We start from the raw sequence: 99,767 nt of genomic DNA, 5'->3' as shown, positions 1-99,767 counted from the left end.
ATAAAAATTTGCGCAAATAATTCTAAAATTTTTGAAATAAAAGCAACACCCATAATAAACTACTCCTATATTATTTTTAATAATTTTAAAATTAATGAAAAAGTAAAAAGTACTAAAATAATTGCTAACAATGGTGCTGGCATAGAAACTATTTGTTGTGAACTATCACCAAAAATAAAACTTTTAATAACCAAAGATAAATTATGTAAACCGGAAAAATCAGTAATATAACTTTGCAAAATATTTTGCACAATATTATTTAAAGAAGGTAAAAGTTTACCTAATAAAGGAAAAACAAAAATTATTGCAAAAAATAATTTAATCATAACTATTACCTCCTAAAAACAACTTTAGTTTTTTCTACCTAAATCCACGAATAATATGTCCTATAAATTCTTTAATAAATACTAAGACCATCATAAATATTGGGATTAAAACTGGTCAATTTGTCATAATTGAATCACCAGCAAATACTCAATCAAATACATAACTAAAAGATTCTAATAATTTTTGGCCAATACCTCCAATCATATTTAATAGTGCGGTTAAACCTGCGGGCATTTTAATCACCTCCCTCCTCTAATTCTTTTCTTGCTCTTTCTTTCCGTTTTTGTTCTTTACAATATCAACAATCGGGATCAACTATATCATGTTTTTTATGTTTAAATTTTCAAACTAACTTTTTAATAGTACCTTTAAAAAACCAAGAAGTAGCAAACACAGCCAATATTACAACTATTCATTTAACCATTATTTTTTACCTCCTAAAAAATTATCAAAACTCATATTTTCACTTAATCTTTGTTCAAAATTTCGCTTTGCTTTTTTCTTATGTAACTTTTGTCTTGGCATATTTTTTCATTTATCTTTTTTCATTTTAAACACCACCTAATGTATAAGCATAAGAATAATCCCAGTTTAAACTTGCTCTATCTAAATTAATCTCCGACATATTATCATCATTTAAATCAACATCAACCATACTGTCATTTGTACTTTGATAATCACTAACACTAGTGTTAATTAATTTTGCTCTTTCATCAGTAAATACTTCTTGTAACTCTATATTATTATGTGTATTGCCTAATGGCAACAATAAACTATTTATAATTTCACTTGCTCCCGCAATTATCGTAGGAATAGCAAAATAATTATTAAAATTATTATTAATTCCCATAGCAACACCACTACTAATCAAACATCCACCAGTAGCCATATTACATATCTTTCTTATTGCTTCAAATTTATTAGGTATTAACTCAGTTAAACCACTAATAACATTCGCTATACCAAAACTATTTAAAGATATATAAGTATCTCAATCTACAAAAGGCTTATCAATTACTGGATTAGGAGTTGGTATTGGAGTAGGAATTGGTGGTTCAGTAGGACAAGGCGGCCAAAAACAAGGTTCATCTCTTAATAAAGAAACTGACTTATCTACATACTGAACAAACTTGGCATAGTTAATTAAACCAATAGTCCCTAAACCTAAAAATATCTTTTTATAACTATTAATAACTTTATTTCTAGTAGTTGGTCTTTGATTAATATTCCATATATCAATTCCTAACTTTTTACTAAATAACAAAGAATTTATAGAACCTAATACTGGGTCTTTTAAATATTGACCATAATAAGCACTAACACCTACCATAGCACTTAATGGACTTAATCCAGTTCTTAAAATTTTAGTTAAAGTATAATTACTAGTTTGCTCTAATTCATTAGGCATAAATAAAACTCCTTACTTTATATACTAATAAGGAGCTTATTTATGAATTATAATCTAATCCATTGGGGCTTAATGAAAAATATATAATCCATATATAAGCCCCTTATTTAATTTTTACTTATTTCTTTTATTCTCTTTTTTTATTCGTTCCATTTCATTAGCAACTCTGTAACACATTTCACAACCATATACTCGTTCATAAGTTCAATCACTACATTTATGTCTCATAATTTAACTTACTTTCTTGCTGTCTCATTGCCTTATTTAAAGCAATATCTAATATACAATTTGGACAATAATATTTTCTAGTATATAAGTTTTGTAAAACTCTTTTAGGACAAATAACTTGGTCACAAAGTTTACACATATAAATAGCTAAATGAAACGGTTGTCCACAAGAACAATTATTACTTCTAGCCATAATTTAAAATTAACTCCTAACATAAAATAATTATTTAAAATTACCCTTTTAATAAATAACTATTTTCAATTAGAAAGTTTTTTAATATTACCGCTTAAATCAAGTTCAAGTGAATAAAAATTACCAACTTTTAAATCAAGAGTAGATAAACAATTATTAAAATCACTAGCAAATTCCGGATTATATCATTTATCACGTGTTTGACCAGTTGGCACACTTGTTTGTTTGTTTATTTCTACAAACTTCAAAACATCAAACTTTAATGTTTGACCTTTATTATTTTTATCGGGAATAATACGCCCTTTTTCAATTTTTATTTGTTAAATTTTACTTCTTTTTTATTTTTTTTGATAAATATTTTTGGGAAATTTTCACTCGATATTGACAGTATGCTTTTAAACTCAAAATAATACCTAAATTAAAGGCGTTTATTTTGTGATACCTATACTATTAATTATATTGAATGGTCCAAAATATGCTTTTAAAAATTCTAAAATTCAATTAAATTTTGTATTTTTTAAAGTATTAATACCATATTTTTTTCTTCTTATTTCAATTTGGTCTGTTTTAAGACCAAAATTATGTAAATCTAAATTTTTTAGTAATTGTTTTTGGTTAAATTGTGCAATTTGTTTAATATAATCACCATTTGTGTAAACTAATGGTTTTTTAAAACTAAATTGTAATTTAAAATAAATTTTGTTTAAAAAAATCTTCATAATTTCTTTACCTCCTTATTTTTCTTATTTTAAGACTTTTAAATAAGGATTTAGAAATTTATTAACACGGTAAAAAAAATATTTTTTTAGTAAAAATACTAGGAGAATATTTGACTGAATCTTTATTTAAAAGTACACTTTTAAAATTACTAATTTTTAAATTAGTATTGTTTTTATTATTATAAATGGAATCGCTGTCAGTCATGATATCACTCTCCTTTATCCTTTGACATTTTAACATGTTTCTCTTTAAAAAGATAACTTTTTTTAATTTATATAATTTTAGGAAAAAGATGATTACTATAAAATATTCAAATTTATTTTATGTTATTATTAATTAATGTTACGTGTTACTTTAATAATTAAAATAATAGGAGGTAAACATGAATACATTTGTAATAGTTGGTATTATTATAATAGCTATTGCTATTATTAGTTTTATGTTATTATTTAAAATTATAAAATGACTTGCTATTTGTATTATTGTTGGTGGTATCATTTTGGCTGCATTATTTTTTGGTTTTGGTATATGACCATTAGATAATATTCATTTTACTAATTTTATTAATATTAATAAAAATTAAAATAATAAATAATAATTAGTTTAAATTTTAACTATTGACTATAATATATTTTTGAATAAGAGGTAAAAAATGGAACGAATTAAGCAAGCACAATTTTTAACTAGTGCTATTAAAGAAGAACAATGGCCGCAGGATGAAATTCCTGAATTTTGTTTTGTTGGTCGCAGTAATGTTGGTAAATCAACATTTTTAAATACAATTTGTAATAATGGTAAGTTAGCTAGAGTTTCACAAACACCTGGTAAAACACAAATGCTAAATTTTTTTACAATTAATAATAATATTTGTCGCTTTGTTGATGTTCCTGGCTATGGTTTTGCTAAAGTATCAAATGAAAAAAAAATCCAATTTGCGACAATGATGGATGAATATTTTCAGTCACGAAAAAATTTAAAAGCAGTTTTTTTATTATTAGATTTAAGACATGCACCCAGTAAAGATGATATTGATATGTTGGAATATTTACAACATTATCATTTAAAAATTCATTTAATTGCTACTAAAGTTGATAAAGTGAAAAATAGTCAATTAGTAAAAAATAAAAAATTAATATTATCAACTTTAAAACTTAGCACTAATACTCCTATTATTTTATTTTCTAGTATTAGTAAACAAGGAATTGATTTAGTAATTAGTAAATTAACAGATGATGTTAATACTGATGAAGTTGAAGTAGAAACTTAATAGTATAATATTTGTTGCTATAAAAAAGATAAAAGTTGTTTAATATGTATATATTCTTATCTATTTTTTATTTATATTGATTATAAACCAGTATATCTATAAATTGTATATGATAGTTTGCAATTATTAAAAATATCAATATTCAGTATAGAAAAGAATATAATAATAATTAAACTTAATATAAGTTTTTAACTCATTATTTTGATAAAAATAAATGAGTTTTTATTTGAAAGGAAGATTAAAAGAAATGCCTATAAAAAATGAAATTTTACAAAATCTTGAAGCAAAATCAGAAGAAAATGTAGAACAAAAACCTACAAAATGAAAAAAATTTAAAACAAAACATCGAACAACCGCAAAAATTATAAAAGTGACTAAAGGTGCTGCTGTTGGTGCTTTGTATATTAATCCTATTGCTCAAATAAGCGCTTTAGTTACTGCTATTGTTGCGGGTGGTGTTAGTGACCGTTCTGAAGAACAATTAAAAACTGATATAATAACTGCTGCTGCTAGTGCTGGTGCTGTTGGTGGGATTGCCAATGCTGTAATATTACCTGTTTGTATTCCTGTTGGTGCTGCTGTTGGTGCTATTACTTTTGGCATAGATGCAGCAAAAAAATTTGATGAAAAACAAAGAAGACAAATTGAAGTTGACAATGATAAGTTTGCAGATAAAAAAACCGCTATAAATAATATAGATTCACAAATTGAAGTAAAAATAGAATCAAAGAAAATGGCCAGTTTATAATTAATTTTTAGATTTAAGATAGTCTATGTTATAATATAAGTATATTACTTTTTAAGGTAATAAATCCCCAATAACATGATTGGGGATTTAGTGTTTTTAATATTTTTTAACATTAAAATGTGTATAATTTATTTTTGTATATATTGTGTGTTAAAAAATAATAAAAAAGATTAAAATATTAAAATTTGAGGAGATGAAGTTAATATGAATAATACAAGTGATATAAATGATAATTTTGTTATTAGTAGAGCAGTACTGTCAGATGTTTCATGTACCTCTTGTGCTAGTGTCATCGAAAGACATTTTACCAAAGAAGATGGTATTACTGTTAGTATCAATTTTGCTACTAAAAAAGCACAATTTAGTTATGATCCTAAGTTTTGAAATGAAAAAAAAATTAAAAAAGCAATGCATCATTTAGGATATGAAATTTGTAAGTTTGAAACTGAGATTAAAGATATAAAAACGAGTCACCAAGTTGATATGAAAGATATTACAGATGATCATAGTAGTCATAGTCATAGTAGTGAACAACATCAATCTCATATGTCAGAACAACATCATAATCATCAACATAATGTTAAATTACGTGATTTAATTGAACTTATTATTGGTTGAATATTGTTACTACCATTATTATTAATTATGATACCTAATACTTCATTTTTTGATAGTTTACGTAATCCTTATGTCCAACTTGCACTAGCACTTCCAATTCAATTTTATTTTGGTCGTAAATTTTATATTGGTATTTATCGAGAATTAATTAAACAAAAATGACCCGGTATGCATACTTTAGTAGTACTAGGAACAACAACGGCATTTATTTTTTCTATTTATTTAATGATAATTAATAAAACCGAACACTTATATTTTGAAGTTAGTGCTTCAATTATTATGATTGTTTTACTTGGTGATTTAATTAGTGCTGTTGCACAGAAAAGGGCTACTAGTGGCTTAGAAAGTTTAATGTCATTAAAGCCAAAATCAATCTTAAAATATGATTATAATACCAAAACAGAAACTTTTATTAATATTGAAGATGTACAATTAAATGATATTTTAATTATTCGAAAAGGTGAAAATATTCCTACTGATGGTCAATTAATTAGTGAAGAAGCATTTATTAATGAATCAATGTTAACTGGTGAATCGCAAGTTATTACGAAACAAGTTAACCAAAATTTAATTGGTGGAACTAATAATGTTGGTGATAGTTTTAGAATGAAAGCAACTAAAATTGGTAAAGACACAGTATTAGCAAGTATTATTAAGGCAGTTGAAGATGCACAATCTCAGAAACCAAAATTACAAAAATTGGCTGATAAAATTTCTGGGTGATTTACACCAACTGTTATTTTAATTGCCATTTTAGTTTTTCTTATTCGTTATTTTGCAGTAGGTAATGGTGTGCAAGAATCATTAGAAATTGCAATTGCAACTTTAATAATTGCTTGTCCTTGTGCATTAGGGATTGCAACACCATTAGCAGTTGCTGTTGGAATTAATAAAGCAGCAAAAATAGGAATTATTTATAATAAGGCTAGTGCTTTTGAAAAAATTACTAAGATTGATACCATTTGTTTTGATAAAACAGGAACATTAACTACTGGTAATTTGGTTATTACTAAAATTTATGGTCAAGAAAAACATGTTAATAAGGCAATTGCTATGGAAAAACATTCAACACATCCTTTGGCTTTAGCTTTTTCTTTATATGCTAATACTAATAATGTTGGACAATCATTGACAATTACCGAAGTTAAAGAACAAATTGGTTTTGGTATTAAAGCAAAATATCAAACTGAAGAATTACAAATTTCATCACTTGAAAATTTACAAAAAGCAAAAATGCCATTTAGTCCATTTCTAAAAACATTTGATTTTGAAACAGTTACTCCTAGCCAGAAAGTATTGGCATTGGCAATTAATAAAGTTGTTACTAATATTTTTATTTTAGAAGATGAATTACAAACAAATGCATTATTAACAATTGAAAAAGTTAAAAAACAGGGAATTGAGGTTATTTTAATTAGTGGTGATAATGAATCACAAACACTTGCTATTGCTAATCGCGTTGGGATAGAAACATACTTTGCTAATGTTACACCACAAGGTAAATCACAAATTGTTGCTGATTTACAAGCAAAAGGGAAAAAAGTAGCGTTTGTTGGTGATGGTATTAATGATGTTATTGCCTTAGAACAATCTGATTTAGCAATTGCAATGGGCTCTGGTAGTGATATTGCTAAAAAAATTGGTGATATTACTATTCTTGATAATGATATTAGTATTATTTATAAGGCTATTGTTTTAACTAAAAAAACTAAAAATAATATTTGAATGAATTTTATTTGAGCATTTAGTTATAATATTATCATTATTCCATTAGCTGCTGCCGGATTTATTATTCCACCGTTGGCTGCAATTGCGATGGCTCTTTCTGATATAACTGTTGTTGGAAATTCATTAATTTTTAAATGAAGAAAATATAAATATTAGATAATATATAAATTAATAATAAATAAAAAAGTACTTTATTTTTTTGAAAGGGGAAATTTAAATGGCTAGACAAAATGAAGAAAAAAGAGCAGAGCTTGATCAAAAGATATCTATTTTACAGGAAATGATACGTATTATAGAAGAAAAAAATAATGTTGAACCAAACCCTGATGAAAAGTTGATTAGAATTAATCAACTGATAATTGATGATTATAAGAACAAACTTTCTCTATTAGTAAAAGAAAGAGAAAATAATGATTGAGAAACAATTAATTTAGAAGATATTGATAAACCATCTACAAGTCAAAATAAATGAAGTTTATCAAAAATATAAAAAAAGTTACCTTTCTCTATAACCCTACTAGGTAAGTATTTTGATTATACTTTATCATTGTTGATTTGTATAGCAATTTTAGTGTTTTTTTAAAATTTCAATATTTTTTTATATTTAAAAGAGTCAGATTTTAAATCTGACTCTTTTAAGGAATTATCTGTTTATCTATTTGTTTTTAGGATTTTCTTCAGCATTAGCTCATAATGCTGCTGCTTTTCCAAAAGCCTCAGTATGTTTTAATTCTGGGTGTTCTGCTTTAACTTTTGGCAATGTAGTTTTCATAAAAATATTAAAAACAGTAGGTTTTTTTGCTGTCATATTTTCCTTCTCCTTTCACTTTTCTTCAAGTATATAGGGACTTCGTCCCTCGCCACTACGTGGCTCACCCAAATTATAGTCCCAGTAGGTTCACTGGGACTATAATCATTTTTATTTATCTTTATTTTTAAGTTTATCTTTTTTCTTTAAAATATTATCCAATTTATCCAAACCAGCAAATTTAATATCACTATAAGTCATATCGATACTACTTGCTTCTTTAAGGTATTTCTTAGGTGACAATTCACTTTTAAGTTCATGCACATAATGTAAAGCCCTAGAATTATACCTTTTCAACCAATGTCTAGGAAAAAATAAAGTCATAGCCATTGCTTCACCGCTATAACTTGGAGGCATTATGCCTTTTTTAATCATTTTCTTTGTTCTACGACGTGAAAACACTACTTTATTATAATCCTCAATATTAGTATATAAATTAAGATTAAATATAACAACAAAGCCCAAAAAACGCATTCTTTTAACTTGCACAACATACTCTACTTTTTCTCTTGCTTGTACTGGTATTCTATTAGGGTGTTGTTCAATCAAATACATTGTACCATTAAACATGTGACCTATTAACTTACAAAATTGTCCTAAACTTTCTTGTTGATTTTTAAACTGTACTCCTAAATCATTAGAATTTATTTTTAATGCTAATTCATCTAAAATTATTAAATCTTGTTCCTCAAAAGCATAATTACTTGCTAACTGATTAAAAGTAAAAACATCGTTATAATTAACCAAATAAGAATAACCATTTTTTAATTTAATAGGAAAAGGACTAACTACTCGTTTTTTATGAGTTTGTGCTAAACAACAAGCAAGAGCAGATTTACCAGTGCGTGGTGGCGCTGAAATAATATAACTACCTACACGTTTTAAAATTTTAACATTACGAATAGTTATAAGAATTGGATAAATAATCATAATCAAACCTATAACCAATAACACGTAACCATATCAAGGCATTATTTAACCACCTTATTTTTATTTTTAAACTTACTTTTAATTCAAAAACAAAATTTCATAAAATATGAACCAAAAACAAAAGAAAAAATAAAATTAAAAATAAACAATAAAAATTGAACATCAAAACCAGAATTTTCATAAAATAATTTTAATTTATCTACATCAAAATTAAAAAATAATGCAGTAACTAATGATGTTAAAAAACAAACAACAACTGTAATCAAAATTTCACATCAAAACAATCTTTTATTTTCCATAATAAACTCCTAACCTATAATTAAACTAATTGCTCTAACAAATAACCATAAAGGTATAATATTTTCTATTCCACTAACAATATCAACATTTAAAGCAGTACTAATCGTATCTGAAAAAATATGTCGTAATAAACTATCTGTTGTAAAAAGAAATTGTCTTAATGGTTCAACTGGTAAAACTTTACCAACAACACCATAAAGTATTCATCTAAAAGCATTACGCAGATGACCAAAAACATCATATCAACTAACACGTTCATACTCAGGGTTAAAAGGACTATTTGGTGGTACTGGAACAATATCTTTGGAAGAAAAAATATTCATCTGACCAAATTTAACATGCAAACCGTCACGATTAGTTAACGAAGATAAATCAAAATCAATTGTTAAATGCTTTAAATTTGGAACACGAACCGGCATAGTAACAAAATTATATTTTCCTAAATTATAAACACTATCTTTATCATTTAATACACCTTTAAAATTATAACGAATATTACCCTCATAATCTAAAAATGAAAATGTATAAATAGAAGAAAAATAACTAAAATATTCAGCAGAAATATAAAACATAAAACCTTGTATATAAAAACTCAAAGGTTTTGTAATTTCAAAAGTCAACTTAAAACTTAAATTATTAGAAACATTATAATTTCAAAAAACTAACTCATTAAACTTACCAGTTTGTATATAATTATGATTAAATAAAATAAGAGATAACTGGTTTAAATCTTGCTCTGTAAAATCATAATTTGTAGACAAATCACTAACTCGTCTATCAAAATTACCTACCACATCAGAATGAAATTGAATTGAATAAGGAGTATCAGTAGTTTTATGTACAACAGCAGAAACTAATTTTAAATCTGGTTGGCCAACATCAAAATAAGCAGAGTTTCATGGAATAGTTGCTCAATCATTAAAATCATTATATTTAACGGGTTTAACCATATCGCTAGTTATAGTGTAATTACTTTCACTAGGTGCATTAAAAACAATTAAACTAGTTGGTGCTTGAACAGTACTATTTACAACAAAAAATAATTTAACAAACTTAAATCACATAATTATTTACCAAATAAACATTTTAAAATTTACCATGAACCATAAAATATAATAAATCCAATAAAAAACTGAGTTCCATAAACCACTAAATTTCATAAAATAGTAGTAAAATCATCAACTGGACTACCTATAAACATAGTTCAATAATCAACTATACATTGATGTATTTTATTGTAAATATCTCAAACACTCATAATTAACACCTACCCAAATAATGACCTAAAAACAAATTTAATACTACGATAAATAAAATTAAAAAATACACCTAATACCAACCAAAAAGTCAAATTAAACAAAATATAAACTTCATCAGTAATATTTGGTTGATTTAAAAATATACTAATATCATTACTAGAAAATATAAAAATTAAATGCAATATACTATTAACAAAATCACTCATAAATTAAGCACCTACAAACTTCCCTTTTTTATTTTCAACACCCTTAGCCTTATTTCTTAAACGTTTTCTTTCATGTTGTTTAGCAATTTGCTTTCCAACAAATTTTGAACTTCCTTTAATATTTCTATAACTTTGCTTTACAGTACCCGATGTAAAAACTGGCTGAATATCAATATTTAAAAAAACTGACATAGCAAACTTTATTAAAAGAATAAAAACAACAAAAGTCCCCAAATTAAAACCCAAATCTGCCATTGGCAAATTTCAAAATTTCATAAAAATTTGCGCAAATAATTCTAAAATTTTTGAAATAAAAGCAACACCCATAATAAACTACTCCTATATTATTTTTAATAATTTTAAAATTAATGAAAAAGTAAAAAGTACTAAAATAATTGCTAACAATGGTGCTGGCATAGAAACTATTTGTTGTGAACTATCACCAAAAATAAAACTTTTAATAACCAAAGATAAATTATGTAAACCGGAAAAATCAGTAATATAACTTTGCAAAATATTTTGCACAATATTATTTAAAGAAGGTAAAAGTTTACCTAATAAAGGAAAAACAAAAATTATTGCAAAAAATAATTTAATCATAACTATTACCTCCTAAAAACAACTTTAGTTTTTTCTACCTAAATCCACGAATAATATGTCCTATAAATTCTTTAATAAATACTAAGACCATCATAAATATTGGGATTAAAACTGGTCAATTTGTCATAATTGAATCACCAGCAAATACTCAATCAAATACATAACTAAAAGATTCTAATAATTTTTGGCCAATACCTCCAATCATATTTAATAGTGCGGTTAAACCTGCGGGCATTTTAATCACCTCCCTCCTCTAATTCTTTTCTTGCTCTTTCTTTCCGTTTTTGTTCTTTACAATATCAACAATCGGGATCAACTATATCATGTTTTTTATGTTTAAATTTTCAAACTAACTTTTTAATAGTACCTTTAAAAAACCAAGAAGTAGCAAACACAGCCAATATTACAACTATTCATTTAACCATTATTTTTTACCTCCTAAAAAATTATCAAAACTCATATTTTCACTTAATCTTTGTTCAAAATTTCGCTTTGCTTTTTTCTTATGTAACTTTTGTCTTGGCATATTTTTTCATTTATCTTTTTTCATTTTAAACACCACCTAATGTATAAGCATAAGAATAATCCCAGTTTAAACTTGCTCTATCTAAATTAATCTCCGACATATTATCATCATTTAAATCAACATCAACCATACTGTCATTTGTACTTTGATAATCACTAACACTAGTGTTAATTAATTTTGCTCTTTCATCAGTAAATACTTCTTGTAACTCTATATTATTATGTGTATTGCCTAATGGCAACAATAAACTATTTATAATTTCACTTGCTCCCGCAATTATCGTAGGAATAGCAAAATAATTATTAAAATTATTATTAATTCCCATAGCAACACCACTACTAATCAAACATCCACCAGTAGCCATATTACATATCTTTCTTATTGCTTCAAATTTATTAGGTATTAACTCAGTTAAACCACTAATAACATTCGCTATACCAAAACTATTTAAAGATATATAAGTATCTCAATCTACAAAAGGCTTATCAATTACTGGATTAGGAGTTGGTATTGGAGTAGGAATTGGTGGTTCAGTAGGACAAGGCGGCCAAAAACAAGGTTCATCTCTTAATAAAGAAACTGACTTATCTACATACTGAACAAACTTGGCATAGTTAATTAAACCAATAGTCCCTAAACCTAAAAATATCTTTTTATAACTATTAATAACTTTATTTCTAGTAGTTGGTCTTTGATTAATATTCCATATATCAATTCCTAACTTTTTACTAAATAACAAAGAATTTATAGAACCTAATACTGGGTCTTTTAAATATTGACCATAATAAGCACTAACACCTACCATAGCACTTAATGGACTTAATCCAGTTCTTAAAATTTTAGTTAAAGTATAATTACTAGTTTGCTCTAATTCATTAGGCATAAATAAAACTCCTTACTTTATATACTAATAAGGAGCTTATTTATGAATTATAATCTAATCCATTGGGGCTTAATGAAAAATATATAATCCATATATAAGCCCCTTATTTAATTTTTACTTATTTCTTTTATTCTCTTTTTTTATTCGTTCCATTTCATTAGCAACTCTGTAACACATTTCACAACCATATACTCGTTCATAAGTTCAATCACTACATTTATGTCTCATAATTTAACTTACTTTCTTGCTGTCTCATTGCCTTATTTAAAGCAATATCTAATATACAATTTGGACAATAATATTTTCTAGTATATAAGTTTTGTAAAACTCTTTTAGGACAAATAACTTGGTCACAAAGTTTACACATATAAATAGCTAAATGAAACGGTTGTCCACAAGAACAATTATTACTTCTAGCCATAATTTAAAATTAACTCCTAACATAAAATAATTATTTAAAATTACCCTTTTAATAAATAACTATTTTCAATTAGAAAGTTTTTTAATATTACCGCTTAAATCAAGTTCAAGTGAATAAAAATTACCAACTTTTAAATCAAGAGTAGATAAACAATTATTAAAATCACTAGCAAATTCCGGATTATATCATTTATCACGTGTTTGACCAGTTGGCACACTTGTTTGTTTGTTTATTTCTACAAACTTCAAAACATCAAACTTTAATGTTTGACCTTTATTATTTTTATCGGGAATAATACGCCCTTTTTCAATTTTTATTTGTTAAATTTTACTTCTTTTTTATTTTTTTTGATAAATATTTTTGGGAAATTTTCACTCGATATTGACAGTATGCTTTTAAACTCAAAATAATACCTAAATTAAAGGCGTTTATTTTGTGATACCTATACTATTAATTATATTGAATGGTCCAAAATATGCTTTTAAAAATTCTAAAATTCAATTAAATTTTGTATTTTTTAAAGTATTAATACCATATTTTTTTCTTCTTATTTCAATTTGGTCTGTTTTAAGACCAAAATTATGTAAATCTAAATTTTTTAGTAATTGTTTTTGGTTAAATTGTGCAATTTGTTTAATATAATCACCATTTGTGTAAACTAATGGTTTTTTAAAACTAAATTGTAATTTAAAATAAATTTTGTTTAAAAAAATCTTCATAATTTCTTTACCTCCTTATTTTTCTTATTTTAAGACTTTTAAATAAGGATTTAGAAATTTATTAACACGGTAAAAAAAATATTTTTTTAGTAAAAATACTAGGAGAATATTTGACTGAATCTTTATTTAAAAGTACACTTTTAAAATTACTAATTTTTAAATTAGTATTGTTTTTATTATTATAAATGGAATCGCTGTCAGTCATGATATCACTCTCCTTTATCCTTTGACATTTTAACATGTTTCTCTTTAAAAAGATAACTTTTTTTAATTTATATAATTTTAGGAAAAAGATGATTACTATAAAATATTCAAATTTATTTTATGTTATTATTAATTAATGTTACGTGTTACTTTAATAATTAAAATAATAGGAGGTAAACATGAATACATTTGTAATAGTTGGTATTATTATAATAGCTATTGCTATTATTAGTTTTATGTTATTATTTAAAATTATAAAATGACTTGCTATTTGTATTATTGTTGGTGGTATCATTTTGGCTGCATTATTTTTTGGTTTTGGTATATGACCATTAGATAATATTCATTTTACTAATTTTATTAATATTAATAAAAATTAAAATAATAAATAATAATTAGTTTAAATTTTAACTATTGACTATAATATATTTTTGAATAAGAGGTAAAAAATGGAACGAATTAAGCAAGCACAATTTTTAACTAGTGCTATTAAAGAAGAACAATGGCCGCAGGATGAAATTCCTGAATTTTGTTTTGTTGGTCGCAGTAATGTTGGTAAATCAACATTTTTAAATACAATTTGTAATAATGGTAAGTTAGCTAGAGTTTCACAAACACCTGGTAAAACACAAATGCTAAATTTTTTTACAATTAATAATAATATTTGTCGCTTTGTTGATGTTCCTGGCTATGGTTTTGCTAAAGTATCAAATGAAAAAAAAATCCAATTTGCGACAATGATGGATGAATATTTTCAGTCACGAAAAAATTTAAAAGCAGTTTTTTTATTATTAGATTTAAGACATGCACCCAGTAAAGATGATATTGATATGTTGGAATATTTACAACATTATCATTTAAAAATTCATTTAATTGCTACTAAAGTTGATAAAGTGAAAAATAGTCAATTAGTAAAAAATAAAAAATTAATATTATCAACTTTAAAACTTAGCACTAATACTCCTATTATTTTATTTTCTAGTATTAGTAAACAAGGAATTGATTTAGTAATTAGTAAATTAACAGATGATGTTAATACTGATGAAGTTGAAGTAGAAACTTAATAGTATAATATTTGTTGCTATAAAAAAGATAAAAGTTGTTTAATATGTATATATTCTTATCTATTTTTTATTTATATTGATTATAAACCAGTATATCTATAAATTGTATATGATAGTTTGCAATTATTAAAAATATCAATATTCAGTATAGAAAAGAATATAATAATAATTAAACTTAATATAAGTTTTTAACTCATTATTTTGATAAAAATAAATGAGTTTTTATTTGAAAGGAAGATTAAAAGAAATGCCTATAAAAAATGAAATTTTACAAAATCTTGAAGCAAAATCAGAAGAAAATGTAGAACAAAAACCTACAAAATGAAAAAAATTTAAAACAAAACATCGAACAACCGCAAAAATTATAAAAGTGACTAAAGGTGCTGCTGTTGGTGCTTTGTATATTAATCCTATTGCTCAAATAAGCGCTTTAGTTACTGCTATTGTTGCGGGTGGTGTTAGTGACCGTTCTGAAGAACAATTAAAAACTGATATAATAACTGCTGCTGCTAGTGCTGGTGCTGTTGGTGGGATTGCCAATGCTGTAATATTACCTGTTTGTATTCCTGTTGGTGCTGCTGTTGGTGCTATTACTTTTGGCATAGATGCAGCAAAAAAATTTGATGAAAAACAAAGAAGACAAATTGAAGTTGACAATGATAAGTTTGCAGATAAAAAAACCGCTATAAATAATATAGATTCACAAATTGAAGTAAAAATAGAATCAAAGAAAATGGCCAGTTTATAATTAATTTTTAGATTTAAGATAGTCTATGTTATAATATAAGTATATTACTTTTTAAGGTAATAAATCCCCAATCATGTTATTGGGGATTTAGTGTTTTTAATATTTTTTAACATTAAAATGTGTATAATTTATTTTTGTATATATTGTGTGTTAAAAAATAATAAAAAAGATTAAAATATTAAAATTTGAGGAGATGAAGTTAATATGAATAATACAAGTGATATAAATGATAATTTTGTTATTAGTAGAGCAGTACTGTCAGATGTTTCATGTACCTCTTGTGCTAGTGTCATCGAAAGACATTTTACCAAAGAAGATGGTATTACTGTTAGTATCAATTTTGCTACTAAAAAAGCACAATTTAGTTATGATCCTAAGTTTTGAAATGAAAAAAAAATTAAAAAAGCAATGCATCATTTAGGATATGAAATTTGTAAGTTTGAAACTGAGATTAAAGATATAAAAACGAGTCACCAAGTTGATATGAAAGATATTACAGATGATCATAGTAGTCATAGTCATAGTAGTGAACAACATCAATCTCATATGTCAGAACAACATCATAATCATCAACATAATGTTAAATTACGTGATTTAATTGAACTTATTATTGGTTGAATATTGTTACTACCATTATTATTAATTATGATACCTAATACTTCATTTTTTGATAGTTTACGTAATCCTTATGTCCAACTTGCACTAGCACTTCCAATTCAATTTTATTTTGGTCGTAAATTTTATATTGGTATTTATCGAGAATTAATTAAACAAAAATGACCCGGTATGCATACTTTAGTAGTACTAGGAACAACAACGGCATTTATTTTTTCTATTTATTTAATGATAATTAATAAAACCGAACACTTATATTTTGAAGTTAGTGCTTCAATTATTATGATTGTTTTACTTGGTGATTTAATTAGTGCTGTTGCACAGAAAAGGGCTACTAGTGGCTTAGAAAGTTTAATGTCATTAAAGCCAAAATCAATCTTAAAATATGATTATAATACCAAAACAGAAACTTTTATTAATATTGAAGATGTACAATTAAATGATATTTTAATTATTCGAAAAGGTGAAAATATTCCTACTGATGGTCAATTAATTAGTGAAGAAGCATTTATTAATGAATCAATGTTAACTGGTGAATCGCAAGTTATTACGAAACAAGTTAACCAAAATTTAATTGGTGGAACTAATAATGTTGGTGATAGTTTTAGAATGAAAGCAACTAAAATTGGTAAAGACACAGTATTAGCAAGTATTATTAAGGCAGTTGAAGATGCACAATCTCAGAAACCAAAATTACAAAAATTGGCTGATAAAATTTCTGGGTGATTTACACCAACTGTTATTTTAATTGCCATTTTAGTTTTTCTTATTCGTTATTTTGCAGTAGGTAATGGTGTGCAAGAATCATTAGAAATTGCAATTGCAACTTTAATAATTGCTTGTCCTTGTGCATTAGGGATTGCAACACCATTAGCAGTTGCTGTTGGAATTAATAAAGCAGCAAAAATAGGAATTATTTATAATAAGGCTAGTGCTTTTGAAAAAATTACTAAGATTGATACCATTTGTTTTGATAAAACAGGAACATTAACTACTGGTAATTTGGTTATTACTAAAATTTATGGTCAAGAAAAACATGTTAATAAGGCAATTGCTATGGAAAAACATTCAACACATCCTTTGGCTTTAGCTTTTTCTTTATATGCTAATACTAATAATGTTGGACAATCATTGACAATTACCGAAGTTAAAGAACAAATTGGTTTTGGTATTAAAGCAAAATATCAAACTGAAGAATTACAAATTTCATCACTTGAAAATTTACAAAAAGCAAAAATGCCATTTAGTCCATTTCTAAAAACATTTGATTTTGAAACAGTTACTCCTAGCCAGAAAGTATTGGCATTGGCAATTAATAAAGTTGTTACTAATATTTTTATTTTAGAAGATGAATTACAAACAAATGCATTATTAACAATTGAAAAAGTTAAAAAACAGGGAATTGAGGTTATTTTAATTAGTGGTGATAATGAATCACAAACACTTGCTATTGCTAATCGCGTTGGGATAGAAACATACTTTGCTAATGTTACACCACAAGGTAAATCACAAATTGTTGCTGATTTACAAGCAAAAGGGAAAAAAGTAGCGTTTGTTGGTGATGGTATTAATGATGTTATTGCCTTAGAACAATCTGATTTAGCAATTGCAATGGGCTCTGGTAGTGATATTGCTAAAAAAATTGGTGATATTACTATTCTTGATAATGATATTAGTATTATTTATAAGGCTATTGTTTTAACTAAAAAAACTAAAAATAATATTTGAATGAATTTTATTTGAGCATTTAGTTATAATATTATCATTATTCCATTAGCTGCTGCCGGATTTATTATTCCACCGTTGGCTGCAATTGCGATGGCTCTTTCTGATATAACTGTTGTTGGAAATTCATTAATTTTTAAATGAAGAAAATATAAATATTAGATAATATATAAATTAATAATAAATAAAAAAGTACTTTATTTTTTTGAAAGGGGAAATTTAAATGGCTAGACAAAATGAAGAAAAAAGAGCAGAGCTTGATCAAAAGATATCTATTTTACAGGAAATGATACGTATTATAGAAGAAAAAAATAATGTTGAACCAAACCCTGATGAAAAGTTGATTAGAATTAATCAACTGATAATTGATGATTATAAGAACAAACTTTCTCTATTAGTAAAAGAAAGAGAAAATAATGATTGAGAAACAATTAATTTAGAAGATATTGATAAACCATCTACAAGTCAAAATAAATGAAGTTTATCAAAAATATAAAAAAAGTTACCTTTCTCTATAACCCTACTAGGTAAGTATTTTGATTATACTTTATCATTGTTGATTTGTATAGCAATTTTAGTGTTTTTTTAAAATTTCAATATTTTTTTATATTTAAAAGAGTCAGATTTTAAATCTGACTCTTTTAAGGAATTATCTGTTTATCTATTTGTTTTTAGGATTTTCTTCAGCATTAGCTCATAATGCTGCTGCTTTTCCAAAAGCCTCAGTATGTTTTAATTCTGGGTGTTCTGCTTTAACTTTTGGCAATGTAGTTTTCATAAAAATATTAAAAACAGTAGGTTTTTTTGCTGTCATATTTTCCTTCTCCTTTCACTTTTCTTCAAGTATATAGGGACTTCGTCCCTCGCCACTACGTGGCTCACCCAAATTATAGTCCCAGTAGGTTCACTGGGACTATAATCATTTTTATTTATCTTTATTTTTAAGTTTATCTTTTTTCTTTAAAATATTATCCAATTTATCCAAACCAGCAAATTTAATATCACTATAAGTCATATCGATACTACTTGCTTCTTTAAGGTATTTCTTAGGTGACAATTCACTTTTAAGTTCATGCACATAATGTAAAGCCCTAGAATTATACCTTTTCAACCAATGTCTAGGAAAAAATAAAGTCATAGCCATTGCTTCACCGCTATAACTTGGAGGCATTATGCCTTTTTTAATCATTTTCTTTGTTCTACGACGTGAAAACACTACTTTATTATAATCCTCAATATTAGTATATAAATTAAGATTAAATATAACAACAAAGCCCAAAAAACGCATTCTTTTAACTTGCACAACATACTCTACTTTTTCTCTTGCTTGTACTGGTATTCTATTAGGGTGTTGTTCAATCAAATACATTGTACCATTAAACATGTGACCTATTAACTTACAAAATTGTCCTAAACTTTCTTGTTGATTTTTAAACTGTACTCCTAAATCATTAGAATTTATTTTTAATGCTAATTCATCTAAAATTATTAAATCTTGTTCCTCAAAAGCATAATTACTTGCTAACTGATTAAAAGTAAAAACATCGTTATAATTAACCAAATAAGAATAACCATTTTTTAATTTAATAGGAAAAGGACTAACTACTCGTTTTTTATGAGTTTGTGCTAAACAACAAGCAAGAGCAGATTTACCAGTGCGTGGTGGCGCTGAAATAATATAACTACCTACACGTTTTAAAATTTTAACATTACGAATAGTTATAAGAATTGGATAAATAATCATAATCAAACCTATAACCAATAACACGTAACCATATCAAGGCATTATTTAACCACCTTATTTTTATTTTTAAACTTACTTTTAATTCAAAAACAAAATTTCATAAAATATGAACCAAAAACAAAAGAAAAAATAAAATTAAAAATAAACAATAAAAATTGAACATCAAAACCAGAATTTTCATAAAATAATTTTAATTTATCTACATCAAAATTAAAAAATAATGCAGTAACTAATGATGTTAAAAAACAAACAACAACTGTAATCAAAATTTCACATCAAAACAATCTTTTATTTTCCATAATAAACTCCTAACCTATAATTAAACTAATTGCTCTAACAAATAACCATAAAGGTATAATATTTTCTATTCCACTAACAATATCAACATTTAAAGCAGTACTAATCGTATCTGAAAAAATATGTCGTAATAAACTATCTGTTGTAAAAAGAAATTGTCTTAATGGTTCAACTGGTAAAACTTTACCAACAACACCATAAAGTATTCATCTAAAAGCATTACGCAGATGACCAAAAACATCATATCAACTAACACGTTCATACTCAGGGTTAAAAGGACTATTTGGTGGTACTGGAACAATATCTTTGGAAGAAAAAATATTCATCTGACCAAATTTAACATGCAAACCGTCACGATTAGTTAACGAAGATAAATCAAAATCAATTGTTAAATGCTTTAAATTTGGAACACGAACCGGCATAGTAACAAAATTATATTTTCCTAAATTATAAACACTATCTTTATCATTTAATACACCTTTAAAATTATAACGAATATTACCCTCATAATCTAAAAATGAAAATGTATAAATAGAAGAAAAATAACTAAAATATTCAGCAGAAATATAAAACATAAAACCTTGTATATAAAAACTCAAAGGTTTTGTAATTTCAAAAGTCAACTTAAAACTTAAATTATTAGAAACATTATAATTTCAAAAAACTAACTCATTAAACTTACCAGTTTGTATATAATTATGATTAAATAAAATAAGAGATAACTGGTTTAAATCTTGCTCTGTAAAATCATAATTTGTAGACAAATCACTAACTCGTCTATCAAAATTACCTACCACATCAGAATGAAATTGAATTGAATAAGGAGTATCAGTAGTTTTATGTACAACAGCAGAAACTAATTTTAAATCTGGTTGGCCAACATCAAAATAAGCAGAGTTTCATGGAATAGTTGCTCAATCATTAAAATCATTATATTTAACGGGTTTAACCATATCGCTAGTTATAGTGTAATTACTTTCACTAGGTGCATTAAAAACAATTAAACTAGTTGGTGCTTGAACAGTACTATTTACAACAAAAAATAATTTAACAAACTTAAATCACATAATTATTTACCAAATAAACATTTTAAAATTTACCATGAACCATAAAATATAATAAATCCAATAAAAAACTGAGTTCCATAAACCACTAAATTTCATAAAATAGTAGTAAAATCATCAACTGGACTACCTATAAACATAGTTCAATAATCAACTATACATTGATGTATTTTATTGTAAATATCTCAAACACTCATAATTAACACCTACCCAAATAATGACCTAAAAACAAATTTAATACTACGATAAATAAAATTAAAAAATACACCTAATACCAACCAAAAAGTCAAATTAAACAAAATATAAACTTCATCAGTAATATTTGGTTGATTTAAAAATATACTAATATCATTACTAGAAAATATAAAAATTAAATGCAATATACTATTAACAAAATCACTCATAAATTAAGCACCTACAAACTTCCCTTTTTTATTTTCAACACCCTTAGCCTTATTTCTTAAACGTTTTCTTTCATGTTGTTTAGCAATTTGCTTTCCAACAAATTTTGAACTTCCTTTAATATTTCTATAACTTTGCTTTACAGTACCCGATGTAAAAACTGGCTGAATATCAATATTTAAAAAAACTGACATAGCAAACTTTATTAAAAGAATAAAAACAACAAAAGTCCCCAAATTAAAACCCAAATCTGCCATTGGCAAATTTCAAAATTTCATAAAAATTTGCGCAAATAATTCTAAAATTTTTGAAATAAAAGCAACACCCATAATAAACTACTCCTATATTATTTTTAATAATTTTAAAATTAATGAAAAAGTAAAAAGTACTAAAATAATTGCTAACAATGGTGCTGGCATAGAAACTATTTGTTGTGAACTATCACCAAAAATAAAACTTTTAATAACCAAAGATAAATTATGTAAACCGGAAAAATCAGTAATATAACTTTGCAAAATATTTTGCACAATATTATTTAAAGAAGGTAAAAGTTTACCTAATAAAGGAAAAACAAAAATTATTGCAAAAAATAATTTAATCATAACTATTACCTCCTAAAAACAACTTTAGTTTTTTCTACCTAAATCCACGAATAATATGTCCTATAAATTCTTTAATAAATACTAAGACCATCATAAATATTGGGATTAAAACTGGTCAATTTGTCATAATTGAATCACCAGCAAATACTCAATCAAATACATAACTAAAAGATTCTAATAATTTTTGGCCAATACCTCCAATCATATTTAATAGTGCGGTTAAACCTGCGGGCATTTTAATCACCTCCCTCCTCTAATTCTTTTCTTGCTCTTTCTTTCCGTTTTTGTTCTTTACAATATCAACAATCGGGATCAACTATATCATGTTTTTTATGTTTAAATTTTCAAACTAACTTTTTAATAGTACCTTTAAAAAACCAAGAAGTAGCAAACACAGCCAATATTACAACTATTCATTTAACCATTATTTTTTACCTCCTAAAAAATTATCAAAACTCATATTTTCACTTAATCTTTGTTCAAAATTTCGCTTTGCTTTTTTCTTATGTAACTTTTGTCTTGGCATATTTTTTCATTTATCTTTTTTCATTTTAAACACCACCTAATGTATAAGCATAAGAATAATCCCAGTTTAAACTTGCTCTATCTAAATTAATCTCCGACATATTATCATCATTTAAATCAACATCAACCATACTGTCATTTGTACTTTGATAATCACTAACACTAGTGTTAATTAATTTTGCTCTTTCATCAGTAAATACTTCTTGTAACTCTATATTATTATGTGTATTGCCTAATGGCAACAATAAACTATTTATAATTTCACTTGCTCCCGCAATTATCGTAGGAATAGCAAAATAATTATTAAAATTATTATTAATTCCCATAGCAACACCACTACTAATCAAACATCCACCAGTAGCCATATTACATATCTTTCTTATTGCTTCAAATTTATTAGGTATTAACTCAGTTAAACCACTAATAACATTCGCTATACCAAAACTATTTAAAGATATATAAGTATCTCAATCTACAAAAGGCTTATCAATTACTGGATTAGGAGTTGGTATTGGAGTAGGAATTGGTGGTTCAGTAGGACAAGGCGGCCAAAAACAAGGTTCATCTCTTAATAAAGAAACTGACTTATCTACATACTGAACAAACTTGGCATAGTTAATTAAACCAATAGTCCCTAAACCTAAAAATATCTTTTTATAACTATTAATAACTTTATTTCTAGTAGTTGGTCTTTGATTAATATTCCATATATCAATTCCTAACTTTTTACTAAATAACAAAGAATTTATAGAACCTAATACTGGGTCTTTTAAATATTGACCATAATAAGCACTAACACCTACCATAGCACTTAATGGACTTAATCCAGTTCTTAAAATTTTAGTTAAAGTATAATTACTAGTTTGCTCTAATTCATTAGGCATAAATAAAACTCCTTACTTTATATACTAATAAGGAGCTTATTTATGAATTATAATCTAATCCATTGGGGCTTAATGAAAAATATATAATCCATATATAAGCCCCTTATTTAATTTTTACTTATTTCTTTTATTCTCTTTTTTTATTCGTTCCATTTCATTAGCAACTCTGTAACACATTTCACAACCATATACTCGTTCATAAGTTCAATCACTACATTTATGTCTCATAATTTAACTTACTTTCTTGCTGTCTCATTGCCTTATTTAAAGCAATATCTAATATACAATTTGGACAATAATATTTTCTAGTATATAAGTTTTGTAAAACTCTTTTAGGACAAATAACTTGGTCACAAAGTTTACACATATAAATAGCTAAATGAAACGGTTGTCCACAAGAACAATTATTACTTCTAGCCATAATTTAAAATTAACTCCTAACATAAAATAATTATTTAAAATTACCCTTTTAATAAATAACTATTTTCAATTAGAAAGTTTTTTAATATTACCGCTTAAATCAAGTTCAAGTGAATAAAAATTACCAACTTTTAAATCAAGAGTAGATAAACAATTATTAAAATCACTAGCAAATTCCGGATTATATCATTTATCACGTGTTTGACCAGTTGGCACACTTGTTTGTTTGTTTATTTCTACAAACTTCAAAACATCAAACTTTAATGTTTGACCTTTATTATTTTTATCGGGAATAATACGCCCTTTTTCAATTTTTATTTGTTAAATTTTACTTCTTTTTTATTTTTTTTGATAAATATTTTTGGGAAATTTTCACTCGATATTGACAGTATGCTTTTAAACTCAAAATAATACCTAAATTAAAGGCGTTTATTTTGTGATACCTATACTATTAATTATATTGAATGGTCCAAAATATGCTTTTAAAAATTCTAAAATTCAATTAAATTTTGTATTTTTTAAAGTATTAATACCATATTTTTTTCTTCTTATTTCAATTTGGTCTGTTTTAAGACCAAAATTATGTAAATCTAAATTTTTTAGTAATTGTTTTTGGTTAAATTGTGCAATTTGTTTAATATAATCACCATTTGTGTAAACTAATGGTTTTTTAAAACTAAATTGTAATTTAAAATAAATTTTGTTTAAAAAAATCTTCATAATTTCTTTACCTCCTTATTTTTCTTATTTTAAGACTTTTAAATAAGGATTTAGAAATTTATTAACACGGTAAAAAAAATATTTTTTTAGTAAAAATACTAGGAGAATATTTGACTGAATCTTTATTTAAAAGTACACTTTTAAAATTACTAATTTTTAAATTAGTATTGTTTTTATTATTATAAATGGAATCGCTGTCAGTCATGATATCACTCTCCTTTATCCTTTGACATTTTAACATGTTTCTCTTTAAAAAGATAACTTTTTTTAATTTATATAATTTTAGGAAAAAGATGATTACTATAAAATATTCAAATTTATTTTATGTTATTATTAATTAATGTTACGTGTTACTTTAATAATTAAAATAATAGGAGGTAAACATGAATACATTTGTAATAGTTGGTATTATTATAATAGCTATTGCTATTATTAGTTTTATGTTATTATTTAAAATTATAAAATGACTTGCTATTTGTATTATTGTTGGTGGTATCATTTTGGCTGCATTATTTTTTGGTTTTGGTATATGACCATTAGATAATATTCATTTTACTAATTTTATTAATATTAATAAAAATTAAAATAATAAATAATAATTAGTTTAAATTTTAACTATTGACTATAATATATTTTTGAATAAGAGGTAAAAAATGGAACGAATTAAGCAAGCACAATTTTTAACTAGTGCTATTAAAGAAGAACAATGGCCGCAGGATGAAATTCCTGAATTTTGTTTTGTTGGTCGCAGTAATGTTGGTAAATCAACATTTTTAAATACAATTTGTAATAATGGTAAGTTAGCTAGAGTTTCACAAACACCTGGTAAAACACAAATGCTAAATTTTTTTACAATTAATAATAATATTTGTCGCTTTGTTGATGTTCCTGGCTATGGTTTTGCTAAAGTATCAAATGAAAAAAAAATCCAATTTGCGACAATGATGGATGAATATTTTCAGTCACGAAAAAATTTAAAAGCAGTTTTTTTATTATTAGATTTAAGACATGCACCCAGTAAAGATGATATTGATATGTTGGAATATTTACAACATTATCATTTAAAAATTCATTTAATTGCTACTAAAGTTGATAAAGTGAAAAATAGTCAATTAGTAAAAAATAAAAAATTAATATTATCAACTTTAAAACTTAGCACTAATACTCCTATTATTTTATTTTCTAGTATTAGTAAACAAGGAATTGATTTAGTAATTAGTAAATTAACAGATGATGTTAATACTGATGAAGTTGAAGTAGAAACTTAATAGTATAATATTTGTTGCTATAAAAAAGATAAAAGTTGTTTAATATGTATATATTCTTATCTATTTTTTATTTATATTGATTATAAACCAGTATATCTATAAATTGTATATGATAGTTTGCAATTATTAAAAATATCAATATTCAGTATAGAAAAGAATATAATAATAATTAAACTTAATATAAGTTTTTAACTCATTATTTTGATAAAAATAAATGAGTTTTTATTTGAAAGGAAGATTAAAAGAAATGCCTATAAAAAATGAAATTTTACAAAATCTTGAAGCAAAATCAGAAGAAAATGTAGAACAAAAACCTACAAAATGAAAAAAATTTAAAACAAAACATCGAACAACCGCAAAAATTATAAAAGTGACTAAAGGTGCTGCTGTTGGTGCTTTGTATATTAATCCTATTGCTCAAATAAGCGCTTTAGTTACTGCTATTGTTGCGGGTGGTGTTAGTGACCGTTCTGAAGAACAATTAAAAACTGATATAATAACTGCTGCTGCTAGTGCTGGTGCTGTTGGTGGGATTGCCAATGCTGTAATATTACCTGTTTGTATTCCTGTTGGTGCTGCTGTTGGTGCTATTACTTTTGGCATAGATGCAGCAAAAAAATTTGATGAAAAACAAAGAAGACAAATTGAAGTTGACAATGATAAGTTTGCAGATAAAAAAACCGCTATAAATAATATAGATTCACAAATTGAAGTAAAAATAGAATCAAAGAAAATGGCCAGTTTATAATTAATTTTTAGATTTAAGATAGTCTATGTTATAATATAAGTATATTACTTTTTAAGGTAATAAATCCCCAATCATGTTATTGGGGATTTAGTGTTTTTAATATTTTTTAACATTAAAATGTGTATAATTTATTTTTGTATATATTGTGTGTTAAAAAATAATAAAAAAGATTAAAATATTAAAATTTGAGGAGATGAAGTTAATATGAATAATACAAGTGATATAAATGATAATTTTGTTATTAGTAGAGCAGTACTGTCAGATGTTTCATGTACCTCTTGTGCTAGTGTCATCGAAAGACATTTTACCAAAGAAGATGGTATTACTGTTAGTATCAATTTTGCTACTAAAAAAGCACAATTTAGTTATGATCCTAAGTTTTGAAATGAAAAAAAAATTAAAAAAGCAATGCATCATTTAGGATATGAAATTTGTAAGTTTGAAACTGAGATTAAAGATATAAAAACGAGTCACCAAGTTGATATGAAAGATATTACAGATGATCATAGTAGTCATAGTCATAGTAGTGAACAACATCAATCTCATATGTCAGAACAACATCATAATCATCAACATAATGTTAAATTACGTGATTTAATTGAACTTATTATTGGTTGAATATTGTTACTACCATTATTATTAATTATGATACCTAATACTTCATTTTTTGATAGTTTACGTAATCCTTATGTCCAACTTGCACTAGCACTTCCAATTCAATTTTATTTTGGTCGTAAATTTTATATTGGTATTTATCGAGAATTAATTAAACAAAAATGACCCGGTATGCATACTTTAGTAGTACTAGGAACAACAACGGCATTTATTTTTTCTATTTATTTAATGATAATTAATAAAACCGAACACTTATATTTTGAAGTTAGTGCTTCAATTATTATGATTGTTTTACTTGGTGATTTAATTAGTGCTGTTGCACAGAAAAGGGCTACTAGTGGCTTAGAAAGTTTAATGTCATTAAAGCCAAAATCAATCTTAAAATATGATTATAATACCAAAACAGAAACTTTTATTAATATTGAAGATGTACAATTAAATGATATTTTAATTATTCGAAAAGGTGAAAATATTCCTACTGATGGTCAATTAATTAGTGAAGAAGCATTTATTAATGAATCAATGTTAACTGGTGAATCGCAAGTTATTACGAAACAAGTTAACCAAAATTTAATTGGTGGAACTAATAATGTTGGTGATAGTTTTAGAATGAAAGCAACTAAAATTGGTAAAGACACAGTATTAGCAAGTATTATTAAGGCAGTTGAAGATGCACAATCTCAGAAACCAAAATTACAAAAATTGGCTGATAAAATTTCTGGGTGATTTACACCAACTGTTATTTTAATTGCCATTTTAGTTTTTCTTATTCGTTATTTTGCAGTAGGTAATGGTGTGCAAGAATCATTAGAAATTGCAATTGCAACTTTAATAATTGCTTGTCCTTGTGCATTAGGGATTGCAACACCATTAGCAGTTGCTGTTGGAATTAATAAAGCAGCAAAAATAGGAATTATTTATAATAAGGCTAGTGCTTTTGAAAAAATTACTAAGATTGATACCATTTGTTTTGATAAAACAGGAACATTAACTACTGGTAATTTGGTTATTACTAAAATTTATGGTCAAGAAAAACATGTTAATAAGGCAATTGCTATGGAAAAACATTCAACACATCCTTTGGCTTTAGCTTTTTCTTTATATGCTAATACTAATAATGTTGGACAATCATTGACAATTACCGAAGTTAAAGAACAAATTGGTTTTGGTATTAAAGCAAAATATCAAACTGAAGAATTACAAATTTCATCACTTGAAAATTTACAAAAAGCAAAAATGCCATTTAGTCCATTTCTAAAAACATTTGATTTTGAAACAGTTACTCCTAGCCAGAAAGTATTGGCATTGGCAATTAATAAAGTTGTTACTAATATTTTTATTTTAGAAGATGAATTACAAACAAATGCATTATTAACAATTGAAAAAGTTAAAAAACAGGGAATTGAGGTTATTTTAATTAGTGGTGATAATGAATCACAAACACTTGCTATTGCTAATCGCGTTGGGATAGAAACATACTTTGCTAATGTTACACCACAAGGTAAATCACAAATTGTTGCTGATTTACAAGCAAAAGGGAAAAAAGTAGCGTTTGTTGGTGATGGTATTAATGATGTTATTGCCTTAGAACAATCTGATTTAGCAATTGCAATGGGCTCTGGTAGTGATATTGCTAAAAAAATTGGTGATATTACTATTCTTGATAATGATATTAGTATTATTTATAAGGCTATTGTTTTAACTAAAAAAACTAAAAATAATATTTGAATGAATTTTATTTGAGCATTTAGTTATAATATTATCATTATTCCATTAGCTGCTGCCGGATTTATTATTCCACCGTTGGCTGCAATTGCGATGGCTCTTTCTGATATAACTGTTGTTGGAAATTCATTAATTTTTAAATGAAGAAAATATAAATATTAGATAATATATAAATTAATAATAAATAAAAAAGTACTTTATTTTTTTGAAAGGGGAAATTTAAATGGCTAGACAAAATGAAGAAAAAAGAGCAGAGCTTGATCAAAAGATATCTATTTTACAGGAAATGATACGTATTATAGAAGAAAAAAATAATGTTGAACCAAACCCTGATGAAAAGTTGATTAGAATTAATCAACTGATAATTGATGATTATAAGAACAAACTTTCTCTATTAGTAAAAGAAAGAGAAAATAATGATTGAGAAACAATTAATTTAGAAGATATTGATAAACCATCTACAAGTCAAAATAAATGAAGTTTATCAAAAATATAAAAAAAGTTACCTTTCTCTATAACCCTACTAGGTAAGTATTTTGATTATACTTTATCATTGTTGATTTGTATAGCAATTTTAGTGTTTTTTTAAAATTTCAATATTTTTTTATATTTAAAAGAGTCAGATTTTAAATCTGACTCTTTTAAGGAATTATCTGTTTATCTATTTGTTTTTAGGATTTTCTTCAGCATTAGCTCATAATGCTGCTGCTTTTCCAAAAGCCTCAGTATGTTTTAATTCTGGGTGTTCTGCTTTAACTTTTGGCAATGTAGTTTTCATAAAAATATTAAAAACAGTAGGTTTTTTTGCTGTCATATTTTCCTTCTCCTTTCACTTTTCTTCAAGTATATAGGGACTTCGTCCCTCGCCACTACGTGGCTCACCCAAATTATAGTCCCAGTAGGTTCACTGGGACTATAATCATTTTTATTTATCTTTATTTTTAAGTTTATCTTTTTTCTTTAAAATATTATCCAATTTATCCAAACCAGCAAATTTAATATCACTATAAGTCATATCGATACTACTTGCTTCTTTAAGGTATTTCTTAGGTGACAATTCACTTTTAAGTTCATGCACATAATGTAAAGCCCTAGAATTATACCTTTTCAACCAATGTCTAGGAAAAAATAAAGTCATAGCCATTGCTTCACCGCTATAACTTGGAGGCATTATGCCTTTTTTAATCATTTTCTTTGTTCTACGACGTGAAAACACTACTTTATTATAGCTGAGTTATACTTGTAAGTGCAAGTAAATAAAATTGCAAAAAATTCTCATATAAAAATTTCATAATGCTAAATTTAGTTTAGAAAAAAGTAAGGAGTTTTTATATGAGTTATAAACATCTTGGCATAGATGAAAGAATTTATATTGAGAATCAATTGAAATTTAAATTTAAAATTAGTGAAATAGCTAAAAATCTTAATCGAAGTATTAGTACTATTATTCGAGAAATTAATAGAAATAAAGATAATAATCATTATTTTTCATTAATTGCACAAAATAAAGCTGAAAATCGAAAACAATCACATATTAGTTTTCATAAGTTTAAAAATAAGAATTTAGTAAAATATGTACAACAAAAATTACTATTAGGTTGATCACCTGAACAAATTTATGGCAGAATTAAAAATTTTCATAAAGAATGAGTTATTAGTTTTAAAACAATTTATACTTGAATTTATTTTGGAATGCTTGATAAAGTTACTAGTAAAAATTTAAGAAGAAAAGGTAAAAAACGAAAATCTAAAGAAAATCGTGGCAAGTTTAATGGTAAATCAATTAAAGAACGAGATATAAATGTTAATGATCGTATAACACTTGGTCATTGAGAAGGAGATACTATAGTATCATCACGAGGTAAAAGCAAATCATGTTTAATAACTTTAGTTGAAAGAGTATCACGATTTACTTTAGCAATATTAGTTAAAAACAGAACTACTAAAGTTATTAATAAAAATGTCAGTTATTATTTATCAATTCTTCCTAAAAACATTGTTAAAACTATTACTTTTGATCGTGGCAAAGAATTTTCAAATTGACAACAACTTGAAAAAAATTTAGATGTAAAAATTTATTTTGCCAATCCATATTCACCTTGACAAAGAGGTACTAATGAAAATACTAATGGTTTAATTAGAGAAAAATTTCCTAAAAAATTTATTTTTTCAAAAACTAATAAAAATGAAGTTCATAAATTTATATTGTCTTTAAATCAAAAACCGAGAAAAATACTAAATTATCTTTCACCAATCGAATATTTGGATAGAAAAATAATTTAGTTGCACTTACCTTTACAATTTAGCATTAATAAATTTATTCAAATAATTTGATTATCACCATCACCTAATTTTTTTAAAAGATATTCATATCTTTTCTTAAAATCTTCACTATCAATATCTCTATCTTGGTAAATTATTTTTTTCAATTTTTTTATTTTATACAAGGTTTTTGGAGAATATATTTCTCCATGCATGCAAAGAAAACATTTCATTATTTATTCTCCTTATTTTCAATTTGATTAGCAATTTCACTTAATATTTTTAATACTTTATATTCATTTTTTAATTCTTTAATAATAAATATTAAAAATATTATTAGTGTTATACTTGTTATTAATATTGGTGCTATTAATAAAATTTCTCATCATATCATTTTTTACTCTTTTCATTTTTTAAATCATTTAACATTAATTGAACAAAATACACGATTTTTAGGAATGTTTAAAGTATTAAAAATTTGACCAGTTACAATAATTTCATCGTTTTTGTTTAATAAAATACATCGGTTATAAAATTTTGGATTATTAAAAATTAAAGTAACATAGTTTAAACCATTTCATTGACCACGAACACTATAATATAATTCTTTATTACCTTTTTCGTAATATTTTGCTTCAATAGTGTTACTTAGTTTTACTGTTAATTTGACATAATTGGCTTTATCTTTCATTTTTATAATTCCTTAAATAGTATTGAATGTGTTTATATGCATCTTGTTCATGTTTTGTTAATTTTATATTTCCTTTATAATTTGTTATTTTATTTTTATTTTTTGGTTGGTTTTCTAGATAATCTCAGTTGAAAACATCTTGTACTAATACCATTAATGAACCAATAATTTTAGGAGTTGCTAATGGATTAGTTAATAATTGTTTTGAACTTAAAAAGAAATTTTCTACAATAACTAATATTTTGTTTTCAAAAAATTGTTCTTTGATTATTGATAATATTCTTTTATAACGATTTTTACTTTCAAAAACATGTGTTGTGTTGAATGTTTCTGTATAAATAATCCTATTTGTTTCATTTGAATATATAACAATTCCATTATTACCAATACCAGCGGGGTCAATCCCAATAATTAAGTCATATTGCATTATTAATCAAATTCACCATTTTTAATTTTTTGATTTAATTGAGATATAAGATTTAATCTTCCATTAAAACAACTTTTTCAAAGTTTAGTTACTTTTTCATCGTCTCTCATTTCTTTATTTCATTCTCATTCATCTTTAAGACATTCAAGTATTTTTTCTTTATTCATATTTATACCTCCTACTTAACCTAATATTTAAAATACAGTCATAACAAATTGCTTTACTATTTTTATCTCTTAAAAAATATTTTCTTGTTTTTATATCATTAGTATTAAAGAATAAATAATCTAATTTATTTTGTTTACATGTTCAACAAAAATACTTTTTCATTATGAGTTGAAATTTCCTTATAAGAAGTAACTATATAATTAATTGGTAAATCATCATGTTTATATGGATTATTTATTTTAAAACCTTTTCTGTTTTCTTCTCACGTAATGTTATATTTAAAACAAGGATTAGTAATTTTAGTTTTGTTATCTGTTATTTCACCCATAAATCAACTATTATGTTGTTCATAAAATGTTAATTGTTCAAGTTTTATATCATTAAGATAATATTCTTTTGGAGCAGTTGGTTTATTAACAGTTATTTTTTGGTCTTTAATATATGGTTCTAATAACTTTATTAATTCATTACCACTTAATTCTCTTTTAATATTTTCTAAATTAAAAACTCAATATGTGTAACTGTTATCAACAATAAAAGAATTATTTTTAATCATTCATTTTGGAAGAGATAATTTATATTCAACATAATCAATAAGAATAGATTGTGGTTTATCTTTAACAATTTGTTCTTTTTTAAATTCTATTTGCATAATAATCCTTTCCTAATATGTTCTGTTGCTTCTAGCATAAAGAACATATATTTTTATTTTTAGATTATTAATAATACTACTATTTGTTTTATTCATTCCAGCAATTCTGGGCTCAAAAATAAATTGTGAAATTTTAAAAAACATTGAGGCATTCGATTCAATATTTATTTAATTTGCGTTTAGCAAATTAATATTTTAATTGAACCGGTCCCGCTCAATTTTTTTTACAAGTTTGAAATTTATTTTCTCGCCCAAAAATTTTTCAAAAAAAAATAAAAAATAAAACCAACACTTGCTCACTTGGTAGTGGCAAGGTTGGTTAAATAAAGAATAATAGTTGGTCCCCACTCCGGGTCTATATATACTAGTTTCCAATTCGCTCCCACCCCAAGAATTACCATTTCTGGTTAGTATATTTTATTAGGTATCACTCCACTTTTTATTTATCCATGCAAGTCCACATGCTAGCCACTATTTTGAACAACTGTGTTGTAGTTCACTTTTTTAGTTCCCTAACACGTGTTGATAATAGTGCTAAAGACGGTTATTAAAAATTTTAAAATTTTACAATTACAAAAAAAGACAAGAATTTTATTCTCGTCTTTTGTCATTTATTTTTTAATTTAATAGTTTAAAAAAGAAAGGAGTTATTTTTAAAAATTTTTATTTATCGACATCTTCGGTACGCTCCCAAATATTTTAATCCAAACTATTGATTTAAACTATGATTATTAATCACACCAGTTTTTAATAATCAACTACAAAATACTAATGCTAAAACAATTTATAATAAAGAAACTATTAAAGATTGAAAACCTAAAAATATATCTATTGCAGATTGTACACAATCTAATGATCAAGACATTACTTGTATTCATGAAGCAGGACATACAACAATTATTTTAGATTCTAAATTTAAAAACAAATTTCAAAAATTAGAATCTATCACTTCAGATTCCCAATACCTTGGAAGAACAATATCTGATCAGTTTATACCTTTAAATCAAATTAAAAATATAAGTGATAATGACTTTTATACACTTTATTACAAATTGATTTAGGTGGATTTGCTGCTGAATCTATCTTTTTTGATAGTAACCCTTTAAAATATATTATTGGACAAGCAAGAATTATGGATTCAAGTGACTTACAAGACTATCATAATATTTATCAAGAAGAATTTGAAAATAGAAAATTAAAACTCTACAATGAAGAACCTTTAAATTTTATAGGTAAACAATTAAATGAAACAAGAAAAATAATAAATAATAAACCAGAATTTGAAAAAATTCTTAAAACATGTTGTCTAATAAACTACGTTAATAAAGAACACGCAGATTATATTTTGAAACATAAAGAAATACCTATTCCATTATTTACAATTGAACAAATACAAGCACTAACAGTAGAACAAATACAAAACTTAACTAAAAAACAAATTCAAGCACTCACAATCGAACAAATAAAGTGATTTATAAAAGAACAAATTTATTGATTCATTGAAAATCAAAACTTTACAAAAGAACAAATTTCATGATTCACTCAAATTAAAATTCAAACACTCACAGATTGACAAGTTAATTGATTTACAAGTAAAAAAATTCCACAGTTCACAAACGAACAAATTCAATGATTTACTACAAATCAAATACAAGCATTTACAACAGAACAAATACCACACTTCACAGAAGATCAAATACAAGCTTTTACCAAAGAACAAATCCAAGCGTTTACAAAGGAACAAATTTGTTCATTTATGCCTATCCAAATTGGGTGATTTATACCTATTCAGATTGCTTCATTTTTGCCATTGCAAATACAATCATTCACAAATCAACAAATACGAGCGCTCACAAACGAACAAATTTATTGACTTATTTTTATCCAAATTCAAACATTAACACCACAACAAATTTCAGTTTTTACAGAAAAACAAATCTCATATTTTGCAAAAGAACAAATACCATTTTTTAATGAAAAACAAATTCAAACATTAACAGAGACACAAATTTTGTCACTTACAATAGAACAAATTACTTGGCTAACAAAAGAACAAATTTCTTGATTCACCAAAAAACAAACACAAACTTTTACAAAAGAACAAATTCATTGACTTATTTATCTCCAAATTCAAGCACTCACACCAACTCAAATTTCGGTTTTTACATCAAAACAAGTTTTAGCAATAGCAGAAGAACAAATACCATATTTTAATAAAAAACAAATCAAAGCATTTACACCCACACAAATTTTAACATTTACAACAAAACAAATATCTGCATTTATAGAACAACAAATTAAAGAGTTTACACCCACACAAATTACTTATTTTAATGAAAAACAAATACCCTGATTTACAGATTGACAAATTCCATATTTTAATGAAAAACAAATACAAGCATTTACACCCACACAAATTGAGTCATTTACAGAAGAACAAATTAAAAATTCACCACAACTTTTATTAAGAAAAGAAGAAATTAAAAGTTTTAATTCAAAAGAAATAAATAAATATAATTTAAATAATGAAACTTTAAGTAGTGAAATTAAGAATAATTCAAGAAAATTATAAAATTTATTTTATATAAATTCTTATTGTTTCTAATAAGATATTTTCTTTTTTCTTTTATTAATTTGAACTTAAATTTTAGATTCATATTTTTTATAATATTCTAGGCAAATCAATTCTAAAAAAATTATCTAATTTTTCTCATGCAATATTACGTTGACTTTCTTCAGTATCTATTCACTGATCAAAGGCTTCGGCAAATAAATCAAGATGTGATTCTCGGCCATATTCACTTCTCACAATACCATATGCTAAAAGTTTTTGATAAATTGGATCGTTAATTTTTGTACCATTTGCTAATGATGAAATCATATAATTAGTTTCATCAGTTATTTCTCCTTTTTCTAGATTATCTTTTAATAAATAAGATGAATTAAAATAATTATTTCATCATTTTTTAGGATCATTATCTGCAAGTGAATTTATTCTTTGTTTTCCTTGAAAATTTAAACGAATAAAAGAACCTAAAGCATGACCACATTCATGAACAATTGTTCTAATAATACTTTTTGAAGCTTTATAACCACTAACATATTGCCAATATTGAGTTCTTTTACTAAGAGAATTTGGATTTATTGCCATAACTTGAACTAATGAATAATTTTGAAATTGTGAATCATAAACATAACCAGATTTAACAAAACCAAATAAGCCATTTTTATTAATTTTAGCCACTCGATATAAAAGTTTAAGAACATTTTTTTTACCATAAATTTGTGCAAATATATTATAAAATCGAACTAATTTATCTTTTATCTCTGCTTTTTCATTAGCATTTATTGTAGATGAATTAATTAATGTATCCCAATTAATATTTGTATAAGTTTTGCCAAGATTAGTAATATTAATTTGATTTTGTAAATCAGAAAAATCTGTAAAATTACTCTTATTATTTGCTAACAAGTTAAATTCATTAATCGATTCTTTTTTTGCCTGATATTGAATTTTTTCTTCTAAATTAGTAACAAAGTTTAGTTTTTTACTAGTTTTATTAAATCAATTTTGCGGATTTTTTAAATATCATTGTTTTAAACTAGCAGCATCTTCACCTTCAATAAAATTTATGCGATCACTTACTACTTTATTAATTCTCTTATTGATATCAGGAACAATATAATTACCAGAAATATCTTGCTCATTTTCATCAGCTAAATCATAATCATTATTAGTACAACCTCACCTACAAGCAATAACATTTATTGTTGTTGCACTAACCAAAATATAATTTAAAAAAAATCTAATTATTTTTCTCATAACTTTATCTCCTGAATCTATATTTAAATAATTAGGGATTTATATTAATTTAATTATGCTATCATGAAATATTTAACTTATAATAAGGTATTTCTGTATAACTTTCTGATACTTTTGTTGAAAAAGCAAATATTTTTGATCCTGGTTTAGGAGTTATTTTTGCAGTTTTTAATTTTTTATTAAAACTCTCAATAAGAAATTCATTATATAAAATATCTTTATACTTATCAGCAATTTTTTTACCAAGTGTCTTTACTACAACATCATAAAATAATTTATTTTTATTATTTTCTGTATATAATCCTTCTAACTTAATGTCAATTTCTTCATCATTTTTTGGTTGTTTACCTTGGTAGTTAATAAAAACTCGATTATTTTCTGTTGGTAATGGTAAAAAGTTTGCTTTAAATGATGAATAATTCATAATATTTTCAATTGCAAAACTAAATTCAATCTTTCCTTCATTATTAAAATTGGGAAAACTTAACTCATATATTTTTAATGCTGAACTAGTTAAAGCAGATGTAATCTCATTTTCATAAAATTTTATTAATTTATTACGATTTCCTAAATATTCCATAACTGTTGCAAATCTCCCAAATTGACTTGTTGGATGTAAGAATGTGCTTTTTTCATACATATCAGTATTAAAATAAATTTTTCCAAGATTTTGTTCATAAAAAATATCCGAAAATTCTACTGGCTTATTTAAAATATCTATTTTCCCTTGAAAGTGACTATTACTTTTTGCTATTAAAGAAATATTTTTATTATCTTGATTAATTAGTACATCTAAATCATTATTAGAAAACTTAGTACCATTCATAATATTAATTGCTTCTAAAATTAAATCTTTATCAACTATTCCGTTTTTTTCAAAACTTTTACTATAAGGCAATGCTTTTTTAGTTATTATTTGACTAATATCATTACTTAGTCAAAGCAAATTAACCTCTTTAACTAAAAAAGGTAAATCTGTTGTATCTGGCATATAACGAATAATAGCCTTTGTCATTCCATCTAACATATCAACATCAATATTATCAGTATTCATTTTTTCTTTTCTTAATTCACTTTTCAAACTAAATGAATTAGGAATTATATTATAAGTTTCTTTAATACTATTATTTATTTTGCTTAGATTCGTACTTAATACATTTCCAAAAGTTCCTACAGTTGTTCCAAATGTTAAAAAACTTAATGTTGCTAATAATAACTTCATAAATTAAAACCCCTTTATATTAATAATGTAATTCTACATGATTTCTATGTTTACTTCTTTCTAATTACTTTTACCATTAATAGTATTCATTATTACAAATAATACTTAAGTTATTATTATATTTAATTTAAAAAAATGATTAATAAAGCATATACATTGCCGTAATCAAGAAAAAAATAAAAAAAACTTTATTAGTTATTGCAAATTATACTTTTCTTCAATATAATAATTAAGGTTTAGTAAATGCCCGGTTAGCTCAGCGGCAGAGCATTCGACTGTTAATCGAAGTGTCATAGGTTCAAATCCTATACTGGGCGCCATTATTCTAAACTCTTGTTTTCTACGGCTCGTTGGTGAATTGGTAAACACATAGGATTTTCATTCCTACATTACGGGTTCGATCCCCGTACGAGTCACCATTAATTAATATTTAGACTGCAAGTATTATAATTACTTGTTTTTTATTCCCCTAGATGTCTCGTTAGCTCAATTGGCAGAGCATCAGACTCTTAATCTGAGAGTTGTAGGTTCGAGGCCTATACGGGACACCAAAATGCGGAATTGGCGAAACTGGCAGACGCACCAGATTTAGGCTCTGGCGCCGAAAGGCATGAGGGTTCAAGTCCCTTGTTCCGCACCATACATTATTTTATTAACCTTTATGTTTTTCATTAAAGGTTTTTTTCTTTTTTGAAATTTTTATTATATAAAAATTAAAATAAAATATTATGTTTAAAATATAATATTTTATTTTAATTTAAGAAATTTATTGGGAGATTGTCAAAAATCCGGAATAAATTAAATCGTTGTAGTCTTATTATAAATTTAGACAAGAAATAATTTGGATTTTTATGAAATTGTAAATTTATCTTACTACTAATTTAAAAATATTACAATTAAAATACTCAATTTTATAAATTATTAAAATGTTTTTATAATTTAATTAACATAAATATATAACAAAAATTCTTATTAACTTTTAATTTAATAAGAATTTTTAATTTTAAAATAAGTAAAATTATGTTTTTAAATTTATTTGATTACATTTAAAAATAACCATTTTTATATAAATAAAAATACTATATGTTCTATTAACAATCATTTCTTTTAAAACATGTCAAATATTTGTTTCAGTAAAACAACCAATATTTCATTTTGCACCTTGATTAACAATACCTTTTTTATTATTTTTAAAATATTGTTTTTTTAACTTTTTATGATTATCTAATTCTTTATATAAATAATCAATTAATTGTTCATATTGACCATTATTAATGAAATCTTTACAATTATTATATTCACTTCAATATTTTCCTTTATTTCCCGCCATTATACCAAGATATAATGTTCTAATTAAATGGAATTTATCTAAAACAAACTCAGCACCAAGATAATCTGCTACATCTTTAATTCATCCAGCACTATCTCCACAAATAATTATTTTTGCTTGTTCAACATTTTCATAAAATTTTTGACAATGTTCTTTAACAAATTCAGCAGTTTTTTTAACTCCAATTGCTGTTCTTGTTGGTCTAATAATTGCTTTTACTCTTTTATTTTGTACTTTATGATTAATATTATCTGTATATGTTGTTATTAATCTCATAGAGTGTTTTATACCTTTACGTTTAAAATCTCAAAACTTTCGATGTCCATCATCAATTGCTACAAAAATAGGTTGATTTTTTTCTAATTTTACTTTTACTGGATTTGCTTCAATTACTTCTAAATTTTTAAAAACTCTATGAACAGTACTAACACTAATACCTGCTTTTTTACAAATAGCACAAATATCATGATATCTTTTTCCATCAGCAAAATATTCAATAATAGTTTGTTCAACATTTTCACCAATTCTTTTATATTTAGGTAATTCTAGTCATTCATCAACTAAACAAACACGAACTCATTTTTGTAATTTTTCATCAAAATATTCATAAATTCTTCTTTTATAAGTTACTAATCCATACATTATTTTTCTTGTTCGATATTGATAATCAACAATTTTATATTTCTTTTTATCTCTTGTATTTTTTATTCTTCAATCTCATTTTTCTCATTTTTTTGTTATATGTTCTAAAACTAATTTATCAATTTTTGCACTTTGTTCTCTAAAATTTCATTTATAATTAAAATTCACATTTACTTCTCCTAACTATTTTAAAAAAATCTAAATTTATTGTAAATATATTTAAAAAATTAATTTACTTAATTATTATATAAATATATAAGTGTAATTTTAAATAAAATAAAAATTATTTAAAAAACCACTTTCATATTTAAAATATAACAAACAATTTCAATATAATTAATAGTATAGGTATCACAAAATAAACACCTTTAATTTAGGCATTATTTTGAGTTTAAAAGCATACTTGTAAAAATAATCAAAAATAGTACAATTTATAAGTAAAATCAAGGAAAAAAGGAGTAATTTAAGATGAAAACATGAATAAAAACAAATTTAAGTAAAATAACATTAGCATTAGCACTAACTGGTGCTGTAAGTGGAGTAACTGGTTTAATAATTAGTTCAATAGCACATAATAAAACTAATGATTTAACTTATTTTTTAGACCATCATTATAATGCGCACTGGGGGGAGCTTCTATTTGAGAAAGTCAAAGAGGAGACCATTATAAAATAGATTTATATTTTGCAATTAAACCTAATAAAGATAAAGATATAAAATGAAACGGAATCTATCCTGATGGATATTTTGATAATTAAACTTCTAAATTTATATAGAAATGGGCGGTTGTCAAAGTTACGAAATAATTTATTATCATATTAGTAACTTATTTCCAAAAATGAATTATTTGAAAAATAATGAAAATTAGACAAAATTACTCTCTTTTCTTAAAACATTAAATTTATATTTTATATTCGACGTATTTAAAAAAAATAAAATATACATTTTGTAAGTTAAATTAAAATTATCAACAAGGAAAAAGACAAGAAATAATCTTGTCTTTTTTTGTAATTGTAAAATTTTAAAATTTTTAATAACCGTCTTTAGCACTATTATCAACACGTGTTGGGGAACTAAAAAAGTGAACTACAACACAGTTGTTAAAAATAGTAGCTAGAACATGTGGACTTGCATGGATAAATAAAAAGTGGAGTGATACCTAATAAAATATACTAACCATTAATGGTAATTCTTGGGGTGGGAGCGAATTGGAAACTAGTATATATAGACCTGTTGTAGGGACCCATTGTATTAATTCTATTCTTTATTTAACCAACCTTGCCACTCCCCAGTGAGCAAGTGTTGGTTTTATTTTTTATTTTTTTTGAAAAATTTTTTTGGGCGAGAAAATAAATTTAAAACTTGTAAAAAAAATTGAGCGGTGCCGGTTCAATTAAAATATTAATTTGTTTAACACAAATTAAATAAATATTGAATCGAATGCTCGATTTCTTTTTAAAATTTCACAATTTATTTTTGAGCCCAGTTTTCATGGAATGAATAAAACGAATAGTAGTATTATTAATAATCTAAAAATCAAAATATATGTTCTTTATGCTAGAAGCAACAGAACATATTAGGAAAGGATTATTATGCAAATAGAATTTAAAAAAGAACAAATTGTTAAAGATAAACCACAATCTATTCTTATTGATTATGGTGAATATAAATTACAATGTCCAAAATGAATGGTTAAAAATAATAGTTTTATTGCTGATGATAAATATACATATTGAGTTTTTAATTTAGAAAATATTAAAAGAGAATTAAGTGGTAATGAATTAATAAAATTATTAGAACCATATATTAAAGACCAAAAAATAACTGTTAATAAACCAACTGCTCCAAAAGAATATTATCTTAATGATATAAAACTTGAACCATTAAAATTTTATGAACAGCATAATAGTTGATTTATCGGTGAAATAACAGATAACAAAACTAAAATTACTAATCCTTGTTTTAAATATAACATTACGTGAGAAGAAAACAGAAAAGGTTTTAAAATAAATAATCCATATAAACATGATGATTTACCAATTAATTATTTAGTTACTTCTTATAAGGAAATTTCAACTCATAATGAAAAAGTATTTTTGTTGAACATGTAAACAACATAAATTAGATTATTTATTCTTTAATACTAATGATATAAAAACAAGAAAATATTTTTTAAGAGATAAAAATAGTAAAGCAATTTGTTATGACTGTATTTTAAATATTAGGTTAAGTAGGAGGTATAAATATGAATAAAGAAAAACCATTTTCTTATAAAGACCAAGAAATTATTAATGAATATAAAGAAAAATTAATTACATATTTAGAAAATAAAATTAAAAATGATGGATATAGAAGTGCAAATAATGATTCAATATATTATTCATTAATTCAAAAAATAAATAATGGTGAGTTTGATTAATAATGCAATATGACTTAATTATTGGAATTGACCCCGCTGGAATTGGTAATAATGGAATTGTTATATATTCACATGAAACTAATAATATTACTTTTAATGAAACATTCAAAACTAAAACAGTTTTAGAAAGTAAAAATATATATAAAGAATATTTTAAATTAATTAAAAAACAATTTATTAATCAAAAAATATTAGTTATTGTAGAAAATTTCTTTTTAAGCTCAAAACAATTATTAACTAATCCATTAGCAACACCTAAGATTATTGGTGCATTAATGGTATTAGTACAAGATGTTATGAATTGAGATTATTTAGAAAGTGAACCAAAAAATAAAACTAAAATAGAAAATTATAAAGGAAATATAAAATTAACAAAACATGAACAAGATGCATATAAGCATATTCAATATTATTTAAGGAAATTATAAACATGAAAGATAAAGCAAATTATGTCAAATTAACAGTAAAACTGAGTAACACTATTGAAGCAAAATATTACGAAAAAGGTAATAAAGAATTATATTATAGTGTTCGTGGACAATGAAATGGTTTAAACTATGTTACTTTAATTTTTAACAACCCAAAATTTTATAGACGATGTATTTTATTAAACAAAAATGATGAAATTTTAGTAACTGGTGAAATCTTTAATAATTGAAATATGAATATAAATCGTGCATTTTGTTCAATTAATGTTAAATGATTTAAAAAATGAAAAGAGTAAAAAATGATATTATGAAAAATTTTATTAATAGTACCAATATTAATAACAATTATAACATTAATAATATTTTTAATAATAAATATTAAAAATATTATTAAAGAATTAAAAAATGAATATAAAGTATTGAAAATATTAAGTGAAATTTCTAATCAAATTGAAAATAAGGATAATAAATAATGAATAATCATGAAAATTGTATTAATAAAGAAAAAATAATTAAGATTATTGAAGACCGTATAATATGACTTAAAAATGAAATAACTAATGTTAAATCTTTTAAACAAATAGAATTTTATATATGAGAAGAAATATGTTTAAAAGATTTTTTAATTAAAATAAAAAACAAAAATATTGAAATTGGTGAATTTGATAATGAATAAGCTAAATTGTAAAGGTAAGTGCAACTAAATTATTTTTCTATCCAAATATTCGATTGGTGAAAGATAATTTAGTATTTTTCTCGGTTTTTGATTTAAAGACAATATAAATTTATGAACTTCATTTTTATTAGTTTTTGAAAAAATAAATTTTTTAGGAAATTTTTCTCTAATTAAACCATTAGTATTTTCATTAGTACCTCTTTGTCAAGGTGAATATGGATTGGCAAAATAAATTTTTACATCTAAATTTTTTTCAAGTTGTTGTCAATTTGAAAATTCTTTGCCACGATCAAAAGTAATAGTTTTAACAATGTTTTTAGGAAGAATTGATAAATAATAACTGACATTTTTATTAATAACTTTAGTAGTTCTGTTTTTAACTAATATTGCTAAAGTAAATCGTGATACTCTTTCAACTAAAGTTATTAAACATGATTTGCTTTTACCTCGTGATGATACTATAGTATCTCCTTCTCAATGACCAAGTGTTATACGATCATTAACATTTATATCTCGTTCTTTAATTGATTTACCATTAAACTTGCCACGATTTTCTTTAGATTTTCGTTTTTTACCTTTTCTTCTTAAATTTTTACTAGTAACTTTATCAAGCATTCCAAAATAAATTCAAGTATAAATTGTTTTAAAACTAATAACTCATTCTTTATGAAAATTTTTAATTCTGCCATAAATTTGTTCAGGTGATCAACCTAATAGTAATTTTTGTTGTACATATTTTACTAAATTCTTATTTTTAAACTTATGAAAACTAATATGTGATTGTTTTCGATTTTCAGCTTTATTTTGTGCAATTAATGAAAAATAATGATTATTATCTTTATTTCTATTAATTTCTCGAATAATAGTACTAATACTTCGATTAAGATTTTTAGCTATTTCACTAATTTTAAATTTAAATTTCAATTGATTCTCAATATAAATTCTTTCATCTATGCCAAGATGTTTATAACTCATATAAAAACTCCTTACTTTTTTCTAAACTAAATTTAGCATTATGAAATTTTTATATGAGAATTTTTTGCAATTTTATTTACTTGCACTTACAAGTATAACTCAGCATAAAGAAAAATTACTTAAATATATGAAAGATATAATTAAATGAACTAAAAAAATTAATTATACAAACTCTCATTTTGACAAAAATATTTTAAATTTATTAATTGAAAAAATAGAAAAAGGTGAATTTGACTAATGATTATCTTACCTACTTTGTTTGAAAATAAAGATGAAATTGAAATATTATCACCATTTCCAAAAGAAATTCATACAAGTAATGATATTAGAGCAATTATTTTAAGACAATACCCAAATGTTAAATCAAAACACATAATTGTTTCTGACCCCGAAAGTAATGTTGCATTAATAGTTGGTGATAATGATGTTTATCAAGGTTGAATTAAAGTAACAGTTAAAAAATTAGAAATTAAAGGAGAATAGAAAATGCCAAGTATAGAAAATCAATCAAATTATACTTTAACTAAATTAATTAGAACTGGAATAAGTCCAATTTGTGCAATGATTGGTACAAGTGCTTATTATGGTCAAGTAATAGATAATCCATTATTAGGTTCAATTAATAGTTTATTATTTGGTAAAAAATTAGGTTTAGATATTTGAAATTTAAATCAAAGACCAAATACAAAAACTAAATTAATTAATAGTAGTAAAAAAATACTATTAGGTTTAGGAATAATTGGTTTAGCAAATTATAGTAAATGAACTGAAAATAATATTAATCCTATTATTCCAACAACACCAACTCCAATAACTACTACAACTACAACTGAGGGTCCTCCATGATTATTATTAAATAAGCAAGAAAATCAGTCATTAATGGATTGAGATACTTATATTTCATTAAATGCTTATGGTATATCAAATCTTATTAATGGATTAACGGAGTTAGTACCTAATAAATTTGAAACAATAAGAAAGATTTGTAATATGGCTACTGGTGGATGTTTAATATCAAGTGGTGTAGCTATGGGTATAAATAATGATTTTAATAATGCTTATGCAGTACCTACCATAATTGCTGGTGCAAGTGAAATTATCCATAATTTAATACCTATGGAAACTACAAATCATAATGAAGAAATGCAAGAAACATCATTTAATGATGAAACTGCAAGATTAATTAATGACAATAGATTTACTATTAATAGTGAAACTGCAAGTCAATATTATGGTAGTGATAATATGAGCGAAGTACCATTAAATAATGATAATGCTTCATTAAATTGAGATTACAATCACATGAGTTTATAAGGGAGGTGAAAAGCAATGAATAAAGAAAAAATTATTGAATATTATAATAATGAAATTCAGACATATAAAGAAAGATTGGAACAATTAAATAAAGAAATATCTGTATTAGTAAAAATTATAAGTAATTCACAGTCAATGATTGAAAGAATTAATGGTGGTCAATTTGATGAATAATTAAAAATTAAAAATAAATAGTTGAAAGGAAAATATTGAAATGAAAGAATTTTTACATGAATTAATAATTATTGGAACAAGTGTTGGAACATTAATTTGCAGAGAAATTATTGTTTTATTAAAAAGATTTATCACAACTCCAAAACATGTTAGAGCAAATAACAAAATTATAAAACATCAAAAAAAATTAGCAAAATTAAATGAAAAAATTAATAAAGGAGAAAAATAATATGACAAAAATTGAATTTAATGAAAAATATAGAAAACAAGATATCAGTATTGATAGAGATTTTGATTTACATATTGATAATTGTTTTAAATTTTCTGATATCAATACATTAGAAAATGCTGTTAATGATTATAAAAAACTAATAAGTGAAATGCCACAATTAGTTAAAGATTGATTACTGGGATAAGATTAGGAGAATGTTAAATGTTAGAAAATGAAGATAATGTTCAACAAACAACTGAACCTTTAACTGAAAATAATGCTCAACAAGAAATAGAAAATAAAGTTAATGAAGCAGAAAATAAGTTAAATAAACTTAATCAAGAAATTAAAGAAAAAGAAATGATTAATATATTTAAAAAATATCAAGTTAAAACTGAATTTTATGATTATTTAAAATTTAAAACTAATAATTTAGAAAATTCAAAAATTGAAGAAACTATTAAAAAAATGATTAAAGAACAACCAGTATTTAAAGAAACAATTAATACAGGTGGCAATAAACAAATAATTATTAATAATAAACCAAATGATAAAGAAAATTTTTTAATTAATTATAAAAAGAAAAATTATTTATAAACGAAAGGAAGAAATAAAATGTCAGTACCATTTAATCAAAATTTAGACAATACAGAGAGATTAATAGAAGCACCAGAATTTATAGAGTTTTTTAAAATTTCAAATAGTCCATGGGCAAACTTTTTCCCTACTGAAATTGTTGACTCAGTAAATATTGAGTTTATTGTTAAAAAACCAAAAAAACCAGAAGTTAAAATTAGTGCTTGAGATGATAAAAGTAAAAGATATGAATTACCATATGTTGATACAGATAAAATTAGTAAAAAAATAACTAAAAAATATCTTGCAGGAGAAATTATTGCAGATGTAGATTTAAAAGCAAATAATGGTCAAAATTTATTAGATAGTATGCAATATGAAGTTGCAAATGATTTAGCAGATAAATTGGCAATTGATGATACACAAGCAATTGCAAAATTTGCTACTAAAATCGATATTGAAGATACAACACCAGTAGGCTATTTAAAATCAATGTTATCTGCTTGAAATACTTTGTTTCAATTTAGAAATATTGCAAATAGTAAATTTTTTATTACTAATGGTCTTTATGATAGTTTAGTTTATTTAGCAGATAATAAAGGTTTAATTACTGATAATCAGTTGGCACAACAATTACGTTTAAATGGAAATAATTTATATGTAAAAGGTGTATTATGTGAAATCGTTCTTGATGACTATATGGTTTTTACTAATGATAAAAATGAACAACAATTAATGACCTTTATTTTAGCAACACCAAGAGCAATGAAAAGATACATGATAGAAAATACAGTTATTTATGTAGATTTTATTAAAGATGATAAAGCAGGAAGAGCATATAAAGTTGCTGGTGAAGTTGTTGGAGAAGCAATACCATATATTTCTAATAATGAAACAACATCAAGATGAATGTTATGTGGAGTTATTAAAACAGAAAAAACTGATTTAAAAACTAAAATTACAAGTTTAACAATTGATATTACTGCAAATGTTAATAACAATAATAGTGAATTAAATACACAAATAAAAAGTACTAATGAACTTAAATCATTAAATCCAAATTTAACAAATCCAACTATTAAATATTTTAGTGATGCACAAGGAAAAACTAATGTAAGTAATCAAAAACAAAAAGCCGGTGACTTATATATAACTATTACTGCAAATGTTAATGACTTAAATTATAAAGGAACAACAAATCAAATTAAAATAACTCTTAAATAAAGGAAATTAATACCATGCCAATCGGTACAACTAATACAGCAATACTTTTAAACATAAATAAACCCAAACATACTAGAATAAGTAAACAACAAGAAAATAAAAGTTTTTGATGAGAAATTTTAGAAATGATTGGTGTACAAGTAATAGCAGTAGCACTTGCTCCTTTTACTGGTGGATTAAGTGAAAGCGTAGCCCTTGGATTAGGTGCAAGTGATTTAGTTGCTAGTATTAGTGCTGTTGGTGTAGAATTTTTAACTGATTTTACTATTAATCAAGTTTATGATTATTTAAAAGGAAATGTAACAAAATTAAATACTTTCTTTAATATACTACCTGCATTTGCTGGACTGAATAAAATTAGTCGTGGTTATCGTACAACTAAATTTATTAAATTAGCACAAGAAACTAAAACATTAGAACAAGTTGGTATTAAAGAAGTAAAAAACTTACAAGAAATTATTAGTCAAGTAGGTGGAAAAGAAATTTTAACAGATAAAATTATTGGTAATAAACGTTATTTAATAAATTATAGTTTTACTCCTAATCGTGAAACAGTATTACGAGATTTAGGTTATGTTGCTGAAAGACAATATAAAAATAATTTTCAAAAATTAGAAGCACAGGAGTTAAAAGATTACTTATTATTACAAAATACATTAATAAAATTAAGTCCACAATTAACTCCTAAATTTAAAATCAAAGATATTGAAAAAGCAAATAATTTTTTAAAAAAATATAATACTGATTTAAAAAAAGTATTATCTATGAACCAACATGATTGATTAAATTTAGTTCATACAATACACACAGAAAATAGATATGGAAAAACTTTAATTTTGGATTTACAAAAAATTCGTGCTAATGCTATTAAATTTGATTTTAAAAATAATGTTATTCATCAACTTGTTTTAAAAGCAAATCAAAGTTTTAAATATTTTGATATTAGATTTTATTGCTAAATTGTAAAGGTAAGTGCAACTAAATTATTTTTCTATCCAAATATTCGATTGGTGAAAGATAATTTAGTATTTTTCTCGGTTTTTGATTTAAAGACAATATAAATTTATGAACTTCATTTTTATTAGTTTTTGAAAAAATAAATTTTTTAGGAAATTTTTCTCTAATTAAACCATTAGTATTTTCATTAGTACCTCTTTGTCAAGGTGAATATGGATTGGCAAAATAAATTTTTACATCTAAATTTTTTTCAAGTTGTTGTCAATTTGAAAATTCTTTGCCACGATCAAAAGTAATAGTTTTAACAATGTTTTTAGGAAGAATTGATAAATAATAACTGACATTTTTATTAATAACTTTAGTAGTTCTGTTTTTAACTAATATTGCTAAAGTAAATCGTGATACTCTTTCAACTAAAGTTATTAAACATGATTTGCTTTTACCTCGTGATGATACTATAGTATCTCCTTCTCAATGACCAAGTGTTATACGATCATTAACATTTATATCTCGTTCTTTAATTGATTTACCATTAAACTTGCCACGATTTTCTTTAGATTTTCGTTTTTTACCTTTTCTTCTTAAATTTTTACTAGTAACTTTATCAAGCATTCCAAAATAAATTCAAGTATAAATTGTTTTAAAACTAATAACTCATTCTTTATGAAAATTTTTAATTCTGCCATAAATTTGTTCAGGTGATCAACCTAATAGTAATTTTTGTTGTACATATTTTACTAAATTCTTATTTTTAAACTTATGAAAACTAATATGTGATTGTTTTCGATTTTCAGCTTTATTTTGTGCAATTAATGAAAAATAATGATTATTATCTTTATTTCTATTAATTTCTCGAATAATAGTACTAATACTTCGATTAAGATTTTTAGCTATTTCACTAATTTTAAATTTAAATTTCAATTGATTCTCAATATAAATTCTTTCATCTATGCCAAGATGTTTATAACTCATATAAAAACTCCTTACTTTTTTCTAAACTAAATTTAGCATTATGAAATTTTTATATGAGAATTTTTTGCAATTTTATTTACTTGCACTTACAAGTATAACTCAGCTATTTAAAAAAAGGTTTAAATAAATTTTGAAAAGATACACCATATTTTGAAAAAATAAGAGAAAGTATATATAAATTACAAGAAAAATTTGAAAAGTTAGAAAAACAAGCATTTGAAAAAATTAATAAATTAAAACAAAAAGCAACTGATTTATTTACTAGTGCAGAAAAAAGAGCAATTAAACATGCACAATTAATTCCATTAAATTCACCAGTATTTATGGGTTGTAAAATTCAACCTTTATCATTAGATAAATGTGCAATTACTATTTATCATCGCAATCCTAAATATAAACCAATTACAGTTGTTGATAGTATTCTTAAAGCAAAAACTTTTGTTACTCAAATACATCCATTTCATTGATATCGTTGATATAGTGGTTGATACATGGGTTATGGTATTAATCGTAATAAATGATTAAAAGCAATAGCATTTGCTCCACCAGTGGTGCAACAAATAATTAGAGATAGTTTTAAAGTATATAGAGAAATATTTAGAATAATAAGAACTTATCATAAAGTAGTAAATGTTATTAATAATCCTATTGAAAATATTAACAAATCATTTAAAAATGTTGGTTTAAAATTTTCAGTAAATACTTTATTTGGTACTGGATTATTACATCATTTAGAAAAGTTTGCATATAGTCAAGTTGTAGCAAAAAGTAAGAAAAAATTAAAAAAAGGCAAAAATAAAATACAAAAAGAAATTGAACATATAACACATAAAAAAACAAAAAAACATACTCATCATTATAAACAAGCATTTTTTAAGGAATGATAAATTATGATTAATAAACTTTGAACTGATGTCAGTCTTGAAAATTATAATAACTGATATCCATTAACTGGAAAAATTACAAAAACACCACAGCAATATATACAAACATGACCTAATGTTAATGATTGATTTAAAACTTTTGCTATTCGTGCTCAAAATGATATTAATGCTTATCTTGATTTTATTTTATCTAAATTTCCTTTTGATAGTTTTAAAGATGAGTTAATTAAAGAAACATTAAGAGATATGGTTTATGTAATGGTTGAACATTGAGTATTTAATCGTACACCAATTGAATTTAATGTTGATGCTACTATTCAATTTAATAATGGTAGTCAATTTAGTGCAAATAGTACTCCTACAATTAATGTTTGAGATTTAGCACCTAGTAGAATGAAAATATGAGCAAGATTAACAGAATTAAAACAAATATTTTCAAGTTATAATGATGATGAAATAGATGTTGAAAAAATTGACTTAAAAGCATTTTATACTAGAAATCAAGTTGATGAATTAATTGAACAACAAAAAGAATTTACATTATCAAAACAAATTAAATTATATGATGATTTAGTTGATGATAATGAAAATGAAATATACAGAGGTCCTGTTAGTAAATTTGTTAATAAAGGTTATGTTGCAACAGATTATGATAAAGAAACTGAAACAATGATTTTAGATTGACCTGATGAAATTGGAACATTACCACCCGAAGCATTACAAAATAATCCACAAATTGGTGATTATACACATGCACCAACTTGTGATTTTTCTGTTAAACAACAAAAACGAATTACTACAAATGAAAATGAAATTACCAAATTAAATAATGAATTAATTAAAGCAAATGAAAATATTAATGATGTTAAAAATAATTGATTTAATATTGAAACTAGTCCCTTATGAAAAAAAGTTGAAAATAATAATATAGAAACATTAAGAGATATGGTTTATGTAATGGTTGAACATTGAGTATTTAATCGTACACCAATTGAATTTAATGTTGATGCTACTATTCAATTTAATAATGGTAGTCAATTTAGTGCAAATAGTACTCCTACAATTAATGTTTGAGATTTAGCACCTAGTAGAATGAAAATATGAGCAAGATTAACAGAATTAAAACAAATATTTTCAAGTTATAATGATGATGAAATAGATGTTGAAAAAATTGACTTAAAAGCATTTTATACTAGAAATCAAGTTGATGAATTAATTGAACAACAAAAAGAATTTACATTATCAAAACAAATTAAATTATATGATGATTTAGTTGATGATAATGAAAATGAAATATACAGAGGTCCTGTTAGTAAATTTGTTAATAAAGGTTATGTTGCAACAGATTATGATAAAGAAACTGAAACAATGATTTTAGATTGACCTGATGAAATTGGAACATTACCACCCGAAGCATTACAAAATAATCCACAAATTGGTGATTATACACATGCACCAACTTGTGATTTTTCTGTTAAACAACAAAAACGAATTACTACAAATGAAAATGAAATTACCAAATTAAATAATGAATTAATTAAAGCAAATGAAAATATTAATGATGTTAAAAATAATTGATTTAATATTGAAACTAGTCCCTTATGAAAAAAAGTTGAAAATAATAATATAGAAACATTTAAATGATATTTTATTAAAATCAGTTATCAATATTCAACAGAAAATAACTTTATGAAATTTTATAAAGTAATTAAAATTTATTTAAATAATATTTTTCATGAATTTGAATTGTTAAATGTTGATTCCATGACTTATAAAGAACAAATACAAAATAAAAATATTTTAAATATTGGAACTATTTACTATAACAATAGAAATAAAACATTTAGTGGTGGCGGTAATTCTTATCCTGAACGTGGAAAAATTAATTTAATTGGTGATATACAAGAAATATATCAATATATAGGAAAAGGTGCACCAACTGAATTTATAGCAGAAGAAAATACTGAACGTGATTATTATACAAAACTAGAAACTAATAATTTATTAGATAAAAAACAAGATAAATTAATTGCTGGTACTAATATAACTATTGATGAAAATAATAAAATTAGTGCTACTGGTGGTAAAGTAGATTTATCTGATTATTATAAAAAAGAAGAAATAGATAAAAAATTAGAAGATACAAAAGCACAATTTCCGATTGCATTTCAAATAAATGCTCTAAGTCAAGAAATTCCTAATTTAAAAACTACTGATAAAACTATTGCTGGGGCTATTAATGAAAATAAAACTAATATTGATAAAAAGAAAGATAAAGAAAATTGAGTTGTAATAGGAAATAGAGTTGATAATAGAACATGAAGTAATTTTGATATTAATCTTGGTAAAACATATCGTGTATTTATAACATGAGAAAGACTTGCACCATTACAAAATGGTTATCCACTAATGTTATTGTTTAAATCAGCACAAGCAGTTGGAACTGGTACGTGAACTCTTATTATTGGTAAAATTAATAATAAAGAAGCTTCTTTAATTCTTAATGCTGATTATACTAAGGTTAATAAATGAAGTTTATTTATTAAATGTGAAATTGATGGTGGTGCTATATTTAATTTTGAGGAATTAAAAGAAAATACTTATCAAATTACTAGTGATACATTAGATATTACTTCACCAAGTGTAATTAATATAGATAAACCAATTAAAATTAATTCAAAAAGTTTAGAAACAAATGAAATAGAAGAAAATAATTGAGATATTGAATTAAAAAATAATCCAACACCAAGTCCAAATATTCCACAATGAAAAGAAGTTGGAACAAAAGAAGATAATAAAACTATTAAGTATAATTTTATTAAAAATAAAAGATATCGTATTTATTATAATTTTACTCCTACAAATGATAATACAAAATCTTCTTGAATATGTACAGAATTTATATATGTTAATACAACACAATATTTAAATTGTATGATTACACAAGATTATATTTATATTTGATTACAATTAAATATATATAGTATATTTTTAACTACTGCACCATATCCACATTTATATGGAAAAATTTTAAAATTAGAAGAATTACAGGAATAATATTATGTTTTTTAAAATTATAAAAATTATTTTAGGTTTAATAGGAGTAATTCTATCATCTGCAACTGCTGGTTTAATTATATTTATTATTGTAAAAATCATATTAAAAATTAATCAAATATTTTAAAGAAAGGTGGTGAATATTATGTTAAGTTTATTTAAAAGAAAAGATAAAAGCAATATTAATGATAATCAAAGTGAAAAATTAAAATTTTTAACTAATAAAAATAAAAGTACACATGCTTCTATTTTAAATTATTTTGGTTTTAATGATTTTAACCATGAAACTTATTTTACTGATTTTGTAGCAGAAAATAATGCTAATTTATATAATGCTCCATTAGAAATTAATAATGAAACCATTAAACAATATTTAATTCAACAAGAATTTTATAGAAAAAATTGAAATTCTATTTTTAAATTAAGTAAATTAGGAATTAGTGGTTATTTAATTTATATTGCAAATGATAATTTATATTTTCAAGTAGTTGACATACAACAAAGAGTTTATGATATTACTGGTAAATTAATTCAATGTACTATTTTTTATGATAATTATGAACAAAATGCACAAACTGTAAGATTATTTGAAGTTTATACATTAAACAATGAACAAGTAACAATTAATCGTGCAATTTATAGTATTAATGATACTAAAAAACAAAATAAATTAGATTTTAAATCATACATTAATAATCCCAATTTAGTACAAGAACAAATACTAAATATTAATTATATACCAATAGCAATTATGAGAAATAAAGCAAATGAACAAGCAGATTGTGAAAAAGTAATGGATAAAATTAAAGCACTAGATGTTATTTATGAACAAATTGTTTTAGATACTATTTTAAACTCACCTAAATTTATATTTAGTCAAACTTATGGTAATGTTCAATCAGCATTAGAAGAAGCAGTAAGAACTTTGGTTACTAAAAACTACATATTTAAAAGTGGTGGAGATAATAATGAACAAAACGAAAATATCAATATGACAAATAGTAATTTTAAAGGTAAAAATTTAACTGATATATATGATTGAAATGTTAATGAAATATTTAAACGTTGTGGTATTCATATACCAAGTCAAAAGAAATCAGCACAACAATCAGTTCCAGAAAGTACAGCAGTTAATATTTCAACTATTAATTATATTGAACAAAAATTATGACAATTTAATATTGATATTCTTAAATTTATTCAAATATTAGTACGTATGGATAAAGATTTATTAAATAGTAAAACATTTAACATTAATGATGAACAAAAAATTAATAATTTAACAGTTAAATTAAAATTATTTAACCCCGAAAATAACCAATTAATAGGAGATAACAATGGAAAACAACAACAAACCACAAACGAAGTTTCCTCAGAAACAGAAACAAACTAAACTTAATCAAGCAGAAATAGAAAATGATTATTTAATCGATAATATCCCTTATGACTTTACTAATATGATGCGTGCTACTAGTGACCCAGACATTAATAGAGCATATGATGAATTTAAAAAAAGAACAATTTATATTTATGAAATTGAACGTTTATTTAAAAACAATGAAAATAATAGTTTAAGATTTTCAGCAAACACTATTAAAATAGGTTTTATTGATATTGATAAAGTATTAAAAACTATTGCAGTTGAAACATCTGATTTTACTATGCAATTAAATCAAAGAGCAAGTACTAACATTAATGATAATACAATTGAATATAGTATGACTGATATTAAAAATTTAATTTTTCAAGAAATAAATTTATTAAATCAATTTAAATTATATGCAGTATCTATTAATGAACCATTAACTGAAAATAACATTGATAATTTATATATTATTAATAATTATTCACAACCTTATCAAAATCCAAAAACTAGAAGCACTAAAAGTATAACTATTATTAAAATTAAAGATTTTAAAACAAGAGATGGTTATCCAATCATTATTAAATTACAAAAACCATTAGATAAAGATACCAAAGTAATTGGTTTAAAAATTAAAGCTCCTAGAAGCATGATTTTTGGCAATATAAAGGTACTTGGTGAAGTTGACAATATGGAAGTATACCCAAAGTTATTTGTGAAAGATAAGATAGCATTTCCACTATTATCAATGCCTATTGAAACTCAACCAAAAGTTAGAATATTACAACAATGATTTAGTGAACAAATATTACCTTGAAATTTAGCAAAACAATTTATTGGAAAAGAAAAATCAGTTTTAGATTTAATTGCTATTGGTGGAGGTACTGAAACAAGAAAAGAAATTATTAATAATGCAAGAGTAACAAATGCTAAAATTGGTTATGATGTTACTAAAAATTCAAAAGTATGACCCTTATCTGATGAACTAGAATTAAAAGATACAAAATTAGAGTCATGATTTTTAGCAGGTAACTATAATTTATTTATTTCTACAACAAATAAATTTCATGATGTTGAATTAGAAATAAAAGATAGACCACCAATTGATAGTTTACAAAAAGTATTATTAGATATGTTAACTTATACATATACTTATAATAGAAACTTTGATGGTACATCATTAACCAATGACACGACTAAAATTAATGATTTAGATAAAATGCGTGCTAAATTCGAGGGTCAAAAACCAAGTGATGTTATTACTAATTTATTTAAACAGTGAGAATTAGATTATCCAAATTACATAAATTTACCACAAGTTAAAGTATTAAAACAAATAGTTACAATGTTATCAAAAAATATTTATTCAACAATGTCAATTAATAATGGCCTAAACGATGATTATAAATTATTATTGCCTTATTATTTTGAATTAAAGTCAAATCCTATTCATTCTACATCTGATAAAGTTTGAGAATTTAAAGATGTAAAAGTGATATTAAAATCTGAATATTTTGACTTTACAGATATTAATAACATTAAATTAAAAAATAATGATATTAGTCAAAATGAATTATTTAAACTTGATGATAATCAATTCAACTGATTATCTATTACAAACGAATTAGAAAGTAATAACATACCTTCATTAATTCCAGCAGATTGAACACTTGGTAATGGTGAATATGGAAAATACTTTACAAGGGCACTTATTAATAAAAATAAAATTAAAAATGCTTTAAATTTATATGGTTCAGATAAATCTCAATTATTTTCTAAATTAGACTTTTATGAAGAAATTTCACAAATTGACAATGATAATGAATTTGAATTGCAAATTAAAAATCCGATTAATAATTTAAATCGGATTGAAATCAGCGGAATATTTGGTGCCGGAAATTATGATTTAATTTTAATAACTGATAAAAATATTGATATCACTTTAAACAATATTAGTTTATTTGAAAAATATAATGAAAATATTTCCTATATTAATTTAGAAATTTAGATTATTTATTAAAATATCCATCAGGATATGTACCATCTCATTCTATGGCATCATCTGTAAATTTATTAATTGCAAAATATAAATCCATTATATCTTTACTATGATTTTTTCTTTCTCATATTGTTGAAGTACCAAAAACAATTTGTTTATTGTGGTCTAAATAATGTTTAACATTAGTACCTATATTATGGGTAAGCACCCCCCCATGATTAATCCTATTGTTCCAGTTGTAGCACCAGTTAGTGCTAATGCTAATGTTATTTTACTTAAATTTGCTTTTATTCATGTTTTCATAATAAATTTCTCCTTTTTATTTTTTCTTAATTTTTCACAAGTTTTTAATCATTTTGGTAATAATTCATGTTCTAAATTAATTGCATGATTTTCACAAAGAAAAAGACTAAATGTTGTTGATTTTAATTCTAATAAAACAATATTACTTCATTTGTTATTACAATTTTTACTTTGACAAACAACATTCATTTTTCAAAATCTTTTTTAAAGATTTTAAATTAGTTACAACTTTTAATGATTTTCCTTTACTATTTTGCATTTAAATTCTCCCTTTTTAAAATTTCTTTTCCTGTTTGACTAAAACTAACTTTGGGATTTATTTTTTTATTTTCTTGGTGAATAAACTCTGCTGCTTTTAAATTAACAAATTCTGTATGTAATTTTGGATATTTTCTTCATTTTTCTATTGTTGCATTTGGAATTCATTGATTACCAATAAAATCTGTAAATTTAATATTATGCTCATTACAAAAAATATCATATTTTTTATTAAAAAATTCTTTTCTTTTATTACAATTTATTATTAAACATTTATTTATTTTGCTCATTTAATTACTCCTTTTTTCCTTGATTTTACTTATAAATTGTACTATTTTTGATTATTTTTACAAGTATGCTTTTAAACTCAAAATAATGCCTAAATTAAAGGTGTTTATTTTGTGATACCTATACTATTAATTATATTGAAATTGTTTATTATATTTTAAATATGAAAGTGGTTTTTTAAATAATTTTTATTTTATTTAAAATTACACTTATATATTTATATAATAATTAAGTAAATTAATTTTTTAAATATATTTACAATAAATTTAGATTTTTTTAAAATAGTTAGGAGAAGTAAATGTGAATTTTAATTGCTAAATTGTAAAGGTAAGTGCAACTAAATTATTTTTCTATCCAAATATTCGATTGGTGAAAGATAATTTAGTATTTTTCTCGGTTTTTGATTTAAAGACAATATAAATTTATGAACTTCATTTTTATTAGTTTTTGAAAAAATAAATTTTTTAGGAAATTTTTCTCTAATTAAACCATTAGTATTTTCATTAGTACCTCTTTGTCAAGGTGAATATGGATTGGCAAAATAAATTTTTACATCTAAATTTTTTTCAAGTTGTTGTCAATTTGAAAATTCTTTGCCACGATCAAAAGTAATAGTTTTAACAATGTTTTTAGGAAGAATTGATAAATAATAACTGACATTTTTATTAATAACTTTAGTAGTTCTGTTTTTAACTAATATTGCTAAAGTAAATCGTGATACTCTTTCAACTAAAGTTATTAAACATGATTTGCTTTTACCTCGTGATGATACTATAGTATCTCCTTCTCAATGACCAAGTGTTATACGATCATTAACATTTATATCTCGTTCTTTAATTGATTTACCATTAAACTTGCCACGATTTTCTTTAGATTTTCGTTTTTTACCTTTTCTTCTTAAATTTTTACTAGTAACTTTATCAAGCATTCCAAAATAAATTCAAGTATAAATTGTTTTAAAACTAATAACTCATTCTTTATGAAAATTTTTAATTCTGCCATAAATTTGTTCAGGTGATCAACCTAATAGTAATTTTTGTTGTACATATTTTACTAAATTCTTATTTTTAAACTTATGAAAACTAATATGTGATTGTTTTCGATTTTCAGCTTTATTTTGTGCAATTAATGAAAAATAATGATTATTATCTTTATTTCTATTAATTTCTCGAATAATAGTACTAATACTTCGATTAAGATTTTTAGCTATTTCACTAATTTTAAATTTAAATTTCAATTGATTCTCAATATAAATTCTTTCATCTATGCCAAGATGTTTATAACTCATATAAAAACTCCTTACTTTTTTCTAAACTAAATTTAGCATTATGAAATTTTTATATGAGAATTTTTTGCAATTTTATTTACTTGCACTTACAAGTATAACTCAGCAATTATAAATGAAATTTTAGAGAACAAAGTGCAAAAATTGATAAATTAGTTTTAGAACATATAACAAAAAAATGAGAAAAATGAGATTGAAGAATAAAAAATACAAGAGATAAAAAGAAATATAAAATTGTTGATTATCAATATCGAACAAGAAAAATAATGTATGGATTAGTAACTTATAAAAGAAGAATTTATGAATATTTTGATGAAAAATTACAAAAATGAGTTCGTGTTTGTTTAGTTGATGAATGACTAGAATTACCTAAATATAAAAGAATTGGTGAAGATGTTGAACAAACTATTATTGAATATTTTGCTGATGGAAAAAGATATCATGATATTTGTGCTATTTGTAAAAAAGCAGGTATTAGTGTTAGTACTATTCATAGAGTTTTTAAAAATTTAGAAGTAATTGAAGCAAATCCAGTAAAAGTAAAATTAGAAAAAAATCAACCTATTTTTGTAGCAATTGATGATGGACATCGAAAGTTTTGAGATTTTAAACGTAAAGGTATAAAACACTCTATGAGATTAATAACAACATATACAGATAATATTAATCATAAAGTACAAAATAAAAGAGTAAAAGCAATTATTAGACCAACAAGAACAGCAATTGGAGTTAAAAAAACTGCTGAATTTGTTAAAGAACATTGTCAAAAATTTTATGAAAATGTTGAACAAGCAAAAATAATTATTTGTGGAGATAGTGCTGGATGAATTAAAGATGTAGCAGATTATCTTGGTGCTGAGTTTGTTTTAGATAAATTCCATTTAATTAGAACATTATATCTTGGTATAATGGCGGGAAATAAAGGAAAATATTGAAGTGAATATAATAATTGTAAAGATTTCATTAATAATGGTCAATATGAACAATTAATTGATTATTTATATAAAGAATTAGATAATCATAAAAAGTTAAAAAAACAATATTTTAAAAATAATAAAAAAGGTATTGTTAATCAAGGTGCAAAGTGAAATATTGGTTGTTTTACTGAAACAAATATTTGACATGTTTTAAAAGAAATGATTGTTAATAGAACATATAGTATTTTTATTTATATAAAAATGGTTATTTTTAAATGTAATCAAATAAATTTAAAAACATAATTTTACTTATTTTAAAATAAAAAATTAAAAAAACTTATTAAATTAAAAGTTAATAAGAATTTTTGTTATATATTTATGTTAATTAAATTATTAAAATGTTTTTATAATTTATAAAATTCAGTATTTTAATTGTAATATTTTTAAATTAGTAGTAAGATAAATTTACAATTTCATAAAAATCCAAATTATTTCTTGTCTAAATTTATAATAAGACTATAACGATTTAATTTATTCCGGATTTTTGACAATCTCCCAAAATATTTTCATTATATTTATCAAATAAATTAATATTTTTTAAATTTATTTCTTGTTTATCTGTTACTAAAATTAAATCATAATTACCAGCATCAAACATTCCACTAATTTCAATCCGATTTAAATTATTAATCGTATTTTTGATTTGCAATTCAAATTTACTGTCATTGTCAATTTGTAATATTTCTTTATAAAATTCTAGTTTTGAAAATAATTGTGATTTATTTGAACCATATAAATTTAAAGCATTTTCAATTTTAACTTTATCAATAATTAATCTTGTAAAATATTTACCATATTCTCCATTACCTAATGTTCAATCAGCAGGAATTAATGAAGGAATATTATTGCTTTCTAGTTCATTAGTTATGGATAATCAATTAAATTGGTTATCATCTAATTTGAATAATTCATTTTGACTAATGTCATTGTTTTTTAATTTAATGTTATTCACATCTGTAAAATCAAAATATTCAGATTTTAATAATACTTTTGCATCTTTAAATTCTCAAACTTTTTCAGGTGTAGAATGTATAGGATTTGATTTTAATTCGAAGTAGTAAGGTAATAAAAGTTTATAATCATCATTCATTCCTTTATTTATAGACATTGTTGAATAAATATTACTAGATAACATAATCACTATTTGTTTAAATATTTTTATTTGTTCTAAACTTATATAATTTGGATAATCTAATTTTCATTGTTTAAATAAATTAGTTATAACATCTTCTGGTTTTTGACCTTCAAATTTTGCTCGCATTATATCTAAATCATTTGGAGATTTAGTTGAGTCCAATAATGCACCATCAAAGTTTCTATTATAAGTATATGTATAAGTTAACATATCTAATAATACTTTTTGTAAACTATCAATTGGTGGTCTATCTTTTATTTCTAATTCAACATCATGAAATTTATTTGTTGTAGAAATAAATAAATTATAGTTACCTGCTAAAAATCATGACTCTAATTTTGTATCTTTTAATTCTAGTTCATCAGATAAGGGTCATACTTTTGAATTTTTAGTAACATCATAACCAATTTTAGCATTTGTTACTCTTGCATTATTAATAATTTCTTTTCTTGTTTCAGTACCTCCACCAATAGCAATTAAATCTAAAACTGATTTTTCTTTTCCAATAAATTGTTTTGCTAAATTTCAAGGTAATATTTGTTCACTAAATCATTGTTGTAATATTCTAACTTTTGGTTGAGTTTCAATAGGCATTGATAATAGTGGAAATGCTATCTTATCTTTCACAAATAACTTTGGGTATACTTCCATATTGTCAACTTCACCAAGTACCTTTATATTGCCAAAAATCATGCTTCTAGGAGCTTTAATTTTTAAACCAATTACTTTGGTATCTTTATCTAATGGTTTTTGTAATTTAATAATGATTGGATAACCATCTCTTGTTTTAAAATCTTTAATTTTAATAATAGTTATACTTTTAGTGCTTCTAGTTTTTGGATTTTGATAAGGTTGTGAATAATTATTAATAATATATAAATTATCAATGTTATTTTCAGTTAATGGTTCATTAATAGATACTGCATATAATTTAAATTGATTTAATAAATTTATTTCTTGAAAAATTAAATTTTTAATATCAGTCATACTATATTCAATTGTATTATCATTAATGTTAGTACTTGCTCTTTGATTTAATTGCATAGTAAAATCAGATGTTTCAACTGCAATAGTTTTTAATACTTTATCAATATCAATAAAACCTATTTTAATAGTGTTTGCTGAAAATCTTAAACTATTATTTTCATTGTTTTTAAATAAACGTTCAATTTCATAAATATAAATTGTTCTTTTTTTAAATTCATCATATGCTCTATTAATGTCTGGGTCACTAGTAGCACGCATCATATTAGTAAAGTCATAAGGGATATTATCGATTAAATAATCATTTTCTATTTCTGCTTGATTAAGTTTAGTTTGTTTCTGTTTCTGAGGAAACTTCGTTTGTGGTTTGTTGTTGTTTTCCATTGTTATCTCCTATTAATTGGTTATTTTCGGGGTTAAATAATTTTAATTTAACTGTTAAATTATTAATTTTTTGTTCATCATTAATGTTAAATGTTTTACTATTTAATAAATCTTTATCCATACGTACTAATATTTGAATAAATTTAAGAATATCAATATTAAATTGTCATAATTTTTGTTCAATATAATTAATGGTTGAAATATTAACTGCTGTACTTTCGGGAACTGATTGTTGTGCTGATTTTTTTTGACTTGGAATGTGAATACCACAACGTTTAAATATTTCATTAACATTTCAATCGTATATATCGGTTAAATTTTTACCTTTAAAATTACTATTTGTCATATTGATATTTTCGTTTTGTTCATTATTATCTCCACCACTTTTAAATATGTAGTTTTTAGTAACCAAAGTTCTTACTGCTTCTTCTAATGCTGATTGAACATTACCATAAGTTTGACTAAATATAAATTTAGGTGAGTTTAAAATAGTATCTAAAACAATTTGTTCATAAATAACATCTAGTGCTTTAATTTTATCCATTACTTTTTCACAATCTGCTTGTTCATTTGCTTTATTTCTCATAATTGCTATTGGTATATAATTAATATTTAGTATTTGTTCTTGTTCTAAATTGGGATTATTAATGTATGATTTAAAATCTAATTTATTTTGTTTTTTAGTATCATTAATACTATAAATTGCACGATTAATTGTTACTTGTTCATTGTTTAATGTATAAACTTCAAATAATCTTACAGTTTGTGCATTTTGTTCATAATTATCATAAAAAATAGTACATTGAATTAATTTACCAGTAATATCATAAACTCTTTGTTGTATGTCAACTACTTGAAAATATAAATTATCATTTGCAATATAAATTAAATAACCACTAATTCCTAATTTACTTAATTTAAAAATAGAATTTCAATTTTTTCTATAAAATTCTTGTTGAATTAAATATTGTTTAATGGTTTCATTATTAATTTCTAATGGAGCATTATATAAATTAGCATTATTTTCTGCTACAAAATCAGTAAAATAAGTTTCATGGTTAAAATCATTAAAACCAAAATAATTTAAAATAGAAGCATGTGTACTTTTATTTTTATTAGTTAAAAATTTTAATTTTTCACTTTGATTATCATTAATATTGCTTTTATCTTTTCTTTTAAATAAACTTAACATAATATTCACCACCTTTCTTTAAAATATTTGATTAATTTTTAATATGATTTTTACAATAATAAATATAATTAAACCAGCAGTTGCAGATGATAGAATTACTCCTATTAAACCTAAAATAATTTTTATAATTTTAAAAAACATAATATTATTCCTGTAATTCTTCTAATTTTAAAATTTTTCCATATAAATGTGGATATGGTGCAGTAGTTAAAAATATACTATATATATTTAATTGTAATCAAATATAAATATAATCTTGTGTAATCATACAATTTAAATATTGTGTTGTATTAACATATATAAATTCTGTACATATTCAAGAAGATTTTGTATTATCATTTGTAGGAGTAAAATTATAATAAATACGATATCTTTTATTTTTAATAAAATTATGCTTAATAGTTTTATTATCTTCTTTTGTTCCAACTTCTTTTCATTGTGGAATATTTGGACTTGGTGTTGGATTATTTTTTAATTCAATATCTCAATTATTTTCTTCTATTTCATTTGTTTCTAAACTTTTTGAATTAATTTTAATTGGTTTATCTATATTAATTACACTTGGTGAAGTAATATCTAATGTATCACTAGTAATTTGATAAGTATTTTCTTTTAATTCCTCAAAATTAAATATAGCACCACCATCAATTTCACATTTAATAAATAAACTTCATTTATTAACCTTAGTATAATCAGCATTAAGAATTAAAGAAGCTTCTTTATTATCAATTTTACCAATAATAAGAGTTCACGTACCAGTTCCAACTGCTTGTGCTGATTTAAACAATAACATTAATGGATAACCATTTTGTAATGGTGCAAGTCTTTCTCATGTTATAAATACACGATATGTTTTACCAAGATTAATATCAAAATTACTTCATGTTCTATTATCAACTCTATTTCCTATTACAACTCAATTTTCTTTATCTTTCTTTTTATCAATATTAGTTTTATTTTCATTAATAGCCCCAGCAATAGTTTTATCAGTAGTTTTTAAATTAGGAATTTCTTGACTTAGAGCATTTATTTGAAATGCAATCGGAAATTGTGCTTTTGTATCTTCTAATTTTTTATCTACTTCTTCTTTTTTATAATAATCAGATAAATCTACTTTACCACCAGTAGCACTAATTTTATTATTTTCATCAATAGTTATATTAGTACCAGCAATTAATTTATCTTGTTTTTTATCTAATAAATTATTAGTTTCTAGTTTTGTATAGTAATCACGTTCAGTACTATCTTCTACTATAAATTCAGTTGGTGTACCTTTTCCAATATATTGATATATTTCTTGTATATCACCAATTAAATTAATTTTTCCACGTTCAGGATAAGAATTACCGCCACCACTAAATGTTTTATTTCTATTGTTATAGTAAATAGTTCCAATATTTAAAATATTTTTATTTTGTATTTGTTCTTTATAAGTCATGGAATCAACATTTAACAATTCAAATTCATGAAAAATATTATTTAAATAAATTTTAATTACTTTATAAAATTTCATAAAGTTATTTTCTGTTGAATATTGATAACTGATTTTAATAAAATATCATTTAAATGTTTCTATATTATTATTTTCAACTTTTTTTCATAAGGGACTAGTTTCAATATTAAATCAATTATTTTTAACATCATTAATATTTTCATTTGCTTTAATTAATTCATTATTTAATTTGGTAATTTCATTTTCATTTGTAGTAATTCGTTTTTGTTGTTTAGCAGAAAAATCACAAGTTGGTGCATGTGTATAATCACCAATTTGTGGATTATTTTGTAATGCTTCGGGTGGTAATGTTCCAATTTCATCAGGTCAATCTAAAATCATTGTTTCAGTTTCTTTATCATAATCTGTTGCAACATAACCTTTATTAACAAATTTACTAACAGGACCTCTGTATATTTCATTTTCATTATCATCAACTAAATCATCATATAATTTAATTTGTTTTGATAATGTAAATTCTTTTTGTTGTTCAATTAATTCATCAACTTGATTTCTAGTATAAAATGCTTTTAAGTCAATTTTTTCAACATCTATTTCATCATCATTATAACTTGAAAATATTTGTTTTAATTCTGTTAATCTTGCTCATATTTTCATTCTACTAGGTGCTAAATCTCAAACATTAATTGTAGGAGTACTATTTGCACTAAATTGACTACCATTATTAAATTGAATAGTAGCATCAACATTAAATTCAATTGGTGTACGATTAAATACTCAATGTTCAACCATTACATAAACCATATCTCTTAATGTTTCTTTAATTAACTCATCTTTAAAACTATCAAAAGGAAATTTAGATAAAATAAAATCAAGATAAGCATTAATATCATTTTGAGCACGAATAGCAAAAGTTTTAAATCAATCATTAACATTAGGTCATGTTTGTATATATTGCTGTGGTGTTTTTGTAATTATTCCAGTTAATGGATATCAGTTATTATAATTTTCAAGACTGACATCAGTTCAAAGTTTATTAATCATAATTTATCATTCCTTAAAAAATGCTTGTTTATAATGATGAGTATGTTTTTTTGTTTTTTTATGTGTTATATGTTCAATTTCTTTTTGTATTTTATTTTTGCCTTTTTTTAATTTTTTCTTACTTTTTGCTACAACTTGACTATATGCAAACTTTTCTAAATGATGTAATAATCCAGTACCAAATAAAGTATTTACTGAAAATTTTAAACCAACATTTTTAAATGATTTGTTAATATTTTCAATAGGATTATTAATAACATTTACTACTTTATGATAAGTTCTTATTATTCTAAATATTTCTCTATATACTTTAAAACTATCTCTAATTATTTGTTGCACCACTGGTGGAGCAAATGCTATTGCTTTTAATCATTTATTACGATTAATACCATAACCCATGTATCAACCACTATATCAACGATATCAATGAAATGGATGTATTTGAGTAACAAAAGTTTCTGCTTTAAGAATACTATCAACAACTGTAATTGGTTTATATTTAGGATTGCGATGATAAATAGTAATTGCACATTTATCTAATGATAAAGGTTGAATTTTACAACCCATAAATACTGGTGAATTTAATGGAATTAATTGTGCATGTTTAATTGCTCTTTTTTCTGCACTAGTAAATAAATCAGTTGCTTTTTGTTTTAATTTATTAATTTTTTCAAATGCTTGTTTTTCTAACTTTTCAAATTTTTCTTGTAATTTATATATACTTTCTCTTATTTTTTCAAAATATGGTGTATCTTTTCAAAATTTATTTAAACCTTTTTTTAAATAAAATCTAATATCAAAATATTTAAAACTTTGATTTGCTTTTAAAACAAGTTTATGAATAACATTATTTTTAAAATCAAATTTAATAGCATTAGCACGAATTTTTTGTAAATCCAAAATTAAAGTTTTTCCATATCTATTTTCTGTGTGTATTGTATGAACTAAATTTAATCAATCATGTTGGTTCATAGATAATACTTTTTTTAAATCAGTATTATATTTTTTTAAAAAATTATTTGCTTTTTCAATATCTTTGATTTTAAATTTAGGAGTTAATTGTGGACTTAATTTTATTAATGTATTTTGTAATAATAAGTAATCTTTTAACTCCTGTGCTTCTAGTTTTTGAAAATTATTTTTAAATTGTCTTTCTGCAACAAATCCTAAATTTTGAATTATTGTTTCACGATTAGGAGCAAAACTATAATTAAATAAGTAACGATTATTACCAATAATTTTATCTGTTAAAATTTCTTTTCCACCTACTTGACTAATAATTTCTTGTAAGTTTTTTACTTCTTTAATACCAACTTGTTCTAATGTTTTAGTTTTTTGTGCTAATTTAATAAATTTAGTTGTACGATAACCACGACTAATTTTATTCAGTCCAGCAAATGCAGGTAGTATATTAAAGAAAGTATTTAATTTTGTTACATTTCCTTTTAAATAATCATAAACTTGATTAATAGTAAAATCAGTTAAAAATTCTACACCAACAGCACTAATACTAGCAACTAAATCACTTGCACCTAATCCAAGGGCTACGCTTTCACTTAATCCACCAGTAAAAGGAGCAAGTGCTACTGCTATTACTTGTACACCAATCATTTCTAAAATTTCTCATCAAAAACTTTTATTTTCTTGTTGTTTACTTATTCTAGTATGTTTGGGTTTATTTATGTTTAAAAGTATTGCTGTATTAGTTGTACCGATTGGCATGGTATTAATTTCCTTTATTTAAGAGTTATTTTAATTTGATTTGTTGTTCCTTTATAATTTAAGTCATTAACATTTGCAGTAATAGTTATATATAAGTCACCGGCTTTTTGTTTTTGATTACTTACATTAGTTTTTCCTTGTGCATCACTAAAATATTTAATAGTTGGATTTGTTAAATTTGGATTTAATGATTTAAGTTCATTAGTACTTTTTATTTGTGTATTTAATTCACTATTATTGTTATTAACATTTGCAGTAATATCAATTGTTAAACTTGTAATTTTAGTTTTTAAATCAGTTTTTTCTGTTTTAATAACTCCACATAACATTCATCTTGATGTTGTTTCATTATTAGAAATATATGGTATTGCTTCTCCAACAACTTCACCACCAACTTTATATGCTCTTCCTGCTTTATCATCTTTAATAAAATCTACATAAATAACTGTATTTTCTATCATGTATCTTTTCATTGCTCTTGGTGTTGCTAAAATAAAGGTCATTAATTGTTGTTCATTTTTATCATTAGTAAAAACCATATAGTCATCAAGAACGATTTCACATAATACACCTTTTACATATAAATTATTTCCATTTAAACGTAATTGTTGTGCCAACTGATTATCAGTAATTAAACCTTTATTATCTGCTAAATAAACTAAACTATCATAAAGACCATTAGTAATAAAAAATTTACTATTTGCAATATTTCTAAATTGAAACAAAGTATTTCAAGCAGATAACATTGATTTTAAATAGCCTACTGGTGTTGTATCTTCAATATCGATTTTAGTAGCAAATTTTGCAATTGCTTGTGTATCATCAATTGCCAATTTATCTGCTAAATCATTTGCAACTTCATATTGCATACTATCTAATAAATTTTGACCATTATTTGCTTTTAAATCTACATCTGCAATAATTTCTCCTGCAAGATATTTTTTAGTTATTTTTTTACTAATTTTATCTGTATCAACATATGGTAATTCATATCTTTTACTTTTATCATCTCAAGCAATAATTTTTACTTCTGGTTTTTTTGGTTTTTTAACAATAAACTCAATATTTACTGAGTCAACAATTTCAGTAGGGAAAAAGTTTGCCCATGGACTATTTGAAATTTTAAAAAACTCTATAAATTCTGGTGCTTCTACTAATCTCTCTGTATTGTCTAAATTTTGATTAAATGGTACTGACATTTTATTTCTTCCTTTCGTTTATAAATAATTTTTCTTTTTATAATTAATGCTGAGTTATACTTGTAAGTGCAAGTAAATAAAATTGCAAAAAATTCTCATATAAAAATTTCATAATGCTAAATTTAGTTTAGAAAAAAGTAAGGAGTTTTTATATGAGTTATAAACATCTTGGCATAGATGAAAGAATTTATATTGAGAATCAATTGAAATTTAAATTTAAAATTAGTGAAATAGCTAAAAATCTTAATCGAAGTATTAGTACTATTATTCGAGAAATTAATAGAAATAAAGATAATAATCATTATTTTTCATTAATTGCACAAAATAAAGCTGAAAATCGAAAACAATCACATATTAGTTTTCATAAGTTTAAAAATAAGAATTTAGTAAAATATGTACAACAAAAATTACTATTAGGTTGATCACCTGAACAAATTTATGGCAGAATTAAAAATTTTCATAAAGAATGAGTTATTAGTTTTAAAACAATTTATACTTGAATTTATTTTGGAATGCTTGATAAAGTTACTAGTAAAAATTTAAGAAGAAAAGGTAAAAAACGAAAATCTAAAGAAAATCGTGGCAAGTTTAATGGTAAATCAATTAAAGAACGAGATATAAATGTTAATGATCGTATAACACTTGGTCATTGAGAAGGAGATACTATAGTATCATCACGAGGTAAAAGCAAATCATGTTTAATAACTTTAGTTGAAAGAGTATCACGATTTACTTTAGCAATATTAGTTAAAAACAGAACTACTAAAGTTATTAATAAAAATGTCAGTTATTATTTATCAATTCTTCCTAAAAACATTGTTAAAACTATTACTTTTGATCGTGGCAAAGAATTTTCAAATTGACAACAACTTGAAAAAAATTTAGATGTAAAAATTTATTTTGCCAATCCATATTCACCTTGACAAAGAGGTACTAATGAAAATACTAATGGTTTAATTAGAGAAAAATTTCCTAAAAAATTTATTTTTTCAAAAACTAATAAAAATGAAGTTCATAAATTTATATTGTCTTTAAATCAAAAACCGAGAAAAATACTAAATTATCTTTCACCAATCGAATATTTGGATAGAAAAATAATTTAGTTGCACTTACCTTTACAATTTAGCTTATAATATATTTTAATTATTAGTGTGTTAATAAACTATAAGAGTATATTTTTAAAAATATTAAGTTTTTATTTTTTAAAAACATAATTATTAATAATATATCCAACTCCATGTTCATCATTATTTGGAGCAATAGTTTTACCATATGGTTTTAAAGCAATATTAGCATTTTCCATTACTATTGGATGACCAGATACTTCAAACATTGGTAAATCATTAAATCCATCACCAATCGTTAATGCATCTTTAGTGTCAATATTTAAATGATTACATAATCATTGTAGTGCTGAACCTTTATTAATGTTTTTATTACCAATTGAAAAAACATTTGTATGATATTGAACAATTGTTAAATCCGGAAAGTTAGTTTCAAAATTATTAATGAATTTTGTAATTTCATTAGCCTTTCAATATTTTTCTAAAATAACCATTACTTTTGAAATTGGCATTTTAATATCAGTACTATTAGTTAACTTAATAATTTTAATTTGCAGATTTTCAACTCATGTACTTCAACTATTAGCCGCATGGTTAACATACAAAGTATCAATACTATTAAAATGTAAAATCATTTGTTTATTATATTTGGTTAATCATTCATAAAGTTTAATTGTTGTTTCTGAATTTAATTGTTGTAAATAAATTCATTTTTGTTTAGTATATGATCAAATTTCAGCGCCATCATTACCAATAATATAACCATCATATTTTTCAGCATTAATCATTTTACCAACACGAATAGCATTTTCACCATATCTACCTGTATTAATTACAACTTTAATATTATTTTTTTGAGCTTTTAAACAAGCATTAAGATTAATTTCACTTAAGGCACTGCCACTATCAAATAAAGTACCATCTACATCAGTAAAAATTATTTTTACCATCAATCATTTCCTGCTTTCTTTTTTCTATTATTTTATTAATATTATAAAGATAAAATAATAAAATACTATATATTTCCATAGAAAATTGGGCGGTTGTCAAAGTTACGAAATAATTTATTATCATATTAGTAACTTATTTCCAAAAATGAATTATTTGAAAAATAATGAAAATTAGACAAAATTACTCTCTTTTCTTAAAACATTAAATTTATATTTTATATTCGACGTATTTAAAAAAAATAAAATATACATTTTGTAAGTTAAATTAAAATTATCAACAAGGAAAAAGACAAGAAATAATCTTGTCTTTTTTTGTAATTGTAAAATTTTAAAATTTTTAATAACAATCTTTAACACTATTATCAACACGTGTTAGGGAACTAAAAAAGTGAACTACAACACAGTTGTTAAAAATAGTAGCTAAAACATGTGGACTTGCATGGATAAATAAAAAGTGGAGTGATACCTAATAAAATATACTAACCATTAATGGTAATTCTTGGGGTGGGAGCGAATTGGAAACTAGTATATATAGACCTGTTGTAGGGACCCATTGTATTAATTCTATTCTTTATTTAACCAACCTTGCCACTCCCCAGTGAGCAAGTGTTGGTTTTATTTTTTATTTTTTTTGAAAAATTTTTTTGGGCGAGAAAATAAATTTCAAACTTGTAAAAAAAATTGAGCGGTGCCGGTTCAATTAAAATATTAATTTATTAAACATAAATTAAATAAATATTGAATCGAATGCCTCAATGTTTTTTAAAATTTCACAATTTATTTTTGAGCCCAGTTTTCATGGAATGAATAAAACGAATAGTAGTAGTATTAATAATCTAAACATCAAAATATATGTTCTTTATGCTAGAAGCAACAGAACATATTAGGAAAGGATTATTATGCAAATAGAATTTAAAAAAGAACAAATTGTTAAAGATAAACCACAATCTATTCTTATTGATTATGGTGAATATAAATTACAATGTCCAAAATGAATGGTTAAAAATAATAGTTTTATTGCTGATGATAAATATACATATTGAGTTTTTAATTTAGAAAATATTAAAAGAGAATTAAGTGGTAATGAATTAATAAAATTATTAGAACCATATATTAAAGACCAAAAAATAACTGTTAATAAACCAACTGCTCCAAAAGAATATTATCTTAATGATATAAAACTTGAACCATTAAAATTTTATGAACAGCATAATAGTTGATTTATCGGTGAAATAACAGATAACAAAACTAAAATTACTAATCCTTGTTTTAAATATAACATTACGTGAGAAGAAAACAGAAAAGGTTTTAAAATAAATAATCCATATAAACATGATGATTTACCAATTAATTATTTAGTTACTTCTTATAAGGAAATTTCAACTCATAATGAAAAAGTATTTTTGTTGAACATGTAAACAACATAAATTAGATTATTTATTCTTTAATACTAATGATATAAAAACAAGAAAATATTTTTTAAGAGATAAAAATAGTAAAGCAATTTGTTATGACTGTATTTTAAATATTAGGTTAAGTAGGAGGTATAAATATGAATAAAGAAAAACCATTTTCTTATAAAGACCAAGAAATTATTAATGAATATAAAGAAAAATTAATTACATATTTAGAAAATAAAATTAAAAATGATGGATATAGAAGTGCAAATAATGATTCAATATATTATTCATTAATTCAAAAAATAAATAATGGTGAGTTTGATTAATAATGCAATATGACTTAATTATTGGAATTGACCCCGCTGGAATTGTTATATATTCACATGAAACTAATAATATTACTTTTAATGAAACATTCAAAACTAAAACAGTTTTAGAAAGGCTAAATTGTAAAGGTAAGTGCAACTAAATTATTTTTCTATCCAAATATTCGATTGGTGAAAGATAATTTAGTATTTTTCTCGGTTTTTGATTTAAAGACAATATAAATTTATGAACTTCATTTTTATTAGTTTTTGAAAAAATAAATTTTTTAGGAAATTTTTCTCTAATTAAACCATTAGTATTTTCATTAGTACCTCTTTGTCAAGGTGAATATGGATTGGCAAAATAAATTTTTACATCTAAATTTTTTTCAAGTTGTTGTCAATTTGAAAATTCTTTGCCACGATCAAAAGTAATAGTTTTAACAATGTTTTTAGGAAGAATTGATAAATAATAACTGACATTTTTATTAATAACTTTAGTAGTTCTGTTTTTAACTAATATTGCTAAAGTAAATCGTGATACTCTTTCAACTAAAGTTATTAAACATGATTTGCTTTTACCTCGTGATGATACTATAGTATCTCCTTCTCAATGACCAAGTGTTATACGATCATTAACATTTATATCTCGTTCTTTAATTGATTTACCATTAAACTTGCCACGATTTTCTTTAGATTTTCGTTTTTTACCTTTTCTTCTTAAATTTTTACTAGTAACTTTATCAAGCATTCCAAAATAAATTCAAGTATAAATTGTTTTAAAACTAATAACTCATTCTTTATGAAAATTTTTAATTCTGCCATAAATTTGTTCAGGTGATCAACCTAATAGTAATTTTTGTTGTACATATTTTACTAAATTCTTATTTTTAAACTTATGAAAACTAATATGTGATTGTTTTCGATTTTCAGCTTTATTTTGTGCAATTAATGAAAAATAATGATTATTATCTTTATTTCTATTAATTTCTCGAATAATAGTACTAATACTTCGATTAAGATTTTTAGCTATTTCACTAATTTTAAATTTAAATTTCAATTGATTCTCAATATAAATTCTTTCATCTATGCCAAGATGTTTATAACTCATATAAAAACTCCTTACTTTTTTCTAAACTAAATTTAGCATTATGAAATTTTTATATGAGAATTTTTTGCAATTTTATTTACTTGCACTTACAAGTATAACTCAGCAAAGTAAAAATATATATAAAGAATATTTTAAATTAATTAAAAAACAATTTATTAATCAAAAAATATTAGTTATTGTAGAAAATTTCTTTTTAAGCTCAAAACAATTATTAACTAATCCATTAGCAACACCTAAGATTATTGGTGCATTAATGGTATTAGTACAAGATGTTATGAATTGAGATTATTTAGAAAGTGAACCAAAAAATAAAACTAAAATAGAAAATTATAAAGGAAATATAAAATTAACAAAACATGAACAAGATGCATATAAGCATATTCAATATTATTTAAGGAAATTATAAACATGAAAGATAAAGCAAATTATGTCAAATTAACAGTAAAACTGAGTAACACTATTGAAGCAAAATATTACGAAAAAGGTAATAAAGAATTATATTATAGTGTTCGTGGACAATGAAATGGTTTAAACTATGTTACTTTAATTTTTAACAACCCAAAATTTTATAGACGATGTATTTTATTAAACAAAAATGATGAAATTTTAGTAACTGGTGAAATCTTTAATAATTGAAATATGAATATAAATCGTGCATTTTGTTCAATTAATGTTAAATGATTTAAAAAATGAAAAGAGTAAAAAATGATATTATGAAAAATTTTATTAATAGTACCAATATTAATAACAATTATAACATTAATAATATTTTTAATATTTATTATTAAAGAATTAAAAAATGAATATAAAGTATTGAAAATATTAAGTGAAATTTCTAATCAAATTGAAAATAAGGATAATAAATAATAAATAATGAATAATCATGAAAATTGTATTAATAAAGAAAAAATAATTAAGATTATTGAAGACCGTATAATATGACTTAAAAATGAAATAACTAATGTTAAATCTTTTAAACAAATAGAATTTTATATATGAGAAGAAATATGTTTAAAAGATTTTTTAATTAAAATAAAAAACAAAAATATTGAAATTGGTGAATTTGATAATGAATAAAGAAAAATTACTTAAATATATGAAAGATATAATTAAATGAACTAAAAAAATTAATTATACAAACTCTCATTTTGACAAAAATATTTTAAATTTATTAATTGAAAAAATAGAAAAAGGTGAATTTGACTAATGATTATCTTACCTACTTTGTTTGAAAATAAAGATGAAATTGAAATATTATCACCATTTCCAAAAGAAATTCATACAAGTAATGATATTAGAGCAATTATTTTAAGACAATACCCAAATGTTAAATCAAAACACATAATTGTTTCTGACCCCGAAAGTAATGTTGCATTAATAGTTGGTGATAATGATGTTTATCAAGGTTGAATTAAAGTAACAGTTAAAAAATTAGAAATTAAAGGAGAATAGAAAATGCCAAGTATAGAAAATCAATCAAATTATACTTTAACTAAATTAATTAGAACTGGAATAAGTCCAATTTGTGCAATGATTGGTACAAGTGCTTATTATGGTCAAGTAATAGATAATCCATTATTAGGTTCAATTAATAGTTTATTATTTGGTAAAAAATTAGGTTTAGATATTTGAAATTTAAATCAAAGACCAAATACAAAAACTAAATTAATTAATAGTAGTAAAAAAATACTATTAGGTTTAGGAATAATTGGTTTAGCAAATTATAGTAAATGAACTGAAAATAATATTAATCCTATTATTCCAACAACACCAACTCCAATAACTACTACAACTACAACTGAGGGTCCTCCATGATTATTATTAAATAAGCAAGAAAATCAGTCATTAATGGATTGAGATACTTATATTTCATTAAATGCTTATGGTATATCAAATCTTATTAATGGATTAACGGAGTTAGTACCTAATAAATTTGAAACAATAAGAAAGATTTGTAATATGGCTACTGGTGGATGTTTAATATCAAGTGGTGTTGCTATGGGTATTAATAATGATTTTAATAATGCTTATGCAGTACCTACCATAATTGCTGGTGCAAGTGAAATTATCCATAATTTAATACCTATGGAAACTACAAATCATAATGAAGAAATGCAAGAAACATCATTTAATGATGAAACTGCAAGATTAATTAATGACAATAGATTTACTATTAATAGTGAAACTGCAAGTCAATATTATGGTAGTGATAATATGAGCGAAGTACCATTAAATAATGATAATGCTTCATTAAATTGAGATTACAATCACATGAGTTTATAAGGGAGGTGAAAAGCAATGAATAAAGAAAAAATTATTGAATATTATAATAATGAAATTCAGACATATAAAGAAAGATTGGAACAATTAAATAAAGAAATATCTGTATTAGTAAAAATTATAAGTAATTCACAGTCAATGATTGAAAGAATTAATGGTGGTCAATTTGATGAATAATTAAAAATTAAAAATAAATAGTTGAAAGGAAAATATTGAAATGAAAGAATTTTTACATGAATTAATAATTATTGGAACAAGTGTTGGAACATTAATTTGCAGAGAAATTATTGTTTTATTAAAAAGATTTATCACAACTCCAAAACATGTTAGAGCAAATAACAAAATTATAAAACATCAAAAAAAATTAGCAAAATTAAATGAAAAAATTAATAAAGGAGAAAAATAATATGACAAAAATTGAATTTAATGAAAAATATAGAAAACAAGATATCAGTATTGATAGAGATTTTGATTTACATATTGATAATTGTTTTAAATTTTCTGATATCAATACATTAGAAAATGCTGTTAATGATTATAAAAAACTAATAAGTGAAATGCCACAATTAGTTAAAGATTGATTACTGGGATAAGATTAGGAGAATGTTAAATGTTAGAAAATGAAGATAATGTTCAACAAACAACTGAACCTTTAACTGAAAATAATGCTCAACAAGAAATAGAAAATAAAGTTAATGAAGCAGAAAATAAGTTAAATAAACTTAATCAAGAAATTAAAGAAAAAGAAATGATTAATATATTTAAAAAATATCAAGTTAAAACTGAATTTTATGATTATTTAAAATTTAAAACTAATAATTTAGAAAATTCAAAAATTGAAGAAACTATTAAAAAAATGATTAAAGAACAACCAGTATTTAAAGAAACAATTAATACAGGTGGCAATAAACAAATAATTATTAATAATAAACCAAATGATAAAGAAAATTTTTTAATTAGCTAAATTGTAAAGGTAAGTGCAACTAAATTATTTTTCTATCCAAATATTCGATTGGTGAAAGATAATTTAGTATTTTTCTCGGTTTTTGATTTAAAGACAATATAAATTTATGAACTTCATTTTTATTAGTTTTTGAAAAAATAAATTTTTTAGGAAATTTTTCTCTAATTAAACCATTAGTATTTTCATTAGTACCTCTTTGTCAAGGTGAATATGGATTGGCAAAATAAATTTTTACATCTAAATTTTTTTCAAGTTGTTGTCAATTTGAAAATTCTTTGCCACGATCAAAAGTAATAGTTTTAACAATGTTTTTAGGAAGAATTGATAAATAATAACTGACATTTTTATTAATAACTTTAGTAGTTCTGTTTTTAACTAATATTGCTAAAGTAAATCGTGATACTCTTTCAACTAAAGTTATTAAACATGATTTGCTTTTACCTCGTGATGATACTATAGTATCTCCTTCTCAATGATCAAGTGTTATACGATCATTAACATTTATATCTCGTTCTTTAATTGATTTACCATTAAACTTGCCACGATTTTCTTTAGATTTTCGTTTTTTACCTTTTCTTCTTAAATTTTTACTAGTAACTTTATCAAGCATTCCAAAATAAATTCAAGTATAAATTGTTTTAAAACTAATAACTCATTCTTTATGAAAATTTTTAATTCTGCCATAAATTTGTTCAGGTGATCAACCTAATAGTAATTTTTGTTGTACATATTTTACTAAATTCTTATTTTTAAACTTATGAAAACTAATATGTGATTGTTTTCGATTTTCAGCTTTATTTTGTGCAATTAATGAAAAATAATGATTATTATCTTTATTTCTATTAATTTCTCGAATAATAGTACTAATACTTCGATTAAGATTTTTAGCTATTTCACTAATTTTAAATTTAAATTTCAATTGATTCTCAATATAAATTCTTTCATCTATGCCAAGATGTTTATAACTCATATAAAAACTCCTTACTTTTTTCTAAACTAAATTTAGCATTATGAAATTTTTATATGAGAATTTTTTGCAATTTTATTTACTTGCACTTACAAGTATAACTCAGCACTCATATAAAAACTCCTTACTTTTTTCTAAACTAAATTTAGCATTATGAAATTTTTATATGAGAATTTTTTGCAATTTTATTTACTTGCACTTACAAGTATAACTCAGCAATTAATATAGTATAAAGTGTACTATATGAAATTTTAATTTTTTCTTCATTGTTTAATTTCTCATGGAAATGTTGAAAATTAAAATTATAATATTTGGTTTTATATAAATTTATAATCTTAATTTTGATTTCAAAATTTGTTGTTTTATTAGAAATTTTATTTCGGGATTTATGAATAAAACCAACTTTACCTTCTCTATTGAAAATTTGAATTAATTGGTTAATTCTTCTAATAGTTAGGTTAAGTTTATTCTTAGCTTGATGTTTAGATAATTTATTAATAATAATGTCATTTATAATATTAAACTTATATTTTTCTTTCATAGTCATGCTTCTTTCCATATTTATCACCAAGTATATTTAACTTTACTTTTGGGAAATTTTCACTCGATAACTAATAGGAAATTATCACTAAATAATGACAAAGTAAGTATTATTGTGACTAATATTTTTGAAGTGTTAAGATTAACTTACAATTGCATATTGAAGTCTAAATTATTCTCGTCTAAACTTATAATTTAAAGACAAATTTGAATATTATTGACAACATCGGTATGCTCCCAAATAGAGTGCTTGGATTTGTACTTTAGTAAATGATGGAATTTGAATTGGAATTAATGATCGTATTTGTTTAATTGTGAGTGCTTGTATTTGTTTACTTGTAAAAGATGTTATTTGTTTTATTGAGAAATATGGAATTTGTTCTTGTGTAAATGCTTGTATTTGTTTTTCTGTAAATGAAATTATCTGTTTTTCAGTAAATACTTTTATTTGTTCTTGTGTAAAACTTTGCATTTGTTCTTGTGTAAATGCTTGTATTTGTTTTTCTGTAAATACTTTTATTTGTTCTTTTGTAAACGCTTGTATTTGTTCTGTTGTAAATGCTTGAATTTGATTTTCTGTGAAATATGGTATTTGTTCAGTAGTGAATGTTGTTATTTGTTTTTCAGTAAAAGTTACTATTTGTTCTTTTGTAAAACTTTTAATTTCATCTTTTTTAAATAGTGGAATAGGTATTTCTTTATGATTTAAAATATAATCAGTGTGTTCTTTATTAACGTAGTTTATTAGACAACATGTTTTAAGAATTTTTTCAAATTCTGGTTTATTATTTATTATTTTTCTTGTTTCATTTAATTGTTTACCTATAAAATTTAAAGGTTCTTCATTGTAGGGTTTTAATTTTCTAACTTCAAACTCTTCTTGATAAATATTGTGATAGTCTTGTAAGTCACTTGAATCCATAATTCTTGCTTGTCCAATAATATATTTTAAAGGGTTACTATCAAAAAACATAGATTCAGCGGCAAATCCAGCTAAATCAATTCGTAATAAGGTATATAAGTCATTATCACTTATATTTTTAATTTGATTTAAAGGTATAAACTGATCAGATATTGTTCTTCCAAGGTATTGGAAATCTGAAGTGATAGATTCTAACTTTTGAAATTTGTTTTTAAATTTAGAATCTAAAATAATTGTTGTATGTCCTGCTTCATGAATACAAGTAATGTCTTGATCATTAGATTGTGTACAATCTGCAATAGATATATTTTTAGGTTTTCAATCTTTAATAGTTTCTTTATTATAAATTGTTTTAGCATTAGTATTTTGTAGTTGATTATTAAAAACTGGTGTGATTAATAATCATAGTTTAAATCAATAGTTTGGATTAAAATATTTCATAATTTTTGTACTCTTTCTTTTAAAAAAATAAAAAACCCACATACTTTAAAAATAAAGTAATGAGTTAAAACTATAAGTTTAGTTTATGATTATTTTTATAACAAATTTTATAATTTTTGCATACAATATGATTTATTTTTTGATTTAGAACTTTAATGTTTTATATTAATTTAAAAAGTTAAATATGATTGTAAATAAAAGGGCTAAAATTGAAATAAATATTGAAATAAATCATGATCAATTTCTTTTTCATCAATTAGAATTTTTATATTTATAACCTTTAGTAGTAATTTCAGTTTCAGTTTCAACATATTTTATTGTAATTTCATGATTTCCTTTAAATAATAGTTCTTTTATTAAAGAATCTGATGAATTTCTAAAAGTAAAACGTAATTTTTCATTTAAAGAAACTTCTTTATTTAAAGTATCTTTATCTATTCATCAATATCCAACATCGTTAAATTCTTCTCAATCTTTTTCAAAGGAAGAAATATTGAAATTATTTTTTACTATTTTTGAGGTTCAAACTTTTACAACGTAAATATTATTTTTTGATATTAAATTATTTTTTAAAAGAAATAAGTTTTGATTAATTTTATTAATAAACTCATTAGTTTTTAAATTATATTCAGTGTTAATATTTATATATTTTTTACTTAAAATATAATCTCAAGCAAAATTATTCATTCCTTTTATTCAATCATCATATAATTTTTGTATATTAACTTCTATTTTAAAAATAATAGTATTATTTTCATTATGTATTTGATAATCTGAATAATTTTCTGGTTTTAAAAAATGTAAAGGACTATCAAAATAAACACTATTTGTTGAAATAGTTTCTTTTAAAAACTTAAATTTTAATAATTCTAAATTATTTTTTTCAATATTATTTAATCTTTTTTTAATCCAATTTTTCTTTAACATTTAATTTTCCAATTTAATTATATTTATTATTTAATTGATAGCAAATCATTAAATTTTCTAATAACATGGCAATAGTCATTGGTCCAACACCACCAGGCACAGGAGTAATTGCTGAAGCGGTATTTTTCATTATTTCAAAATTAATATCACCAACAACTTTTTTTTCTTTACCTTGATAATTAATTGCTACATCAATAATAACAACATCACGTTTAACTTGACTACTATTAATAATATTATAAACACCAGTAGCACTACAAATGATATCAGCTTCTTTAGTATAAAGAGTTAAGTCTTTAGTTAATTTATGAACAATGCTAACAGTTGCTCCCATATTAGTTAATGATAAAGCCAATGGTTTACCAACAATATTACTATCGTTAATGATAGTAATATTTTGTTTAGAAATGGGAATTTGATAGTGATTTAGTAATTTTAAAATACCTTTTACTGTACAAGGCAACATTGCTTTTTTATCACCTTGTAATAATCTTCCGGCATTAATATTTGTTAAACCATCAACATCTTTATTAATAGTAATGCTATTAATAATTGCTAATGTATCTAAATGTTTTGGTAGTGGTAATTGTACTAAAATTCCATCAATATTATTATCACTATTTAATTGTTCAATTTTATTAATTATTTCTTTTTGTGTTACTGTTGTTGTTAGTGAAAATACTTGTCCATCAATACCACATTCTTGACATGCTTTAATTTTAGTTCGTACGTACATTTGTGATGCTAAATCTTCACCAATAATTATTACTGCTAGTTTAGGTTTACGATTAGTAATAGTTGTTACTTGTGCTTTAATTTTTGCTTTAATTTGCTGGGCAATTATTTTACCATCTAAAATTTTTATCATATGTGTTCACCGTTTCTTAATTTATCCAATTAATACGTTTTCTTCAACTCTACTTATCGTTGGTTTTGATTTACGATCACTTCAAGCAAGAACAGTAGTTGATACTCCTAATTGTCCCACAAACATGACAAAAATTAAACTAAGTTGACTAAAAATACCTAATTTGGAATTATCAAATAATGAAAGTCCTGTTGTTCCAAAAGCACTTGAAACATCAAAAATTACTTGTGCAAAGGTCATATCAGAATTATCTATTATAAAAACATTTTCAATTGTGATAATCATTACTGATACAAAAACTAAAATAAAACCAAGTGTGCCGACTATAAATGACATACGAACAGTTTGATTAGGAATTTTACGCTTGAATACAAAAACATCATTACGGCCACGGGCAATATTAAAAATTGTTAAAAGAATGATTGCTAAAGTTGTCGTTCTAATTCCTCCGGCAGTACTTGCTGGTGAAGAACCAATTCACATCATTAATGATTGGATCATTTGTGAGGCAAGGTGAAATTTATTTAAGTCAACTGTATAGTATCCAGCATTTCTTGTTGACATTGTATTAAAAAAAACAGCCATAATTGCATCAGATGTCGATAAATTTTTAAAAATGGGCTCTTGCCTTGATGGAGTTATGACATTACGTGAAAAATATTCAATAAACATAACACTACTAACACCCAATATCGCAACTAAAAAATATGTTATTAATGTTAGTTTAGTAAATAAACTAAATCTAAATTTTTTACCATGAGTTTTATTTTTAATTCAATGATATAAATCATAATAAACAGGAAAACCAATACCACCAATTACAAATTCAATAATAAAAATTCACTGCACAAAATAATCACTCTGAAAAGGTTCTAATGAAGTTATACCAACTATATCAAAACCAGCATTATTAACAGCAGAAATCGAGTGGAAAATTCCCGATCATAATGCTAATAGTATGTGATTATAGTAACCTGTATTATTGTTTAGACCATATTCTATTCCTGAGATAGGCACAAAATAAAAATATAAAAATAAAACAATTGCTCCCAAAAATTCAGTAATTGTCATAACAATAATCCCAATTTTTAATACATCAATAGTCGTTCCTAATTTATTAGAGCCACGTTCACCTTGCATTAGTAATCTTTCTCTTAAACTAGTATGTCGATTAAATACAAATAAGGATAATATTGCTAGTTTAACTGTAATTAAACCAATACCACCAAATTTAATTAAAATTAAAATAATAAATTGCCCAAAGAAAGTAAAGTCATTAGCAGTGCTTTTTACTGTTAAACCAGTATCAGAAAACGCACTACTAGCAGTAAAAAGGGCAGGCAAAAAGTTTCATTGTCCTTTTGTTGTGGCAATTGGTGTCATTAAAAGTATTGTTCCAACTAATAAAGTGAAAAAATATAAATTAAACATTTGTCGGGGACGAGTTTTACCAACAAAAATAATTTTAAAAATATTTTTTACACTACGATAATTAACCTTAGATAGCATCAAAAAACTCCTAAAATAACATTTTCTTTTATTATTATACTATACTATAGTCATTTCTATTAAATATTAGTTTTAAATTTAAAATACCAATATTTTAAGAATTAGTTTATAATTTAGTATAATATAACATATTTAAGTAAATATTATTTAAGGAAGAAGGATTTAAATAGATGTCTTCATCAGAAAATGATTTTTGTGTCATTGGTTTAGGTAAATTCGGAATTTCAGTTGTTAAAACTTTAGAAGAATTAGGTAAAGTTACATTAGCTATTGATAAAAGAGAAGACCGTTGTCAATTAGTTTCATCAATAGCTTCTGAAACTTTAATTTTAGATTCAACTAATCGTGATGCATTAGATGATGCCGGAATTCACAAAGTGCAAAATATTATTATTGCTATTGGTTCTGATTTAGCAGCTTCAATTGTTACTGCTGTTCATGTTTTAGCAATTCATCGTGAACACAATACATTATCATCACTTAATCTTATTGCTAAAGCTGTTGATAGTACTCACCAACTAATTTTAGAAGCAATTGGTATTACTAATATTATTTTATCTGAAACAGAAGCTGGTAAGAAAGCTGCATATCGTGCTATTTGAAAATTAGGAGTAGATTTAACTACAGTTGATGAAAAGTACTCAATAGCTAATGTAATTGTTAAAAATACTAAGTTTACAAATAAAAAACTAGAAACTTTAAAAATTCCTAGCAATTATAAAATTAACTTAGTTGCAATTAAACGTCATGGTAAAGTTATTATTCCTAGTAGAAATGAAATATTAATGTTAAATGATGAACTATTATTTATTAGTTCTAATGAAAATATTAATTCTGTTTGTAATGATTTTTCAATTGGTGATACTAATAAAATATTTGAGCCTACTATTATTAAAGCGGTAAAGAAAAAGCGTTCATTTTGAAATTGATTCAGAAGAAATAAGAAAAAGAAAAAAAATAAAAAATTAAAGAAAAAGGAAGTTAAGAAAGAAAAAAACACTAATAAAAAAAATTAATTATAAGAAAATTGTTTTTTATTTTTAGAAATATTAATGTATTATCATTGTAATAAAATTTATATATTTTAATTTAAATATAAGTTTTTAACCGATTGCTTTATTTTTTAAAGTAAATAGGTTTTTTATTTTTTGAAAGGAAAATATTATGTATACAATGGAAAAAAATAAGAAAGTACTAATTAAAAAAATAGAACAAATTTTTGAAATAATTCAAATTAATCAAAAAAAATTTCAGCAAAGAAAGAATACGGAAACATAACCAAAAACCTGAGGTTGGAACTAAAAAATTAAAATATGATCAAAGGCCTGAAGTGAAAGCAAGAAAACGAGAATATAATCAAAAGTCAGAAGTGAAAGCAAGAAAACGAGAATATTATTACAGATGATGTCAAAAAAATAAAGAAAAAATGAGAGAACATATTCAAATTCCTATAGAGTGAGATGATACTCAAATTTGCAAAAATTCAAAAGACATTAAAACAAAATATGCGACAGTAATAGTAAAGCAAAAAGTTGATGATAAGATAATGCTTTCTAACATCGTACCAATGCCAGTAACTCAAAGTAATGAAGAACAAGAAATAGTACACAAGGCAGATATATTTAACGTTAAAGATTTATCTAATGGTATTAATAACATTGAAACTAATATGTTTGAAAGACCAGAGGTACCTAAAACGCCCGAGATTATTGATATCATTTTAGACATGTCAGAAAATAAGATATTTTCTAATGTCAATGGTAAAGTAATTAGTAATAGTATTTAAAAGGAAAAAATATCAAAAGTATAAGTAAATTCTATTAATATTTAATAATTTACTAAATTAAGGAAAATTTATTTATTTGCTAAATTGTAAAGGTAAGTGCAACTAAATTATTTTTCTATCCAAATATTCGATTGGTGAAAGATAATTTAGTATTTTTCTCGGTTTTTGATTTAAAGACAATATAAATTTATGAACTTCATTTTTATTAGTTTTTGAAAAAATAAATTTTTTAGGAAATTTTTCTCTAATTAAACCATTAGTATTTTCATTAGTACCTCTTTGTCAAGGTGAATATGGATTGGCAAAATAAATTTTTACATCTAAATTTTTTTCAAGTTGTTGTCAATTTGAAAATTCTTTGCCACGATCAAAAGTAATAGTTTTAACAATGTTTTTAGGAAGAATTGATAAATAATAACTGACATTTTTATTAATAACTTTAGTAGTTCTGTTTTTAACTAATATTGCTAAAGTAAATCGTGATACTCTTTCAACTAAAGTTATTAAACATGATTTGCTTTTACCTCGTGATGATACTATAGTATCTCCTTCTCAATGACCAAGTGTTATACGATCATTAACATTTATATCTCGTTCTTTAATTGATTTACCATTAAACTTGCCACGATTTTCTTTAGATTTTCGTTTTTTACCTTTTCTTCTTAAATTTTTACTAGTAACTTTATCAAGCATTCCAAAATAAATTCAAGTATAAATTGTTTTAAAACTAATAACTCATTCTTTATGAAAATTTTTAATTCTGCCATAAATTTGTTCAGGTGATCAACCTAATAGTAATTTTTGTTGTACATATTTTACTAAATTCTTATTTTTAAACTTATGAAAACTAATATGTGATTGTTTTCGATTTTCAGCTTTATTTTGTGCAATTAATGAAAAATAATGATTATTATCTTTATTTCTATTAATTTCTCGAATAATAGTACTAATACTTCGATTAAGATTTTTAGCTATTTCACTAATTTTAAATTTAAATTTCAATTGATTCTCAATATAAATTCTTTCATCTATGCCAAGATGTTTATAACTCATATAAAAACTCCTTACTTTTTTCTAAACTAAATTTAGCATTATGAAATTTTTATATGAGAATTTTTTGCAATTTTATTTACTTGCACTTACAAGTATAACTCAGCATTTCAAAAAAATAAAAGTATTAAATTTATTTATTAATAAACAAATTGAAAAAGATGATTTTTCTAAAAAACATTTAAAGAAAATTTTATTGAAAGTATTAAGATTTAGATCTTATTTTAATAGTAAAATAAAACTTTTATGAAAAGAAATTTTTGATAGGGACATAAAATTTTACAAAAACAACAGCAGAAGTTAAAACAAAAAAATATCTTGATAGAAAATCAAAAGACAAAATTAAAAGAAAATATTAAAGATAAATTAGAAAAAGAATTAAAAGCTGATTATCAAAATAATAAACTTACTAATTTTAAAGTTCTTTTAGAAATACCAAAAAAAGCAAATTTTAAAATAGCATCTTTAGAAAAACAAATTACTAATTTAGAAATTAAGCAATATGAATTACATGTTCAAATGCAAACATTACAACAAAAAAATAATGAATCAAATTTGAATCAAAGAAATATTAATAATCAAACAATAACTATCCAATTAAATAAACCAGAATTGACAAATAAAACATTAGTTAATAATTTAACAATGTCATTACAATTTTTAAGACCAACAAGTAATTTTAATTAAAATTAAGAAAGTTACTTAAAAGAATAAAAATAAATATTTTATTAAAATATTCATTAATTGTTAATAAGACAAATGATGATTTAGTAATTTAAGGAAATTTAATTGAAAATGTAGATTTTAAATAAAATATTAGTATATAAAATTGATAATAAAAATATTCAAAGTATAATATAAAAATTCTTAATTAAAAATTGATTGAAACTAATTATAGTTTTCAATCAATTTTTTTAATATTTCTTTAGAAACTTGTGGATTTGCTTGTCCTTTAGTTAGTTTCATTAATTGACCCATAAAAAATTTCATTGCTTTTTCTGGATTGACTTTATAAATAGTAATCATGTTTTCATTTGCTTTTAAAATTGTGATTAATATTTTTTCTAAATCATTACTATCACTTACTAAAGTAATACCTAATGTTCTAATAAGATCGGTAGGGCTTTTTTCACTATTAATCATAATTGCATTTAATAACTGTTTACTTTGTTTATCATTAATTTTTTGCTCATAAACCAGACTAACTAATTGTGATAGATTATTAGCAGTAAGTTCGCTGTTTTTAATAGTAGTGTTATTAGTATTACAATAAGCTTGCACAGGACCTACTAAATAATTAAAGGTAGGTAATGCTAAATTATTAATGGCAACTGTTTGTTCAAAAATAGTTAATATTTCTACTTTGTCAATTAATAAATTAATATCTTTTGTTGGTAGATTATATTGTTTTTTTAATCTTTCCATTATTTCTTTAGGCAATTCAGGAAGATTTTTAGCAATCATTTTGATTCATTTTTCATCTAGTTGAATTGGAAAAATATTTGGTTCAGGAAAATATTTATAATCAATTTTATTTTCTTTGCTACGCATGCTAACGGTTTTATTAGTTTTTTCATCAAATCTTCTAGTTTCAAGATTAATTTTTTGTTTTTTATTTAAAATATTAGTTTGACGATTAATTTCATCATTTATTGCTAAAGTAATATTATGTGTAGAATTTAAGTTTTTAATTTCAACTTTGGTACCTAAAATATCACTACCATGTGGTTTTACCGATATATTAATATCACATCGTAATGAGCCTTCATTCATTTTAGCATCACTAACTTGTAAATGAATTAATAATTGACGTAGAGTATTAATATATGCTACTACTTGTTCACTTGTGTTAAAAATTGGCTTAGTAACAATTTCCAATAAGGGAATTCCCGCTCGATTATAGTCTAATAATGTTTTTTTATTATTATGAATTTGTTTTGCTGTATCTTCTTCAATATGTAAGCGTTCAAAACTAACAATAAATTCTTCATTATTTACAACTATTGGTAATTCACCATTTGTGCCAATTGGATGAAAAAATTGTGTGATTTGATAACCTTTAGGTAAATCGGGATAAAAATAACTTTTTCGATCAAAACGTAAGAGTGGATCAATATTCATTTTTAAAGCAGTACATGTTTGAATTGCCATTATAATAACAGCTTGATTAACTGTTGGTAATGTTCCTGGATATCCGCAATCAATGGCATTAATTTGAGTATTTGGTTTTTGACCAAAAGTATTGGCGGCGTTGGAAAAACATTTAGTTTTAGTTTTTAATTCACAGTGGATTTCAATACCCATTACAACATCATATTTATTATTCATGATCATCACCTAGTAGTTTATTATTAAAATTAATTTTTTTACTTAAAAATGAAGCAATATTCAATATAACTTGATCATTGAAAGGTGCACCATTAATATTAAAACCAATCGGTAAACCATTAACAGTAGTTAATGGAATATTAATGCTTGGTCCACCATTTAAATTAGAAAGTAGTAGTAAGTCTTCTAAATAATCATGTTCACTTTTAATAACTTTTTTTTGTTCTAATACATCTTTAATTTTTGGAGCTGGATTAATATTTGGCATAATAATGAAAGCATCATATTTTTTAAAGATAGTATTTAAATGTTCAACAATTAATCTTCTTACTTTTTTAGCTTTGTTAAATAATTCTTCTTGATGATTTTCAGATAAAGCATATGCACCAATAATGTATCTGCGTTTTACCATATCACCGAAACCAAATGTTCGTGAATTTGTCATAACTTCTTGATAATTTTTACCATTTTTACGAACACCAAAATTAATACCAGTTAGATTTGCGTGGCAACTAGTTGCTTCAGCAAAAGAAATAATCATATAAACTGGTAATAAAGATTGTAATAATTCTTTATTAAATTCAATTTGTTGAACTTTTGCACCACCATCAGTTAAATGCTTTATTGCTTCATCAAAACTAGATTTAACTATATCATTTCACTGATAATCATTATAATTTAAAATAGCAATATTTTTACCTTCTATATTTTGATTTAAGTTTTGAGTATAATCTTTTTCTTTACTTTGAACACTAGTAAAGTCTTGTTCATCAAATAAAGCAATACTATCCAAGACAATGGCAATATCTTCGACATGATTAGTAAATATACCAACTGTGTCTAAACTTGGAGCATAAGGAAAAACACCATTTCTTGAAATTAAACCATATGTTGGTTTAAAACCAACAATACCACAATAAGCGGCAGGTTTACGTATTGAATCACCAGTATCTGTTCCTAAAGCAAATGGTACAATTCCAGCAGCGACTAAAGCTGCACTGCCACTAGAACTACCACCAGTGATATGTTTTAAATTCCAAGGGTTTAAGACATGACCAGTAGCTGCATATAAACCATCTCCACCCATTCCTAGTTCATCAAGAGCAGTTTTAGCTATATTAATGGCTTTATTATTTGTTAATAACATATTAACAGTACTGTCATAATTAGGAATAAAATTAGCAAGAATTTTTGATGAACCTGTTGTTAAGAAATTAATAGTAGCAATATTATCTTTCATTACAAATGGAATTGCTGCTAATAAATTATCATTAATTTCTTGTTCAGTAATTGATTTTGTTTGTTTAATGGCATTTTGTTCCAGTGAAGTAACAACAGCATTTAATTTTTTGAATTGTTCTAATCGTTTGTATACTAATTTAGTTAATTGATCTGGAGTAAGTATTTTTGTTTTTAATAATTCATGAAGTTGACGAATTGAAAGTTGGTGGTAATTAATTTTCATGATTAATCACCTGATTAATACTAATGTAATTATTTTCAACTTCTGGAGCAATATTTAAAACAGTTTTAGATGTTAAATGAGTTCCAACATTATCGGAACGTAATAAATTATTAATAATAGGAAATGGGTAATTTAAAGGTTCAATATCATTTGTATTAATATTTGTCACAATTTCCATTTGTTTTTCAATAGCTTTAAATTCTAGTAAAAGATTTTCACATTGTTCTTCGCTTAAATTGAACATAAGTTCGTTAGCAAATTCATGTAGCATTTTTGTTGTCATTTTCTTTTCAATTTTATCCATTTTTTGCTACCTCTTTCAATAAATTTTGTAATTGCTCTTCATTAATAATTTTAACATTAAGTTTGCGTGCTTGTGCTAATTTATTTCCTGGATTTTCTCCAACAATTAAATAAGAAGTATTATTACTAATAGTATTGGTAATTTTAGCACCATAGTTATTTAATAATTGAATGAATTCGTTACGACTTTTAGTTAAAGTTCCTGTTAAGACAAAAGTTTTACCATTCAATACTTGTGATTGGTTTTTTTGTAAATAATTAAAGTTAAGTTTAAAGTTTTGCAAGTTAGTAATTAGTTGTTGATTAGTAGGATTAAGGAAATAATCAATAACACTAGTAGCAATTGTTGGACCAATTTCATTAGTATTAGCTAGATCATCAAAGGTTGCTTCCATTAAGTTATTTAAAGTTAAATATTTTTTTGCAAGAATAATTGCTGTTTTTTGGCCAACATGGCGAATTCCCAAACCGAATAAAAGTCTTTCTAAGGAATTTTGTTTTGATAGAATAATTGAATTAGCAAGATTAGTGAAAGATTTTTCACCAAAACGTGGTAATGATAGTATTTGTTTTCGTAAATTAACTAAATTGTAAATATCACTAATAGTTTTAATTCATTTTAAATCTAAAAAACGTAATAATATTTTTTCATTTAAACCAATAATATCCATAGCATTTCTTGAACAGAAGTGCATTAATGATTTAAGAATTCGTGATGGACAATCACTATTAATGCAAAATTGATCAACTTCTGGCGGAACTTGTTCCAATTTTGTTTTACACACTGGACAATGGATAGCTTTTTTAAAAATAATATTGTTTATTTGACGATTACTAATAATTGGGGCAATTACTTCTGGAATAATATCACCCGCTTTTTTAACACTTACTAAATCATTAATACGTAAATCACGATTAATAATATAATCACCATTATGAAGTGTGGCAAAAGTAACGGTAGTACCAGCAATTATCACTGGTTGTAATCTAGCATTATAGGTTATTTTTCCTGTTCTACCAACAGTTGGAAATATATCTAAAAGCTTAGTAACACTAGTAACAGCAGGAAATTTATAAGCTATTGCTCATTTTGGTGCCTTATTAGTTCTTCCTAACATATCATAACTGGTTAGATCATTAATTTTAATGACAATACCATCAATTTCATATGGTAATGTATTTCTTAACTTTTCATATTTTTGAATATAAGTTCATACTTCTTCAATATTTTTACATAACTGTCATTGTTCATTAATTTTGAAACCATATTTTTGTAAGGTAAATAATGCTTGTTCATGGGTTTTAATATTCTCATTAGTAGCATTAATATAATAGTAAAGAAAACCATCTAATTTTCTTGAATTAACAATATTAATATCAAGTTGGCGAATAGTACCGGCTGCAGCATTGCGAGGATTAGCAAAGAGTGGTAAGTTTTGTTGTTGTTGTTTTTCATTAATGCGATTAAATTCTTCTTTACTTAAATATATTTCTCCTCTTACTTCTAATTTAGAATTAATTGGTATTGTTTTTGGTATTGTTTTAATTGTCAAAATATTATTGGTAATGTCTTCACCAGCAATACCATCACCTCTGGTAGCAGCAGTTTTTATTTTTCCTTTTTCATAAGTTATAGAAATTGATAGACCATCAATTTTTAGCTCACAAACATATTCAATGTTATTTTCTGATAATGTTTTTTTAATTTGTTGATCAAATTTTAGTAAATCTTCATAGTTAAAGGCATTACCCAAACTTAGCATTGGTTGTTGGTGAAAAATTTTTGTTAAAGAATTAAGTGGTTTATTACCAACAGTTTTAGTTGGAGAATCATTACTATTAAATTGGGGATATTGTTCTTCTAATTTTATTAATCTATGATAGGCGCTATCATAAAGTTCGTCACTAACAGTAGGTTTATCTAAAACATGATATTCATAATTTCATTGTTTAATTTGGTTTCTTAATTGTATTATTTCATTTTTAATATCATTATTTTTGTTACTCATATTACTTTCTCCCCTAATTGGTTTGTTAATAAGACATAATTAATTGTACTAATACTTCGATTAAGATTTTTAGCTATTTCACTAATTTTAAATTTAAATTTCAATTGATTCTCAATATAAATTCTTTCATCTATGCCAAGATGTTTATAACTCATATAAAAACTCCTTACTTTTTTCTAAACTAAATTTAGCATTATGAAATTTTTATATGAGAATTTTTTGCAATTTTATTTACTTGCACTTACAAGTATAACTCAGCTATTTTTTCCAATTCTATTTTGATTTCTTTTAAACTAGTTTTATTAATATTATTTTTTAATCTCTTTTCAATATTTTGAATTTTTATATCAATTTCATGATATCAAGTGGTATCTAAAACATTGCAAAGTGGTTCTTGTACTCAAGCATGGTACATTTTTCTTTCTTCAAATCCTTCTGGAAGTTTTATTTCTTCTTTAATTTCAGCAATTAATTTATATATACTTTTTATTTTTTTAACTTTACTATACATATCTTTTAATCTTCCTTTCAAAAAAATAAAAAACCCATATACTTTAAAAAATAAAATAATGAGTTGAAAACTTAAATTAAGTTTAAAGAATTATATCATAATATCTAGAATATTTGGTGTTAAATTTTTATACATATTTTTAAAAGATAAAAAATAGTTATAAATAAATAAAACTACTCAGTTGAGTAGTTTTATTTATCTTCTTCAATTTTTACTGTCATTTCTTGATCATCAAAAACAAATTTAACTTTTTTATCATCTTTTTTATTAACAGCATCACTGGGTTTATCATTTTTTTTATTTTCAAATAAAGGTTTTGGTTTTTTCTTTAATTCTTTTTCATTTTTTAAATAATATTTTTGAACTATATCAAAAAGTTCATTATTTAAACTACCATCTTTATATCTCTTTTTAAATTTATAAAAATACTTATAACGCTTATCTAAAATTATTGATTTAATTTCATTAAAGAGTATAAAAGCATTTCTACTTGAAAATTTATAATTATTTTTACCTATTTTTACTAAATTATCACTTATAATATTGTTTATTTTAAACTTAAATCTTTTTCTTTTAAAAAGAAAAATAACTAAAATAAAAATAAAAGTTATTATTAATAATATTGATAATCCTATGATTATTCAGTCCTTTATTGAAAAATCTGATCAATTAACTAAAAACATTATATTTAAATTATTTTGCATATAAATAACCCCCTAAATTTTCTTAATATATAAATTTGCGTCATTTTATAAACAAGTTCTTCTTATCTTTTATTTTGGATAAATTACATTTAAAATTACACTTCCAATAACTAAAGGGTCATCATAAGTCATTTCAACTGTTAAAGTAGTTGGTTTAATGTTCATATTATTATATTTTAAATTACCTAAAATAATTTTTTCTTTTATTAAATTTGATTGTGGATTACTTTCAATTAGTCTCTCTTTAATAACCTCCTTTACAGTTTCTGGACTTGTCATTTTCAATTTGTCTTCAGTTTTTAATTGCAAATTTGTTTTGCTTTTTAAAATTACTGCTAAAATTCGTTTATTATCACTAATTGATGATTGTTTAGAGATCGAACCATTTGATTTTTTTTTATTTTTTTCTTCCTCTTCTTCTTCTTTTTCTCCTTCTGTTTCAGCAATAGCTGTCATACCACCAGCAATGGTGGCTCCAATTAAAGCTACAGAGCCGATAAGACCAGCAATAATTTTTGTTGATTTCTTCTTCTTTTTCTTTTCTTCTTCATCTTCTTCTGACATAAATTACAAACCTCTTTTCTAAGTTAATTTTACATGATTAAAAATAATCTATTGACATTTTATTTTTATTAGATTAGAAATTTAGATAAACAATTAGTTGTATAAATTACTGATGTATTTTTTTATTTTTTGAAAATTAATAATCTTAAACATTAAAATAGTAATTATTATTACTTTTAATAAAGTTTTTTATCTTATTTTTTAAAGAACTTAGTAAAAATAAGATAAAATATTAATATTGCATTAAAGAAAAAGGTGAACGTATGTCATTTCAACAATTTAATTTACAACCATGACTAATTGAAAATTTAAAAAAAGAAAAACTAATTAATCCAACACCAGTCCAAACCAAAATCATTCCTTTAGCATTAACTAATAAAAACTTAATTATTAAAAGTGCTACTGGTAGTGGTAAAACTCATACTTATTTAATTCCAATTTTAAATAATTGTAATGTTACTTTAAAAGTAACACAAGCAGTTATTATTACACCTACTCGTGAACTTGCTCAACAAACGTTCAATTTTTTAAAAGCTTTAATCAAAGATCAAAATATTAGCATTGCTTGTTTAGTGGGTGGCAAAGATATTATTCGTCAAAGTAATAATTTAAGTAATAATCAACCACAAATTGTAATTGGCACTCCAACTAGATTAAAACGTTTATATGAACTTAATATGTTAGCAATTACTACTACTAACACTTTAGTTATTGATGAATGTGATATGTTATTTGATATGGGATTCATGGAAGATTTAGATTTTTTAATTACTAAAATGAATAAAAATACTCAAATTATGACTTTTTCAGCAACAATATTACCCCAACTAGTTACTTGATTAAAAAAATATATTACTAATGCTACTACAATTAGTATTGATAACAAATCTCAAAAAATTCAACATATTTTTATTAATCGTCATCATCAAGATAGTAAAAAACAACTACAATCATTATTAACAATGTTTGATCCTTATTTATGTTTAATTTTTGTTAATAACAAAGAAAATATTGAAGAAATTGCAAACGTCTTAATTGAAGAAAATAAAAAAGTAGCAATCTTACATGGTGGATTACCAGCACGAGAACGTTCTCAAACTTTTAAACGTATTAAAAATTTTGAATATCAATATGTTGTTTGTTCAGATATCGCAGCACGTGGTATTGATATTGAAGGGGTATCTCATGTTATCTCTTTACAATTACCGACAAATAATCTAGAATATTATTTTCATCGAGCAGGGCGAACAGGACGAGCTAACTATTCAGGTATTTCTTATGTATTTTATGATAAGAGTGATAATTCTACTATTCATAAGTTAAAAAATTTAAACGTTCCAATAGAATACTATAAAATTAAAGATAATAAGTTACTACCAGAAATTACTAATGACAACATCATTGCTCATAAACGAAAAATAGAAAGAAATAAAGAAGAGCAATATGTTATTAATCGCTTTAAAAAAAATAAAAATGTAACTCCTGGTTATAAGAAAAAATTTAATAAAGATTTAGAAGCAATAAAAAAAGAAACAAGAAAACAACACATTAAAGCATCAATTAAGAAAATTAAAAAAACACAAGCAATTGCAAGAAGAAAAAAACTTTTTGATGAAAATTAATAATGGAAGAGGAAGCAAGATGGAAAATGACAAATTAATTATTGGATCTCATGTTTCAATGAAAGCACCAAAATATTTATTAGGTGCTCTTGAAGAAGCTCTAAGTTATAATGCAAATACGTTTATGTTTTATACAGGTGCTCCACAAAATACAATTCGTAAACCAACCAAAGCATTATTTATTAAAGAATTTACAGAAAAACTAATTGAAAAAAATATTAATATTAATAATCTTATTGTTCATGCTCCTTATATTATTAATCTGGCTAATAGTATTAATAAAAGTACTTATCAATTAGCAGTAGATTTCTTACGACAAGAAATAATTCGCTGTCAAGATATTGGCATTAAAACTTTGGTTTTACATCCAGGTAGCGCTGTTGGTGCTTTACCACAAACTGCTTTAGATCAAATTGTTAAAGGACTAAATGCAGCATGTTTAGAAAAACAAACTGTAAAAATTGCTTTGGAAACAATGTCAGGAAAAGGTAGTGAAGTAGGAACTACTTTTGAACAACTTCAATATATTATTAATAATGTAAAAAGACCCGAACTAATTGGTGTTTGTTGAGATACTTGTCACTTATCTGATGCTGGTTATGATCTTAATAATAATTTAGAACAAGTAATACAACAATTTGATCAACTTATTGGATTAGATAAATTATTAGTTATTCATGTTAATGATTCTAAAAACCCAATCAATGCTCATAAAGATCGTCATGCTAACTTAGGAATGGGTTACCTTGGTTTTCAAACTTTAATTAACATTATTTATCATCCATTGTTGCTTACTAAAATAAAAATTTTAGAAACGCCATGAATTAATGGACATCCACCTTATTTACATGAAATTAAAATGATAAGAACAAAAAAATATAATAAAGAAATTTTAGAATCATTAGGAACTAGCAAATAATGAAAAGAATTGGCATTTTTGGTGGAACTTTTGATCCATTTCATAATCAACATTTAAACATTGCAAATACAGCTTATCATAAACTTTCACTTGATGAAGTTTGAATTTTACCAACAAAACAAAATCCGTTAAAAGACAGTGTCAGTGCCAGCGATCAACAAAGAGTCGATATGATTAATTTAGTTATTAAAAACTATTCTTGAATAAAATTAAATGATTATGAACTAACAAGTAAACAACCTAGTTATACTATTAATACTATTAACTACTTTATTGAAAACTATCCAAATCACAAATTCTTTTTTATTATCGGTTCTGATAATTTATATACCTTAAATAAATGACAAGGAATTGAACAGTTAATTAATTTAGTTAAAATTATTGTTGTTAATCGCCCTCATTATCGTAAAACATTAGAACTAATGTCAAAATACAAGTGTCAAAATTTAGTAGTTCGACCAAGTAGTGATATTAGCTCTGCCAAAATTAGAAATGGTGAAATTATTAATCAAATTGATATAAAAATTAATAATTATATTAACAATAATTTAATATATAGTTATGAGCGTTTAAAAGCAAATTTGGATAACAATAGAACTGAACATTGTATTAATGTTGGTAAAATGGCTGTTAAATTAGCAATCCATTATAACGAAGATGCTAATAAAGCCCTAATTGCAGGAACTTATCATGACCTTTGCAAACAATGAAGTAAAAATAAAATGACTAAATTTTTAACAAAATATAATAAAGAAATTTTACAAGAACCATTTCCAATTTGACATGGTTATGTAGCAGCATTGTATTTAAAAAATCATTATCAGTACCATGATGATTTAGTTCTTCATGCAATTGCTAAACATACTACTGGTGCAACTGAAATGAAACCTTTAGAATTAATAGTATTATTAGCAGATAAAATATCAATTGAACGTAACCATTATTATGTTGAAGAATTAAGAAAACTTGCCTTCCAAGATTTAACTGTTGCTTTTAAATACTATCTAGAAATTTTAAAAAAGCATTTACTAGAACAAAAAAAACCATTAAATAATAAGTTTTTAACAATATATGAAACGTGAAGTAATAAAAATTAACAAATAGTATCTACAGTAAAATACTTATTTATTAATTATTTAATATATAATATTAAAGAAAAGGGAAGTATAATAAACTAAATAGTATTGTAATAATATAAACAAATAATTGTAACTAAGGAGTACTAATAATGAGTTTAGTGAGTAAAGAATTAGAAACCAAAAATGGAAAAACAATTAAACTTAAAATAGATAATTCAAATTCAAATCAAGTTAAAAAAATAAATCTTATTTTTGGAGATAGTTTTGTTGAAATGAAAAAAATGAAAAATGAATTAGTTGATTTTATATTTATCGATCCACCTTATTTTTTATCAAATAATGGTTATAGTGTTAACGCTGGCAAAAGAACATCTGTTAATAAAGGTGAATGAGATAAAAGTAAAGGTTTTCTTGAAAATTATAAATTTCATCAAAAATGAATTAAAGAATGCAAAAGAATTTTAAAACCAAATGGAACTTTAATAATTACTGGAACTTATCATTCTATTTATATTTGTGGTTTTATTTTACAAGAACTAAATTTTCACATTCTTAATGACATAGTTTGATACAAACCTAATTGTACACCTAATATTGGTTGTAGAAATTTTACTGCTAGTCATGAAACATTAATATGAGCAAAAAAAGATAGTAATTCTAAACATGTTTTTAATTACAAAGATATGAAATATTCTAAATGAGAAGAAGATAATTTTAAGAATGAAGATAAGCAAATGCGAAGTGTTTGAGCAATAACCACCCCTAAACCATTTGAAAAAATTTATGGTAAACATCCTTCACAAAAACCATTAGATCTTTTAAAAAGAATTATAATTGCTTGTACTAATGAAAATGATATTGTCTTAGATCCGTTTATGGGCAGTGGCACAACTGGTCTTGCATGTAAAATACACAATAGAAATTTCATAGGAATTGAAAATAATATTGAATATTTTAATCTAGCAAAAAAAAGATTGGATGATAATAATGGTTAAAAATGGAATCGGTGGTGCAAATACAAAAACTGGTCTCGCTTTTGAAGGAGAAAAAGAGTTATATTCATTTTTTAAAAAACAGGAAAATTATGAAATTAAAAATATGATTGGAATTCACAATTTAAAAAGAAATGATGCATTTGAATTGTTTTATATGGGAGAACATGTTGCTAATATTTTCAAAAAACATGCAATCTATGTTTATTTAGAAAAACACCACAATTTAAACTGAAATTACTTTTTATCAAAAAAATT

The 99,767-nt window shown here is 23.7% G+C and carries 142 protein-coding genes, 4 tRNA genes and 1 pseudogene (1 of these 147 cut by a window edge); 67 read left to right on the top strand and 80 right to left on the bottom strand.

What is annotated here, in order from left to right:
• Positions 1–65: 65 nt before the first annotated feature.
• The 8 genes from AACL03_RS09945 to AACL03_RS09910 all read right to left on the bottom strand — a co-directional run bounded on the left by AACL03_RS09945 (position 66) and on the right by AACL03_RS09910 (position 2,875).
• Positions 66–326: a hypothetical protein gene (locus AACL03_RS09945; protein ID WP_338956747.1), complete on the bottom strand. Its 261-nt coding sequence runs from the start codon at positions 324–326 to the stop codon at positions 66–68.
• A 34-nt stretch (positions 327–360) separates the two neighbouring features.
• Positions 361–561, bottom strand: a complete 201-nt coding sequence (locus tag AACL03_RS09940; RefSeq protein WP_338956748.1) for a hypothetical protein — start codon at positions 559–561, stop codon at positions 361–363.
• 1 nt (position 562) lies between these two features.
• Entirely contained in the window at positions 563–751 is a 189-nt protein-coding gene (locus tag AACL03_RS09935; protein WP_338956750.1) for a hypothetical protein, read from the bottom strand.
• A complete protein-coding gene (locus tag AACL03_RS09930) occupies positions 751–876 on the bottom strand; it encodes a hypothetical protein (RefSeq protein WP_338956654.1) in 126 nt (41 codons plus the stop codon). The genes AACL03_RS09935 and AACL03_RS09930 overlap by 1 nt, the downstream gene beginning before the upstream one ends.
• A gap of 1 nt (position 877) precedes the next feature.
• Positions 878–1,735, bottom strand: a complete 858-nt coding sequence (locus AACL03_RS09925; RefSeq protein ID WP_339038651.1) for a hypothetical protein — start codon at positions 1,733–1,735, stop codon at positions 878–880.
• A 217-nt stretch (positions 1,736–1,952) separates the two neighbouring features.
• Positions 1,953–2,156, bottom strand: a complete 204-nt coding sequence (locus AACL03_RS09920) for a hypothetical protein (protein WP_338956753.1) — start codon at positions 2,154–2,156, stop codon at positions 1,953–1,955.
• Positions 2,157–2,215: 59 nt separating this feature from the next.
• On the bottom strand, positions 2,216–2,404 hold the full coding sequence (locus tag AACL03_RS09915) for a hypothetical protein (RefSeq protein ID WP_339038649.1): 189 nt from the start codon (positions 2,402–2,404) through the stop codon (positions 2,216–2,218).
• A gap of 180 nt (positions 2,405–2,584) precedes the next feature.
• Positions 2,585–2,875, bottom strand: coding sequence for a cation-transporting P-type ATPase (locus tag AACL03_RS09910; RefSeq protein WP_339038647.1), 291 nt, complete (start codon positions 2,873–2,875; stop codon positions 2,585–2,587).
• A 383-nt stretch (positions 2,876–3,258) separates the two neighbouring features.
• Here AACL03_RS09910 and AACL03_RS09905 point away from each other — a divergent pair, with 383 nt between their 5' ends.
• The 5 genes from AACL03_RS09905 to AACL03_RS09885 all read left to right on the top strand — a co-directional run bounded on the left by AACL03_RS09905 (position 3,259) and on the right by AACL03_RS09885 (position 7,727).
• A complete protein-coding gene (locus AACL03_RS09905; RefSeq protein WP_252320689.1) occupies positions 3,259–3,459 on the top strand; it encodes a hypothetical protein in 201 nt (66 codons plus the stop codon).
• 69 nt (positions 3,460–3,528) lie between these two features.
• The gene (gene yihA / locus AACL03_RS09900; protein ID WP_338959507.1) at positions 3,529–4,143 is read left to right on the top strand and encodes a ribosome biogenesis GTP-binding protein YihA/YsxC; all 615 of its coding nucleotides are present in this window, start codon (positions 3,529–3,531) and stop codon (positions 4,141–4,143) included.
• A gap of 247 nt (positions 4,144–4,390) precedes the next feature.
• Positions 4,391–4,891 carry a hypothetical protein gene (locus AACL03_RS09895; RefSeq protein WP_339038661.1) on the top strand — a complete coding sequence of 167 codons (501 nt, stop codon included), beginning with the start codon at positions 4,391–4,393 and terminating at the stop codon, positions 4,889–4,891.
• Between the two features lie 204 nt (positions 4,892–5,095).
• Complete coding sequence (locus AACL03_RS09890; RefSeq protein ID WP_339038659.1) at positions 5,096–7,393, top strand: cation-translocating P-type ATPase; 2,298 nt, start codon at positions 5,096–5,098, stop codon at positions 7,391–7,393.
• Between the two features lie 61 nt (positions 7,394–7,454).
• Positions 7,455–7,727, top strand: a complete 273-nt coding sequence (locus tag AACL03_RS09885; protein ID WP_338959512.1) for a hypothetical protein — start codon at positions 7,455–7,457, stop codon at positions 7,725–7,727.
• Positions 7,728–7,892: 165 nt separating this feature from the next.
• On the opposite strand, the gene AACL03_RS09880 is transcribed toward AACL03_RS09885, so the two are convergent.
• The 15 genes from AACL03_RS09880 to AACL03_RS09810 all read right to left on the bottom strand — a co-directional run bounded on the left by AACL03_RS09880 (position 7,893) and on the right by AACL03_RS09810 (position 13,889).
• On the bottom strand, positions 7,893–8,045 hold the full coding sequence (locus AACL03_RS09880) for a hypothetical protein (protein WP_339038657.1): 153 nt from the start codon (positions 8,043–8,045) through the stop codon (positions 7,893–7,895).
• A gap of 111 nt (positions 8,046–8,156) precedes the next feature.
• The gene (locus tag AACL03_RS09875) at positions 8,157–9,017 is read right to left on the bottom strand and encodes a hypothetical protein (RefSeq protein WP_338957723.1); all 861 of its coding nucleotides are present in this window, start codon (positions 9,015–9,017) and stop codon (positions 8,157–8,159) included.
• Positions 9,017–9,274 (bottom strand): hypothetical protein, encoded by a 258-nt coding sequence (locus AACL03_RS09870; protein ID WP_338957725.1) that lies wholly within the window; start codon positions 9,272–9,274, stop codon positions 9,017–9,019. The genes AACL03_RS09875 and AACL03_RS09870 overlap by 1 nt, the downstream gene beginning before the upstream one ends.
• A 9-nt stretch (positions 9,275–9,283) precedes the next feature.
• Positions 9,284–10,339 (bottom strand): hypothetical protein, encoded by a 1,056-nt coding sequence (locus AACL03_RS09865; RefSeq protein ID WP_338956741.1) that lies wholly within the window; start codon positions 10,337–10,339, stop codon positions 9,284–9,286.
• A 29-nt stretch (positions 10,340–10,368) separates the two neighbouring features.
• Entirely contained in the window at positions 10,369–10,533 is a 165-nt protein-coding gene (locus tag AACL03_RS09860) for a hypothetical protein (RefSeq protein WP_339038654.1), read from the bottom strand.
• A gap of 9 nt (positions 10,534–10,542) precedes the next feature.
• On the bottom strand, positions 10,543–10,740 hold the full coding sequence (locus AACL03_RS09855) for a hypothetical protein (RefSeq protein ID WP_338956743.1): 198 nt from the start codon (positions 10,738–10,740) through the stop codon (positions 10,543–10,545).
• Positions 10,741–10,743: 3 nt separating this feature from the next.
• Positions 10,744–11,067: a hypothetical protein gene (locus AACL03_RS09850; protein ID WP_338957437.1), complete on the bottom strand. Its 324-nt coding sequence runs from the start codon at positions 11,065–11,067 to the stop codon at positions 10,744–10,746.
• 12 nt (positions 11,068–11,079) lie between these two features.
• Positions 11,080–11,340 (bottom strand): hypothetical protein, encoded by a 261-nt coding sequence (locus AACL03_RS09845; RefSeq protein ID WP_338956747.1) that lies wholly within the window; start codon positions 11,338–11,340, stop codon positions 11,080–11,082.
• A 34-nt stretch (positions 11,341–11,374) separates the two neighbouring features.
• Positions 11,375–11,575: a hypothetical protein gene (locus tag AACL03_RS09840; protein WP_338956748.1), complete on the bottom strand. Its 201-nt coding sequence runs from the start codon at positions 11,573–11,575 to the stop codon at positions 11,375–11,377.
• A 1-nt stretch (position 11,576) separates the two neighbouring features.
• The gene (locus AACL03_RS09835) at positions 11,577–11,765 is read right to left on the bottom strand and encodes a hypothetical protein (protein ID WP_338956750.1); all 189 of its coding nucleotides are present in this window, start codon (positions 11,763–11,765) and stop codon (positions 11,577–11,579) included.
• Positions 11,765–11,890 (bottom strand): hypothetical protein, encoded by a 126-nt coding sequence (locus AACL03_RS09830; RefSeq protein ID WP_338956654.1) that lies wholly within the window; start codon positions 11,888–11,890, stop codon positions 11,765–11,767. The genes AACL03_RS09835 and AACL03_RS09830 overlap by 1 nt, the downstream gene beginning before the upstream one ends.
• 1 nt (position 11,891) lies before the next feature.
• Positions 11,892–12,749: a hypothetical protein gene (locus AACL03_RS09825; RefSeq protein ID WP_339038651.1), complete on the bottom strand. Its 858-nt coding sequence runs from the start codon at positions 12,747–12,749 to the stop codon at positions 11,892–11,894.
• Between the two features lie 217 nt (positions 12,750–12,966).
• Positions 12,967–13,170, bottom strand: coding sequence for a hypothetical protein (locus AACL03_RS09820; RefSeq protein WP_338956753.1), 204 nt, complete (start codon positions 13,168–13,170; stop codon positions 12,967–12,969).
• A 59-nt stretch (positions 13,171–13,229) separates the two neighbouring features.
• Positions 13,230–13,418: a hypothetical protein gene (locus AACL03_RS09815; RefSeq protein WP_339038649.1), complete on the bottom strand. Its 189-nt coding sequence runs from the start codon at positions 13,416–13,418 to the stop codon at positions 13,230–13,232.
• 180 nt (positions 13,419–13,598) lie between these two features.
• Entirely contained in the window at positions 13,599–13,889 is a 291-nt protein-coding gene (locus AACL03_RS09810) for a cation-transporting P-type ATPase (protein ID WP_339038647.1), read from the bottom strand.
• 383 nt (positions 13,890–14,272) lie between these two features.
• Here AACL03_RS09810 and AACL03_RS09805 point away from each other — a divergent pair, with 383 nt between their 5' ends.
• The 5 genes from AACL03_RS09805 (at position 14,273) to AACL03_RS09785 (ending at position 18,741) form a co-directional block, all read left to right on the top strand.
• The gene (locus tag AACL03_RS09805) at positions 14,273–14,473 is read left to right on the top strand and encodes a hypothetical protein (RefSeq protein ID WP_252320689.1); all 201 of its coding nucleotides are present in this window, start codon (positions 14,273–14,275) and stop codon (positions 14,471–14,473) included.
• Positions 14,474–14,542: 69 nt separating this feature from the next.
• Complete coding sequence (yihA, locus tag AACL03_RS09800; RefSeq protein WP_338959507.1) at positions 14,543–15,157, top strand: ribosome biogenesis GTP-binding protein YihA/YsxC; 615 nt, start codon at positions 14,543–14,545, stop codon at positions 15,155–15,157.
• A gap of 247 nt (positions 15,158–15,404) precedes the next feature.
• Complete coding sequence (locus tag AACL03_RS09795) at positions 15,405–15,905, top strand: hypothetical protein (RefSeq protein ID WP_339038661.1); 501 nt, start codon at positions 15,405–15,407, stop codon at positions 15,903–15,905.
• A gap of 204 nt (positions 15,906–16,109) precedes the next feature.
• On the top strand, positions 16,110–18,407 hold the full coding sequence (locus AACL03_RS09790; RefSeq protein WP_339038659.1) for a cation-translocating P-type ATPase: 2,298 nt from the start codon (positions 16,110–16,112) through the stop codon (positions 18,405–18,407).
• A 61-nt stretch (positions 18,408–18,468) separates the two neighbouring features.
• On the top strand, positions 18,469–18,741 hold the full coding sequence (locus tag AACL03_RS09785) for a hypothetical protein (protein WP_338959512.1): 273 nt from the start codon (positions 18,469–18,471) through the stop codon (positions 18,739–18,741).
• 165 nt (positions 18,742–18,906) lie between these two features.
• Here AACL03_RS09785 and AACL03_RS09780 read toward each other — a convergent pair whose 3' ends face one another.
• From AACL03_RS09780 to AACL03_RS09710, 15 genes are all read right to left on the bottom strand, one after another.
• On the bottom strand, positions 18,907–19,059 hold the full coding sequence (locus tag AACL03_RS09780; protein WP_339038657.1) for a hypothetical protein: 153 nt from the start codon (positions 19,057–19,059) through the stop codon (positions 18,907–18,909).
• A 111-nt stretch (positions 19,060–19,170) separates the two neighbouring features.
• A complete protein-coding gene (locus AACL03_RS09775; RefSeq protein WP_338957723.1) occupies positions 19,171–20,031 on the bottom strand; it encodes a hypothetical protein in 861 nt (286 codons plus the stop codon).
• Positions 20,031–20,288 (bottom strand): hypothetical protein, encoded by a 258-nt coding sequence (locus tag AACL03_RS09770; protein ID WP_338957725.1) that lies wholly within the window; start codon positions 20,286–20,288, stop codon positions 20,031–20,033. Before AACL03_RS09770 ends, AACL03_RS09775 begins: the two co-directional genes overlap by 1 nt.
• A gap of 9 nt (positions 20,289–20,297) precedes the next feature.
• A complete protein-coding gene (locus AACL03_RS09765) occupies positions 20,298–21,353 on the bottom strand; it encodes a hypothetical protein (RefSeq protein WP_338956741.1) in 1,056 nt (351 codons plus the stop codon).
• 29 nt (positions 21,354–21,382) lie between these two features.
• Positions 21,383–21,547 carry a hypothetical protein gene (locus AACL03_RS09760; RefSeq protein WP_339038654.1) on the bottom strand — a complete coding sequence of 55 codons (165 nt, stop codon included), beginning with the start codon at positions 21,545–21,547 and terminating at the stop codon, positions 21,383–21,385.
• Positions 21,548–21,556: 9 nt separating this feature from the next.
• Entirely contained in the window at positions 21,557–21,754 is a 198-nt protein-coding gene (locus AACL03_RS09755) for a hypothetical protein (protein WP_338956743.1), read from the bottom strand.
• 3 nt (positions 21,755–21,757) lie between these two features.
• On the bottom strand, positions 21,758–22,081 hold the full coding sequence (locus tag AACL03_RS09750; RefSeq protein WP_338957437.1) for a hypothetical protein: 324 nt from the start codon (positions 22,079–22,081) through the stop codon (positions 21,758–21,760).
• Between the two features lie 12 nt (positions 22,082–22,093).
• Complete coding sequence (locus AACL03_RS09745) at positions 22,094–22,354, bottom strand: hypothetical protein (protein WP_338956747.1); 261 nt, start codon at positions 22,352–22,354, stop codon at positions 22,094–22,096.
• 34 nt (positions 22,355–22,388) lie between these two features.
• A complete protein-coding gene (locus tag AACL03_RS09740; RefSeq protein ID WP_338956748.1) occupies positions 22,389–22,589 on the bottom strand; it encodes a hypothetical protein in 201 nt (66 codons plus the stop codon).
• A 1-nt stretch (position 22,590) separates the two neighbouring features.
• The gene (locus AACL03_RS09735; RefSeq protein WP_338956750.1) at positions 22,591–22,779 is read right to left on the bottom strand and encodes a hypothetical protein; all 189 of its coding nucleotides are present in this window, start codon (positions 22,777–22,779) and stop codon (positions 22,591–22,593) included.
• Positions 22,779–22,904: a hypothetical protein gene (locus AACL03_RS09730; protein ID WP_338956654.1), complete on the bottom strand. Its 126-nt coding sequence runs from the start codon at positions 22,902–22,904 to the stop codon at positions 22,779–22,781. Before AACL03_RS09730 ends, AACL03_RS09735 begins: the two co-directional genes overlap by 1 nt.
• A 1-nt stretch (position 22,905) precedes the next feature.
• On the bottom strand, positions 22,906–23,763 hold the full coding sequence (locus tag AACL03_RS09725) for a hypothetical protein (RefSeq protein ID WP_339038651.1): 858 nt from the start codon (positions 23,761–23,763) through the stop codon (positions 22,906–22,908).
• A 217-nt stretch (positions 23,764–23,980) separates the two neighbouring features.
• On the bottom strand, positions 23,981–24,184 hold the full coding sequence (locus AACL03_RS09720) for a hypothetical protein (RefSeq protein WP_338956753.1): 204 nt from the start codon (positions 24,182–24,184) through the stop codon (positions 23,981–23,983).
• Between the two features lie 59 nt (positions 24,185–24,243).
• Positions 24,244–24,432 carry a hypothetical protein gene (locus tag AACL03_RS09715; protein WP_339038649.1) on the bottom strand — a complete coding sequence of 63 codons (189 nt, stop codon included), beginning with the start codon at positions 24,430–24,432 and terminating at the stop codon, positions 24,244–24,246.
• Positions 24,433–24,612: 180 nt separating this feature from the next.
• Positions 24,613–24,903, bottom strand: a complete 291-nt coding sequence (locus tag AACL03_RS09710) for a cation-transporting P-type ATPase (RefSeq protein WP_339038647.1) — start codon at positions 24,901–24,903, stop codon at positions 24,613–24,615.
• 383 nt (positions 24,904–25,286) lie between these two features.
• Here AACL03_RS09710 and AACL03_RS09705 point away from each other — a divergent pair, with 383 nt between their 5' ends.
• The 5 genes from AACL03_RS09705 to AACL03_RS09685 all read left to right on the top strand — a co-directional run bounded on the left by AACL03_RS09705 (position 25,287) and on the right by AACL03_RS09685 (position 29,755).
• The gene (locus tag AACL03_RS09705) at positions 25,287–25,487 is read left to right on the top strand and encodes a hypothetical protein (protein ID WP_252320689.1); all 201 of its coding nucleotides are present in this window, start codon (positions 25,287–25,289) and stop codon (positions 25,485–25,487) included.
• Between the two features lie 69 nt (positions 25,488–25,556).
• Positions 25,557–26,171, top strand: coding sequence for a ribosome biogenesis GTP-binding protein YihA/YsxC (gene yihA, locus AACL03_RS09700; protein ID WP_338959507.1), 615 nt, complete (start codon positions 25,557–25,559; stop codon positions 26,169–26,171).
• A 247-nt stretch (positions 26,172–26,418) separates the two neighbouring features.
• Positions 26,419–26,919 carry a hypothetical protein gene (locus tag AACL03_RS09695; RefSeq protein WP_339038661.1) on the top strand — a complete coding sequence of 167 codons (501 nt, stop codon included), beginning with the start codon at positions 26,419–26,421 and terminating at the stop codon, positions 26,917–26,919.
• Between the two features lie 204 nt (positions 26,920–27,123).
• A complete protein-coding gene (locus AACL03_RS09690) occupies positions 27,124–29,421 on the top strand; it encodes a cation-translocating P-type ATPase (RefSeq protein ID WP_339038659.1) in 2,298 nt (765 codons plus the stop codon).
• A gap of 61 nt (positions 29,422–29,482) precedes the next feature.
• Positions 29,483–29,755, top strand: a complete 273-nt coding sequence (locus tag AACL03_RS09685) for a hypothetical protein (RefSeq protein ID WP_338959512.1) — start codon at positions 29,483–29,485, stop codon at positions 29,753–29,755.
• A 165-nt stretch (positions 29,756–29,920) separates the two neighbouring features.
• Here the strand turns inward: AACL03_RS09685 and AACL03_RS09680 are convergent, their stop codons facing one another.
• Positions 29,921–30,073, bottom strand: a complete 153-nt coding sequence (locus AACL03_RS09680; protein WP_339038657.1) for a hypothetical protein — start codon at positions 30,071–30,073, stop codon at positions 29,921–29,923.
• A 111-nt stretch (positions 30,074–30,184) separates the two neighbouring features.
• Positions 30,185–30,448 (bottom strand): hypothetical protein, encoded by a 264-nt coding sequence (locus AACL03_RS09675; RefSeq protein ID WP_339040154.1) that lies wholly within the window; start codon positions 30,446–30,448, stop codon positions 30,185–30,187.
• A gap of 143 nt (positions 30,449–30,591) precedes the next feature.
• Here AACL03_RS09675 and AACL03_RS09670 point away from each other — a divergent pair, with 143 nt between their 5' ends.
• The gene (locus AACL03_RS09670) at positions 30,592–31,542 is read left to right on the top strand and encodes an IS30 family transposase (protein WP_339038665.1); all 951 of its coding nucleotides are present in this window, start codon (positions 30,592–30,594) and stop codon (positions 31,540–31,542) included.
• On the opposite strand, the gene AACL03_RS09665 is transcribed toward AACL03_RS09670, so the two are convergent.
• From AACL03_RS09665 to AACL03_RS09630, 8 genes are all read right to left on the bottom strand, one after another.
• Positions 31,539–31,754, bottom strand: coding sequence for a hypothetical protein (locus tag AACL03_RS09665; RefSeq protein ID WP_339040153.1), 216 nt, complete (start codon positions 31,752–31,754; stop codon positions 31,539–31,541). The genes AACL03_RS09670 and AACL03_RS09665 overlap by 4 nt on opposite strands.
• The gene (locus AACL03_RS09660; protein ID WP_338957563.1) at positions 31,754–31,915 is read right to left on the bottom strand and encodes a hypothetical protein; all 162 of its coding nucleotides are present in this window, start codon (positions 31,913–31,915) and stop codon (positions 31,754–31,756) included. The genes AACL03_RS09665 and AACL03_RS09660 overlap by 1 nt, the downstream gene beginning before the upstream one ends.
• Positions 31,916–31,918: 3 nt before the next feature.
• On the bottom strand, positions 31,919–32,212 hold the full coding sequence (locus AACL03_RS09655) for a hypothetical protein (protein ID WP_338957564.1): 294 nt from the start codon (positions 32,210–32,212) through the stop codon (positions 31,919–31,921).
• Positions 32,202–32,639 carry a hypothetical protein gene (locus tag AACL03_RS09650; RefSeq protein ID WP_338957565.1) on the bottom strand — a complete coding sequence of 146 codons (438 nt, stop codon included), beginning with the start codon at positions 32,637–32,639 and terminating at the stop codon, positions 32,202–32,204. Before AACL03_RS09650 ends, AACL03_RS09655 begins: the two co-directional genes overlap by 11 nt.
• A 2-nt stretch (positions 32,640–32,641) precedes the next feature.
• Positions 32,642–32,806, bottom strand: a complete 165-nt coding sequence (locus AACL03_RS09645; RefSeq protein WP_339040152.1) for a hypothetical protein — start codon at positions 32,804–32,806, stop codon at positions 32,642–32,644.
• A gap of 134 nt (positions 32,807–32,940) precedes the next feature.
• Entirely contained in the window at positions 32,941–33,459 is a 519-nt protein-coding gene (locus AACL03_RS09640; RefSeq protein WP_339040151.1) for a hypothetical protein, read from the bottom strand.
• Between the two features lie 12 nt (positions 33,460–33,471).
• Positions 33,472–33,603, bottom strand: a complete 132-nt coding sequence (locus tag AACL03_RS09635; RefSeq protein WP_338957288.1) for a hypothetical protein — start codon at positions 33,601–33,603, stop codon at positions 33,472–33,474.
• A 640-nt stretch (positions 33,604–34,243) separates the two neighbouring features.
• Positions 34,244–34,408 (bottom strand): hypothetical protein, encoded by a 165-nt coding sequence (locus AACL03_RS09630; RefSeq protein ID WP_338959522.1) that lies wholly within the window; start codon positions 34,406–34,408, stop codon positions 34,244–34,246.
• 183 nt (positions 34,409–34,591) lie between these two features.
• Between AACL03_RS09630 and AACL03_RS09625 the strand changes: the two genes are divergently transcribed.
• Positions 34,592–36,031, top strand: coding sequence for a hypothetical protein (locus tag AACL03_RS09625; RefSeq protein WP_339040150.1), 1,440 nt, complete (start codon positions 34,592–34,594; stop codon positions 36,029–36,031).
• A gap of 90 nt (positions 36,032–36,121) precedes the next feature.
• Here the strand turns inward: AACL03_RS09625 and AACL03_RS09620 are convergent, their stop codons facing one another.
• Both AACL03_RS09620 and AACL03_RS09615 read right to left on the bottom strand, forming a co-directional pair.
• Complete coding sequence (locus tag AACL03_RS09620; RefSeq protein WP_339040149.1) at positions 36,122–37,282, bottom strand: hypothetical protein; 1,161 nt, start codon at positions 37,280–37,282, stop codon at positions 36,122–36,124.
• Between the two features lie 58 nt (positions 37,283–37,340).
• Positions 37,341–38,504, bottom strand: a complete 1,164-nt coding sequence (locus AACL03_RS09615) for a hypothetical protein (protein WP_338959515.1) — start codon at positions 38,502–38,504, stop codon at positions 37,341–37,343.
• 245 nt (positions 38,505–38,749) lie between these two features.
• Between AACL03_RS09615 and AACL03_RS09610 the strand changes: the two genes are divergently transcribed.
• From AACL03_RS09610 to AACL03_RS09595, 4 genes are all read left to right on the top strand, one after another.
• Positions 38,750–38,824, top strand: a tRNA-Asn gene (locus AACL03_RS09610).
• Positions 38,825–38,848: 24 nt separating this feature from the next.
• A tRNA-Glu gene (locus AACL03_RS09605) sits at positions 38,849–38,923 on the top strand.
• Between the two features lie 56 nt (positions 38,924–38,979).
• Positions 38,980–39,055, top strand: a tRNA-Lys gene (locus AACL03_RS09600).
• A 4-nt stretch (positions 39,056–39,059) separates the two neighbouring features.
• Positions 39,060–39,144: transfer RNA gene (locus AACL03_RS09595), tRNA-Leu, on the top strand.
• A gap of 378 nt (positions 39,145–39,522) precedes the next feature.
• Here the strand turns inward: AACL03_RS09595 and AACL03_RS09590 are convergent.
• On the bottom strand, positions 39,523–40,644 hold the full coding sequence (locus AACL03_RS09590; RefSeq protein WP_339040148.1) for an Mbov_0401 family ICE element transposase-like protein: 1,122 nt from the start codon (positions 40,642–40,644) through the stop codon (positions 39,523–39,525).
• A gap of 300 nt (positions 40,645–40,944) precedes the next feature.
• Between AACL03_RS09590 and AACL03_RS09585 the strand changes: the two genes are divergently transcribed.
• From AACL03_RS09585 to AACL03_RS09555, 7 genes are all read left to right on the top strand, one after another.
• Positions 40,945–41,151 (top strand): hypothetical protein, encoded by a 207-nt coding sequence (locus AACL03_RS09585; protein ID WP_339040147.1) that lies wholly within the window; start codon positions 40,945–40,947, stop codon positions 41,149–41,151.
• Positions 41,152–42,068: 917 nt separating this feature from the next.
• Positions 42,069–42,587: a hypothetical protein gene (locus AACL03_RS09580; protein ID WP_339040131.1), complete on the top strand. Its 519-nt coding sequence runs from the start codon at positions 42,069–42,071 to the stop codon at positions 42,585–42,587.
• Between the two features lie 134 nt (positions 42,588–42,721).
• Positions 42,722–42,895, top strand: coding sequence for a hypothetical protein (locus AACL03_RS09575; RefSeq protein WP_339040130.1), 174 nt, complete (start codon positions 42,722–42,724; stop codon positions 42,893–42,895).
• A 2-nt stretch (positions 42,896–42,897) separates the two neighbouring features.
• Entirely contained in the window at positions 42,898–43,323 is a 426-nt protein-coding gene (locus AACL03_RS09570; protein ID WP_339040146.1) for a hypothetical protein, read from the top strand.
• 2 nt (positions 43,324–43,325) lie between these two features.
• Positions 43,326–43,619: a hypothetical protein gene (locus AACL03_RS09565; RefSeq protein WP_339040127.1), complete on the top strand. Its 294-nt coding sequence runs from the start codon at positions 43,326–43,328 to the stop codon at positions 43,617–43,619.
• 3 nt (positions 43,620–43,622) lie between these two features.
• Positions 43,623–43,796, top strand: coding sequence for a hypothetical protein (locus AACL03_RS09560; RefSeq protein WP_339040145.1), 174 nt, complete (start codon positions 43,623–43,625; stop codon positions 43,794–43,796).
• Positions 43,796–43,999 (top strand): hypothetical protein, encoded by a 204-nt coding sequence (locus AACL03_RS09555; RefSeq protein ID WP_338959436.1) that lies wholly within the window; start codon positions 43,796–43,798, stop codon positions 43,997–43,999. The genes AACL03_RS09560 and AACL03_RS09555 overlap by 1 nt, the downstream gene beginning before the upstream one ends.
• 24 nt (positions 44,000–44,023) lie before the next feature.
• Here the strand turns inward: AACL03_RS09555 and AACL03_RS09550 are convergent, their stop codons facing one another.
• On the bottom strand, positions 44,024–44,974 hold the full coding sequence (locus AACL03_RS09550; RefSeq protein ID WP_339038665.1) for an IS30 family transposase: 951 nt from the start codon (positions 44,972–44,974) through the stop codon (positions 44,024–44,026).
• A gap of 237 nt (positions 44,975–45,211) precedes the next feature.
• Between AACL03_RS09550 and AACL03_RS09545 the strand changes: the two genes are divergently transcribed.
• The 8 genes from AACL03_RS09545 to AACL03_RS09510 are packed head-to-tail and all read left to right on the top strand — an operon-like array spanning position 45,212 to position 49,432.
• A complete protein-coding gene (locus AACL03_RS09545; RefSeq protein WP_338959439.1) occupies positions 45,212–45,457 on the top strand; it encodes a hypothetical protein in 246 nt (81 codons plus the stop codon).
• A gap of 3 nt (positions 45,458–45,460) precedes the next feature.
• A complete protein-coding gene (locus AACL03_RS09540) occupies positions 45,461–46,288 on the top strand; it encodes a hypothetical protein (RefSeq protein WP_338959441.1) in 828 nt (275 codons plus the stop codon).
• 15 nt (positions 46,289–46,303) lie between these two features.
• A complete protein-coding gene (locus AACL03_RS09535) occupies positions 46,304–46,462 on the top strand; it encodes a hypothetical protein (protein ID WP_338959443.1) in 159 nt (52 codons plus the stop codon).
• Between the two features lie 40 nt (positions 46,463–46,502).
• Positions 46,503–46,691 carry a hypothetical protein gene (locus AACL03_RS09530; RefSeq protein WP_174481134.1) on the top strand — a complete coding sequence of 63 codons (189 nt, stop codon included), beginning with the start codon at positions 46,503–46,505 and terminating at the stop codon, positions 46,689–46,691.
• 1 nt (position 46,692) lies between these two features.
• Positions 46,693–46,878, top strand: a complete 186-nt coding sequence (locus AACL03_RS09525) for a hypothetical protein (RefSeq protein WP_174480219.1) — start codon at positions 46,693–46,695, stop codon at positions 46,876–46,878.
• Positions 46,879–46,895: 17 nt separating this feature from the next.
• The gene (locus AACL03_RS09520) at positions 46,896–47,270 is read left to right on the top strand and encodes a hypothetical protein (RefSeq protein WP_339038774.1); all 375 of its coding nucleotides are present in this window, start codon (positions 46,896–46,898) and stop codon (positions 47,268–47,270) included.
• Positions 47,271–47,288: 18 nt separating this feature from the next.
• Entirely contained in the window at positions 47,289–48,473 is a 1,185-nt protein-coding gene (locus tag AACL03_RS09515) for a hypothetical protein (RefSeq protein ID WP_339040144.1), read from the top strand.
• A gap of 14 nt (positions 48,474–48,487) precedes the next feature.
• Entirely contained in the window at positions 48,488–49,432 is a 945-nt protein-coding gene (locus AACL03_RS09510; protein WP_339040143.1) for a hypothetical protein, read from the top strand.
• A gap of 19 nt (positions 49,433–49,451) precedes the next feature.
• Here the strand turns inward: AACL03_RS09510 and AACL03_RS09505 are convergent, their stop codons facing one another.
• Complete coding sequence (locus AACL03_RS09505; RefSeq protein ID WP_339038665.1) at positions 49,452–50,402, bottom strand: IS30 family transposase; 951 nt, start codon at positions 50,400–50,402, stop codon at positions 49,452–49,454.
• Positions 50,403–50,725: 323 nt separating this feature from the next.
• Here AACL03_RS09505 and AACL03_RS09500 point away from each other — a divergent pair, with 323 nt between their 5' ends.
• The 5 genes from AACL03_RS09500 to AACL03_RS09480 are packed head-to-tail and all read left to right on the top strand — an operon-like array spanning position 50,726 to position 57,714.
• Positions 50,726–51,289, top strand: a complete 564-nt coding sequence (locus tag AACL03_RS09500; protein ID WP_339040142.1) for a hypothetical protein — start codon at positions 50,726–50,728, stop codon at positions 51,287–51,289.
• 3 nt (positions 51,290–51,292) lie between these two features.
• The gene (locus tag AACL03_RS09495; RefSeq protein ID WP_339040141.1) at positions 51,293–54,343 is read left to right on the top strand and encodes a hypothetical protein; all 3,051 of its coding nucleotides are present in this window, start codon (positions 51,293–51,295) and stop codon (positions 54,341–54,343) included.
• A 4-nt stretch (positions 54,344–54,347) separates the two neighbouring features.
• On the top strand, positions 54,348–54,470 hold the full coding sequence (locus AACL03_RS09490; protein WP_255495924.1) for a hypothetical protein: 123 nt from the start codon (positions 54,348–54,350) through the stop codon (positions 54,468–54,470).
• An 18-nt stretch (positions 54,471–54,488) separates the two neighbouring features.
• Positions 54,489–55,736, top strand: a complete 1,248-nt coding sequence (locus AACL03_RS09485) for a hypothetical protein (RefSeq protein WP_339038766.1) — start codon at positions 54,489–54,491, stop codon at positions 55,734–55,736.
• Positions 55,681–57,714 (top strand): hypothetical protein, encoded by a 2,034-nt coding sequence (locus AACL03_RS09480; protein ID WP_339040140.1) that lies wholly within the window; start codon positions 55,681–55,683, stop codon positions 57,712–57,714. The genes AACL03_RS09485 and AACL03_RS09480 overlap by 56 nt, the downstream gene beginning before the upstream one ends.
• A 1-nt stretch (position 57,715) precedes the next feature.
• Here AACL03_RS09480 and AACL03_RS09475 read toward each other — a convergent pair whose 3' ends face one another.
• The 4 genes from AACL03_RS09475 to AACL03_RS09460 form a co-directional block, all read right to left on the bottom strand.
• Entirely contained in the window at positions 57,716–57,913 is a 198-nt protein-coding gene (locus AACL03_RS09475; RefSeq protein ID WP_339040139.1) for a hypothetical protein, read from the bottom strand.
• Positions 57,895–58,197, bottom strand: a complete 303-nt coding sequence (locus AACL03_RS09470) for a hypothetical protein (RefSeq protein ID WP_339040138.1) — start codon at positions 58,195–58,197, stop codon at positions 57,895–57,897. The genes AACL03_RS09475 and AACL03_RS09470 overlap by 19 nt, the downstream gene beginning before the upstream one ends.
• Before the next feature lie 59 nt (positions 58,198–58,256).
• On the bottom strand, positions 58,257–58,556 hold the full coding sequence (locus tag AACL03_RS09465) for a hypothetical protein (RefSeq protein WP_338956837.1): 300 nt from the start codon (positions 58,554–58,556) through the stop codon (positions 58,257–58,259).
• A 335-nt stretch (positions 58,557–58,891) separates the two neighbouring features.
• Positions 58,892–59,842 (bottom strand): IS30 family transposase, encoded by a 951-nt coding sequence (locus AACL03_RS09460; protein WP_339038665.1) that lies wholly within the window; start codon positions 59,840–59,842, stop codon positions 58,892–58,894.
• 140 nt (positions 59,843–59,982) lie between these two features.
• Here AACL03_RS09460 and AACL03_RS09455 point away from each other — a divergent pair, with 140 nt between their 5' ends.
• Positions 59,983–61,059: an Mbov_0401 family ICE element transposase-like protein gene (locus tag AACL03_RS09455; protein WP_422397989.1), complete on the top strand. Its 1,077-nt coding sequence runs from the start codon at positions 59,983–59,985 to the stop codon at positions 61,057–61,059.
• Positions 61,060–61,282: 223 nt separating this feature from the next.
• On the opposite strand, the gene AACL03_RS09450 is transcribed toward AACL03_RS09455, so the two are convergent.
• The 6 genes from AACL03_RS09450 to AACL03_RS09425 are packed head-to-tail and all read right to left on the bottom strand — an operon-like array spanning position 61,283 to position 69,929.
• The gene (locus tag AACL03_RS09450; RefSeq protein ID WP_339040136.1) at positions 61,283–63,319 is read right to left on the bottom strand and encodes a hypothetical protein; all 2,037 of its coding nucleotides are present in this window, start codon (positions 63,317–63,319) and stop codon (positions 61,283–61,285) included.
• The gene (locus AACL03_RS09445; RefSeq protein WP_339040135.1) at positions 63,264–64,511 is read right to left on the bottom strand and encodes a hypothetical protein; all 1,248 of its coding nucleotides are present in this window, start codon (positions 64,509–64,511) and stop codon (positions 63,264–63,266) included. The genes AACL03_RS09450 and AACL03_RS09445 overlap by 56 nt, the downstream gene beginning before the upstream one ends.
• An 18-nt stretch (positions 64,512–64,529) precedes the next feature.
• Positions 64,530–64,652, bottom strand: a complete 123-nt coding sequence (locus tag AACL03_RS09440) for a hypothetical protein (RefSeq protein ID WP_255495924.1) — start codon at positions 64,650–64,652, stop codon at positions 64,530–64,532.
• Positions 64,653–64,656: 4 nt separating this feature from the next.
• Complete coding sequence (locus AACL03_RS09435; RefSeq protein ID WP_339040134.1) at positions 64,657–67,008, bottom strand: hypothetical protein; 2,352 nt, start codon at positions 67,006–67,008, stop codon at positions 64,657–64,659.
• A gap of 3 nt (positions 67,009–67,011) precedes the next feature.
• Complete coding sequence (locus AACL03_RS09430; protein WP_339040133.1) at positions 67,012–68,730, bottom strand: hypothetical protein; 1,719 nt, start codon at positions 68,728–68,730, stop codon at positions 67,012–67,014.
• A gap of 14 nt (positions 68,731–68,744) precedes the next feature.
• Positions 68,745–69,929 (bottom strand): hypothetical protein, encoded by a 1,185-nt coding sequence (locus AACL03_RS09425; RefSeq protein WP_339040132.1) that lies wholly within the window; start codon positions 69,927–69,929, stop codon positions 68,745–68,747.
• A gap of 152 nt (positions 69,930–70,081) precedes the next feature.
• On the opposite strand from AACL03_RS09425, the gene AACL03_RS09420 reads away from it, so the two are divergent.
• Positions 70,082–71,032: an IS30 family transposase gene (locus AACL03_RS09420; protein ID WP_339038665.1), complete on the top strand. Its 951-nt coding sequence runs from the start codon at positions 70,082–70,084 to the stop codon at positions 71,030–71,032.
• A 92-nt stretch (positions 71,033–71,124) separates the two neighbouring features.
• On the opposite strand, the gene AACL03_RS09415 is transcribed toward AACL03_RS09420, so the two are convergent.
• A complete protein-coding gene (locus tag AACL03_RS09415) occupies positions 71,125–71,943 on the bottom strand; it encodes a Cof-type HAD-IIB family hydrolase (RefSeq protein ID WP_252320908.1) in 819 nt (272 codons plus the stop codon).
• Between the two features lie 755 nt (positions 71,944–72,698).
• On the opposite strand from AACL03_RS09415, the gene AACL03_RS09410 reads away from it, so the two are divergent.
• The 4 genes from AACL03_RS09410 (at position 72,699) to AACL03_RS09395 (ending at position 73,812) form a co-directional block, all read left to right on the top strand.
• Positions 72,699–72,830 carry a hypothetical protein gene (locus AACL03_RS09410; protein ID WP_338956793.1) on the top strand — a complete coding sequence of 44 codons (132 nt, stop codon included), beginning with the start codon at positions 72,699–72,701 and terminating at the stop codon, positions 72,828–72,830.
• A gap of 12 nt (positions 72,831–72,842) precedes the next feature.
• Positions 72,843–73,361 (top strand): hypothetical protein, encoded by a 519-nt coding sequence (locus AACL03_RS09405; protein WP_339040131.1) that lies wholly within the window; start codon positions 72,843–72,845, stop codon positions 73,359–73,361.
• 134 nt (positions 73,362–73,495) lie between these two features.
• Positions 73,496–73,669, top strand: coding sequence for a hypothetical protein (locus tag AACL03_RS09400; protein WP_339040130.1), 174 nt, complete (start codon positions 73,496–73,498; stop codon positions 73,667–73,669).
• Positions 73,670–73,671: 2 nt separating this feature from the next.
• Positions 73,672–73,812 carry a hypothetical protein gene (locus AACL03_RS09395; RefSeq protein ID WP_339040129.1) on the top strand — a complete coding sequence of 47 codons (141 nt, stop codon included), beginning with the start codon at positions 73,672–73,674 and terminating at the stop codon, positions 73,810–73,812.
• Here the strand turns inward: AACL03_RS09395 and AACL03_RS09390 are convergent.
• The gene (locus AACL03_RS09390; protein WP_339038665.1) at positions 73,809–74,759 is read right to left on the bottom strand and encodes an IS30 family transposase; all 951 of its coding nucleotides are present in this window, start codon (positions 74,757–74,759) and stop codon (positions 73,809–73,811) included. The two genes, AACL03_RS09395 and AACL03_RS09390, sit on opposite strands and share 4 nt — an antisense overlap.
• Before the next feature lie 40 nt (positions 74,760–74,799).
• Here AACL03_RS09390 and AACL03_RS09385 point away from each other — a divergent pair, with 40 nt between their 5' ends.
• The 11 genes from AACL03_RS09385 to AACL03_RS09335 are packed head-to-tail and all read left to right on the top strand — an operon-like array spanning position 74,800 to position 78,003.
• Positions 74,800–75,165, top strand: a complete 366-nt coding sequence (locus AACL03_RS09385; protein ID WP_339040128.1) for a hypothetical protein — start codon at positions 74,800–74,802, stop codon at positions 75,163–75,165.
• A gap of 2 nt (positions 75,166–75,167) precedes the next feature.
• Entirely contained in the window at positions 75,168–75,461 is a 294-nt protein-coding gene (locus AACL03_RS09380) for a hypothetical protein (RefSeq protein ID WP_339040127.1), read from the top strand.
• A 3-nt stretch (positions 75,462–75,464) separates the two neighbouring features.
• Complete coding sequence (locus tag AACL03_RS09375) at positions 75,465–75,626, top strand: hypothetical protein (protein ID WP_338959435.1); 162 nt, start codon at positions 75,465–75,467, stop codon at positions 75,624–75,626.
• A gap of 6 nt (positions 75,627–75,632) precedes the next feature.
• On the top strand, positions 75,633–75,836 hold the full coding sequence (locus AACL03_RS09370; protein ID WP_338959436.1) for a hypothetical protein: 204 nt from the start codon (positions 75,633–75,635) through the stop codon (positions 75,834–75,836).
• Entirely contained in the window at positions 75,829–75,966 is a 138-nt protein-coding gene (locus AACL03_RS09365; RefSeq protein ID WP_338959437.1) for a hypothetical protein, read from the top strand. The genes AACL03_RS09370 and AACL03_RS09365 overlap by 8 nt, the downstream gene beginning before the upstream one ends.
• Positions 75,966–76,211, top strand: a complete 246-nt coding sequence (locus tag AACL03_RS09360) for a hypothetical protein (RefSeq protein ID WP_338959439.1) — start codon at positions 75,966–75,968, stop codon at positions 76,209–76,211. Before AACL03_RS09365 ends, AACL03_RS09360 begins: the two co-directional genes overlap by 1 nt.
• Positions 76,212–76,214: 3 nt before the next feature.
• The gene (locus AACL03_RS09355; protein WP_338959441.1) at positions 76,215–77,042 is read left to right on the top strand and encodes a hypothetical protein; all 828 of its coding nucleotides are present in this window, start codon (positions 76,215–76,217) and stop codon (positions 77,040–77,042) included.
• Between the two features lie 15 nt (positions 77,043–77,057).
• Positions 77,058–77,216 carry a hypothetical protein gene (locus AACL03_RS09350; protein ID WP_338959443.1) on the top strand — a complete coding sequence of 53 codons (159 nt, stop codon included), beginning with the start codon at positions 77,058–77,060 and terminating at the stop codon, positions 77,214–77,216.
• Positions 77,217–77,256: 40 nt separating this feature from the next.
• Positions 77,257–77,445 (top strand): hypothetical protein, encoded by a 189-nt coding sequence (locus tag AACL03_RS09345; protein ID WP_174481134.1) that lies wholly within the window; start codon positions 77,257–77,259, stop codon positions 77,443–77,445.
• 1 nt (position 77,446) lies between these two features.
• Entirely contained in the window at positions 77,447–77,632 is a 186-nt protein-coding gene (locus AACL03_RS09340; protein ID WP_174480219.1) for a hypothetical protein, read from the top strand.
• 17 nt (positions 77,633–77,649) lie between these two features.
• A complete protein-coding gene (locus AACL03_RS09335) occupies positions 77,650–78,003 on the top strand; it encodes a hypothetical protein (protein WP_339040126.1) in 354 nt (117 codons plus the stop codon).
• A 19-nt stretch (positions 78,004–78,022) separates the two neighbouring features.
• Here AACL03_RS09335 and AACL03_RS09330 read toward each other — a convergent pair whose 3' ends face one another.
• The 6 genes and pseudogenes from AACL03_RS09330 to AACL03_RS09305 form a co-directional block, all read right to left on the bottom strand.
• Positions 78,023–78,973: an IS30 family transposase gene (locus AACL03_RS09330; RefSeq protein WP_339040125.1), complete on the bottom strand. Its 951-nt coding sequence runs from the start codon at positions 78,971–78,973 to the stop codon at positions 78,023–78,025.
• Positions 78,974–79,181: 208 nt separating this feature from the next.
• Positions 79,182–79,529 (bottom strand): annotated as a pseudogene (locus AACL03_RS09325) (ISNCY family transposase); the annotation flags it as partial.
• Between the two features lie 195 nt (positions 79,530–79,724).
• Positions 79,725–80,873 carry a hypothetical protein gene (locus tag AACL03_RS09320; RefSeq protein ID WP_339040124.1) on the bottom strand — a complete coding sequence of 383 codons (1,149 nt, stop codon included), beginning with the start codon at positions 80,871–80,873 and terminating at the stop codon, positions 79,725–79,727.
• Positions 80,874–81,038: 165 nt separating this feature from the next.
• Positions 81,039–81,800 (bottom strand): hypothetical protein, encoded by a 762-nt coding sequence (locus AACL03_RS09315; RefSeq protein WP_339040123.1) that lies wholly within the window; start codon positions 81,798–81,800, stop codon positions 81,039–81,041.
• Positions 81,801–81,813: 13 nt separating this feature from the next.
• Entirely contained in the window at positions 81,814–82,668 is an 855-nt protein-coding gene (locus AACL03_RS09310; protein WP_338959758.1) for a bifunctional 5,10-methylenetetrahydrofolate dehydrogenase/5,10-methenyltetrahydrofolate cyclohydrolase, read from the bottom strand.
• A gap of 21 nt (positions 82,669–82,689) precedes the next feature.
• Entirely contained in the window at positions 82,690–84,177 is a 1,488-nt protein-coding gene (locus AACL03_RS09305; protein ID WP_338959760.1) for a TrkH family potassium uptake protein, read from the bottom strand.
• 170 nt (positions 84,178–84,347) lie between these two features.
• Between AACL03_RS09305 and AACL03_RS09300 the strand changes: the two genes are divergently transcribed.
• Positions 84,348–85,193, top strand: coding sequence for a TrkA family potassium uptake protein (locus AACL03_RS09300; RefSeq protein WP_338959763.1), 846 nt, complete (start codon positions 84,348–84,350; stop codon positions 85,191–85,193).
• A 314-nt stretch (positions 85,194–85,507) separates the two neighbouring features.
• Positions 85,508–85,963: a hypothetical protein gene (locus AACL03_RS09295; protein WP_339040122.1), complete on the top strand. Its 456-nt coding sequence runs from the start codon at positions 85,508–85,510 to the stop codon at positions 85,961–85,963.
• Between the two features lie 102 nt (positions 85,964–86,065).
• Here the strand turns inward: AACL03_RS09295 and AACL03_RS09290 are convergent, their stop codons facing one another.
• Positions 86,066–87,016 (bottom strand): IS30 family transposase, encoded by a 951-nt coding sequence (locus tag AACL03_RS09290; protein ID WP_339038665.1) that lies wholly within the window; start codon positions 87,014–87,016, stop codon positions 86,066–86,068.
• 40 nt (positions 87,017–87,056) lie between these two features.
• On the opposite strand from AACL03_RS09290, the gene AACL03_RS09285 reads away from it, so the two are divergent.
• Together AACL03_RS09285 and AACL03_RS09280 are read left to right on the top strand one after the other, a co-directional pair.
• A complete protein-coding gene (locus AACL03_RS09285; protein WP_339040121.1) occupies positions 87,057–87,317 on the top strand; it encodes a hypothetical protein in 261 nt (86 codons plus the stop codon).
• A 14-nt stretch (positions 87,318–87,331) separates the two neighbouring features.
• Positions 87,332–87,700 carry a hypothetical protein gene (locus AACL03_RS09280; protein ID WP_339040120.1) on the top strand — a complete coding sequence of 123 codons (369 nt, stop codon included), beginning with the start codon at positions 87,332–87,334 and terminating at the stop codon, positions 87,698–87,700.
• Between the two features lie 201 nt (positions 87,701–87,901).
• Here the strand turns inward: AACL03_RS09280 and gatB are convergent, their stop codons facing one another.
• The 8 genes from gatB to AACL03_RS09240 all read right to left on the bottom strand — a co-directional run bounded on the left by gatB (position 87,902) and on the right by AACL03_RS09240 (position 94,897).
• Entirely contained in the window at positions 87,902–89,341 is a 1,440-nt protein-coding gene (gene gatB, locus AACL03_RS09275) for an Asp-tRNA(Asn)/Glu-tRNA(Gln) amidotransferase subunit GatB (RefSeq protein ID WP_338959774.1), read from the bottom strand.
• Positions 89,334–90,806 carry an amidase family protein gene (locus AACL03_RS09270; protein ID WP_252319184.1) on the bottom strand — a complete coding sequence of 491 codons (1,473 nt, stop codon included), beginning with the start codon at positions 90,804–90,806 and terminating at the stop codon, positions 89,334–89,336. Before AACL03_RS09270 ends, gatB begins: the two co-directional genes overlap by 8 nt.
• Positions 90,796–91,110: an Asp-tRNA(Asn)/Glu-tRNA(Gln) amidotransferase subunit GatC gene (gatC, locus tag AACL03_RS09265; protein WP_338959780.1), complete on the bottom strand. Its 315-nt coding sequence runs from the start codon at positions 91,108–91,110 to the stop codon at positions 90,796–90,798. Before gatC ends, AACL03_RS09270 begins: the two co-directional genes overlap by 11 nt.
• Positions 91,103–93,118 carry an NAD-dependent DNA ligase LigA gene (gene ligA, locus AACL03_RS09260; protein WP_339040119.1) on the bottom strand — a complete coding sequence of 672 codons (2,016 nt, stop codon included), beginning with the start codon at positions 93,116–93,118 and terminating at the stop codon, positions 91,103–91,105. Before ligA ends, gatC begins: the two co-directional genes overlap by 8 nt.
• The gene (locus AACL03_RS09255) at positions 93,082–93,273 is read right to left on the bottom strand and encodes a helix-turn-helix domain-containing protein (RefSeq protein ID WP_339040118.1); all 192 of its coding nucleotides are present in this window, start codon (positions 93,271–93,273) and stop codon (positions 93,082–93,084) included. The genes ligA and AACL03_RS09255 overlap by 37 nt, the downstream gene beginning before the upstream one ends.
• 86 nt (positions 93,274–93,359) lie before the next feature.
• Entirely contained in the window at positions 93,360–93,629 is a 270-nt protein-coding gene (locus AACL03_RS09250; protein WP_339040117.1) for a hypothetical protein, read from the bottom strand.
• A 191-nt stretch (positions 93,630–93,820) separates the two neighbouring features.
• Complete coding sequence (locus tag AACL03_RS09245; RefSeq protein WP_339040116.1) at positions 93,821–94,333, bottom strand: hypothetical protein; 513 nt, start codon at positions 94,331–94,333, stop codon at positions 93,821–93,823.
• Between the two features lie 69 nt (positions 94,334–94,402).
• Positions 94,403–94,897 (bottom strand): hypothetical protein, encoded by a 495-nt coding sequence (locus AACL03_RS09240; RefSeq protein WP_339040115.1) that lies wholly within the window; start codon positions 94,895–94,897, stop codon positions 94,403–94,405.
• Positions 94,898–95,160: 263 nt separating this feature from the next.
• Between AACL03_RS09240 and AACL03_RS09235 the strand changes: the two genes are divergently transcribed.
• The 5 genes from AACL03_RS09235 to AACL03_RS09215 form a co-directional block, all read left to right on the top strand.
• Positions 95,161–96,519 (top strand): DEAD/DEAH box helicase, encoded by a 1,359-nt coding sequence (locus AACL03_RS09235; protein WP_339040114.1) that lies wholly within the window; start codon positions 95,161–95,163, stop codon positions 96,517–96,519.
• Between the two features lie 19 nt (positions 96,520–96,538).
• Complete coding sequence (locus tag AACL03_RS09230; protein WP_252320030.1) at positions 96,539–97,438, top strand: deoxyribonuclease IV; 900 nt, start codon at positions 96,539–96,541, stop codon at positions 97,436–97,438.
• Positions 97,438–98,535 (top strand): nicotinate-nucleotide adenylyltransferase, encoded by a 1,098-nt coding sequence (locus tag AACL03_RS09225; protein ID WP_338956847.1) that lies wholly within the window; start codon positions 97,438–97,440, stop codon positions 98,533–98,535. The genes AACL03_RS09230 and AACL03_RS09225 overlap by 1 nt, the downstream gene beginning before the upstream one ends.
• A 131-nt stretch (positions 98,536–98,666) precedes the next feature.
• Positions 98,667–99,512 (top strand): site-specific DNA-methyltransferase, encoded by an 846-nt coding sequence (locus AACL03_RS09220; protein WP_338956845.1) that lies wholly within the window; start codon positions 98,667–98,669, stop codon positions 99,510–99,512.
• Positions 99,505–99,767, top strand: the start of a protein-coding gene (locus AACL03_RS09215) for a hypothetical protein (RefSeq protein ID WP_338987405.1). The gene runs 292 nt beyond the window's last position; the window shows 263 of its 555 coding nt (coding positions 1–263); it begins with the start codon at positions 99,505–99,507; the stop codon falls past the right edge of the window. The genes AACL03_RS09220 and AACL03_RS09215 overlap by 8 nt, the downstream gene beginning before the upstream one ends.

The sequence above is a fragment of the Spiroplasma endosymbiont of Andrena trimmerana genome (genome assembly GCF_964019575.1).
GTDB lineage: Bacteria > Bacillota_I > Bacilli_A > Mycoplasmatales > VBWQ01 > Spiroplasma_E.
This window is presented reverse-complemented; position numbering and strand designations above follow the sequence as displayed.